This is a genomic window from Streptomyces sp. NPDC093064 (genome assembly GCF_044754605.1).
Lineage (GTDB): Bacteria > Actinomycetota > Actinomycetes > Streptomycetales > Streptomycetaceae > Streptomyces.
On record NZ_JBIVPK010000007.1, the window covers coordinates 72,889 to 186,152 of the forward strand.

103 protein-coding genes, 1 pseudogene and 2 riboswitches (2 of these 106 only partly in view) are annotated in these 113,264 nt (G+C 72.1%); of the genes and pseudogenes, 33 read left to right on the plus strand and 71 right to left on the minus strand.

All coding sequences use genetic code 11. The annotated features are described in order from the left end of the window. The 7 genes in view from ACIQFZ_RS11230 to hisD are tightly spaced (at most 7 nt apart) and all read right to left on the minus strand, a layout consistent with a single transcriptional unit that may run on beyond the window. Positions 1–286, minus strand: partial view of a RidA family protein gene (locus ACIQFZ_RS11230; protein WP_365432183.1) — the 5' portion only. The gene continues 119 nt to the left of window position 1, outside the view; 286 of the gene's 405 nt are visible here — the first part of the coding sequence; its start codon is at positions 284–286; its stop codon lies off the left edge, out of view. Then, the gene (gene priA, locus ACIQFZ_RS11235) at positions 283–1,008 is read right to left on the minus strand and encodes a bifunctional 1-(5-phosphoribosyl)-5-((5-phosphoribosylamino)methylideneamino)imidazole-4-carboxamide isomerase/phosphoribosylanthranilate isomerase PriA (protein WP_402691107.1); all 726 of its coding nucleotides are present in this window, start codon (positions 1,006–1,008) and stop codon (positions 283–285) included. Before priA ends, ACIQFZ_RS11230 begins: the two co-directional genes overlap by 4 nt. A gap of 4 nt (positions 1,009–1,012) precedes the next feature. Beyond that, positions 1,013–1,663: an imidazole glycerol phosphate synthase subunit HisH gene (gene hisH / locus ACIQFZ_RS11240; protein ID WP_402691108.1), complete on the minus strand. Its 651-nt coding sequence runs from the start codon at positions 1,661–1,663 to the stop codon at positions 1,013–1,015. Then, complete coding sequence (locus ACIQFZ_RS11245) at positions 1,654–1,818, minus strand: hypothetical protein (protein ID WP_172632997.1); 165 nt, start codon at positions 1,816–1,818, stop codon at positions 1,654–1,656. Before ACIQFZ_RS11245 ends, hisH begins: the two co-directional genes overlap by 10 nt. Continuing rightward, positions 1,815–2,417, minus strand: coding sequence for an imidazoleglycerol-phosphate dehydratase HisB (gene hisB, locus ACIQFZ_RS11250; protein ID WP_376395461.1), 603 nt, complete (start codon positions 2,415–2,417; stop codon positions 1,815–1,817). Before hisB ends, ACIQFZ_RS11245 begins: the two co-directional genes overlap by 4 nt. Continuing rightward, a complete protein-coding gene (locus ACIQFZ_RS11255; protein WP_383056046.1) occupies positions 2,414–3,529 on the minus strand; it encodes a histidinol-phosphate transaminase in 1,116 nt (371 codons plus the stop codon). Before ACIQFZ_RS11255 ends, hisB begins: the two co-directional genes overlap by 4 nt. 7 nt (positions 3,530–3,536) lie before the next feature. Next, positions 3,537–4,862 carry a histidinol dehydrogenase gene (hisD, locus tag ACIQFZ_RS11260; RefSeq protein ID WP_402691109.1) on the minus strand — a complete coding sequence of 442 codons (1,326 nt, stop codon included), beginning with the start codon at positions 4,860–4,862 and terminating at the stop codon, positions 3,537–3,539. 194 nt (positions 4,863–5,056) lie between these two features. On the opposite strand from hisD, the gene ACIQFZ_RS11265 reads away from it, so the two are divergent. The 4 genes from ACIQFZ_RS11265 to ybaK all read left to right on the plus strand — a co-directional run bounded on the left by ACIQFZ_RS11265 (position 5,057) and on the right by ybaK (position 9,360). Beyond that, complete coding sequence (locus ACIQFZ_RS11265; RefSeq protein WP_402691110.1) at positions 5,057–6,631, plus strand: oxidoreductase; 1,575 nt, start codon at positions 5,057–5,059, stop codon at positions 6,629–6,631. Between the two features lie 421 nt (positions 6,632–7,052). Then, positions 7,053–8,084 (plus strand): hypothetical protein, encoded by a 1,032-nt coding sequence (locus tag ACIQFZ_RS11270; RefSeq protein ID WP_402691111.1) that lies wholly within the window; start codon positions 7,053–7,055, stop codon positions 8,082–8,084. A gap of 11 nt (positions 8,085–8,095) precedes the next feature. Next, positions 8,096–8,836, plus strand: coding sequence for an LON peptidase substrate-binding domain-containing protein (locus tag ACIQFZ_RS11275; RefSeq protein WP_376653016.1), 741 nt, complete (start codon positions 8,096–8,098; stop codon positions 8,834–8,836). A 14-nt stretch (positions 8,837–8,850) separates the two neighbouring features. Then, a complete protein-coding gene (ybaK, locus tag ACIQFZ_RS11280) occupies positions 8,851–9,360 on the plus strand; it encodes a Cys-tRNA(Pro) deacylase (protein ID WP_365426954.1) in 510 nt (169 codons plus the stop codon). 118 nt (positions 9,361–9,478) lie between these two features. Here the strand turns inward: ybaK and ACIQFZ_RS11285 are convergent, their stop codons facing one another. The 4 genes from ACIQFZ_RS11285 to ACIQFZ_RS11300 form a co-directional block, all read right to left on the minus strand. Continuing rightward, positions 9,479–10,291 (minus strand): hypothetical protein, encoded by an 813-nt coding sequence (locus tag ACIQFZ_RS11285; RefSeq protein WP_402691112.1) that lies wholly within the window; start codon positions 10,289–10,291, stop codon positions 9,479–9,481. A 34-nt stretch (positions 10,292–10,325) separates the two neighbouring features. Next, positions 10,326–11,147, minus strand: coding sequence for an ABC transporter permease (locus tag ACIQFZ_RS11290; RefSeq protein ID WP_402691113.1), 822 nt, complete (start codon positions 11,145–11,147; stop codon positions 10,326–10,328). A gap of 193 nt (positions 11,148–11,340) precedes the next feature. Further along, positions 11,341–12,315, minus strand: a complete 975-nt coding sequence (locus ACIQFZ_RS11295; protein WP_365426980.1) for an ABC transporter ATP-binding protein — start codon at positions 12,313–12,315, stop codon at positions 11,341–11,343. Between the two features lie 116 nt (positions 12,316–12,431). After that, positions 12,432–13,646: an NYN domain-containing protein gene (locus tag ACIQFZ_RS11300; protein ID WP_365778672.1), complete on the minus strand. Its 1,215-nt coding sequence runs from the start codon at positions 13,644–13,646 to the stop codon at positions 12,432–12,434. A 236-nt stretch (positions 13,647–13,882) separates the two neighbouring features. Here ACIQFZ_RS11300 and ACIQFZ_RS11305 point away from each other — a divergent pair, with 236 nt between their 5' ends. After that, entirely contained in the window at positions 13,883–14,062 is a 180-nt protein-coding gene (locus ACIQFZ_RS11305) for a hypothetical protein (protein WP_365426965.1), read from the plus strand. A gap of 83 nt (positions 14,063–14,145) precedes the next feature. Here the strand turns inward: ACIQFZ_RS11305 and dnaE are convergent, their stop codons facing one another. Further along, positions 14,146–17,685 carry a DNA polymerase III subunit alpha gene (dnaE, locus tag ACIQFZ_RS11310; protein ID WP_365426968.1) on the minus strand — a complete coding sequence of 1,180 codons (3,540 nt, stop codon included), beginning with the start codon at positions 17,683–17,685 and terminating at the stop codon, positions 14,146–14,148. 221 nt (positions 17,686–17,906) lie between these two features. Between dnaE and ACIQFZ_RS11315 the strand changes: the two genes are divergently transcribed. The 4 genes and pseudogenes from ACIQFZ_RS11315 to ACIQFZ_RS11330 all read left to right on the plus strand — a co-directional run bounded on the left by ACIQFZ_RS11315 (position 17,907) and on the right by ACIQFZ_RS11330 (position 22,695). Then, complete coding sequence (locus ACIQFZ_RS11315; RefSeq protein ID WP_383056058.1) at positions 17,907–19,223, plus strand: DUF2252 domain-containing protein; 1,317 nt, start codon at positions 17,907–17,909, stop codon at positions 19,221–19,223. Positions 19,224–19,292: 69 nt separating this feature from the next. Continuing rightward, positions 19,293–19,991, plus strand: coding sequence for a hypothetical protein (locus tag ACIQFZ_RS11320; RefSeq protein ID WP_365426974.1), 699 nt, complete (start codon positions 19,293–19,295; stop codon positions 19,989–19,991). Between the two features lie 88 nt (positions 19,992–20,079). Next, positions 20,080–20,898 (plus strand): thioredoxin domain-containing protein, encoded by an 819-nt coding sequence (locus ACIQFZ_RS11325; RefSeq protein ID WP_402691114.1) that lies wholly within the window; start codon positions 20,080–20,082, stop codon positions 20,896–20,898. 104 nt (positions 20,899–21,002) lie between these two features. Beyond that, positions 21,003–22,695 (plus strand): annotated as a pseudogene (locus ACIQFZ_RS11330) (alkaline phosphatase D family protein). Between the two features lie 204 nt (positions 22,696–22,899). Here the strand turns inward: ACIQFZ_RS11330 and ACIQFZ_RS11335 are convergent. Then, positions 22,900–23,478 (minus strand): dienelactone hydrolase family protein, encoded by a 579-nt coding sequence (locus tag ACIQFZ_RS11335; protein WP_402691115.1) that lies wholly within the window; start codon positions 23,476–23,478, stop codon positions 22,900–22,902. 150 nt (positions 23,479–23,628) lie between these two features. Between ACIQFZ_RS11335 and ACIQFZ_RS11340 the strand changes: the two genes are divergently transcribed. After that, the gene (locus ACIQFZ_RS11340) at positions 23,629–24,717 is read left to right on the plus strand and encodes a mechanosensitive ion channel domain-containing protein (RefSeq protein ID WP_365428362.1); all 1,089 of its coding nucleotides are present in this window, start codon (positions 23,629–23,631) and stop codon (positions 24,715–24,717) included. An 81-nt stretch (positions 24,718–24,798) separates the two neighbouring features. On the opposite strand, the gene ACIQFZ_RS11345 is transcribed toward ACIQFZ_RS11340, so the two are convergent. The 6 genes from ACIQFZ_RS11345 to ACIQFZ_RS11370 all read right to left on the minus strand — a co-directional run bounded on the left by ACIQFZ_RS11345 (position 24,799) and on the right by ACIQFZ_RS11370 (position 30,398). Beyond that, positions 24,799–25,539: an SDR family oxidoreductase gene (locus ACIQFZ_RS11345; protein ID WP_365428359.1), complete on the minus strand. Its 741-nt coding sequence runs from the start codon at positions 25,537–25,539 to the stop codon at positions 24,799–24,801. Between the two features lie 52 nt (positions 25,540–25,591). Beyond that, on the minus strand, positions 25,592–27,178 hold the full coding sequence (locus ACIQFZ_RS11350) for a Na+/H+ antiporter (RefSeq protein WP_365428356.1): 1,587 nt from the start codon (positions 27,176–27,178) through the stop codon (positions 25,592–25,594). Positions 27,179–27,266: 88 nt separating this feature from the next. Beyond that, on the minus strand, positions 27,267–27,734 hold the full coding sequence (locus ACIQFZ_RS11355) for a GNAT family N-acetyltransferase (protein ID WP_365428354.1): 468 nt from the start codon (positions 27,732–27,734) through the stop codon (positions 27,267–27,269). Beyond that, positions 27,731–28,675: an RluA family pseudouridine synthase gene (locus ACIQFZ_RS11360; protein ID WP_365428351.1), complete on the minus strand. Its 945-nt coding sequence runs from the start codon at positions 28,673–28,675 to the stop codon at positions 27,731–27,733. Before ACIQFZ_RS11360 ends, ACIQFZ_RS11355 begins: the two co-directional genes overlap by 4 nt. Before the next feature lie 42 nt (positions 28,676–28,717). Continuing rightward, on the minus strand, positions 28,718–29,431 hold the full coding sequence (gene lspA / locus ACIQFZ_RS11365) for a signal peptidase II (RefSeq protein WP_365428348.1): 714 nt from the start codon (positions 29,429–29,431) through the stop codon (positions 28,718–28,720). A gap of 61 nt (positions 29,432–29,492) precedes the next feature. Further along, on the minus strand, positions 29,493–30,398 hold the full coding sequence (locus ACIQFZ_RS11370) for a TraR/DksA family transcriptional regulator (protein WP_383056183.1): 906 nt from the start codon (positions 30,396–30,398) through the stop codon (positions 29,493–29,495). A gap of 1,449 nt (positions 30,399–31,847) precedes the next feature. Here ACIQFZ_RS11370 and ileS point away from each other — a divergent pair. Further along, positions 31,848–34,988, plus strand: a complete 3,141-nt coding sequence (gene ileS, locus ACIQFZ_RS11375; RefSeq protein WP_383056064.1) for an isoleucine--tRNA ligase — start codon at positions 31,848–31,850, stop codon at positions 34,986–34,988. Between the two features lie 222 nt (positions 34,989–35,210). Here the strand turns inward: ileS and ACIQFZ_RS11380 are convergent, their stop codons facing one another. The 16 genes from ACIQFZ_RS11380 to rsmH all read right to left on the minus strand — a co-directional run bounded on the left by ACIQFZ_RS11380 (position 35,211) and on the right by rsmH (position 53,249). Next, positions 35,211–36,422, minus strand: coding sequence for a DivIVA domain-containing protein (locus ACIQFZ_RS11380; protein ID WP_402691116.1), 1,212 nt, complete (start codon positions 36,420–36,422; stop codon positions 35,211–35,213). Positions 36,423–36,474: 52 nt separating this feature from the next. Next, positions 36,475–36,765, minus strand: a complete 291-nt coding sequence (locus ACIQFZ_RS11385; protein ID WP_365418926.1) for a YggT family protein — start codon at positions 36,763–36,765, stop codon at positions 36,475–36,477. Between the two features lie 51 nt (positions 36,766–36,816). After that, positions 36,817–37,458 carry a cell division protein SepF gene (locus tag ACIQFZ_RS11390; RefSeq protein WP_361423818.1) on the minus strand — a complete coding sequence of 214 codons (642 nt, stop codon included), beginning with the start codon at positions 37,456–37,458 and terminating at the stop codon, positions 36,817–36,819. A gap of 127 nt (positions 37,459–37,585) precedes the next feature. Further along, on the minus strand, positions 37,586–38,305 hold the full coding sequence (locus tag ACIQFZ_RS11395) for a YggS family pyridoxal phosphate-dependent enzyme (RefSeq protein ID WP_383056069.1): 720 nt from the start codon (positions 38,303–38,305) through the stop codon (positions 37,586–37,588). A 6-nt stretch (positions 38,306–38,311) separates the two neighbouring features. Next, entirely contained in the window at positions 38,312–39,040 is a 729-nt protein-coding gene (gene pgeF / locus ACIQFZ_RS11400; RefSeq protein WP_365418919.1) for a peptidoglycan editing factor PgeF, read from the minus strand. Then, positions 39,037–40,248, minus strand: coding sequence for a cell division protein FtsZ (gene ftsZ / locus ACIQFZ_RS11405; protein WP_365418916.1), 1,212 nt, complete (start codon positions 40,246–40,248; stop codon positions 39,037–39,039). The genes pgeF and ftsZ overlap by 4 nt, the downstream gene beginning before the upstream one ends. Positions 40,249–40,526: 278 nt before the next feature. After that, a complete protein-coding gene (locus ACIQFZ_RS11410; RefSeq protein WP_365774422.1) occupies positions 40,527–41,324 on the minus strand; it encodes an FtsQ-type POTRA domain-containing protein in 798 nt (265 codons plus the stop codon). A gap of 28 nt (positions 41,325–41,352) precedes the next feature. Beyond that, positions 41,353–42,441: an undecaprenyldiphospho-muramoylpentapeptide beta-N-acetylglucosaminyltransferase gene (murG, locus tag ACIQFZ_RS11415; RefSeq protein ID WP_361423830.1), complete on the minus strand. Its 1,089-nt coding sequence runs from the start codon at positions 42,439–42,441 to the stop codon at positions 41,353–41,355. A 6-nt stretch (positions 42,442–42,447) separates the two neighbouring features. After that, complete coding sequence (ftsW, locus tag ACIQFZ_RS11420) at positions 42,448–43,833, minus strand: putative lipid II flippase FtsW (RefSeq protein WP_402691117.1); 1,386 nt, start codon at positions 43,831–43,833, stop codon at positions 42,448–42,450. A 96-nt stretch (positions 43,834–43,929) separates the two neighbouring features. Then, positions 43,930–45,348 (minus strand): UDP-N-acetylmuramoyl-L-alanine--D-glutamate ligase, encoded by a 1,419-nt coding sequence (gene murD / locus ACIQFZ_RS11425; protein WP_402691118.1) that lies wholly within the window; start codon positions 45,346–45,348, stop codon positions 43,930–43,932. Further along, on the minus strand, positions 45,330–46,400 hold the full coding sequence (gene mraY, locus ACIQFZ_RS11430) for a phospho-N-acetylmuramoyl-pentapeptide-transferase (RefSeq protein WP_361423873.1): 1,071 nt from the start codon (positions 46,398–46,400) through the stop codon (positions 45,330–45,332). The genes murD and mraY overlap by 19 nt, the downstream gene beginning before the upstream one ends. Continuing rightward, positions 46,400–47,815, minus strand: a complete 1,416-nt coding sequence (gene murF / locus ACIQFZ_RS11435) for a UDP-N-acetylmuramoyl-tripeptide--D-alanyl-D-alanine ligase (RefSeq protein WP_376547119.1) — start codon at positions 47,813–47,815, stop codon at positions 46,400–46,402. Before murF ends, mraY begins: the two co-directional genes overlap by 1 nt. Positions 47,816–47,819: 4 nt before the next feature. Beyond that, entirely contained in the window at positions 47,820–49,340 is a 1,521-nt protein-coding gene (locus ACIQFZ_RS11440) for a UDP-N-acetylmuramoyl-L-alanyl-D-glutamate--2,6-diaminopimelate ligase (RefSeq protein ID WP_365418934.1), read from the minus strand. A 196-nt stretch (positions 49,341–49,536) separates the two neighbouring features. Then, positions 49,537–51,486: a peptidoglycan D,D-transpeptidase FtsI family protein gene (locus tag ACIQFZ_RS11445; protein ID WP_402691119.1), complete on the minus strand. Its 1,950-nt coding sequence runs from the start codon at positions 51,484–51,486 to the stop codon at positions 49,537–49,539. Between the two features lie 223 nt (positions 51,487–51,709). Continuing rightward, complete coding sequence (locus tag ACIQFZ_RS11450; RefSeq protein ID WP_365418900.1) at positions 51,710–52,279, minus strand: septum formation initiator family protein; 570 nt, start codon at positions 52,277–52,279, stop codon at positions 51,710–51,712. A gap of 13 nt (positions 52,280–52,292) precedes the next feature. Then, a complete protein-coding gene (gene rsmH / locus ACIQFZ_RS11455; RefSeq protein ID WP_361423852.1) occupies positions 52,293–53,249 on the minus strand; it encodes a 16S rRNA (cytosine(1402)-N(4))-methyltransferase RsmH in 957 nt (318 codons plus the stop codon). Positions 53,250–53,670: 421 nt separating this feature from the next. Here rsmH and ACIQFZ_RS11460 point away from each other — a divergent pair, with 421 nt between their 5' ends. From ACIQFZ_RS11460 to ACIQFZ_RS11480, 5 genes are all read left to right on the plus strand, one after another. Then, positions 53,671–54,219: a beta-class carbonic anhydrase gene (locus ACIQFZ_RS11460; protein WP_402691120.1), complete on the plus strand. Its 549-nt coding sequence runs from the start codon at positions 53,671–53,673 to the stop codon at positions 54,217–54,219. A gap of 270 nt (positions 54,220–54,489) precedes the next feature. Then, complete coding sequence (locus ACIQFZ_RS11465; RefSeq protein WP_376653021.1) at positions 54,490–55,563, plus strand: AAA family ATPase; 1,074 nt, start codon at positions 54,490–54,492, stop codon at positions 55,561–55,563. Further along, a complete protein-coding gene (locus tag ACIQFZ_RS11470; protein WP_402691121.1) occupies positions 55,563–56,936 on the plus strand; it encodes a DUF58 domain-containing protein in 1,374 nt (457 codons plus the stop codon). Before ACIQFZ_RS11465 ends, ACIQFZ_RS11470 begins: the two co-directional genes overlap by 1 nt. Next, positions 56,933–57,256, plus strand: coding sequence for a hypothetical protein (locus tag ACIQFZ_RS11475; protein WP_402691122.1), 324 nt, complete (start codon positions 56,933–56,935; stop codon positions 57,254–57,256). Before ACIQFZ_RS11470 ends, ACIQFZ_RS11475 begins: the two co-directional genes overlap by 4 nt. Then, positions 57,253–59,676, plus strand: coding sequence for a DUF3488 and DUF4129 domain-containing transglutaminase family protein (locus ACIQFZ_RS11480; RefSeq protein WP_402691123.1), 2,424 nt, complete (start codon positions 57,253–57,255; stop codon positions 59,674–59,676). Before ACIQFZ_RS11475 ends, ACIQFZ_RS11480 begins: the two co-directional genes overlap by 4 nt. 159 nt (positions 59,677–59,835) lie before the next feature. Here the strand turns inward: ACIQFZ_RS11480 and ACIQFZ_RS11485 are convergent, their stop codons facing one another. The 3 genes from ACIQFZ_RS11485 to ACIQFZ_RS11495 all read right to left on the minus strand — a co-directional run bounded on the left by ACIQFZ_RS11485 (position 59,836) and on the right by ACIQFZ_RS11495 (position 62,164). Then, positions 59,836–60,231, minus strand: coding sequence for a DUF3040 domain-containing protein (locus ACIQFZ_RS11485; protein WP_365418889.1), 396 nt, complete (start codon positions 60,229–60,231; stop codon positions 59,836–59,838). A gap of 277 nt (positions 60,232–60,508) precedes the next feature. Then, positions 60,509–61,321: a methyltransferase gene (locus ACIQFZ_RS11490; protein WP_365418931.1), complete on the minus strand. Its 813-nt coding sequence runs from the start codon at positions 61,319–61,321 to the stop codon at positions 60,509–60,511. A gap of 231 nt (positions 61,322–61,552) precedes the next feature. Further along, positions 61,553–62,164, minus strand: coding sequence for an SAV_6107 family HEPN domain-containing protein (locus ACIQFZ_RS11495; protein ID WP_365418886.1), 612 nt, complete (start codon positions 62,162–62,164; stop codon positions 61,553–61,555). Positions 62,165–62,376: 212 nt separating this feature from the next. On the opposite strand from ACIQFZ_RS11495, the gene ACIQFZ_RS11500 reads away from it, so the two are divergent. The 3 genes from ACIQFZ_RS11500 (at position 62,377) to ACIQFZ_RS11510 (ending at position 65,582) form a co-directional block, all read left to right on the plus strand. Continuing rightward, on the plus strand, positions 62,377–63,006 hold the full coding sequence (locus ACIQFZ_RS11500; protein ID WP_365418883.1) for a TetR/AcrR family transcriptional regulator: 630 nt from the start codon (positions 62,377–62,379) through the stop codon (positions 63,004–63,006). 373 nt (positions 63,007–63,379) lie between these two features. After that, the gene (locus ACIQFZ_RS11505) at positions 63,380–63,997 is read left to right on the plus strand and encodes a DUF4126 domain-containing protein (protein ID WP_365774431.1); all 618 of its coding nucleotides are present in this window, start codon (positions 63,380–63,382) and stop codon (positions 63,995–63,997) included. An 88-nt stretch (positions 63,998–64,085) separates the two neighbouring features. Beyond that, entirely contained in the window at positions 64,086–65,582 is a 1,497-nt protein-coding gene (locus ACIQFZ_RS11510; RefSeq protein ID WP_402691124.1) for a phytoene desaturase family protein, read from the plus strand. Positions 65,583–65,594: 12 nt separating this feature from the next. Here the strand turns inward: ACIQFZ_RS11510 and ACIQFZ_RS11515 are convergent, their stop codons facing one another. The 6 genes from ACIQFZ_RS11515 to ACIQFZ_RS11540 all read right to left on the minus strand — a co-directional run bounded on the left by ACIQFZ_RS11515 (position 65,595) and on the right by ACIQFZ_RS11540 (position 70,648). Continuing rightward, complete coding sequence (locus ACIQFZ_RS11515) at positions 65,595–66,575, minus strand: hypothetical protein (RefSeq protein ID WP_383056094.1); 981 nt, start codon at positions 66,573–66,575, stop codon at positions 65,595–65,597. A 56-nt stretch (positions 66,576–66,631) separates the two neighbouring features. Continuing rightward, on the minus strand, positions 66,632–67,555 hold the full coding sequence (gene metF, locus ACIQFZ_RS11520; protein WP_361409539.1) for a methylenetetrahydrofolate reductase [NAD(P)H]: 924 nt from the start codon (positions 67,553–67,555) through the stop codon (positions 66,632–66,634). A gap of 176 nt (positions 67,556–67,731) precedes the next feature. Then, entirely contained in the window at positions 67,732–68,397 is a 666-nt protein-coding gene (gene thiE, locus ACIQFZ_RS11525) for a thiamine phosphate synthase (RefSeq protein ID WP_365418872.1), read from the minus strand. Between the two features lie 140 nt (positions 68,398–68,537). Further along, positions 68,538–68,903, minus strand: coding sequence for an Rv2175c family DNA-binding protein (locus ACIQFZ_RS11530; RefSeq protein ID WP_365430777.1), 366 nt, complete (start codon positions 68,901–68,903; stop codon positions 68,538–68,540). 66 nt (positions 68,904–68,969) lie between these two features. Continuing rightward, positions 68,970–70,199 carry an NAD(P)/FAD-dependent oxidoreductase gene (locus ACIQFZ_RS11535; RefSeq protein ID WP_402691125.1) on the minus strand — a complete coding sequence of 410 codons (1,230 nt, stop codon included), beginning with the start codon at positions 70,197–70,199 and terminating at the stop codon, positions 68,970–68,972. 29 nt (positions 70,200–70,228) lie between these two features. Next, entirely contained in the window at positions 70,229–70,648 is a 420-nt protein-coding gene (locus ACIQFZ_RS11540) for a hypothetical protein (protein ID WP_383056098.1), read from the minus strand. Between the two features lie 53 nt (positions 70,649–70,701). Beyond that, a riboswitch (TPP riboswitch) is annotated at positions 70,702–70,813 on the plus strand. Here ACIQFZ_RS11540 and thiO point away from each other — a divergent pair. From thiO to ACIQFZ_RS11565, 5 genes are all read left to right on the plus strand, one after another. Next, positions 70,811–71,977 carry a glycine oxidase ThiO gene (gene thiO, locus ACIQFZ_RS11545; protein WP_402691126.1) on the plus strand — a complete coding sequence of 389 codons (1,167 nt, stop codon included), beginning with the start codon at positions 70,811–70,813 and terminating at the stop codon, positions 71,975–71,977. (Overlaps the previous riboswitch by 3 nt.) After that, a complete protein-coding gene (gene thiS / locus ACIQFZ_RS11550; RefSeq protein WP_365430769.1) occupies positions 71,974–72,174 on the plus strand; it encodes a sulfur carrier protein ThiS in 201 nt (66 codons plus the stop codon). Before thiO ends, thiS begins: the two co-directional genes overlap by 4 nt. Before the next feature lie 3 nt (positions 72,175–72,177). Further along, entirely contained in the window at positions 72,178–72,972 is a 795-nt protein-coding gene (locus tag ACIQFZ_RS11555; RefSeq protein ID WP_365430767.1) for a thiazole synthase, read from the plus strand. Positions 72,973–73,087: 115 nt separating this feature from the next. Further along, the gene (pknB, locus tag ACIQFZ_RS11560; RefSeq protein WP_402691127.1) at positions 73,088–75,040 is read left to right on the plus strand and encodes a Stk1 family PASTA domain-containing Ser/Thr kinase; all 1,953 of its coding nucleotides are present in this window, start codon (positions 73,088–73,090) and stop codon (positions 75,038–75,040) included. 48 nt (positions 75,041–75,088) lie between these two features. Beyond that, positions 75,089–75,979, plus strand: coding sequence for a deoxyribonuclease IV (locus tag ACIQFZ_RS11565; protein WP_365430763.1), 891 nt, complete (start codon positions 75,089–75,091; stop codon positions 75,977–75,979). 42 nt (positions 75,980–76,021) lie between these two features. On the opposite strand, the gene ACIQFZ_RS11570 is transcribed toward ACIQFZ_RS11565, so the two are convergent. Next, complete coding sequence (locus tag ACIQFZ_RS11570) at positions 76,022–76,678, minus strand: sulfite oxidase-like oxidoreductase (protein WP_225074308.1); 657 nt, start codon at positions 76,676–76,678, stop codon at positions 76,022–76,024. A 154-nt stretch (positions 76,679–76,832) separates the two neighbouring features. On the opposite strand from ACIQFZ_RS11570, the gene bfr reads away from it, so the two are divergent. Next, a complete protein-coding gene (bfr, locus tag ACIQFZ_RS11575; RefSeq protein WP_365430761.1) occupies positions 76,833–77,351 on the plus strand; it encodes a bacterioferritin in 519 nt (172 codons plus the stop codon). A gap of 25 nt (positions 77,352–77,376) precedes the next feature. Here the strand turns inward: bfr and ACIQFZ_RS11580 are convergent, their stop codons facing one another. From ACIQFZ_RS11580 to ACIQFZ_RS11590, 3 genes are all read right to left on the minus strand, one after another. Beyond that, entirely contained in the window at positions 77,377–77,646 is a 270-nt protein-coding gene (locus ACIQFZ_RS11580; RefSeq protein ID WP_402691128.1) for a bacterioferritin-associated ferredoxin, read from the minus strand. A gap of 156 nt (positions 77,647–77,802) precedes the next feature. Continuing rightward, positions 77,803–79,155, minus strand: a complete 1,353-nt coding sequence (locus tag ACIQFZ_RS11585; protein ID WP_365432991.1) for a class II 3-deoxy-7-phosphoheptulonate synthase — start codon at positions 79,153–79,155, stop codon at positions 77,803–77,805. A gap of 96 nt (positions 79,156–79,251) precedes the next feature. Further along, on the minus strand, positions 79,252–80,403 hold the full coding sequence (locus ACIQFZ_RS11590) for a glycoside hydrolase domain-containing protein (RefSeq protein ID WP_383056111.1): 1,152 nt from the start codon (positions 80,401–80,403) through the stop codon (positions 79,252–79,254). Between the two features lie 466 nt (positions 80,404–80,869). On the opposite strand from ACIQFZ_RS11590, the gene ACIQFZ_RS11595 reads away from it, so the two are divergent. Further along, the gene (locus ACIQFZ_RS11595) at positions 80,870–82,792 is read left to right on the plus strand and encodes an anthranilate synthase family protein (RefSeq protein WP_402691129.1); all 1,923 of its coding nucleotides are present in this window, start codon (positions 80,870–80,872) and stop codon (positions 82,790–82,792) included. Positions 82,793–82,871: 79 nt separating this feature from the next. Here the strand turns inward: ACIQFZ_RS11595 and ACIQFZ_RS11600 are convergent, their stop codons facing one another. The 4 genes from ACIQFZ_RS11600 to ACIQFZ_RS11615 form a co-directional block, all read right to left on the minus strand. After that, positions 82,872–83,900, minus strand: a complete 1,029-nt coding sequence (locus tag ACIQFZ_RS11600; RefSeq protein WP_376653029.1) for a 6-phosphofructokinase — start codon at positions 83,898–83,900, stop codon at positions 82,872–82,874. Positions 83,901–84,054: 154 nt separating this feature from the next. Then, a complete protein-coding gene (locus ACIQFZ_RS11605; protein ID WP_365774442.1) occupies positions 84,055–84,732 on the minus strand; it encodes a response regulator transcription factor in 678 nt (225 codons plus the stop codon). Next, a complete protein-coding gene (gene macS / locus ACIQFZ_RS11610; protein WP_402691130.1) occupies positions 84,729–86,024 on the minus strand; it encodes a MacS family sensor histidine kinase in 1,296 nt (431 codons plus the stop codon). Before macS ends, ACIQFZ_RS11605 begins: the two co-directional genes overlap by 4 nt. Positions 86,025–86,045: 21 nt before the next feature. After that, positions 86,046–86,849 (minus strand): lysophospholipid acyltransferase family protein, encoded by an 804-nt coding sequence (locus ACIQFZ_RS11615; protein ID WP_365434800.1) that lies wholly within the window; start codon positions 86,847–86,849, stop codon positions 86,046–86,048. A 146-nt stretch (positions 86,850–86,995) separates the two neighbouring features. On the opposite strand from ACIQFZ_RS11615, the gene ACIQFZ_RS11620 reads away from it, so the two are divergent. After that, a complete protein-coding gene (locus ACIQFZ_RS11620; RefSeq protein WP_365434792.1) occupies positions 86,996–87,775 on the plus strand; it encodes an alpha/beta fold hydrolase in 780 nt (259 codons plus the stop codon). Continuing rightward, positions 87,768–88,538, plus strand: a complete 771-nt coding sequence (locus ACIQFZ_RS11625; protein ID WP_365434795.1) for a hypothetical protein — start codon at positions 87,768–87,770, stop codon at positions 88,536–88,538. Before ACIQFZ_RS11620 ends, ACIQFZ_RS11625 begins: the two co-directional genes overlap by 8 nt. 64 nt (positions 88,539–88,602) lie before the next feature. Here ACIQFZ_RS11625 and ACIQFZ_RS11630 read toward each other — a convergent pair whose 3' ends face one another. The 6 genes from ACIQFZ_RS11630 to ACIQFZ_RS11655 all read right to left on the minus strand — a co-directional run bounded on the left by ACIQFZ_RS11630 (position 88,603) and on the right by ACIQFZ_RS11655 (position 93,881). Further along, positions 88,603–89,361, minus strand: coding sequence for an endonuclease/exonuclease/phosphatase family protein (locus tag ACIQFZ_RS11630; RefSeq protein WP_376395280.1), 759 nt, complete (start codon positions 89,359–89,361; stop codon positions 88,603–88,605). 99 nt (positions 89,362–89,460) lie between these two features. Then, positions 89,461–90,414 (minus strand): ROK family glucokinase, encoded by a 954-nt coding sequence (locus tag ACIQFZ_RS11635; RefSeq protein ID WP_365422412.1) that lies wholly within the window; start codon positions 90,412–90,414, stop codon positions 89,461–89,463. A 109-nt stretch (positions 90,415–90,523) separates the two neighbouring features. After that, on the minus strand, positions 90,524–91,105 hold the full coding sequence (locus tag ACIQFZ_RS11640) for a DUF5304 domain-containing protein (RefSeq protein WP_383056119.1): 582 nt from the start codon (positions 91,103–91,105) through the stop codon (positions 90,524–90,526). 57 nt (positions 91,106–91,162) lie between these two features. Further along, the gene (locus tag ACIQFZ_RS11645) at positions 91,163–92,332 is read right to left on the minus strand and encodes an ArsA family ATPase (protein WP_383056122.1); all 1,170 of its coding nucleotides are present in this window, start codon (positions 92,330–92,332) and stop codon (positions 91,163–91,165) included. A 162-nt stretch (positions 92,333–92,494) separates the two neighbouring features. Further along, positions 92,495–92,938, minus strand: coding sequence for an SRPBCC family protein (locus ACIQFZ_RS11650; protein ID WP_365422405.1), 444 nt, complete (start codon positions 92,936–92,938; stop codon positions 92,495–92,497). A 145-nt stretch (positions 92,939–93,083) separates the two neighbouring features. Continuing rightward, complete coding sequence (locus ACIQFZ_RS11655; RefSeq protein WP_376650983.1) at positions 93,084–93,881, minus strand: metallophosphoesterase; 798 nt, start codon at positions 93,879–93,881, stop codon at positions 93,084–93,086. 240 nt (positions 93,882–94,121) lie between these two features. Between ACIQFZ_RS11655 and ACIQFZ_RS11660 the strand changes: the two genes are divergently transcribed. Continuing rightward, complete coding sequence (locus tag ACIQFZ_RS11660) at positions 94,122–95,918, plus strand: AMP-dependent synthetase/ligase (protein WP_365774450.1); 1,797 nt, start codon at positions 94,122–94,124, stop codon at positions 95,916–95,918. Between the two features lie 12 nt (positions 95,919–95,930). Here ACIQFZ_RS11660 and ACIQFZ_RS11665 read toward each other — a convergent pair whose 3' ends face one another. Then, entirely contained in the window at positions 95,931–97,073 is a 1,143-nt protein-coding gene (locus ACIQFZ_RS11665; RefSeq protein ID WP_402691131.1) for a glycosyltransferase family 4 protein, read from the minus strand. Between the two features lie 145 nt (positions 97,074–97,218). Between ACIQFZ_RS11665 and ACIQFZ_RS11670 the strand changes: the two genes are divergently transcribed. Continuing rightward, entirely contained in the window at positions 97,219–98,469 is a 1,251-nt protein-coding gene (locus ACIQFZ_RS11670) for a glycosyltransferase 87 family protein (protein WP_402691132.1), read from the plus strand. On the opposite strand, the gene ACIQFZ_RS11675 is transcribed toward ACIQFZ_RS11670, so the two are convergent. The 5 genes from ACIQFZ_RS11675 to ACIQFZ_RS11695 all read right to left on the minus strand — a co-directional run bounded on the left by ACIQFZ_RS11675 (position 98,457) and on the right by ACIQFZ_RS11695 (position 104,082). Beyond that, on the minus strand, positions 98,457–99,647 hold the full coding sequence (locus tag ACIQFZ_RS11675; RefSeq protein ID WP_402691133.1) for a hypothetical protein: 1,191 nt from the start codon (positions 99,645–99,647) through the stop codon (positions 98,457–98,459). The two genes, ACIQFZ_RS11670 and ACIQFZ_RS11675, sit on opposite strands and share 13 nt — an antisense overlap. A gap of 32 nt (positions 99,648–99,679) precedes the next feature. Further along, a complete protein-coding gene (locus ACIQFZ_RS11680) occupies positions 99,680–100,702 on the minus strand; it encodes an NlpC/P60 family protein (RefSeq protein ID WP_402691134.1) in 1,023 nt (340 codons plus the stop codon). Between the two features lie 428 nt (positions 100,703–101,130). Further along, a complete protein-coding gene (locus tag ACIQFZ_RS11685) occupies positions 101,131–102,165 on the minus strand; it encodes an NlpC/P60 family protein (protein ID WP_365422385.1) in 1,035 nt (344 codons plus the stop codon). 237 nt (positions 102,166–102,402) lie between these two features. Next, a complete protein-coding gene (locus tag ACIQFZ_RS11690) occupies positions 102,403–103,752 on the minus strand; it encodes an NYN domain-containing protein (RefSeq protein ID WP_365422382.1) in 1,350 nt (449 codons plus the stop codon). A 90-nt stretch (positions 103,753–103,842) separates the two neighbouring features. Further along, positions 103,843–104,082, minus strand: a complete 240-nt coding sequence (locus tag ACIQFZ_RS11695; RefSeq protein WP_100572306.1) for a hypothetical protein — start codon at positions 104,080–104,082, stop codon at positions 103,843–103,845. A 154-nt stretch (positions 104,083–104,236) separates the two neighbouring features. On the opposite strand from ACIQFZ_RS11695, the gene ACIQFZ_RS11700 reads away from it, so the two are divergent. Both ACIQFZ_RS11700 and ACIQFZ_RS11705 read left to right on the plus strand, forming a co-directional pair. After that, entirely contained in the window at positions 104,237–104,989 is a 753-nt protein-coding gene (locus tag ACIQFZ_RS11700) for a rhomboid family intramembrane serine protease (protein ID WP_365422378.1), read from the plus strand. After that, complete coding sequence (locus ACIQFZ_RS11705; RefSeq protein WP_100572304.1) at positions 104,986–105,267, plus strand: Lrp/AsnC family transcriptional regulator; 282 nt, start codon at positions 104,986–104,988, stop codon at positions 105,265–105,267. Before ACIQFZ_RS11700 ends, ACIQFZ_RS11705 begins: the two co-directional genes overlap by 4 nt. A gap of 26 nt (positions 105,268–105,293) precedes the next feature. Here the strand turns inward: ACIQFZ_RS11705 and ACIQFZ_RS11710 are convergent, their stop codons facing one another. The 6 genes from ACIQFZ_RS11710 to ACIQFZ_RS11735 all read right to left on the minus strand — a co-directional run bounded on the left by ACIQFZ_RS11710 (position 105,294) and on the right by ACIQFZ_RS11735 (position 112,457). Next, positions 105,294–106,664 (minus strand): aminotransferase class V-fold PLP-dependent enzyme, encoded by a 1,371-nt coding sequence (locus tag ACIQFZ_RS11710; RefSeq protein ID WP_365422374.1) that lies wholly within the window; start codon positions 106,662–106,664, stop codon positions 105,294–105,296. Between the two features lie 197 nt (positions 106,665–106,861). Further along, a riboswitch (SAM riboswitch) is annotated at positions 106,862–106,978 on the minus strand. A gap of 85 nt (positions 106,979–107,063) precedes the next feature. After that, a complete protein-coding gene (gene trpD, locus ACIQFZ_RS11715; protein ID WP_365422371.1) occupies positions 107,064–108,128 on the minus strand; it encodes an anthranilate phosphoribosyltransferase in 1,065 nt (354 codons plus the stop codon). A gap of 147 nt (positions 108,129–108,275) precedes the next feature. Then, positions 108,276–109,913, minus strand: coding sequence for a cytochrome bc complex cytochrome b subunit (locus tag ACIQFZ_RS11720; protein ID WP_365422368.1), 1,638 nt, complete (start codon positions 109,911–109,913; stop codon positions 108,276–108,278). Continuing rightward, positions 109,910–110,977 (minus strand): Rieske 2Fe-2S domain-containing protein, encoded by a 1,068-nt coding sequence (locus ACIQFZ_RS11725; RefSeq protein ID WP_365422365.1) that lies wholly within the window; start codon positions 110,975–110,977, stop codon positions 109,910–109,912. The genes ACIQFZ_RS11720 and ACIQFZ_RS11725 overlap by 4 nt, the downstream gene beginning before the upstream one ends. Next, the gene (locus ACIQFZ_RS11730; protein ID WP_365422362.1) at positions 110,974–111,783 is read right to left on the minus strand and encodes a c-type cytochrome; all 810 of its coding nucleotides are present in this window, start codon (positions 111,781–111,783) and stop codon (positions 110,974–110,976) included. Before ACIQFZ_RS11730 ends, ACIQFZ_RS11725 begins: the two co-directional genes overlap by 4 nt. A gap of 62 nt (positions 111,784–111,845) precedes the next feature. Beyond that, positions 111,846–112,457: a heme-copper oxidase subunit III gene (locus ACIQFZ_RS11735; RefSeq protein WP_100572299.1), complete on the minus strand. Its 612-nt coding sequence runs from the start codon at positions 112,455–112,457 to the stop codon at positions 111,846–111,848. Between the two features lie 212 nt (positions 112,458–112,669). Here ACIQFZ_RS11735 and ACIQFZ_RS11740 point away from each other — a divergent pair, with 212 nt between their 5' ends. Then, a complete protein-coding gene (locus ACIQFZ_RS11740; RefSeq protein WP_225074338.1) occupies positions 112,670–113,071 on the plus strand; it encodes a hypothetical protein in 402 nt (133 codons plus the stop codon). Between the two features lie 88 nt (positions 113,072–113,159). Here the strand turns inward: ACIQFZ_RS11740 and ACIQFZ_RS11745 are convergent, their stop codons facing one another. Beyond that, positions 113,160–113,264 carry the end of an Ig-like domain-containing protein gene (locus ACIQFZ_RS11745; protein ID WP_365774457.1) on the minus strand. It continues 1,155 nt past the right edge of the window, so 105 of the gene's 1,260 nt are visible here — the last part of the coding sequence; the start codon falls outside the window, past its right edge; its stop codon occupies positions 113,160–113,162.

Consider the following 113,264-nt stretch of genomic DNA (forward strand, 5'->3'; position numbering starts at 1 on the left):
TGTGGGCCCTGCCCACCTCGTCCACGTCCCGCAGATGGGTCAGATACATCCGGGTCCGGACCACCGACTCGGGGCCCAGTCCGAACTCGGCGATCGCCTCCAGCGCGCTGGTGAACGCGACCTTCGCCTGCTCGTACGGATCGCCCTCCCCGTACAGCACACGGCCCTTGAAGCCCGTCGTGCCGGCCACCAGGACCCGGTCGCCCGCCGCCACGGCGCGCGCGTAACCGAATGCCTCTTCCCAAGGACTTCCGCTCTGCACACGCCGTACGGCTTCCGACGTCATGACGCCACTGCCTCCAAGGCCTCTTCCAGGGTGAACGCCTTCGCATACAGGGCCTTCCCGACGATGGCGCCCTCGACACCGAGCGGCACCAGGCCGGCGAGCGCCCGCAGGTCGTCGAGCGAGGAGACACCGCCCGACGCCACCACCGGGCGGTCGGTCGCCGCGCAGACGTTCCTCAGCAGTTCCAGGTTGGGACCCTGAAGGGTGCCGTCCTTGGCGATGTCGGTGACGACATAGCGCGCGCAGCCCTCCTCGTCGAGGCGCTCCAGCGTCTCGTACAGGTCGCCGCCGTCGCGGGTCCAGCCGCGGCCGCGCAGCGTGGTGCCCCGTACGTCCAGGCCCACCGCGATCCGGTCGCCGTGCCGGGCGATGACCTCGGCGACCCACTCCGGGGACTCCAGGGCGGCGGTGCCGAGGTTCACGCGGGTGCAGCCGGTGGCCAGGGCGGCGGCCAGGGTGTCGTCGTCGCGGATGCCGCCGGACAGCTCCACCTTGATGTCCATGGCCCGGGCGACCTCGGAGATCAGCTCGCGGTTGTCGCCGGTGCCGAACGCGGCGTCCAGGTCCACCAGGTGCAGCCACTCGGCGCCCGCGCGCTGCCAGGCCAGGGCGGCCTCCAGCGGAGAGCCGTACGAGGTCTCCGTGCCGGACTCGCCGTGCACGAGGCGCACGGCCTGGCCGTCGCGGACGTCGACGGCGGGGAGGAGTTCGAGCTTGGCCATGTCTCTACAGGGTTCCGATCCAGTTGGTGAGCAGCTGCGCTCCGGCGTCGCCGGACTTCTCGGGGTGGAACTGGGTGGCCCACAGGGCGTCGTTCTCCACGGCGGCCACGAAGGGCTTGCCGTGCGTCGCCCAGGTCACCCTGGGGGCGTTCAGCACCGGGTTGTGGGTCTCCAACCGCCAGTCGTGGACGGCGTAGGAGTGCACGAAGTAGAAGCGGGCGTCCGCGTCCAGGCCTGCGAACAGCTCCGATCCTGCCGGCGCCTGCACCGTGTTCCAGCCCATGTGGGGCACGACATCGGCCTCGAGCGGCTCGACCGTGCCGGGCCACTCGTCCAGGCCCTCGGCCTCCATCCCGTGCTCGATGCCGCGCGCGAAGAGGACCTGCATACCGACGCAGATGCCCATCACCGGCCGCCCGCCGGACAGCCTGCGGTCGATGATCCAGTCGCCGCGCACGTCCTTCAGGCCCCGCATGCAGGCGGCGAAGGCGCCCACGCCCGGCACCAGCAGACCGTCGGCGTTCATCGCCGCGTCGTAGTCGCGGGTGATCTCGACGTCGGCTCCCGCGCGGGCGAGGGCCCGCTCGGCGGAGCGGACGTTGCCGAAGCCGTAGTCGAAGACCACCACCTTTTTCGCGCCGGTGCTCAATTCCACACCTCCAGCCGCATCACGCCCGCGACGAGGCACATCGCCGCGCCGATGGACAGCAGCACGATGAGGCTCTTCGGCATCTGCTGCTTGACGAAGGAGATGATGCCGCCGAGCAGGAACAGGCCGACGACGATCAGCAGGGTCGACAGACCGGTCACAGCGCGCCCTTCGTGGAAGGGATGATGCCGGCCGCGCGCGGATCGCGCTCGGACGCGTACCGCAGGGCCCGGGCCAGCGCCTTGAACTGGCACTCCACGATGTGGTGCGCGTTGCGCCCGTAGGGCACGTGCACGTGCAGCGCGATCTGCGCCTGGGCGACGAAGGACTCCAGGATGTGGCGGGTCATCGTGGTGTCGTACTCGCCGATCATCGGCGCCATGCTCTCGGGCTCGGTGTGCACGAGGTACGGGCGGCCGGACAGGTCGACGGTGACCTGGGCGAGCGACTCGTCCAGCGGGACCGTGCAGTTGCCGAAGCGGTAGATGCCCACCTTGTCGCCGAGCGCCTGCTTGAAGGCGGCGCCCAGCGCGAGGGCGGTGTCCTCGATGGTGTGGTGGGAGTCGATGTGCAGGTCGCCGTCCGTCTTCACGGTCAGATCGAACAGACCGTGCCGGCCGAGCTGGTCGAGCATGTGGTCGTAGAAGCCGACACCGGTGGCGATGTCGGTCCTGCCGGTGCCGTCGAGGTCGATCTCGACCAGGACCGAGGTCTCCTTTGTGGTGCGCTCGACCCTGCCGACGCGTCCCTCGCGAGTCATCCGCTCTGCTCCTGTTCCTTCTTCAGTTCCCGTACCGCGTCGAGGAACGCGTCGTTCTCCTTCGGCGTTCCCGCGGTGACCCGCAGCCATCCGGGTACGCCGTTGTCCCGGACCAGGACGCCCCGGTCCAGGATCCGCCGCCAGGCGGTGTGGGCGTCCTCGAACCGCCCGAACTGGATGAAGTTGGCGTCCGACTCGATCGCGTCGTAGCCGATCGCGCGCAGTTCGCCGACCAGCCGGTCCCGCTCGGCCTTCAGCTGCTCGACATAGCCCAGCAGCGTGTCGGTGTGCTCCAGGGCGGCCAGCGCCGTCGCCTGCGTGATCGCCGAGAGGTGGTACGGCAGCCGGACCAGCTGCACGGCGTCCACGACCGCCGGGTGCGCCGCGAGGTAGCCCAGGCGCAGGCCGGCGGCGCCGAACGCCTTGGACATGGTGCGGGAGACGACCAGGTGCGGCCGGCCCTCGAGCAGCGGCAGCAGCGAGGCGCCGTGGCTGAACTCGATGTACGCCTCGTCCACGATCACCATGGACGGCTTGGCCGCCTGCGCGGCCTCGTACAGCGCGAGGACGGTCTCCGGCGGCACCGCGTTGCCGGTGGGGTTGTTGGGGGTGGTGACGAAGACGACGTCCGGGCGGTGCTCCGCGATCGCCCGCTCGGCGGCGGCGAGGTCGATCGTGAAGTCCTCGCGGCGCGGCCCGGAGATCCAGCCCGTGCCCGTGCCGCGCGCGATGAGCGCGTGCATGGAGTACGAGGGCTCGAAGCCGATCGCGGTGCGGCCCGGACCGCCGAAGGCCTGGAGCAGTTGCTGGATGACCTCGTTGGAGCCGTTGGCCGCCCAGACGTTCTCGACGCCGACCCGGTGACCGCCCGTCCTCGTCAGGTACCTGGCGAGCTCGGTGCGCAGCTCCACCGCGTCCCGGTCGGGATAGCGGTTGAGGCCGCGGGCGGCCTCGCGCACCCGCTGGGCGATCCGCTCGACCAGCGGCTCGGGCAGCGGGTAGGGGTTCTCGTTGGTGTTCAGCCGTACGGGGACGTCCAACTGGGGCGCGCCGTAAGGGGACTTGCCGCGCAGCTCGTCCCGTACGGGAAGGTCGTCGATTCCGAAGCTCACTTGCCGCTCACTTGCTCGTCGGTACCTTCCAGCCGAACCTCGCCTTGATCGCCGCTCCGTGCGCCGGGAGGTCCTCCGCCTCCGCCAGCGTCACCACGTGGTGGGCGACCTCGGCGAGGGCGTCCCGGGTGTAGTCCACGATGTGGATGCCGCGCAGGAAGGACTGGACGGACAGGCCCGAGGAGTGGCAGGCGCAGCCGCCGGTGGGGAGCACGTGGTTGGAACCGGCCGCGTAGTCGCCGAGCGAGACCGGCGCCCAGGGGCCGACGAAGACCGCTCCGGCGTTGCGCACCCGGTCGGCCACCGCCGCCGCGTCGGCCGTCTGGATCTCCAGGTGCTCGGCGCCGTAGGCGTCGACCACCTTCAGTCCCTCGTCGAGGCCGTCGACCAGGACGATCGCGGACTGCTTGCCGGACAGGGCCGGGCGGATCCGGTCCTCGACGTGCTTCGTCGCCGCGACCTGCGGCTCCAGCTCCTGCTCGACCGCGTCCGCGAGCCCCGGGGAGTCGGTGACCAGGACGGCGGCGGCCAGCGGGTCGTGCTCGGCCTGGCTGATCAGGTCGGAGGCGACGTGCACCGGGTCGGCGCCGGCGTCCGCGAGGATCGCGATCTCGGTGGGGCCGGCCTCGGTGTCGATGCCGATCTTGCCGGTGAAGTAGCGCTTGGCGGCGGCGACCCAGATGTTGCCGGGGCCGGTGACCATGTTCGCGGGCGGGCAGGACTCGGTGCCGTGGGCGAACATCGCGACGGCCTGGGCGCCGCCGGCCGCGTACACCTCGTCGACGCCGAGCAGGGCGCAGGCGGCGAGGATCGTCGGGTGCGGCAGCCCGCCGGACTCGGCCTGGGGCGGCGAGGCGAGCGCGATCGACTCGACGCCGGCCTCCTGGGCGGGCACGACGTTCATGACCACGGAGGACGGGTAGACCGACCGGCCGCCCGGCGCGTACAGCCCGACGCGCTCGACGGGCACCCACTTCTCGGTCACCGAGCCGCCGGGCACCACCTGGGTGGTGTGCGTGGCACGGCGCTGCTCGCGGTGGACGAGCCGGGCGCGCCGGACGGACTCCTCCAGGGCCGCGCGCACGTCCGGGTCGAGCTTCTCCAGCGCGTCCTCGAGTGCCTGCACCGGAACCCGCACCGACTCCAGACGTACACCGTCGAACTTCTCGGCGAAGTCGATCAACGCCGCGTCCCCGCGATGATGCACGGCCTCGCAGATCGGGCGCACCTTCTCCAGGGCGACCGAGACGTCGAAGTCGGCTCGGGGCAGCAGGTCGCGCAGGGCGGGTCCCTCGGGGAGGGCGTCGCCGCGCAGATCGATTCGGGAGATCACGGTGTCAATTCTCTCAGACCGCGCGCGGGCACCGTCCGTCCGTATCAGTGGCTGATACAGAACGCCGTATCAGTGGCCGGTACGGAACACGGAAGGTCCCCTTCACGTTTCGTGTTCAGAGCGTCACCGATCGGGCATGACCGCTTGTACGAAGCGTAGTCAACCAGCGAGTAGCCGGGGAGGGAGGGAGGATCGTGGCCGAGGGGGCCGGCGTCCACTCCGGGGACCTGTCCGACGACCTGACCGCCACCGAGGCGGGAATGTGGCAGGCCTTCCGCAACGGCAGCGTGTACGACCTGCGCACCGGCGACGCCGTGGTGGACGATCCGCACGGCGGGCATCCGTGGGGGCCCGAGCGGACCGTGCGGGCGCGCGTCGTCTGCTGGCTGCTGCTCGACGGGCCGCCCGCGCTCGCCGGGCGCGTGTCGTCGCTGAAGCTCCACGGCCTGCGGATCACGGGCGCCCTGGACCTCGCCGGGGGCGCGGTGCTGCCGTACATGGAGCTGAACGGCTGCCGGTTCGACCAGGAGGTCCTGCTGCCGGAGGCGCACTTCACCACCGTGCGGCTGGTGGACTGCGCGGTGCCGCGGCTGGAGGCGGCCCGTGTGCGCACCGAGGGCGACCTGCATCTGCCGCGCTGCCGGTTCACCGGCGGTATACGGCTGACCGACGCGCACATCGGCACGGACCTGCTGCTCAACCAGGCGGTCGTGCACCGGGACCGCGCCGGCCGCTCGATAGCCGCCGACGGGATGACGGTGGGCCAGGACCTCCAGGCGGAGCTGCTGGAGTCGTACGGCGAGTTCAGCCTGCGCAGCGCGAAGATCGGCGTGTCGCTGAGCCTGCGCGGCGCGCGGCTCGCCAACCCGCAGGAGCGGTTCGCGCTGAACGCGCCGCAGCTCACCGTGGAGCGCACCCTGTACCTCACCCCGGCGGGCGTCGGCGGACCGCTGAGCGGAGTGACGCCCGCGCACGGGACCCGGATTCAGCCGTTCGAGTGCCGGGGCGGGCTGCGCCTGGACGACGGGCGGTTCGGTGACGCGGTCGATCTTGAACGGGCCCGTTTCACGCTCACCGACGAGCAGGTGCTGTCGCTGCGCCGGGTGCAGACGCCGGAGCTGCGCTTCCTCGGGGAGCGGCCGCCGCGCGGGCAGGTGCTGCTGTCCGGGGCGCGGGTCGTCACCCTCGTCGACCGGGCGAGCAGCTGGCCCGCCCCGGGCAGCCTGCACATGGGCGGCTTCGCCTACGAGAACCTGGTGCCGCGGGGCCCGTTCCCGCTGACCGAGCGGCTGAACTGGGTGGCGGCGGCGACCGCCGAGTACAGCCCAGAACCGTACGAGCGCCTTGCCGCCGTGCTGCGGGAGGCGGGCGAGGACGTGGACGCGCGCGAGGTGCTGCTCGCCAAGCAGCGCCGCCGCCGCGAGACCCTGCCGCTCGCCGCCAAGCTCGTGGGCTACCTCCAGGACTGGACGGTGGCCTACGGATACCGGCCCGGCCGGGCCGCGGTGTGGATGGCAGTGCTGTGGGCGGCCGGCTCGCTCGCCTTCGCGCACGCGGGCCCACCCCCGGCCGACCCCGGCGGCCACCCGGAGTGGAACCCCGCCCTGTTCGCCCTGGACCTGCTGCTGCCGGTCGTCGACCTGGGCCAGGCGGGCGAGTGGCAGCTGCGCGGCGGCTGGCAGTGGCTCGCCGCGGCACTGATCCTGCTCGGCTGGACCCTGGCCACGACGGTGGCGGCGGGAGCGACCCGGCTGCTGCGGCGGAGCTAGTGCTAGTGCTGTGACCGGAAAGGTTTGCCGGAAAGCTCGCGGCGTCCGGTGCTGGGGGCACCTCCCACGCCCTTCAGGCAGTGGGGGAGCATCGCAAGGCGGAGCATCGCCCGCGTACTGGACGTACTCGGGTGATGCGACAACGCGGCTGGGGGTCCCCCCTGCTCGAAGAGCTTGGGGGAGCCGTGCCGGGCGTCGCGAGCCGGTGAACCTTTCCGGTCGCAGCACTAGGCGCTGCTGCCGCGGAGCCAGGGCGGTGAGCGGGTACGGCGGTTTCATGGAACCGGGCGTGGCGATCGGGGTGCCGGCGACGGGCGACAGTTGTTGAAAGCGTCACCTTTTACTTGACCTTGACCATCCGCCGTACAACTTTCCCCGCCTTGCCCGAACCCCCTGGCGCGTCCGCGACCTGCGTCTTTCAATGGTCGGCACCATGGCATCGCTGCCCGCTTTCATCCGCCCCACCCGGATGACAAGAACCGCCCCCAGCCCCGCCGCCGGGCTCCCCTCCGATGACGAGGTCCTCCTCGACGCACCGGACGAACCACTCGGCCCGGCGCTGGTCGCCGCCGCCCAGGGCGCGTACGGGCCCGCCGCGGCACTGCTCGCCGGCACCCGGGAGAGGGCCCGGTGGGAGGAGCGCGACCGGTACGTGACGCGGCTGGCCGCCATCGCCCGCTCGCGCCCGGAGTGGCTGGACGCCTGGCGGGCCGCCACCCCGCACGACCCGGACGCGCTGCTGGTCGCCGCCCAGCTCGCGGTCGACCGCGCCTGGCCCTCGCCCGCGCGGGCCGAGCTGCTGCGCGGGGTCAGCCCGCTGCTCACGACCGCCGCACGCGCCGACGGCCGCGATCCGGTGCCGTGGCGGATCGCGCTGGACCACGCGCGCGGCAGCCGCGCCGGGCACCGCTACTTCGAGGAGCTGTGGGAGGCCGCGGTCCGCCGCGCCCCGCACCACTACGGCTGCCATGTGGCCGCCCTGCGCTATCTGGCCGCCTCCTGGCACGGCTCGCACCGCGAGTGCTTCGACTTCGCCGACCTGGCCGCCCAGGACGCCCCGGCCGACTCGCTCGTCCAGGCGCTGCCCGTGCGGGCTGCCTTCGCCTATCTGACCGACGGCTGCGGGCCGCGGGTGCCGAGGGCCCGGCTGTACGCGGCGGCCGACCGGGCGATCGCCTTCTCCGCCCGCTTCCCGGCGGCCGTGACCTGGCCCGCGGAGATCCGCAACCTGCTGACCTGCGTCCTGCTGCGGCTCGAACGCCACGAGGACGCCCTCGCCCAGCTGCGCCTGATCGGCCCGTACGCCACCTCCTTCCCCTGGGACCGGCTGTCGGACGACCCCCTCGGCCTCTTCCTGAAACTGCGCGCCGGCCTGGGGTCGGCACCGCTCGCGCGGCCGTCCCGGCGCCCGCGATACGGGCTCGGCGGACGCGCCCGTCGCGGCGAGCATTAGGCTTTTGCGCCGTGACCACCGCCCGCCTTCCGCTCTTCCCCCTGAACACGGTGCTGTTCCCGGGGCTGGTGCTGCCCCTGAACGTCTTCGAGGAGCGCTATCGCGCCATGATGCGCGCGCTGCTGAAGACACCCGAGGACGAACCGCGCCGGTTCGCCGTCGTGGCGATCCGTGACGGCCACGAAGTGGCCGTGAGCGCCCCGGGCATGCCCGATCCGACCGCACTGCCCGAACGCGGTCCCGCCGCCGGCTTCGGCCCCGATCCGGCCAAGGCCTTCCACTCCGTGGGCTGCGTGGCGGACGCGGCGACGATACGGGAGCGGGCCGACGGCTCCTTCGAGGTGCTGGCCACGGGCACCACCCGGGTCCGGCTGCTGTCGGTGGACGCCTCCGGTCCGTACCTCGTGGCGGAACTGCAGGAGCTGACCGAGGAGCCCGGCGACGAGGCGGGCGCGCTGGCCGAGGGGGTGCTGCGGTCCTTCCGCCAGTACCAGAAGCGGCTGGCGGGCGCGCGGGAGCGGTCGCTGTCGACAGCCGCGGAGCTGCCGGACGAGCCGAGCGTGGTGTCGTACCTGGTGGCGGCAGCGATGATGCTCGACATTCCGACGAAGCAGCGGCTGCTCCAGGCACCCGACGTCTCCTCCCGGCTGCGTGACGAGCTGAAACTCCTTCGCGGGGAGACGGCGATCATCCGTAGTCTGCCGTCGTTGCCGGCCGCGGAGCTGACCCGCGGCCCGACGAGTCTCAACTGAAGGAACGGGTCGGGATGGCCAAGAAGGCGAAGAAGCAGCAGGAAAAAGGGTCGGGCGGCACCCCGGCGACGGTGGCGCTGACCGCGGCGGGCGTGCCCTACACCGTCCACTCCTACGACCACGACCCCTCCCACCCCTCCTACGGCGAGGAGGCGGCCGAGGCGATGGGCGTCTCTCCGGACCGGGTCTTCAAGACGCTGGTGGCGGACGTCGACGGCGCCCTGACGGTGGCCGTGGTGCCGGTCGCGGGCTCCCTGGACCTCAAAGCCCTGGCGGCCGCGGTCGGCGGCAAGCGGGCGGCCATGGCCGACCCGGCCCTCGCGGAACGCACCACCGGCTATGTCCGCGGCGGCATCTCCCCGCTCGGCCAGCGCAAGAGGCTCCCCACGGTCCTGGACGACTCGGCCCCGGCCCACGCCACCATCTGCGTCTCGGCGGGCCGCCGCGGCCTGGAGGTGGAACTGTCCCCGGGCGACCTGGTGGACCTCACGAACGCGACTCTCGCCCCGATCGGTCGCGGCTGACGGGCCCGCGCCCGCGCGCCGCCCATGACGGCTGCCGGCGGGCGAGACCGGGCCGTGGCCCGTCCTGCCGGCCCCCGCGTCCGCGCCACACCCCGTCCGCCGGACAGACTCTGACCGGCTAGGGCGCCGAGGACCCTCCGTACGAACCGTCTCCGTGCGAACCGTGCCCAGGCGCACCGTCTCCGGGCGAACCGTGCCCGTGTGCCCCGTCCCCGTGCACCGCAGGCCCGTACATCTCCGGGTCCCGCGGCCCGAACAGGGCCGTCAGCCCCAGGTGGACGATCAGCGCGGCCAGCGACCAGGCCAGCAGCGCCCCCAGGGCCTCGAGCTTCAGCGGCGCCGGGAACGTCACCCCTTTGCCCACGGCCTTGGCGTGGGCGACCACGTCCTGCTCGGGCCCGAGCCACACCCCGAGCCGCCACGCCAGCAGCGACCCGAGCAGTCCTCCGACGCAAAGGGACACCACCAGCGGCACGCCTCCGCGCCGCCGCACCAGGAAGACGACCACCGCGCTCAGCACACCGAAGGCCAGGGCCAGCAGCGTGAACGTGCCGTCGACGCCGATCGCCTGCTCCCCCTCGGTGTCCTTGAGGTAGACGACCCAGTTGCTCCCGGACACATCGGCGATCAACGGCACCCGGGGCGCCAGCCGCAGCCAGAGCAGTCCCAGCGGCACTCCGCAGAGGGCCACGGCGACCATGACGACGACGGCCTCCCGGATCTCGGCCGCCCAGCCGGGCCCGTCCTGTTCGTACGCGCTCACCGGCCGGGCTCCGGCGGGCGGCACCTGCCAGGACTGCCGGGGCGAGACCGGCCCCGGCTGCGGGGCCTGCCCGGATCCCGATCCGGAGGACTCAGACGACTCTGAGGACCCGGAATGCTGTGAGGAGCGCCGGTGCGGCGGTGGTGGCGGAGTCAACGGAGCGGTCACCTTGTCATCGTGCCAGTTGCGGGAGACGGCCGCGTCACCGGACGGCGGCCCGGCGATAGGCCCAGGTGGCGACGGCCAGCGAGACCACCCCGACCCCGGCGCAGACGGCCATGTCACCGGCCACCAGAGCCCAGTCGGGACGGGCCGCGAAGGTGTGCGCGTAGGCCTCCACGCCGTACGTGGACGGCAGCAGGTTGCGCAGCAGCCGTACCGCCCCGGGCATGCGGTCAGGCGGCAGCACACCGAGCAGCAGCGCCGCGGACATGCCCAACTGGCCCAGCAGGGTGGCCAGTTCCGGGCGCGGGGCGAGTAGCCCGCAGGCCGCGCCGAGCCCGGAGAGCGCGGCACCGGCGAGCGGGATCACCACCACCAGCACCCACAGGTTGCCGAGCGGCAGCCCGAACAGCACGCACCCGAACACGGCGGTCACCAACGTGCCCGGCACCGTGAAGGAGGCGTACGCGGCCGCCGCGCCCAGCACCACGGCCGCGGGCGGCACCGGCAGCGTCGCGTAGTGGTCGAGCCCGCCGCTGGCCCGCAGCTGCCCGAAGTACTGGGTGAGCAGGTTCAGGGCGACGTAGGCGACGACGACGACCGAGGCGCCGGACACCACGAACCGGGCCTCGCTCCCGCCGCTGACCACGCCCCGCATCATGATCATGATGCCGACGGACTGGAAGGTCGCCACGAACAGCAGCGGGATCCGCGCCACCCGCGCCCGGGACAGCTGGGCCCGGTACACGGCGGCCAGCGACGGCCACAGCCGCGCGCGCGGCCCGAGCACGGCCGCCTCACCGGCGCCGCCGTCCTGCACGGCCGTCGCGCCCGGCAGCACACCGGCGGGTACGACACTCACGTCGAACTGCTCCCTTTCCCTGCGGCAGCGCAAGCGGCCGGGTTGCCTCCGGCAGCGAACGACGCGGCCCGCTTGTCCGCGGCGGCGAACGCGGCGGGCGCGTTCGCGTCTCCCGCACCGGACGGGTTCCCCCCGGCGCCCGCGTAGTCCTCTGCGGATCCGTCGCTCCCCGCGCTCATGCCGTTCATGCGGCTCATGACTTCACCAGCCCCTGCCGGGCGGCGCCGCCCAGCGCCAGGTACACGTCCTCCAGGCTGGGCGTGGTCAGGGTGAAGTCGTCCAGGGCGGCGAAGGCGGCCCCGCCGGTGACCGTGGCGACGGCGGCGCGGGCCTCCTCGGGCGCCAGCCGCAGCGTCCAGCGGCGGCCCGACTCCACGGCCCGCTCCCTGAGCACGGCGACCTCCGCCACCTCCAGGGGCGCCCGCTCCCGCCACACCAGCTCGACCCGCACCTCGCCGGAGACCCGCTCCTTGAGCCGGGCCGGGGTGTCGCAGGCGATGACCCGGCCCTGATCAAGGACCGCGACCCGGTCCAGGACCGTCTCGGCCTCGATGACGTTGTGGGTGACCAGCACGACGGTAGTGCCGCGTTCGGCGCGCCGCCGGTCGACGGCGGACCACACCGCCCGCCGGGCCACCGGGTCCATCCCGGTGGTCGGCTCGTCGAGCACCAGCAGCGGGCGCTGGCCGACCAGCGCGGACGCGAAGCAGGCGAGCCGCCGCTGGCCGCCGGAGAGCTTCTTCAGCGGGCGCCCGGCGATCGGCGCGAGACCCAGTTCGTCGAGGACGGCGTCCCGTTCGGCCCGGGCCCGCCTGAGGTCCAGGCCGCGCAGCCGCCCGGTGGTCTCGGCGGCGAGCGAGACGGTCAGCTCGTCCAGGGCGGTGGACTCCTGCCCGAGGTAGGCGAGGATCCGCGCGGCCCGCTCGGGGTGCGCCACGATGTCGTGGCCGAGGATCTCGACCGTGCCGCTGTCGGGGCGCAGCAGCCCGGTGAGCTGGCGTACGAGGGTGGACTTGCCGGCGCCGTTCGGTCCGAGCAGCCCGAAGATCTCGCCGCGCCGGACGTCGAGCTCGACCGCGTCGGTGGCCAGCACGGCGGGCGTCCCGGGAGCGCCGCGCCGGCCGCGTACCGCGGGGTAGGTCCGGGTCAGTCCGCGCACCGCGCACACGACGTCGTCCCCGGGCCGAAGTGCCTGTGCCGTGCGCGTACTCACAAGGGACGAGGGTACGGGGTCGCGGAGCCCCACTCGCCCTCGGGGCGCCCCGAGCCGGCCCGGTCCGCGGTTCAGTCGCCGACGGGAGCGCGCTCGGTGGACGTCCGTACGTCGATCTCCCGCCAGAACCCGGCCCGGATGGCGTACCGGTCGTGCTCGTCGATCTGGTCGTCCTTGTGCGCGAGCAGACCGAAGCGGGCGGCGTAGCGCAGCAGCTCGCCGTCGACGCGGTGCGGGATCCGGGGGTACATCGACGACAGTTTCTGAAGGTGCGCCTGGTCGCCCAGCCGCTCCACCCAGCGCCGGGCGAAGACCTGTCCCACCTCGTACGAGTCGCCGCCGACGGTCGTGATGTCCTCCTCCCGGTCCGCCCACCGCTGCTCGGCCGTCGTCAGCTGGGCGAGCGTCGGCATGGAGGCGGCCTCGGGGGGCTCGGCGGGCAGGCCCGGCCGGTCCACCCAGCCCCGGTCCGAGGACCAGCGCAGGGTCGCCGTGGAGGGGTGCTGCGCGGGCGGGGTGCCGGGGGCACGCAGGGCGGCGAGGTCCTTGGGGGTGGGCACGCCCTTGGCGGCGGGCACCCGCTCCTCGGTGCCGCCGCGCCCGGCGGCGGCCGGGTGCTGCCGCTGTTCGGCGGGGCCTTCGGCGGCCTGGGTGAGCGTGGACTCGGGCAGCGGCGCGGAGAGGATCGCGGCGATCTCGGGGCGAGGCGCGGGCGGTGGCGCGCAGATGCCGCCGAGTTCCTTGGCGCGCACGGCCTTGGTGATCCACGTACGGTCCAGCACACGCCGCTCGTCGGCCTCGGCGACCAGGTCCTCGGACTGGTTGTAGTCGCCGTCGGCGGCCTGCACCGCCCACAGGTGGACGGCGACGCCGTGCTCCTTGGCGGCCATCATGCCGGGCAGCAGATCGCCGTCGCCGGTGACGAGGACGACGTCGGAGCAGGCGCGGTTGCGGGCCAGCTCGGTCAGCTCGGCGTGCATCGCGGCGTCCACGCCCTTCTGCGCCCAGCGTCCGTCGCTGCGGGTGAGCGCGCCGAGCCGGACCGTGACCCGGGGCATCACGCGCAGCCGGCGGTGCTCGGGCTGCGGTACGCGGTCGGGCGCGCCGTCGAACCAGTAGATGCGGAGCAGGGGCCGCTCCGTGTCGGACTCGGCCTGTTCACGCAGCCCCTGCACAAGGGCGGTGTGGTCGACGGTGATCCGCGACCGCGACGGCTCCCCGGCGAGGAGACTGGCCGCGGCGCCCAGCAGATACCCGGCGTCCACCAGGACGATGCAGCGGTCCACGCGATCCACCCTCTTTCCGGGAGGTTGCTTCGGGGTGTGCTTCGGGATGTGCTTCGAGTCTGCCCGACACGGCCGGGGTTAACGGCCCGAACTCGATCTTCGGCGTGGCGTTTCGGGCGCCCGCGCCCCGACGCCCCGTGTTACATACGGTAATTATCCAACATGCGTTCATTGTCGGCCTATGTGAATCTGGTCCCGGCCCTGGCCCCTAGATCCCCCACAGGAGGCTGATCACCATGGCCAAGAACCGCAAGCAGGACCGCAGCCGGCAGAAGGCGTCCGTGGCCGCGAACGGCCCGCAGGAGACGGAGCACTCCGCGTCGGAGCCGCAGCCCGAGCATCATGCCCCCGGGCCGCAGACAAGTCCGACTGCCATGGCCCGCAAGGGACGTCAGAAGCGCTTCGGCCACAACTGAGTCCGCCCCATGGGCTGTTGAACAAAGCGCGGTAATCGACGAGGGGGCGTACCCGATGCGCACGGGTACGCCCCTCGTTCATGTCAGCCGGCCAGGCAGGACGGGCCGAGCAGGACCTTCAGATCGCCGAACAGCGCCGGATCCGGCTTGACCCGGTGCCGGTCCAGGCGCAGCACCGTCGTCTTGCTCGGCCCCTGGAGCTTGATGCGGACCTCGCTGTCGCCCTTGTGGTGGCTGAGGATCTCGCCGAGGCGGCTGACCATGGGCGGGGTCACCTTCAGTGCCGGGATGGTGAGGATCACCGGTGCGTTGCTCCCCGCGTTCGACAGGTCGGGGATCATCAGCTCCATCGCCACCAGGCGCGGCACGTCCTCCCGCTTGTCGAGGCGACCCTTGACGAACACCACGGCGTCCTCGACGAGTTGGGTCGACACCAGCTGGTAGGTCGCCGGGAAGAACATGCACTCGATGGAGCCCGCCAGGTCCTCGACGGTGGCGATCGCCCAGGCGTTGCCCTGCTTGGTCATCTTGCGCTGGAGGCCGGAGATGATGCCGCCGATGGTGACGACCGCGCCGTCGGCGTGCTCGCCGCCGGTGAGCTGGGAGATACCCGCGTCCGCCTTGTCCGCGAGCACGTGCTCCAGGCCGAACAGCGGGTGGTCGGAGACATAGAGGCCGAGCATCTCCCGCTCCTGGGCGAGCAGATACGTCTTGTCCCACTCGTCGGCGGAGAACTCCACGTCGAGACCGAAGCCGGGCTCGCCACTGGTCTCCTCCCCCATCCCGCCGAAGAGGTCGAACTGGCCCTCGGCCTCCTTGCGCTTGACCGCGACCACGTTGTCGATCATCGGCTCGTACTGCGCGGTGAGGCCCTTGCGGCTGTGCCCCATCTCGTCGAAGGCGCCGGCCTTGATCAGCGACTCCGTGGTGCGCTTGTTGCAGACCACCGCCTCGACCTTGTCGAGGTAGTCGGGGAACGAGGCGTACTTCCCCTTGGCCTTGCGGGACTTGATGATGGACTCGACGACGTTGGTGCCGACGTTGCGCACGGCGGACAGGCCGAAGAGGATCACGTCGTCGCCCTGCGCGGCGAAGTTCGACTGGGACTCGTTGACGTTGGGCGGGAGCACCCGGATGCCCATGCGGCGGCACTCGTTGAGGTAGACCGCCGACTTGTCCTTGTCGTCCTTGACGGAGGTCAGCAGGCCGGCCATGTACTCGGCGGGGTGGTTGGCCTTCAGATAGGCGGTCCAGTACGACACCAGGCCGTACGCGGCGGAGTGGGCCTTGTTGAACGCGTAGCCGGCGAAGGGGACCAGCACGTCCCACAGGGCCTGGATGGCCTCGTCGCTGAAGCCCTTCTTGCGGGCGCCGCCCTGGAAGATGGTGAAGTTCTTCGCCAGCTCCTCGGGCTTCTTCTTGCCCATCACACGCCGCAGCACGTCGGCCTCGCCGAGCGAGTAGCCGGCGACGATCTGGGCGGCCTTCTGCACCTGCTCCTGGTAGACGATCAGGCCGTAGGTGACGTCCAGGACCTCCTTGAGCGGCTCCTCCAGCTCCGGGTGGATGGGCGTGATCTCCTGCTGGCCGTTCTTGCGCAGCGCGTAGTTGGTGTGGGAGTTCATGCCCATCGGGCCCGGGCGGTACAGGGCCGAGACGGCGGAGATGTCCTCGAAGTTGTCCGGCTTCATCAGACGCAGCAGGGAGCGCATCGGGCCGCCGTCGAACTGGAAGACGCCGAGGGTGTCGCCGCGCTGGAGCAGTTCGAAGGTCTTGGGGTCGTCCAGCTCCAGGCTGAGGAGATCGATGTCGATCCCCTTGTTGGACTTCACCATCTTCACGGCGTCGTCCATGATCGTCAGGTTGCGCAGGCCCAGGAAGTCCATCTTCAGCAGGCCGAGCGACTCGCAGCTCGGGTAGTCCCACTGCGTGATGGTCACGCCGTCGGTGTGCCTCACCCAGACCGGGACGTGCTCGGTGATGGTCTCGCTGGACATGATCACGCCGGCCGCGTGCACGCCCATCTGCCGCACCAGGCCCTCCACACCGCGCGCGGTGTCGATGACCTTCTTCACGTCCGGCTCGTTCTCGTACATCGAGCGGACCTCGCCCGCCTCCGAGTAGCGGGGGTGCTCGGAGTCGGTGATGCCGGACAGCGGGATGCCCTTGCCGAGGACGTCGGCGGGCATGGCCTTGGTGATGCGGTCGCCCATCGCGTACGGGTAACCCAGTACGCGCGCGGAGTCCTTGATCGCGTTCTTGGCCTTGATGGTGCCGTAGGTGCCGATCATGGCGACCTTGTCGGCGCCGTACTTCTCGGTCACGTACCGGATCACCTCGACGCGCCGACGCTCGTCGAAGTCGATGTCGACGTCGGGCATCGAGATGCGCTCGGGGTTGAGGAACCGCTCGAAGATCAGACCGTGCGGGATCGGGTCGAGGTCGGTGATGCCGAGCGCGTAGGCGACGATCGAGCCGGCCGCGGAGCCTCGGCCGGGGCCGACCGCGATGCCGTTGTTCTTGGCCCACATGATGAAGTCGGCGACCACGAGGAAGTAGCCCGGGAACCCCATCTGGATGATGACGTCCATCTCGTACGCGACCTGCTTCTGGCGGTCGTCGGGGATGCCGCCGGGGAAGCGGCGCTCCATGCCGCGGTGGACCTCCTCCTTGAACCAGGTGACCTCGGTGTAGCCCTCGGGGATGTCGAACTTGGGCATGAGGTCGCGCTTCTCGAACATGCCGGTGGTGTCGACCATCTCGGCGACCAGGAGCGTGTTGGCACAGCCCTCCTGCCAGGCGTCCGAGGAGTCGATGGCGTACATCTCCTCGGTGGACTTCAGGTAGTAGCCGGTGCCGTCGAACTTGAAGCGGTCGGGGTCGGAGAGGTTCTTGCCGGTCTGGATGCACAGCAGGGCGTCGTGGGCGCCGGCCTCGTGCGCGTAGGTGTAGTGCGAGTCGTTGGTGACCAGGGGCGGGATGCCGAGCTTCTTGCCGATCTCCAGCAGGCCGTCGCGGACCTTGCGCTCGATGTCGATGCCGTGGTCCATCAGCTCCAGGAAGTAGCGGTCCTTGCCGAAGATGTCCTGGTAGTCGGCGGCGGCCTTCAGGGCCTCGTCGAAGTGGCCGAGGCGCAGCCGGGTCTGGACCTCGCCGGAGGGGCAGCCGGTGGAGGCGACGATGCCCTCGGACCACTGGGCGATCGTCTCCTTGTCCATCCGGGGCCACTTCTGGAGCCAGCCCTCGGCGTAGGCGTCCGAGGAGAGGCGGAAGATGTTGTGCAGGCCGGTCCTGTTCACCGCCCACATCGTCTTGTGGGTGTAACCGCCGGAACCGGAGATGTCGTCCCGCTTCTGGTGCGGCTGACCCCATAGGATCTTGCGCTTGTTGCGCCGGGACTCAGGGGCGACATACGCCTCGATCCCGATGATCGGGGTGACTCCGGCCTTCTTCGCGGAGTGGAAGAAGTCGTACGCCCCGTGGAGGTTGCCGTGGTCGGACATGGCGATGTGCGTCATGCCCATCTCGTTGCAGGCGTTGAACATGTCCTTCAGCCGCGCGGCACCGTCCAGCAGCGAGTACTGGGTGTGGACGTGCAGGTGCGTGAACGGCGGCTTCGACACGGTTCGGCCTCCATGGACAACATAGACGACGTGCTGCGGACAGTCCGGGGGACAGCGTCGAAGTCTATGCCCCGGCACTGACACGCGGCCGCGTTTGCGCCGTACCTTCAGGCGGGTCAGCACGGGCACTCCACCGCACCGCCGGACGTTGGTGTGGTGGAACGCCCGAGCCGGACCCACTCCACTCGTCATGCACCACCTGCACCAGGAGGCACTCCGCGATGTCGGTCCCCCAGCTCAGCGACGAGCAGCGCGGCAAGGAGATCATCGCCGTCCTCGACACCGCCTTCGGCGAGCTCCTGGCCGACGATCCGGCCGCGTACGGCATGAGGCTGCGGAGGATGGCGGCCTCGGCCCTCGCGTTCCACCGGGGCACGGCCTGTCTCTTCCACCACGACCTGGACGCCGACCGGCGCGGCGGACCCTACCTGGACGACCGCACCTCGCGCGTGTGGATCCACGGCGACCTGCACACGGAGAGCTTCGGCACCTACATGGACGCCGACGGCCGGCTGGTCTTCAGCGCCACCGGCTTCGACGAGGCCTACGTCGGCCCCTTCACCTGGGACCTCAAACGGTTCGCCGCCTCCCTCGCCCTCGTCGGGTACGCCAAGGCGCTCAGTGACGACCGGATCACCGAGCTGGTGACGCTCTACGCGACCGCCTACCGCGACCGGATCCACGCCCTGGCCACCGGCGCCAAGAGCGACGAGGTGCCGCCCTTCACGCTGGACACCGCCGACGGCCCCCTTCTGGACACGCTGCGTGACGCCCGTTCGCTGACCCGTGCCGGGCTGCTGGAGTCGATGACCGAGATCCGCGACTTCGAGCGCCGCTTCGCGCCCGGCGGTGGCGCGGTCGAGCTGGACGCCGCCACCCGCTACAAGGTCCTCGCGGCCTTCGACGGCTATCTGGAGACCCTGCCGGAGGCGTCGCTGGCCCGCCCGGAGTCCTACCGCGTCAAGGACGTCGTCGGCCGCCACGGGATCGACCCGGCGGGACTGTCCTACGACATCCTCCTGGAGGGCCACAGCGACGCCCTGGAGCACGACGTGGTGATCTCCATCCAGCGGGCCGGGACCGCGGCGGCCGCCCGGCACATCACGGACCAGGCGATCCACGACCACTTCCGGCACGAGGGCCACCGCACGGTGGTCTGCCGGCGCGCCCTCCAGGCGCACACCGACCCGTGGCTGGGCTGGACCGAGCTGGACGGCGCGGGCCGGCTGGTCACCGAGGTCTCGCCGTACGCCGTGGACCTGGACTGGGACCACATCGACGACCCGGAGGAGATCGCGCAGGTGGTCGCCGACCTGGGCCGGGCCACGGCCGCCATGCACGCGGCGGCGGACGACACCTCGGGCGAGTCGCTGGTGCCGTTCTCCACCGAGCGGGCCATCGACGCGGCGATCGCGGGCGACGAGGAGGGCTTCGCGCCGCTGCTCGTCGACTTCGCGCACGCCTACGGCGCACGCGCGCGTGACGACCACCGCATCTTCGTGGACCTGCTCCGCAACGGAGGGATTCCGGGTCTGTGACGGATGGGCCGCACACAGGAACCCTTTAGGGATCCCTTACCGGCCCGCATGACAGACTCTTGTCTCGCTATGGACATATCCGGGACCAAACTCAGAGCCGTGCGCGCGGCGCTGTTCACGGCCGTGGTCGTGACGCTCAGCACCGCGTCGCACGTGCTGCTGTCACGGGTCCCGCTGCCGCTGAACACGGTGGCCGCGGTCGCGGCCGCCGTGTTTCTGCTCTCCTACGCCCTCGCTGGCCGCGAGCGCGGCTTCGGGCGGATCGCCGCCCTGCTGGTCCCGCTGGAGCTGGCCGCCGACACCGTCTTCACTACCGGGCAGCACCTCTGCTACGGCCCCGCGGGCGGCCCGGTCGCCGGGCCCCTGCGCTCGGTCGGCTTCGACGTGCTGTGCGGCGGGCACACCGACGTCGGCACCCCGCTGGCCCAGATGACCGGCACCGACACCGGCCGGCTGACCGCCCTGCTCGCACACGCCGACCCGGCCACGGCCTGGCTGCTGCTGGCCGCGCACATCGGCGTCGGCCTGGTCGCGGCCGGCTGGCTGCGCCGCGGCGAGCGGGCACTCGCCCAACTGCTGTACGCGGTGGCCGCCACGACCTTCCGGCCGCTGCTGCTCGCGGTGGCGGCGGTCACGGTACGCGGCACCCGCTCGGTGGGCCGGCCGGCGCGTCCCGCGCCGCGGATCGCCGCACTACGCGCCCGCATCCTCGTGCACTCCCTGGGACGGCGCGGACCGCCGTGCCCGGACGCCCTCGCTCTTGTCTGAGCGACACCCCTGGGCGCCCCCGAGCACGACCAGTCCTCCACTCTCACCCCGCGCACGAGAGCTGCGCGTCCCACAGGAGAACACCATCATGAGCAAGCGGAACAGCCAGTCGGCGAAGACGGCGGCCCGGGAGCGGCTGCGCGCCGAGCGCGAGCGCGACGCCAAGCGGGCCAAGGTCAAGCGGCAGATAACCGTGGCCGCCGCGGTCGTGGTCGTGCTGGCGGCGGCCGGCGGTATCGGCTATGCCGTCGTCCAGGCCAACAAGCCCAGCCACTGGGAGGCCGTGAAGGACGAGAAGATCGTCGCCCCGGCCAACACCACCGGCACCGACGGCACGACCGTGGTCATCGGCAAGAGCTCGGCCCAGAAGACCCTCAAGATCTACGAGGACCCGCGCTGCCCGATCTGCGGCCAGTTCGAGGAGACCGTCGGCGCGACCGTCAAGAAGGACGTCGACGACGGCAAGTTCAAGCTCCAGTACATCGGCGGCACCTTCATCGACAACCACGACAACGGCGAGGGCTCCAAGAACTCGATGAGCGCCATGGGCGCCGCGCTCAACGTCAGCCCTGAGGCGTTCCTCGAGTACAAGGCCGCTCTGTACTCGAAGAAGTGGCACCCGGAGGAGACCGACGACAAGTTCAAGAGCGACGACTACCTCATCAAGGTGGCGGACACCGTGCCGGCCCTGAAGGGCAACGCATCGTTCCGCAACGACGTCAAGAGCGGCAAGTACGACGCCTGGGCGGTCGCGATGTCGAAGACCTTCGACAACAACAAGGACGGTGTGGACGGCACCCCGAGCCTGGTCATGGACGGCAAGAAGGTGACCATGCCCGGCACCCAGAACCCGCCGATGACGGTGGACGAGTTCAACGCGGCGGTGGACGCGGCCCTCAAGGGCTGATCCCCGGGCGGGCGGCACCGCCGCCGCCGCCCTGAATCCCGTGCGAAGAGCGGGCGAACCTTTTCCGGTTCGCCCGCTCTTCGCACTTACCGGTCTGATCGCCCGTGACCAGTCGACAGAGCCACCCCGAGAGCGCCGACTCACCCGTCGCGCGCCGCCGTACGTTCGTCAAGGCCGCGGCGGCAGGCGCCGTGCTGGCGGGCCCGCTCGCCGCCGCGCTGCCCGCACGCGCCGCCACCGGTTCGCCCCCCTTCCTGCACGGCGTCGCCTCCGGCGATCCTCCCCCACTGCCTTGAGGGCGTGGGGGGACCCCCACCGGACGGCATCCTGCTGTGGACCCGGGTGACCCCCGTCCCCGAGGCGGCACCCGGCTCCGGGCTCGGCCCGGACACCGAGGTGCGCTGGGCGGTGGCCAGGGACAAGGGGTTCACCGACGTCGTCGCCGAGGGCTCGACCACCGCGACGGCCGCCTCCGACCACACCGTCAAGGCCGACGTCCGGGGGCTGCGCCCGGCCACCGACTACTGGTTCCGCTTCTCGGCCGGGGGCACCGACTCCCCCATCGCCCGCACCCGCACCGCGCCCGCCGCCGACGCCGCCGTCGCCAACCTGCGCTTCGGCGTGGTCTCCTGCGCCAACTGGGAGGCCGGCCACTTCGCGGCCCACCGCCACCTCGCGGCCCGTAGCGACCTCGACGCCTGGCTGCACCTCGGCGACTACATCTACGAGTACGAGTCCGGGGAGTTCGCGGCCCGCGGCAAGGTGGTGCGGCCGCACGTCCCCGCGCACGAGATCCTCACCCTCGCCGACTACCGCACCCGGCACGCGACGTACAAGACCGACCCCGATCTGCGGGCGCTGCACCACAGCGCCCCGGTCATCGCCATCTGGGACGACCACGAGTTCGCGGACAACGCCTGGTCGGGCGGCGCGGTCAACCACACCGAGGGCGCCGAGGGGACCTGGACCGCCCGCGCGGCGGCCGCCCGGCAGGCCTACTTCGAGTGGATGCCGGTGCGTACGGCGGTCGAGGGCACCACCTACCGGCGGCTGCGCTTCGGCAAGCTGGCCGATCTGTCCCTGCTGGACCTGCGTTCCTTCCGCTCGCAGCAGGCCGCCACGGGCAGCGGCTCGGTCGACAATCCGGACCGCACGATCACCGGCCGCGCCCAACTCGACTGGCTCAAGACCGGGTTGAAGACGTCGAACACCACCTGGCGGCTGGTCGGCAACTCGGTGATGATCGCGCCGTTCGCCATCGGCGCGCTCTCCGCGGACCTGCTGAGGCCGCTGGCCGAGCTGCTCGGGCTGCCGCGGGAGGGCCTGGCCGTCAACACCGACCAGTGGGACGGCTACACCGACGACCGCCGCGAACTGCTGGCCCATCTGCGCGCGAACGCCATCCGCAACACCGTCTTCCTGACCGGCGACATCCACATGGCGTGGGCCAACGACGTCCCGGTGGACGCCGGAACGTACCCGCTGTCGGCGTCCGCCGCCACGGAGTTCGTGGTCACCTCGGTGACTTCCGACAACCTCGACGACTTCGTCAAGGTTCCCGAGGGCACGGTCTCGGCGATCGCCGCACCGGTGATCCGCGCCGCCAACCGGCATGTCCACTGGGTCGACACCGACCGCCACGGCTACGGCGTGCTGGACCTGACCGCCGACCGCGCGCAGATGGACTACTACGTGCTGTCCGACCGCACGAGCCCGAACGCGACCTCGGCCTGGACCCGTTCGTACCGCACACGCAGCGGCACGCAGAAGGTCGAGCGTGCCTACGACCCGGTCTGAGCCCTGGTCGGCAGCCCTGGCCGGCGGCCCTAGGTCCTGTCGTCACATTCCCGTCATTGCCCGAAGGGCGGCTCCGCGGCGTCTGGTGCGTGCTCTCGGCGTGCCGGGCGGAAGTCCTCGTACTGGACGTACTTGGGCTTTCGCCCGGTGTGGCGAGAGTGCGTGCCAGGCGTCGCGGGGCAGGCGGGAATGTGACGACAGGGCCTAGTCGGCATCGAGCTCCGCGAGGAAGCCGAGCGCCACCCGCCAGGTGGCCTCGGCGGCCCCTTCGTCGTAGTCCGGCAGGTCGGGGTCGGTGTACAGGTGACCGGCCCCGGCGTAGCGGTAGACCTCCACGTCGGCGCCGGTCCGGCCCATCTGGAGGTACCAGGCGCTCAGCCAGTCGTCCGGCTCGAACGGGTCGGGCTCGGCCACGTGCAGCTGGACGGGCAGGCCCTCGGCGCTCGCGTTCGGCGCGATGTCCGAGGTGCCGTGCAGCAGGAGCAGTCCGCGGGCCTTGTCGTCGCCGAGGGCGAGCGTCTGCGCGGTGGCGGCCCCGAACGAGAACCCGGCGTAGACCAGGCCCCGCTCCGAGTAGGGCGCCGCGGCCAGCACGGCCCGCTTGAGCAGCTCGTCCTTGCCGATCGATTCCTGGCAGGCCCTGCCCTCCTCGACGGTGTCGAACGTACGGCCCTCGAAGAGATCCGGCGTCCACACCTCGTGCCCGGCGGCACGCAGCCGGTCCGCGGCCTGGCGCACCGCGGGTCTGAGGCCGTAGGTCGAGTGGAAGAGCACGATGTTCATGGGCCCATGGTGCCAGCCGGGCAGGACGGCGTCGGCCCACCGCGGTGCGCGTCCGCACGAAGAGAGTCTCGTCACACCACCCCCCGCCCTACCTGCGATCTTCACGTCCACACATGTTCACACCGCGCGTCGCGGGTTAGGTTCGCAGGCATGGAGAACGTACTCCGCCCTCTGATCGTTGTCGGCGGCTCGGTCGTCCTCACACTGGTCATCGGCTGGGCCATCGACCTGCTGCTGCGCAAGGCCGACGAACGGCACCACGACAAACCGTTGTGGGGCCTGCTGCGCCGTGCCCGCGTCCCCTACCAGCTCGTGCTGTGCGCCGCCCTGCTGCGCGGCTCCTACGACCAGGCCCAGCTGCTGGAGCAGCACCGGGTCGGCGTCGGACGGACGCTGACCCTGGTGCTGATCGGCTCGGCGGCCTGGCTGGTGATCCGGATCGCGGGGGCCATCGTCGAGACCTCGTACACGCACTACGCGAACGCCCGGGCGCACCGGGATCCGGCCCGGGTGCGGCGGGTGCGCACCCAGGTCGAGCTGATCATGCGGGTGGTCACGGCGGTGGTCATCGTGGTGGCAGCGGCCTCGATGCTGCTGACCTTCCCGGCGATGCGCGCGGCCGGTGCCTCGCTGCTGGCCTCGGCCGGCCTCCTCGGCATCGTCGCCGGTGTCGCCGCGCAGTCCACGCTGAGCAACATGTTCGCGGGGCTGCAGATCGCCTTCGGCGACATGGTGCGGATCGGCGACACCGTGGTCGTCAACGGCGAGTGGGGCTCGGTCGAGGAGATCACGCTGACCTTCCTGACGGTACGGACCTGGGACGAGCGCCGGATCACCATGCCGGTGTCGTACTTCACGTCCAACCCGTTCGAGAACTGGTCGCGCGGCACCCCGCAGATGACCGGCACCGTCTTCTTCCACCTCGACCACCGCGCGCCGATGGACGCGATGCGCGAGAAGCTGCGCGACATCCTGCGCGAGTGCCCGGCCTGGGACGGCCGCACCTACAACCTGGTGGTGACGGACACGACGCCGACGACGATGCAGGTACGGGCGCTGGTGACGGCGAAGGACGCCAACGACATCTGGACGGTACGGGTCGTGGTCCGCGAGCAGATGCTCCGCTGGCTCTCCGAACACCACCCCTACGCCCTCCCCCGCGTCACCACGGCCCACGCCACACCCCACGACGGCACGCCCCACCCCACCTTCAACAATTCCCAAACAGCCTCCGGCTGACCTCCCGGCCCGCGCAGACCGGGTGGGCCGGTCCGGCGTCCGGGTCGCGTGCTCCCCCGGGGCCGTGGCCGTACCGCGGGCTCAGTGGCCGCGTTCTGCGCCGCCGTTCACCTGGATGATCTGGGAGGTGATGTGGGCGGCGGACGGGGAGGCGAGCCAGTGGAGGGTGGCCGCGACGTCGCCCGGTGTGCCGGGGCGGCCGGTGGAGGTCTCGGCGATGAGCCGTTCGCGGCGGGCGTCGTCCATCGCGTCGCCGAAGAAGTCGGTGTCCTCGACGTACCCGGGCGCGACCAGGTTCACCGTGATCCCGCGAGGGCCCAACTGGCGGGCCAGGTCGTGGGCGTAGGGGTGCAGGGCGGCCTTGGATGCGGCGTAGGCGCCGCTGCCCGAACCCCGGTAGGCGGCGATGGAGCTGAGGAACAGCACCCGGCCGCCCGGTTCGGCGAGCCGCTCCTTGAGGGCCTCCGTGAGCAGCACGGCGGTCAGGGTGTTGATCCGGAAGTTGACCAACCAGTTGTCGGCCACGAGGTCGAGCGGATCCTCCCGCTCCACCCGCGGCTCCAGCCGCCCCGACCCTCCGGCGCTGTGGATCAGCACGTCCACCGCCCCGAGCTCGTCGGCCACGAACCGGGCGACCGACCGCACCCCGGCCACGTCGCCCACGTCCGCGGCGAACGTCAGCGCGCCCGGCACCCCGGCCCTGTGCAGCACCTCGCCCCGCCGTCCGAGCAGCAGCACCCGGTCCCCGTCGGCCGCGAAGGTCCGCGCCGCGGCGAGTCCGATCCCCGTTCCGCCCCCGCTGATGACGACGTTGCGACTCATGGTCACGAGCGTACCGAGACGGCACCGGCCGGTCCCGTACGCCGAGCGCGGCTCACCGCAGACTGCGTACGTCCAGGTGGCGCAGTACCCGGTCCACGATCTCCGGGTCGGCCCCCGGCTCCCGGCGCGCCGCCAGCACCTCGTGCCGCGCCGCGCTCAGCATCTCGCTCTGGATCCGCCGCAACCGCTTCAGCCGCCGTACGCGCTTGTCGTGGCCCTCCCGGCGGTCCTCCTCCCCCCACTGCGGGCTGATCCGCAGCCCGATGTCGAAGGCCCGCCGCAGCATCTGCTCGGACAGTTCCTCCGGCAGTTCCTCGACCGCCTCGATCTCCCGCAGCCGCCGCCTGGCCGCCCGCGCCGCCCGCGCCGCCAGCTCCTCCTCGAACGCCTTCTCCCGCTCGGTGTCCGCCCGCACTCCCAGCCGTTTGACCAGCCACGGCAGCGTGAGCCCCTGGAGCACGAGTGTCGCCATGATCACCCCGAAGGCGATGAACACGATCTCGTCCCGGTCGGGGAAGGGCGCGCCGCTGTCCGTCTTCAGCGGAATGGCCAGGGCGAGCGCCACCGAGGCCACACCGCGCATCCCGGACCACCACATGACGACGGTCTCCCGCCAGGTCATGGGAATGTCCTCCTCGTAGTCCCGCAGCGCGTGCAGCCGTCTGGTGACCCAGGTGGCCGGCAGCAGCCACACCAGCCGTACGAGTACCACCACGGCCACGACCGCGCCCGCCCAGCCCAGCAACTCGCCCCACCGGCCCGAGGCGGTGCGCAGCGCGTTGTGCAGTTCGAGGCCGATCAGCCCGAACGCGACCCCGGTGACGAGCGTGTCCACGACGTCCCAGACGGTGTGCCCGGCCAGCCGGGTCAGCACGTCGTCGGCGTCGGAGGCGTACTCGGCCAGGAACAGCGCGGTGGTGAGCACGGCGAGGACCCCGGAGCCGTGCAACTCCTCGGCCAGCACGTAGGAGGCGTACGGCACGAGCAGCGTCAGCCCGATCTGCAGGGTCGGGTCCCCCAGCAGGTCCAGCACCTTGTTCGTGCCCCAGCCGAGCGCCAGGCCCACGGCCACCGCCACCACCGCGGACAGCACCAGGTCCAGCCCGGCCTGCCAGGCCGAGAACTCCCCGCTCACGGCGGCGGCGATCGCCACGTGGTAGAGGACGATGGCCGTGACGTCGTTGAACAGCCCCTCGCCCTCCAGGATCGACACCAGGCGGCGCGGCAGCCCGAGCTGCCCGGCCACCGCGGTCGCCGCGACCGGGTCGGGCGGCGCGACCAGCGCGCCGAGGGCCACGGCGGCGGCGACGGACAGCCCCGGCACGATGGCGTGCGAGACGAGGGCGACACAGAAGGTGGTGACGAACACCAGCGCCACGGCCAGCAGGAAGATCGGCCGTTTGTGCGCCGTGAACTGCCGCCAGGAGGTGCGCCGTACGGCGGCGTAGAGCAGCGGCGGCAGCAGGGTGGGCAGGATCAGCGCGGGCGGGATGTCGACGTTCGGCACGAAGCCGAGTACCGCGAGGACGATCCCGAGCAGGGTCATCAGGACCGGCGCGGGCAGCCCGAACCGGTCGCCGACCGGGACGCTGATCACGGCCCCCAGCAACACGACGAACAGCAGGGCCAGCTGATCCACGCTCAGCGCTCCGGGACGTCGGACGTTCACACGACAGGCTTCAAGCCTGCCACGCCACCCCGCTCACCGGCCGCTTCGCGCCCGTGGACTACAGGGCGCGCCGCATCGCCCGGTGCGGGATGCCCGCGTCGGGGAACTCCGGTCCGTACGCCTCGTATCCCAGCCGCTCGTAGAAGCCGAGCGCGTGGCTCTGCGCGTGCAGGTCCACCGCCGAGAGGCCGCGCGCGCGTGCCGCGTCCTCGATGGCGCGCACCAGGGCCGCGCCGACGCCCAGCCCGCGCGCGTCCCCGGTGACGGCGAGCCGCCCCAGGGAGCCGACCGCCGGGTCGCCACCGGTCTTCGCGGCGGCCTCCGCGCCGTACAGCAGCCGCCCGGTGCCGAGCGGCACGCCGTCCTCACGGACCGCCAGCACGTGCACCGCGAGGGCGTCGTACTCGTCGTACTCGATGTCCTGCGGAACGCCCTGCTCCACGACGAAGACCTCCTTGCGCACCGCGAAGCAGGCCTCGCGGTCGGCGGGGTCCTCGGCGACACGCACGTCGTACGGCAGGCTCATGCGTACGTCTCCTCGCGGACCTGGTCCAGGGCCTTCTGGAGGTCCTCGGGGTAGTCGCTGGCGAACTCCACCCACTGGCCGTCGCCGGGGTGCTCGAAGCCGAGCCGCACCGCGTGCAGCCACTGGCGGGTCAGCCTCAGCCGCTTGGCGAGGGTGGGGTCGGCGCCGTAGGTCAGGTCGCCGACGCAGGGGTGGCGGTGGGCGGCCATGTGGACGCGGATCTGGTGGGTGCGCCCGGTCTCCAGCTTGACGTCGAGCAGGGAGGCGGCGCGGAACGCCTCGATCAGGTCGTAGTGCGTGACGGAGGGCTTGCCGTCGGCGGTGACCGCCCACTTGTAGTCGTGGTTCGGGTGCCGGCCGATGGGCGCGTCGATGGTGCCGCTGGTCGGGTCGGGGTGGCCCTGGACCAGGGTGTGGTAGCGCTTGTCGACCGTGCGCTCCTTGAACTGGCGCTTGAGCGACGTGTACGCGTACTCGGACTTGGCGACCACCATCAGGCCCGAGGTGCCGACGTCGAGGCGGTGCACGATGCCCTGGCGCTCGGCGGCGCCGGAGGTGGAGATGCGGTAGCCGGCCGCCGCGAGGCCGCCGATCACGGTCGGGCCGGACCAGCCGGGGCTGGGGTGCGCGGCGACGCCGACCGGCTTGACGATCACGACCACGTCATCGTCGTCGTGCACGATCTCCATGCCCTCGACCGGCTCGGCGACCACCTGCACGGGTGCGGGTGCCTGCGGCATCTCGACCTCGAGCCAGGCACCGCCGCGCACCCGCTCGGACTTGGCGGCCACCGTGCCGTCGACCAGCACCTTGCCCGCGGCGGCCAGCTCCGCCGCCTTCGTACGGGAGAAGCCGAACATCCGGGAGATGGCGGCGTCGACGCGCTCGCCCTCCAGGCCTTCGGGCACGGGCAGGGTACGGATCTCGGGAAACGTGCTCACCCGTCGAGTATGCCGGACCGGTCCGGCGGTCCCGTCCCGGGCTCAGTCCTTGTGGACGGTTCCGTCCGGGTCCAGGCCGCGGAAGGAGAGCAGCACGATCAGGAAGCCACCGCACACGATCGCCGAGTCGGCGAGGTTGAACACGGCGAAGTGCTTGGGCGAGATGAAGTCGACGACGGCGCCCTCGAAGACGCCCGGCGCGCGGAAGAGGCGGTCGGTGAGGTTGCCCAGCGCACCGCCGAGCAGCAGGCCGAGCGCGATGGCCCAGGGCAGGCTGTAGAGCTTGCGCGCGAGGCGGGTGATCACCACGATCACGGCGGCCGCGATGACCGTGAAGATCACGGTGAAGGCCTCGCCGAAGCCGAAGGCCGCGCCCGCGTTGCGGATCGCCTCCAGTTGCAGCCAGTCGCCGATGAGCTGGATCGGCGGGCGGTGCTCCAGCTTGGCCACCACGAGCATCTTGCTGGCCAGATCGAGGGCGTAGGCGATGGCCGCAACCGTGAACAGCACGGCGATCCGGCGCCGGCCGCGGGGCCGCTCGGCGGCGGATGCCCGTCCGTCCGCGCCGGCCTGCGTCCCGCTCGTCCCGTCCGCGCCCGCCGCCGTGCCGTCGGTGCCGGACCCGCCGGCCGGGGCCTGTGCCCCTTCGGCGCCGGACGGGCCGCCCCGCCCGGCGTTCCCTCCGGGGCGCTGCCGCCCCGCTCCCGCCGCGTCCGGAGTGTCCGGCGTACCGATGATGCGCTCCGCCTCTGCCACGTGAGTCCCTTGACCTAGGTACCTGACTGAGGACGAGACTACGGCACGCCTCGCACCCGGTTCAGTACCGGCGTTCCTGCTTCTGCTTGCACGCCACGCACAGGGTGGCGCGCGGGAAGGCCTGCATGCGTGCCTTGCCGATGGGGTCGCCGCAGTTCTCGCACAGGCCGTAGGTGCCCGCGTCGAGCCGTTGCAGGGCGCGCTCGGTCTGGGTGAGCATCTCGCGCGCGTTGGCGGCCAGCGCCATCTCGTGCTCGCGCGTGATGTTCTTGCTGCCGGTGTCCGCCTCGTCGTCGCCCGCGCCGTCGCCGGAGTCCCGCATCAGGCCCGCGAGGGACTCCTCGGACGAGGTGATCTCGGTGCTCAGCCGCTCCATCTCGGACTCCAGCTCCGCGCGGGCCTCCGAGACCTCCTCCGGGGTCCAGGGATCCTCACCCGGTCGCACCGGGAGGTCGCCCGGTTCCACCGCCGCGGCGATGCGCGCCTTGGGCACGGCGGTCTTCGCCGCCGCGGCCGTGCCAGGAGTCTTCTTCGCAACCACTGTCGTGGCTCCCGTCTGCTTCGCGGCCCGCGCCGCGCCCACCTTCTTGGCCGTCCTCTTCCTGCCCCCACCCGTCCCGGAGACACCAGGAGCCGCCACGCGACCCGCACCGTCCCCATCTCCCTGGGTCCCCGTATCCGCCCCGCCGCCCCGGTCGGGGACCGTCCCCGCGGCCGTCCTCCTGCCGGCCTTCCTCCGCCTGCCCGTCCCCGCCGAGCCCTCACCGACACCCGCCCCGTCACCAACGGACCGCTCCCGCGCATCCACCTCCCCGGCCGCCGCCCTCCCGTGAGAGCCCTTTCCACCCGCCTTCTCGGCGGCAACGCTGTGGGCAGCGGCGCTCCGGCCACCAGCCCCCGCCCCGACCGTCTCCTGCACCGAGCCCTCGCCGGCACCCTGCCCGTCACCTACGGCCCGCTCCCGCACGCCCACATCCCGGGCCACAGCGTCCCGGCCTGCGGCGCCCGCCCTCCCACGAGAGCCCTTTCCACCCGCCTTCTCGGCGGCAACGCTGTGGGTACCCGCGCTCCCGCCGCCTGCGTGCCCGCCCACGGCATGCCCGGCGGTCGTCTCCTCGGCGCCCGCTTCCCCGCCGGCCGCCGCCCCGGCACCCGGCCGCTCGGCGGGCGCCTTCTTCATGGTCGTCCGACCGGCACGGGCACCCCTGTCGGCGGCCTCCGCCGTGCCGAGGCCCTCGGCGGCCTTCTCCCCCACGTCCGGAGCTTCGGCGGCGGTCTTCCTCGCCGTGGCCCGCTTGCTCGGGGACTTCTTCGCCGCGGCGCCCTTGGAGCCGGGCTCCTCGGCGCCGGGCCTCTTCCCAGGCGCCGTCTCCGGCCGGGACTTGCCCGCCACGGGCTTCTTCGCGGCCGCCCTCCTCGCCGTCGTCTTCCGCGCGCTCTTCGCGGGAGCCGCCTGGGCGGATTCCGGAAGCGCCGCCGGCCTCTCCCCCGCAGCCTCCGACGCGGTGTCCTTCCGCTCCTCGCCCGACCTCGCGGCAGCCGGTTGCTCCCCGGCCGCCCCGGTCTCGGCCGGCCGGGACCGGCTCGGCACGGCCGCGGCCGGCTTGGCCGCGTTCGTCCTGGCCGTCGGGCCCCTGCGCCCGCGTCCCGTCGCCGGTCCGGCCTTGGCCGTCTGCTTCGGCGTGACCCTGTCCTTCATGGCCACCGCCTCCTTCGCGACCGTGCCTGATGCCCTGGCCGCCGCTCGGGTGGTCTTCCTGGCCGCGCCACCGGCGGCATCGGGGATGGTGCCCCGGGACCTGCCGGACGCCGACTGCTCGGCGGTCTTCTTCGCCACCATGGCCGCGGCCCCTTCACATACTGTGATCTTGCTCGCGAATCGTGCTGGGACGATAAATCGACTCGAGTCCCGCGGCAACGGGGCACGCCGCCCGATTCGCCCGCCTCGCGCGGATCGCGCGGCCGGCATGCATGCGTTGTGCCCAGCTCGCCGCCACGTAATCCGACCAGCCGCACGTCCTACGATCCGAACGGCACCGTCGCGCCATCCGGGTCACCCCCCGGGGCGGAAATCGGGTCGGCCCCGGTCGCCGGGGCGCCGTACACTGGGCGAAGCGAAAAGCGTGGATGGGGACGAGTAGCGGCGTCAGCAGCCCAGAGCGACCCGGGGACGGTGTGAGCCCGGGGGCGAGCGCGACGTGAAGATCACCCCGGAGCCGCCGGAAGAACGCCCCAGCACGGAGCCAGGGGCCGGTAGAACCGGCATCGCGACCCCAATGAGGGGGCTCGTCGGAGCGTACGGCGCACCGGTGAGCCAAGGAGGGTGGTACCGCGGGAGCGCGCCGCACACGGCGTGGACAGCTCAAAGGCTCTCGTCCCTCCGACGGAAGGCAGCACATCCGCCGGAGGAAGCTCGTTGAATACGCAGCCGCAGTACCGCCAGGTGCCCGCGCAGGTCGACCTGCCCGCCCTCGAGCACGCCGTGCTCGACTTCTGGCGCGAGCAGAAGATCTTCGCCAAGAGCCTGGAGCAGTCCGAGGGCCGCCCCGAGTGGGTGTTCTACGAGGGCCCGCCCACCGCCAACGGCATGCCGGGCGCCCACCACATCGAGGCACGCGTCTTCAAGGACGTCTTCCCCCGCTTCCGCACGATGCGCGGCTACCACGTGGCCCGCAAGGCCGGCTGGGACTGCCACGGCCTCCCGGTGGAGCTGGCGGTCGAGAAGGAGCTCGGCTTCAGCGGCAAGAAGGACATCGAGGCGTACGGCATCGCCGAGTTCAACGACAAGTGCCGCGAGTCCGTGCTCCGCCACACCGACGCGTTCTCCGAGCTGACCACCCGCATGGGCTACTGGGTCGACCTCGACGAGGCGTACGTCACCATGGAGCCCGAGTACATCGAGTCCGTCTGGTGGTCGCTGAAGGAGATCTTCAACAAGGGCCTGCTGGTCCAGGACCACCGGGTCGCCCCCTGGTGCCCGCGCTGCGGCACGGGCCTGTCGGACCACGAGCTGGCCCAGGGCTACGAGACGGTCGTCGACCCCTCCGTCTACGTCCGCTTCCCGCTCACCTCCGGTCCGCTCGCCGGCCAGGCCTCGCTCCTGGTGTGGACGACGACCCCCTGGACCCTGGTGTCCAACACGGCGGTCGCCGCGCACCCCGAGGTGACCTACGTCGTCGCGACGAACGGTGAAGAGAAGCTCGTCGTCGCCGAACCGCTCGTCGACAAGGCGCTCGGCGAGGGCTGGGAGACCACGGGCGAGACCTTCACCGGCGCCGAGATGGAGCGCTGGACGTACCAACGCCCGTTCGAGCTCGTGGAGTTCACGGAGCCGGCGCACTACGTGGTCAACGCCGAGTACGTCACCACCGAGGACGGCACGGGTCTGGTCCACCAGTCCCCCGCGTTCGGTGAGGACGACCTGAAGGTCTGCCGGTCCTACGGCCTGCCGGTGGTCAACCCCGTCCGCCCGGACGGCACGTTCGAGGAGGACGTCCCGCTGGTCGGCGGCGTGTTCTTCAAGAAGGCGGACGAGAAGCTCACCGAGGACCTCGGCGAGCGCGGCCTGCTCTTCAGGCACGTGCCGTACGAGCACAGCTACCCGCACTGCTGGCGCTGCCACACCGCGCTGCTGTACTACGCGCAGCCGTCCTGGTACATCCGCACCACCGCGATCAAGGACCGGCTGCTCGAGGAGAACGAGAAGACCAACTGGTTCCCTTCGAGCGTCAAGCACGGCCGGTACGGCGACTGGCTGAACAACAACATCGACTGGGCGCTGTCCCGCAACCGCTACTGGGGCACCCCGCTGCCCATCTGGCGCTGCGAGGACGGCCACCTCACCTGTGTCGGCTCCCGCGCGGAGCTGACCGGGCTGACCGGCACCGACCAGTCGGACCTCGACCCGCACCGCCCGTTCATCGACGACGTCGTCTTCCCGTGCCCGCAGTGCGAGAAGACGGCCACGCGCGTGCCCGAGGTCATCGACGCCTGGTACGACTCGGGTTCGATGCCGTTCGCGCAGTGGGGCTACCCGTACAAGAACAAGGAGCTGTTCGAGAGCCGGTACCCGGCGCAGTTCATCTCCGAGGCGATCGACCAGACCCGCGGCTGGTTCTACACGCTGATGGCGGTCGGCACGCTGGTCTTCGACAAGTCGTCGTACGAGAACGTCGTGTGCCTCGGTCACATCCTCGCCGAGGACGGCCGGAAGATGTCCAAGCACCTGGGCAACATCCTCCAGCCGATCCCGCTCATGGACCAGCACGGCGCGGACGCGGTGCGCTGGTTCATGGCGGCCGGCGGCTCGCCGTGGGCGGCCCGCCGGGTGGGCCACGGCACCATCCAGGAGGTCGTCCGCAAGACGCTGCTGACCTACTGGAACACGGTCGCCTTCCAGGCCCTGTACGCCCGTACGTCCGCCTGGGCGCCCACCGCCGCCGACCCGGCCCCGGCCGACCGCCCGCTGCTCGACCGCTGGCTGCTCAGTGAGCTGCACGCGCTGACCGACCAGGTCACGCAGGCCCTGGAGGCGTACGACACCCAGCGCGCCGGCAAGCTGCTGTCGGCGTTCGTCGACGACCTGTCGAACTGGTACGTCCGCCGCTCGCGCCGCCGGTTCTGGCAGGGCGACAAGGCCGCGCTGCGCACGCTGCACGAGGTGCTGGAGACGGTGACCAGGCTGATGGCGCCGATCACCCCGTTCATCGCCGAGCGGGTCTGGCAGGACCTGGTCGTGCCGGTGACCCCGGGCGCCCCGGAGTCGGTGCACCTGGCCACCTGGCCGGAGCCGGACCTGCCGGCGATCGACCCGGAGCTGTCGAAGCAGATGGTGCTGGTGCGCCGCCTGGTGGAGCTGGGCCGTGCCACGCGCGCGGAGTCGGGCGTCAAGACCCGCCAGCCGCTGTCCCGGGCGCTGGTCGCGGCGGCCGGCTTCGAGTCCCTGGACCGGGAGCTGCACACGCAGATCACGGAAGAGCTGAACGTCTCCTCCCTGGCGTCGCTGAGCGAGGTCGGCGGGTCCCTGGTGGACACCACCGCCAAGGCCAACTTCCGTGCGCTGGGCAAGCGGTTCGGCAAGCGGGTGCAGGACGTCGCCAAGGCCATCGCGGGCGCGGACGCGGCGGCGCTGTCGCTGGCGCTGCGCGAGGGCACGGCGTCGGTGGAGGTCGACGGCGAGACGGTGACGCTCGCGCCGGACGAGGTGATCATCACCGAGACCCCGCGCGAGGGCTGGTCGGTGGCGTCCGACTCCGGCGCCACGGTCGCCCTGGACCTGGAGATCACGGAGGAGTTGCGCCGTGCGGGCCTGGCCCGGGACGCGATCCGGCTGATCCAGGAGGCCCGCAAGAACAGCGGCCTCGACGTGGCCGACCGGATCGCGCTGCGCTGGACCGCGACGGACCCGGCGACCATCGCCGCCCTGAGCGAGCACGCGTCGCTGATCGCCGAGGAGGTCCTGGCGACGGACTTCGCCCAGGGCGAGGCGGACGGCACCTACGGCGAGGCCTTCACCGACGAGGGCCTGTCCCTGGTCTTCCGCCTCCGCAAGGCATGACCCACCGGGGGACGACGCCCGAGGGTGCCCGTCCCCCGTCCCGGCGGGGAGCCCGCCCGGCCACGAACCGGCGGGCTCCCCGCGCGGCTTGACGGGGCGTAGCGCCCGGTGGGGCAGCGGGCACGCGGCCCCGGCATACGAGAACGGCCCCGGAGGGATGTCCCTCCGGGGCCGTTCTCTCAGGCTGCCGATGCCTAGTCACCAGAACCCTTCAGGGTTCTCTCAGTTGTCGTCCTCGTCGATCAGGAAGCCGCGCATGGGCGAGGGCGCCTGACCCATCGGGGCCGGACCCTGCGGACGCACCGGGGCCATCGGCTGGGTCATCGCCGGGGCCATCTGCTGCTGACCGCCGTAGGACGGACCGGACGAGCCGGGCGCACCGCCCATCGGCTGGCCGCCGCCGTACGACGGGGCGCTCGCGCCGGCCGGGGCCATGGAGGGCGCCGGGGACGGCGGGAGGGACGGGGCCGCAGGCGTGCGCGGCGGGGCGAGGGAGTCGTCGGCCTGGGTCTCCAGCTGACGCAGCTGCGACTCCAGGTACGACTTCAGGCGCGTGCGGTACTCGCGCTCGAAGCCGCGCAGGTCCTCGACCTTGCGCTCCAGCGTGGCGCGAGCGGACTCCAGGGAGCCCATCGCGACGCGGTGCTTCTCCTGCGCGTCCCGCTCCAGGGCGTCGGCCTTGGCACGGGCGTCACGCTCCAGACCCTCGGCACGCGAACGCGCCTCGCCGACGATCTTGTTGGCCTCGGAACGGGCCTCGGCGATCGCCTGGTCGGCGGTCTGCTGGGCCAGCGACAGGACGCGCGCGGCGCTGTCGCCACCGGGACCCTGACCCATCGGGCCGGGGCCGCCACCCATGGGACCGGGGCCGCCGCCCATCGGGCCGGGACCCATCTGGCCCTGCATCTGACCAGGCATCTGACCCTGACCCATAGGGCCCTGACCCATAGGACCCTGACCCATAGGACCCTGACCCATAGGACCCTGACCCATAGGACCCTGACCCATCGGTCCAGGACTCATCTGGCCGGGGCCGGGGCCGGGACCCTGGGGGCCCTGGCCACCCGGGCCGGCGGGCAGCTGCGGAGCACCGCTGGGCAGCTGGGGCGGACCACCCATGGGGCCACCCATCTGCTGCTGCGGCGGGCCCGATATCCCGGCGGGCACCGGAGCGCCCGGTCCTCGCATCCCCTGCTGCTGAGGATGCGGTGGTTGCTGGTCCTCCGGAGGCTTGCGCATGTTCTGCTGGTTCTGGGCAGCAGCGCGCGTGGCCGCGGCCAGTTTGGCGCGCAGGTCCTCGTTCTCACGGAGCAGTCGGGTCAGCTCGGCTTCGACCTCGTCGAGGAAGGCATCGACCTCGTCCTCGTCATAGCCTTCTCGGAGGCGGACGGTCGTGAACTGCTTGTTCCGCACGTCCTCGGGGGTCAACGGCATCTCTTCACCTCAACGTAGTCATCGGCAGTCGGCAAGACCGTATCGTCCACAGTCACCTCGCGAAGTTCCCCACGATGGAGATCAGGATGTAGACGATGATCATCAGTACGAAGAAGGACAGGTCGAGCGCCACGCCCCCGAGACGCAGCGGCGGGATGAACCGCCGCAGAAGCTTCAACGGTGGATCGGTGACAGTGTAGGTGGCCTCCAGAACGACCACCATCGCCTTGCCGGGTTGCCATGAGCGGGCGAACTGGAACACATAGTCCATGACCAGCCGAAAGATCAGCACGATGAGGAACACCATCAGCGCGATGTAAAGAACCTCCATGGCCACACGCATGATCGGTGCTTCCCTCTCCCCTGTTCCGTGCCAGTTCTACGGTGGTGCGTCTCAGCTCTGGTTGAAGAACCCGCCCTCTGCGATGCGGGCCTTGTCCTCCGCCGTGACATCGACGTTAGCAGGCGACAACAGGAACACCTTCTGCGTCACCCGCTCGATACTGCCGTGAAGACCAAACACCAAACCGGCGGCAAAGTCGACAAGTCGCTTCGCGTCTGTGTCATCCATCTCAGTCAGATTCATGATCACCGGGGTGCCCTCACGGAAGTGTTCCCCGATGGTACGGGCCTCGTTGTAGGTCCGGGGGTGAAGTGTGGTGATCCGGTACGGCTCTCGTTCCGACACGACCTTGGGCATGATCACCGGTGCGTTCTTCTCCAGGCTTGCGCGGTCTTGTGTGATGGACGCCACGGGTGCGATGCGCGCCGGACGCCCGGATTCCGCCGGGAGCGAAGCGGAATGCGACACCGGTTCGCGGGGCGCCGGAGGCTGCACCACTCGCACCGGTTCATCCCTTTGGGGCTGATGTGCCCCATGCGACTGGTGCGGTGGGTCGTGCCGTCGGCGGTCCCGCTCGGGTTCCGGGTCCAGCTCGGGCTCGAAGTCGTCATCGGGGTCGAATCCCCGGCCGTCGTACCCATCGTCCTCCACGAGGCCGAGGTAGACCGCCATCTTGCGCATCGCGCCGGCCATGCTCTGAGTCCTCCGCTCTGTGGTGGATCCGCTGACGACCGCCAAGTGCCCGCGATCCACGAGGTCGTTGCGCCCCGTTGGGCGATATTGACCATATTTTCTGCTGTGGTCCGACTTCTTGGCGACGTTACCCGAGCCTGGGGCGGACTCCGAGTACCGCGCTGCCGACGCGCACATGTGTCGCACCGGCGGCCACGGCCTGCTCGAGGTCCCCACTCATCCCTGCCGAGACCATGGTGGCAGCCGGATGGGCCGCGCGCAGGTCGGTCGACAAATCCATGAGGCGCTCGAACGCGGCCTGTTGCCGGCCGGCGTACTCCCCGGTCAGCGGGGCGACGGTCATCAGCCCGTCGAGCCGCAGTGCTTCGGAGCGGGCGACGAGGTCGGCCAACTCTTCGATTCCGCCGGGCCCGACGCCTCCGCGCTCCCCGCGTCCGCTCTCCCCCGCGTCCAGCGCCACCTGGATGAGGCAGCCCACCTCGCGCTCCGCTCGCACGGCCTCCTTGGAGAGCGCGGTGACAAGCCGGGAACGGTCGAGCGACTGTACGACATCGGCGTAACCGACCACGGATCGCACTTTATTGGTCTGAAGTTGACCAACAAAATGCCACGTCAGGGGCAAATCAGCACACTCGGCGGCCTTGGGTGCCGCCTCCTGGTCCCGGTTCTCGGCGGTGTGGCGCACACCGAGTTCCGACAGGATCCGCACATCCGAGGCCGGGTACGTCTTGGTGACCACGATGAGGGTCACCTCCTCCCGCGCCCGGCCCGCGGCCGCGCACGCGGCGGCGATGCGCCGCTCCACCTTCGCCAGGTTTGCGGCGAGTTCGTTCCTACGGTCCGTCATGCCCCATCAGTCCAGCCAGACATAGCCCGCGAGCCGACCGGTGGTGCGGTCGCGGCGGTACGAGAAGTGATCGCCCGATTCCCGCGTGCACACCGGCGACTGCTCCCGGTCGTGCACCCCGAGGCGCTCGAGCTGCGCGTGCACGCCGGCGCTCACGTCGACGGCCGGTGTACCCCAACTCGTCTCGGAGTGCGCCGCCGGCTCGACGGCGGCGACCTCGGCGCGCATCGCCTCAGGCACCTCATAGCACCGGCCGCACACGGCGGGTCCGGTGCGGGCGGTGATGCGGTCGGGCCGGGCGCCGAGCGACTCCATCGCGTCGACCGCGGCCGGGACGACCCCCTTGACCATGCCGGGCCGCCCGGCGTGGACCGCGGCCACCACACCGGCGACCGGGTCGGCGAGCAGCACCGGAACGCAGTCGGCGGTGAGTACGGCGAGGGCGAGCCCGCGGGTCGCGGTCACCAGGCCGTCGACCGGCGGGGTGAGCCGCGTGGTCCACGGCCCGTCGACCTCGGCGACGTCGTTGCCGTGCACCTGGTTCATCCAGACGACCCGGTCTGGGTCGAGTCCGAGGGACTTGGCGGCCAGTTCGCGGTTGGCGCGTACCGCGCCGGGGTCGTCGCCAACCGCGCCGCCGAGATTGAGCTCCTCGAACGGAACGGCGCTCACCCCGCCCCACCGGTCGGTGAAGGCGAAGTGTGCGCCGCTCACGGTGTCGTGCCGACCTATCACTTGAGGAAGTCCGGTACGTCCAGCTCCTCGGCCGCGCTGTCGGAGTAGCTGCGCGGCGACGGCGTGATGGGCGGGGTCACGGGCGGCAGGTCCTGCACCGGCTCGGGGGCGACGGGCTCCGGCTCCTCCTTCGGTGTCACGCTGCCGAGCGAGCCGAAGGTCGGGCGGCTCTCGGGCTGACGCACCGGGGCCGGCTCCTCGCGGCGGGCCGCGGGCGGGGCGGACGACGAGCCGAGGACGTTGTCCCGGCGGGCCGGCGGCTGGCCGCCGTCGAAGCCGGCCGCGATCACGGTGACCCGGACCTCGTCGCCGAGGGCGTCGTCGATGACCGCGCCGAAGATGATGTTGGCCTCGGGGTGCGCTGCCTCGCTGACCAGTTGGGCGGCCTCGTTGATCTCGAACAGGCCGAGGTCCGAACCGCCGGAGATGGACAGGAGCACGCCCCGGGCGCCGTCGATGGAGGCCTCGAGGAGCGGGGAGGAGATCGCCATCTCGGCCGCGGCCACCGCGCGGTCGTCACCGCGGGCCGAGCCGATGCCCATGAGCGCCGAGCCGGCCTCGGACATGACCGACTTGACGTCGGCGAAGTCGAGGTTGATCAGGCCGGGGGTGGTGATCAGGTCGGTGATGCCCTGCACACCGGACAGCAGCACCTGGTCCGCGGACTTGAACGCGTCGAGCACGCTGACCTGGCGGTCCGAGATGGACAGCAGCCGGTCGTTGGGGATGACGATGAGGGTGTCGACCTCTTCGCGGAGTTCGGCGATACCGTCCTCGGCCTGGTTCGCCCGGCGCCGCCCCTCGAAGGTGAACGGGCGCGTGACCACACCGATGGTGAGGGCACCCAGCGAGCGCGCGATGTTGGCCACGACGGGCGCGCCGCCGGTACCGGTGCCGCCGCCCTCACCGGCCGTCACGAAGACCATGTCGGCCCCCTTGAGGACCTCCTCGATCTCCTCACGGTGGTCCTCGGCGGCCTTGCGGCCGACGGCCGGGTTGGCCCCGGCGCCGAGTCCGCGCGTGAGTTCGCGGCCGACATCGAGCTTGACGTCGGCGTCGCTCATCAACAGCGCCTGCGCGTCGGTGTTGATGGCGATGAACTCGACGCCCTTGAGACCGACCTCGATCATCCGGTTGATGGCATTGACACCACCGCCGCCGACACCGATGACTTTGATGACTGCGAGGTAGTTCTGCGGTGCTGCCACGTCGAAGGCCTCTCGCCTCGAGTTACGTGTCGCCGCCTCGCGGTCCTGCCGCGATCCGACGACTGATGCCGAATGGGACGGTCCGAACGCCGACCCGAACCCTAACCCTGAAGTTTAGGGTTACCAGTGTGTCTGTTCCTTGAAGTCTTCGGAACAGGACACTAAGTCGACAAGTGGCGCCCGTTCAACGAACACGCCGAACCTCCCGTTTTTCTTTTCACCCTATGTGATCAGCCATAGCGGCACTCAACCAGGGTGTTGGCCTGCACTGATGTGCGTCAACTCCCCGAAGACGCCGGGGCGGTGGGAACCCGGACGTCGAAGTGCCGTGCTCCGGGCGCTGCTTTCATGAGCGCGGTCAGGGTGCGGGCCTTCAGCCGGCCGTTCTCGCTGCTGCCCCAGGCGACGGTGCGGCCACCGCTCAACTCCAGTGAGATGTCGTCGTAGGTACGGACCTTGACGACGCGGGTCTCACGGGCGACCGCGGTGGGAATCCGCCCGGCGACCGCGACGGCCTCGCGCACCAGCCGGGCCTCGCCGAGGCGCCGCAGGCTCGCGGCGGCCGTACTCGAGCGGGAAAGCGACAATTCCAGCAGGGGCACGCCTTTCGGTGCCTGCGAAACCGTGGCGAACCGGACACCCTTCGCGTCCACTTCGACGAACTTTCCGCCCTTTTCCTCCACCATGACCGGAGTGCGCTCGACGACTTTCAACCCGATTCCGTGCGGCCACGAGCGCACCACGTCAACCGAGTCAATTCGGGGCAATTCACGGCGCAGTCGGGCCTCGACCGCATCGGTGTCGACGGAAATCAACTGCGTTCCGAGCCGCACCCTGGCGGCCCCGCTCACCTGAGCGGGTGTCAGAACCGTGGTACCCGAGACGGATACGTGCTCCACGCGCGTCCACTGCGAGCCGTACAGCACCCACAGGGAGCCGGCGCCCAGGCAGATCACGGCCAGCGAAAGGATGATGATCGTACGAGGGCTCATCCGTCTCAGCCGGTGGACCAGAGGCGGGCCGGACGACGACTCCTGCTGACGTTCACCGCGCTCAGCGGTCGCCGGTCCGGCCACGCTCTCAAGCCCTTTCGTGCATACGGTCCTAACGGTGCGAGGCGATGGCCTCGTACACCATGCCGACGAGCAACTCGTCGGCGTCCCGGCGGCCGAACTCCCCGGCGGCGCGGGACATCTGGTACAGCCGGTGCGGATCGGCGAGCACGGGCAGGAGGTTCTGCTGCACCCACTCGGGGGTGAGTTCCGCGTCGTCGACCAGCAGTCCGCCGCCGGCCTTGACCACCGGCTGGGCGTTCAGCCGCTGTTCACCGTTGCCGATGGGCAGCGGGACGTAGGCGGCCGGGAGCCCGACGGCGGAGAGTTCGGCGACGGTCATCGCGCCGGCGCGGCAGAGCATCATGTCGGCCGCGGCGTACGCGAGGTCCATCCGATCAAGGTAACTTACCGGGATGTAGGGCGGCATTCCCGGCATCTGCTGTACCTGGGGCAGTTCGTTCTTCGGGCCGACCACATGCAGGATCTGGATGCCCGCCTGCTGCATCCAGGGCGCGACCTGCTGGACCACCTCGTTGAGCCGGCGGGCGCCCTGGGAGCCGCCGGAGACCAGCAGCGTGGGCAGGTTCGGGTCGAGCCCGAACGCCGCACGGGCCTCGGGGCGCACGGCCGCCCGGTCCAGGGTGGCGATGGCGCGGCGCAGCGGGATCCCGATGTAACGGGCGCCGCGCAGCTTGCTGTCGGGCGTGGAGACGGCGACCTGCGCGGCGTACCGCGAACCGATCTTGTTGGCCAGGCCCGGGCGGGCGTTGGCCTCGTGGATGACGATGGGCACACCGAGCCGCTTGGCGGCCAGGTAGCCGGGCAGGGCGACGTAGCCGCCGAATCCGACCACGGCGTCCGCCTTGGTGCGCTCCAGGATCTGCTCGGCCGCCTTGATCGTGCCGCGCAGCCGGCCCGGGACGGTGATCAGCTCGGGGGTGGGCTTGCGCGGCAGCGGCACCGCCGGGATGAGCGCGAGCTCGTAGCCCCGCTCGGGGACGAGCCGGGTCTCCAGGCCGCGCTCCGTGCCCAGGGCCGTGATCCCCACGGTCGGGTCCTGCCTGCGCAGGGCGTCCGCGAGGGCGAGCGCGGGCTCGATGTGGCCCGCGGTACCTCCGCCGGCGAGTACGACATGCACCGAAATTCACCGCTCTCCGGACGGACGCGCCGCCGAGGCACGCCGTCGCATCGTGTTCCATCTCCGAGGCTCGCGACCGGATCCGCGGTCGGATCTCCGGCCGGGCGCGGAGCCTCCTGCCCGCTTTCTACCAAAGCGAGGTTGCCGCATGGCAAGCGCCGCCCGCGCAGCGGGTTCGTCACGCGCGAACGCGATCAGCAGCCCGATGGCGAACATGGTCGGCAGCAGGGCGGATCCTCCGTAGGAGAACAGCGGGAGCGGGACGCCGGCGATCGGCAGCAGACCGAGCACCGCACCGATGTTGATCACCGCCTGCACGGTGATCCAGGTGGTCACGCCTCCCGCGGCATACCTCACGAAGGGGTCCTCCGTGCGTCCGGCCACGCGGATGCCCGCATAGCCTAGAGCGGCGAACAGGGCGAGCACCGACAGCGTCCCCCCGAGACCCAGTTCCTCGCCGGTGACGGCGAAGATGAAGTCGGTGTGGGCTTCGGGGAGTTGGCCCCATTTCTCCACGCTGGCACCGAGTCCGGATCCGAACAGTCCGCCGGAGGCCAGGGCGTAGATGCCGTGCACCGCCTGCCAGCACTTGGTCGCGTCGCTGGAGCCGACGCAGGCGAACCGGCCGAGGCGGTTGGGGCTCATCTGGATCAGCAGGAAGCCGATCACGCCGGCGAACGACAGCACCCCCACGAAGAGCCGGGTGGGCGCCCCCGCCAGCCACAGCAGGCCGAACAGGATCGCGGTGAGGATGATCGCGGTTCCCATGTCGCCGCCGAGCATGATCAGCCCGAGCAGCATGAAGGCGACCGGGACGAGCGGCACCAGCATGTGCTTCCACTGGGTCAGCAGCCGCTTGTCCTGCTTGCGCGCGATCAGGTCGGCGCCCCACAGCACCAGCGCCAGCTTGCCGATCTCGCTGGGCTGGATCTGGAAGGAGCCGCCGAGCGAGATCCAGTTCTGGTTGCCGTTGACCGCCACCCCTATTCCCGGCACCTGCACCAGCGCCATCAGGACCACCGCGCCCGCCAGGATCGGGTAGGACAGCGCCCGGTGCAGCCTGACCGGCATCCGGGCGGCGAGCAGCAGCAGCCCGGTGCCGATCGCGGCCGCGAGCAGCTGCTTGCGGAAGAAGTACGAGCCCGGCAGTGCCTTCTGCAGCGCGGTGATCTGGGAGGCCGAGTAGACCATCACCAGCCCCAGCACGGTGAGCAGCAGACTGGCGCCGAGGAGCAGGTAGTAGGCGGTCAGCGGCCGGTCCCAGGCCTTGCGCGCGCGATCGATCAGGCTCGCCGCGGAGCGCCGGCCGGGGGTCCGGTCGGCCGTCGGGCGCTTGACGGTCCGCTGCACGGGCGGGCGACCGGTACGGCTGCTGCCGGGACTACCGGGCATCGGGTCCTCCGCTGTACGTCGGCCGCGCAAGTCCGGCTCGGCTCACGGGTCCCACGCCTCCCTCCCGAGGTCGCCCGGCAGCGCGGGCGGCCGGGATCAGGCGCCGAGTCCGGATACGGCCTCCGCGAACGCCTCGCCGCGCCTGTTGTAGTTGGCGAACATGTCCATGGAGGCGCAGGCGGGGGCCAGCAGTACCGTGTCGCCGGGCCGTGCGAGCCGCCGCGCCTCCTGGACGGCCTGGAGCATCGCCCCAGTGTCGGTCCGGTCGAGGTCGACGACGGGTACCTCCGGGGCGTGTCGCGCGAGGGCGTCACGGATGAGCGCGCGATCGGCTCCGATGAGGACGGCACCGCGCAGCCGCTTCGCCGAGTTCGCGACGAGCTCGTCGAAGGTCGCGCCCTTCGCCAGACCGCCCGCGATCCACACGATCGACTCGTACGCCGCCAACGAGGCCTGAGCCGCGTGAGTGTTGGTGGCCTTGGAGTCGTCGACGTAGGCCACGCCGTCCACGTCGGCCAGGTGCGCGATGCGGTGGGCGTCCGGGGTGAAGGCCCGCAGGCCGTCCCGGACGGCCTGCGCCGGGACGCCGAAGGCGCGTGCCAGGGCCGCCGCGGCGAGGGCGTTGGCGATGTTGTGCGGGGCGGGCGGGTGGACGTCGGAGACCTCGGCCAGCTCCTGGGCGTTCTTGTGCCGGTTCTCGACGAAGGCGCGGTCGACGAGGATGCCGTCCACGACGCCGAGTTGGGAGGGGCCGGGGGTGCCGAGCGTGAACCCGACGGCGCGGCAGCCCTCCTCGACGTCCGCCTCGCGCACCAGGTCCTCGGTGGCCTTGTCGGCGGCGTTGTACACGCAGGCGACGCGGTTGCCCTCGTAGATACGGCCCTTGTCGGCGGCGTAGGCCTCCATGGAGCCGTGCCAGTCGAGGTGGTCGGGGGCGAGGTTGAGGACGGCGGCGGAGTGGGCGCGCAGCGAGGGCGCCCAGTGCAGCTGGTAGCTCGACAGCTCCACCGCAAGGACGTCGTAGCGCTCCTCGCCGAGGACCGCGTCCAGCAGGGAGACGCCGATGTTGCCGACGGCCGCCGTGCGCAGGCCCGCCGCCTTCAGGATGGAGGCGAGCATCTGCACGGTGGTGGTCTTGCCGTTGGTGCCGGTCACGGCGAGCCACGGGGCGGCGTCGGGGCCGCGCAGCCGCCAGGCGAGTTCGACGTCCCCCCAGACGGGTACGCTGGCCTGCCCGGCGGCGCGGAAGAGCGGCTTGTCCGGCCGCCAGCCGGGCGCGGTGACGATCAGCTCGGTGCCCTCCGGCAGGGTGTCCCCGTCACCGAGGCGCACGGTCACGCCGAGCGCCTCCAGCTCGGCCGCCTGGGTCCGGGCGCGCTCGTCGTCGCCGTCGTTGACGACGGTGACGTGCGCGCCGAGACCGTGCAGGACCTTGGCCGCCGGGACACCGGAGACGCCGAGTCCCGCGACGGTGACGTTCCTACCCTGCCAGTCGGTCACTTGTCCGCTGCCCATCCCGCATAGAAGAGGCCCAGTCCGACAATCACACAGATGCCCTGAATGATCCAGAAGCGGACCACGACGAGCACTTCGGACCAGCCTTTGAGTTCGAAGTGGTGCTGGAGCGGCGCCATCCGGAAGACCCGCTTCCCGGTGAGCCGGAAGGAGCCGACCTGGATGACCACCGACATGGTGATGAGCACGAACAGGCCGCCCAGCAGCGCGAGCAGCAGCTCGGTGCGGGAGCAGATCGCCAGGCCCGCGAGCACACCGCCGAGCGCGAGCGAACCGGTGTCGCCCATGAAGATCTTGGCGGGCGAGGTGTTCCACCACAGGAAGCCCAGGCAGGCGCCCATCAGCGCGGAGGCCACGACCGCGAGGTCGAGCGGATCGCGGACCTCGTAACAGGCGTTGGGGTTGGTCAGGGTCTGCGCGTTGGCACAGGACTCCTGGAACTGCCAGACGCCGATGAACGTGTAGGCGCCGAAGACGAGCACGGAGGCGCCGGTGGCCAGACCGTCCAGACCGTCGGTGAGGTTCACGCCGTTCGACATCGCGAGGATCATGAACAGCGCCCAGATCACGAACAGCACCGGGCCGATCGTCCAGCCGAAGTCGGTGATGAACGACAGCTTCGTGGAGGCGGGGGTGTTGCCGCGGTTGTCGGAGAACTGCAGCGCGAGCACCGCGAAGGCGATGCCGACGATCAGCTGGCCGGTCATCTTCGCCTTGGCGCGCAGACCCAGCGAACGGCGCTTGACGATCTTGATGTAGTCGTCGAGGAATCCGACCAGGCCCATGCCGACCATCAGGCCGAGCACCAGCAGGCCCGAGTAGGTCGGGGTGTAGCCGGTGATCACCTTGGACAGGAAGTAGGCGGCGACCGTGGCCAGGATGAAGGCGATGCCACCCATGGTCGGCGTACCGCGCTTGCTGGCGTGCTCGCGCGGGCCGTCGTCGCGGATGTACTGGCCGTAGCCCTTCCGGGCCAGGAGCTTGATCAGCAACGGGGTGCCGACCAGCGTCAGGAAGAGGCCGATGACGCCCGCGAACAGGATCTGCTTCATCATCGGGCGGCGACCTCACCCTCGGCACCGGTCTCGAGCAACGCCTGGGCGACGCTCTCGAGGCCGACCGAACGGGACGCCTTCACGAGGACGACGTCCCCCGGGCGCAACTCGCTGCGCAACAGGTCGATCGCCGCCTGTGCGTCGGACACGTGCACCGACTCCTCACCCCACGAACCCTCGTTATATGCGCCCAGTTGCAGCCAGGACGCTTCCCTGCCCCCGACCGCGACGAGCTTGCTGACGTTGAGCCGGACGGCGAGCCGTCCGACCGCGTCGTGCTCGGCGAGCGCCTCGTCCCCGAGCTCGGCCATCTTGCCGAGCACCGCCCAGGTCCGCCGTCCCCCGCCCATGGCCGCGAGCGCGCGCAGAGCGGCCCGCATGGACTCGGGGTTGGCGTTGTAGGCGTCGTTGACGACCGTCACGCCGTCCGGGCGCTCGGTGACCTCCATCCGCCAGCGGGAGAGGGAGCCCGCCTCGGAGAGCGCGGTGGCGATCTCAGTTACGGACATGCCCAGCTCATGCGCGACGGCGGCCGCGGCGAGCGCGTTCGACACGTGATGCTCACCGTACAGGCGCATCGTCACATCGCTTGCACCGGAGGGTGTGTGAAGCCTGAAGGCGGGCTGCCCGCTGTCCGTGAGTCTCACGTTCTCGGCGCGTACGTCCGCTTCGCCGGACTCTCCGAAAAGAATCACCTTCGCCTTCGTACGGGAGGCCATGGCCCGTACCAACGGGTCGTCGGCGTTGAGGATCGCGGTTCCGCCGTCCTCGGCCGCCGGCAGGCTCTCCACCAACTCGCCCTTCGCCTGGGCGATCTGCTCACGGCCGCCGAACTCGCCGATGTGGGCGGTGCCGACGTTGAGCACCAGGCCGACCTTCGGCGGGGTCAGTTCGGTCAGGTAGCGGATGTGGCCGATGCCGCGGGCGCCCATCTCCAGCACGAGGAACCTCGTCTCCTCGGTGGCGCTCAGCGCGGTCAGCGGCAGCCCGATCTCGTTGTTGAGGGAGCCGGGCGTGAACACGGTCGGCGCCTTGCGCCGCAGCACCTGGGCGATGAGGTCCTTGGTGCTGGTCTTGCCCGCGGAGCCGGTGAGGGCGACGAGGGTCGCGCCCAGCCGTTCGACGACGTGGCGGGCGAGGGCGCCGAGCGCGGCCTGCACGTCCTCGACGACGATCGCGGGCACGCCGACCGGGCGGGACGCCAGCACGGCGGCCGCGCCCGCCTCGACGACGGCCGCGGCGAAGTCGTGGCCGTCCACGCGCTCGCCGACGAAGGCGACGAAGAGGCTGCCGGGCACCACCTCGCGGGAGTCCCGGACCACGGGCCCGGTGACCTCCGCGGACGGATCCGGTATGTCGTACGTCTGCCCGCCGACGACTGCTGCGATCTCGGCGAGGGAGAGGGCGATCACAAGTTCATCCCTGGGTCTTCTGGATAGCTTCGCGAAGCACCTGGCGGTCGTCGAAGGGACGGACCACTCCGGCGATGTCCTGGCCCTGTTCGTGGCCCTTGCCCGCGACCAGCACGGCGTCCCCGGGCTGCGCGCGGTCGACGGCGGCGGCGATCGCGGCGGCCCGCTCCTCGAAGAGGAGCACCTCGCCGCGCTCGTGCGCGGGCACCGAGGCCGCGCCCTCGAGCATGGTGGCGAGGATCGCCAGGGGATCCTCGGAGCGGGGGTTGTCGGAGGTCAGCACGGCGGTGTCGGCGAGCCGGGCCGCGGCGGCGCCCATCGGCGCGCGTTTGGTCTGGTCGCGGTCCCCGCCGCAGCCGAGCACGATGTGCAGCCGTCCCTTGGTGACCTTGCGCAGCGCCTTGAGGACCGACTCCACGGCGTCCGTCTTGTGCGCGTAGTCGACGACCGCGAGGTACGGCTGGCCGACGTCGACGCGCTCCAGCCGGCCCGGTACGCCCGGAACGGCGGCGATGCCGTCGGCGGCGGACTGCGGGTCGAGGCCCGCGGCGGCCAGGGCGACCACGGCGGCCAGCGTGTTGGCGACGTTGAACGGGCCCGGCAGCGGCGCCCTGGCGGCGATCCGGCGGCCCTCGGGGCCGACCACGGTGAAGGTGGAGTCGACCGGGCCGACCTGGACGTCCTCCGCGCGCCAGTCGGCGTCGGGGTGCCCCTCGGCGGAGAAGGTGACGACCGGGACCGTGGCCTCCACGGCCAGCCGGCGCCCGTACTCGTCGTCGAAGTTGACCACGCCGAGCTTGCTGCGCTCCGGCGTGAACAGCTGCGCCTTGGCCCGGAAGTAGTCCTCCATGTCGGAGTGGAACTCCATGTGTTCCGGGCTGAGGTTGGTGAAGACAGCGATGTCGAAGACGCAGCCGTCGACGCGGCCGAGCACGAGGGCGTGGCTGGAGACCTCCATGGCGACCGCCTCGACCCCGCGCTCGCGCATGACCGCGAACAGGGCCTGAAGGTCGGTGGCCTCGGGGGTGGTGCGCTCGGACTTGATGCGCTCCTCGCCGATGCGCATCTCGACGGTGCCGATCAGTCCGGTGGACTTCACGGTCTTCAGGCCGCCCTCGACGAGGTAGGCGGTGGTGGTCTTGCCGGAGGTGCCGGTGATGCCGATCTGGAGCAGGTCGCGGCCGGGCCTGCCGTAGATCGTGGCCGCCAGCTCGCCCATCCGGCCGCGCGGGTCGTCCACGGCCAGGACCGGCAGGCCGGTGGCGGCGGCGCGCTCGGCGCCGGACGGGTCGGTGAGCACGGCGACCGCGCCCAGGCTCGCCGCCTGGGTGACGAAGTCGGCGCCGTGCGTGCGGGCGCCGGGCAGGGCTGCGTACAGGTCGCCGGGGCGCACGGCGCGCGAGTCATGGGTGATGCCCGTGACCTCGGCGGCGCCGTCCGGAGCGGTGACCCCCAGCTGATCGGCGAGCTCCGCGAGGGGTGCGGCGGAGACCTGAACCGGTCGCGGCGGTCCCGGATATGTCACGGAAGCGCCCTTCTGGGTGGTTTGGGACTGATCAGCGTGTGGCACGGCGGTGAGCGTACCGGGCGTACCCGCCGTGGGGCTAAAAAGGGGATCGCGCACAGCGCCGTCCGGCGCGGACGAGGGCCGGTGCGACGGGTGGTTCCCGAGGCCGGGAGTGATCGTTGTCACGGGCTGGTTCCTGGTCGTTCTGTTCCGGTCACGGCTTGAAGTCGACGGGCAGATTCGCGGCCTGCACGCCGGTCGGCGGCACCTGGAGCGTCTTCAGCGCGAACTCCATGACCTCCTTGTAGATCGGGCCGCAGATCTGGCCTCCGTAGTAGCTGCCCTTGGTGGCGTTCTGGATCGCGCAGTAGACCGTGACGCGGGGGTTGTCGGCGGGCGCGAACCCGGCGAAGGAGGACGTGTAGCCGCGGTATCTGCCGGTGGCCGGATCCACGCGGTTGGCCGTGCCGGTCTTGCCCGCCACGCGGTAGCCGGGGATGCGCGCCTTGACACCGGTGCCCTGCTCGTCGTCGACCACGGACTCCAGCATGTGCGCCAGCGTCTTCGCCGTCTTCGCGCTCACGACCCGCGTCTTCTCGGGCTTGTCGGCCGGTGCGAAGCGGCCGTCGGCCCCCTTGGTCCCGCGCACCAGCGTCGGCTGCACACGCACTCCGCCGTTGGCGATCGTGGAGTAGACGGAGGCCGCCTGCACGGCGTTGATGGAGAAGCCCTGGCCGAAAGGAATCGTGTACTGCTGCGAGGTGGACCACTTGTCGGGGGGTGCGAGGATGCCCCGGGTCTCGCCGGGGAAGCCGAGTCCGGTCGGCTCGCCGATGCCGAACTTGCGCAGGTAGGAGTAGAGGACCTTGTTGGCCTCCGGCTGGGTCCTGCCGAGCTGGCCGGTGGCCAGGATGGTGCCGATGTTGCTGGACTTGGCGAGCACGCCGTTCAGCGTGAGGTACCAGGTGTCGTGGTCGACGTCGTCCTGGAAGAGGCGGTCGCCGCGGTGCAGCCGGTTGGGCACGACGACGTGGGTGAGCGGCGTCGCCGCGTTCTCCTCCAGTATGGCGGCCATGGACATGACCTTGGCGGTGGAGCCGGGCTCGTAGGCGTCCTGGACGGCGGCGTTGCCCAGCGCGGCCGGGTCGGCGTGGGACAGGTCGCCCGGGTCGAAGCCCGGGGAGTTGGCCATGGCGAGGATCTCGCCGGTGCGGGTGTCCTGCACGATGACGTAGCCGCGGTCCGCCCCGGATTTCGCCACCTGCTCGGTGATGGCGTTCTGGGCGGCCCACTGGATGTCGCGGTCGATGGTGAGCTCGGTGTCGGAGCCGGGCACCGCGCGCGTCTCGGTGGAGCCGGCGGTGGGCACCTCGCGCCCGCCGGACTGGGCGTAGCGGATCTTGCCGGGCTTGCCGGCCAGCCCCTCGTTCAGCTGCTGCTCGATGCCGCCGCCGCCCTTGCCGTCGGCGTTGACCCAGCCCAGTATCCCGGCGGCGAGGCCGCTGTTGGGGTAGACCCGTTTGCTGCTGGGGTCGGAGAAGACGCCGGCGAGCACGTTGACGGTGGTCTTGTCCTTCTGGGCCTTCTTCGCCAGGGCCGTCTTCAGGTCCTTGATCTGCTTCCAGACCTGCGGGGTCTCGCGGCGGGCGAGCAGCACGTAGCGGGTGTTCGGCGTGCGGAGCTTCGCGGTGAGGGCCTCCTGGTCCTGGCCGAGGATCGGGGCGAGCAGCGCGGCCGCCTGCTCGGGACCGTCGCCGATGTGCAGCTGGTCGCGGCCGAACATGGTGGGGTCGGCGGTGATGTCGTCGGCGTCCACGCTGGTCGCCAGGTCGACGCCGTTGCGGTCGGTGATGCGGCCCCGCTCGGCGGCCAGGGTGTGCACCACGTACCGGTTCTCCTCGGCCTTGGCGGCATACGCGCTCGCGTCGACGGCCTGCACCTGCAACAGCCGTACGGCGAAGACGAGCAGCACCAGGGTGAGCGCGAGGGCGACCAGCCGCAACCGGGGGCGGGGGCTGCCGAGCCGGATGCGCGCGGCCTGGGGCCGGGCCGGGGCCGGACGGCGGGCCGGCCGGGCACCGGGGCCGGGCCGCTGCCGGGCGGCCGGACGCGCCGGCCTGGCGGGCCCGGGCACCCGGCGACGCGGCGGTTCCCTGTCGGACACGTCCGTCACCTGCCGAAAGTCGAGATCGAAGCGAACGGGAAGACAACGGCGCCGACCGAAACGCCGGCCGTGACACCCCCGGAAACCGAGCGAAGTCGAACCTCCGGCCCAGCAGGCCCGGACAGGCCAAGCACCCGGCGACGCTGCGGGTCCCTGTCGGGCACGTCAGGCCCGGACAGCACGGGGACCGGACGGCGCGGCGGTTCGCTGTCGGTCACGTCCGTCACCTGCCGGGGGTCGGGGTCGGGGCGGGTGGAGGGGCGGCCGGGACGGCCGGGGTGGTGTTCTCCGGAGTCGGGGCGGGGCCCTGGGCCGATGGCGGTGCCAGGTTCGCGCTTGCCGGGGCCGTGCCGTCCGTGGCGGACGGCGAGAGGGCGAGCGCCGCGGGCGGCAGGAGCGACAGCGGCGTCTCCTGCGCGGGGGGCGGCGTGGGGGCGGCCGAGGGGACGCCCTTGACGGTCCCGTCGGCGCCCAGGAAGGCCGGGTCGCCGCCGGGCACCATGCCCAGTTGCCGGGCGCGGAGCTGGAGGGCGTCCGGGGCGGAGTAGGAGTCGATGTCCCGCTGGAGGGCCTGCTCCTCGTCGGTGAGGTTCTTGGCGTCCTTCTGGAGCGCCTCCCGCTGGAACGCGCCTTCGCTGAGGGCGGAGTTCAGCATCAGCAGCCCGATGAGGCCGCCGCCGAGCAGGAGCACGACGAGGAGGACGAACGGGGTCCGGGCGGCCTGGCCCCGGCCGGTCGGGAAGAGCCGGGCGAGCCGGGCGGCACGGCCCCTCAGTACGGGTTTCCTGCTCACTGGTCCCCCTGGCTCACTCGACGTCCTCCCTGACGCGCTCGGCGCCACGCAGCCGGGCCGGCGCCGCCCGCCGGTTCTCGGCGATCTCTTCCTCGGTGGGAAGTTCGGCACCGCGGGTGAGCAGCTTGAGCCGGGGCTGGTAGCGCTCGGGCACGACCGGGAGCCCGGGGGGCGCACTCGACGCGGCACCGGCCGCGAACACCTGCTTGACCAGGCGGTCCTCGAGGGAGTGGTACGACAGCACGGCGATCCGCCCGCCGACGTCCAGCGCCTTCACCGCGGCCGGGATCGCCCGCTCCAGCACGGCGAGCTCGCCGTTGACCTCGATCCGCAACGCCTGGAAGGTGCGCTTGGCCGGGTTGCCGCCGGTGCGCTTGGCGGCCTGCGGCAGCGCGTCGCGGATCAGCTCCACCAGCCGGGCGCTGTTGGTGAACGGCTCCTTCTCGCGCTCACGCACGACGGCGGCCACGATCCGCTTGGCCTGCTTCTCCTCGCCATAGGCCCGCAGGATGCGGACCAGCTCGCCGGGCGGGTAGGTGTTGAGGACCTCGGCGGCGCTCATCCCGGTGCTCTGGTCCATGCGCATGTCCAGGGGGGCGTCCTGGGCGTAGGCGAAGCCGCGGTCGGCCTCGTCGAGCTGCATCGAGGACACCCCGAGGTCGAACAGGACGCCCCGCACGCGCGGGACGCCCAGCCGGTCGAGCACGTCGGGCAGCTCGTCGTAGACGGCGTGCACCAGGGTGGCCCGGTCACCGAAGGGGGCCAGGCGCTCGCCGGACAGGCGCAGGGCCTCCTTGTCGCGGTCGAGGGCCACCAGCCGCGCCTCGGGGAAGCGGGTGAGCAGCGCCTCGCTGTGTCCGCCGAGGCCGAGGGTGCAGTCGACGACCACCGCTCCCGGCCGCTCCAGGGCGGGCGCCAGCAGATCCAGGCACCGCTGGAGCATCACGGGGACGTGTCGGCTGTCGCTCAAGGAGCCCTCTCAGTCCGGCGCGTCCCGCACGCACTGCCGGGTCCCCGACCGCTCAGGAAAGAAAAGGGCCTGCCGGCGCCGGAAGCGTCAGCCGACCGGAAGCGGGAGGAGGCCGAGCCGTACGTACGCGCCGCGCACGTGGGGAGACCGCCGGCGCGTGGGCCGGGGCCTGTCGGGAATGCAGTCCAGCAGGGAGGGCCACGCCTCCCGCTTCGCGTCACTTTAGTGCACCCTGTCTCGCGGTCAATCAACCGGCCTGCGCGTCGCCCGACGGAGCAGTGGCGGCACGGCAAGACGAAAATTCACTCGTCCGGGTGTGGATTCGCCCTGCGTGTGGGGTCCCTCACAACAAGCCATGACGGGGTTCTTTGTACCGTCTCACAACAGGACCCGGGCCCCGACGCCCACTAACGTCATGAGTATGACGACTTCTGCATCAGTTCCCGCCGGGCCCGAGGACGCCATAGACCGGCGTGGCACCGTCACCGACCGTCTCGCGGAGGCCAACCAGCAGTACGCCGCCGCGTTCACCGATCCGGGGATGGACGCCCGGCCCGTACTGAGGGTCGCCGTCGTGGCCTGCATGGACGCCCGTCTCGACCTGCACGCCGCGCTCGGCCTGGAACTCGGCGACTGCCACACCATCCGCAACGCGGGCGGTGTGGTCACCGACGACGTCATCCGCTCGCTCACCATCAGCCAGCGGGCCCTGGGCACCCGCAGCATCGTGCTGATCCACCACACCAACTGCGGCATGCAGTCCATCACCGAGGAGTTCCGGCACGACCTGGAGATGGAGGTCGGGCAGCGTCCGGCCTGGGCCGTGGAGGCCTTCCGGGACGTGGACCAGGACGTGCGGCAGTCGATGCAGCGTGTACGCACCTCGCCGTTCCTGGTGCACACCGACGACGTACGCGGTTTCGTCTTCGACGTCAGGACGGGCCTGCTGCGCGAGATCGACCCCGCCTGACCGTCGCACGCGCGCCGGGAGTCCGGTGCGCGGCATGCCTCCGTCACCAGCGAAAGCCGCAAGACCCGACATATCGCGGCCAGTTGTCCACAGGCGAGTGACACGAATCGGTAACGGCGGCAAGAATGCGGGGGTGGCCTCACGCGGAACGTTTCACGCGTGGTGCCTGATTCGGGGTGGGCCGGTCCGCACAGCAGAGCGTCGGCCCTGAAAGTTGGGGTATCCCCCGCTCGCCGAGGAGCGTGGGGAAGGGCCGAGGAGGGCCGCCGGGTGACGACCTATGACGATCGAGCGAGCCATGGGGGTGCCCCCGCTCGAGCGGAGCCGAGAGTGGGGGCCGATCTGACCGCCACGGTGGAGCGGGTCCGCCGTTCGGTGGAAGAAGTGATCGAGGGCAAGCCCGAGGTCGTACGGCTTTCGCTGACCGTGCTGCTCGCCGAGGGGCATCTTCTGATCGAGGACGTTCCAGGGGTGGGCAAGACGATGCTCGCCAAGGCGCTGGCGCGGTCCATCGACTGTTCGGTGCGGCGCATCCAGTTCACGCCCGACCTGCTGCCGTCGGACATCACCGGCGTGTCCATCTGGGACCAGCAGCGCCGGGACTTCGAGTTCAAGCCGGGCGCCATCTTCGCGCAGATCGTGATCGGCGACGAGATCAACCGGGCCTCGCCCAAGACCCAGTCCGCGCTGCTGGAGTCCTTGGAGGAGCGGCAGGTCACCATCGACGGGCAGACCTACGAACTGCCCTCGCCGTTCATGGTGGTGGCCACGCAGAACCCGGTCGAGATGGAGGGCACCTATCCGCTGCCCGAGGCCCAGCGCGACCGCTTCATGGCCCGGGTGTCCATCGGGTACCCGAGCCCGGACGCCGAGTTGCAGATGCTGGACGTGCACGGCGGGGTGAGCCCGCTGGAAGACCTCCAGCCGGTGGCGCACGCGCACGAGATCGTGAAACTGATCGAGGCCGTGCGCGGGGTGCACGTCGCCGAGACGGTCCGGCGGTACGCGGTGGACCTCGTCTCCGCCACCCGCACCCATCCCGACCTCAGACTCGGCGCCTCGCCGCGCGCGACGCTGCACCTGCTGCGCGCGGCGAAGGCGTCCGCCGCGCTGAGCGGCCGGGAGTACGCGCTGCCGGACGATCTGCAGGCGCTGGCCGTTGCCGTCCTGGCCCACCGGCTGCTGCCCACCGCCCAGGCCCAGCTCAACCGCCGCACCGCCGAGCAGGTCGTCCAGGAGATCCTCCAGCGCACCCCGGTGCCCGCGGCGCCCCAGCAGTCCGGCGGCTTCGGCCTGGGCCGCGGCGCGCCCGCGTACGGCCAGCAGCCGCCGCGGAGCCTGTGATGTCCGACGCGGGGACGGCGCACGCGGACGACGACCGCAGGGAGCGGGGCGGCGTCCGCACCGCGCTGGCCGGTCTGACCACCCGCGGGCGCTCCTTCCTGGCCGCCGGAATCGCCGCCGCGATCTGCGCCTACGTCCTCGGGCAGAGCGACCTGCTCCGGGTCGGGCTGCTGCTGGCGGCACTGCCGCTGGTGTGCGCCACGGTGCTCTTCCGCACGCGCTACCGGGTCGCCGGCAGCCGCCGGCTCTCCCCCGCGCGCGTGCCCGCCGGCAGCGAGGCCCGGGTGCATCTGCGGATGGACAACGTCTCGCGGCTGCCCACCGGCCTGCTGATGCTCCAGGACCGGGTGCCGTACGTGCTCGGGCCGCGGCCCCGTTTCGTACTCGACCGGGTCGAGCCGGGCGGGCGCCGCGAGGTGTCCTACCGGGTCCGCTCCGACCTGCGCGGACGGTATCCGCTGGGCCCGCTGCAACTGCGGCTGACCGACCCCTTCGGGATGTGCGAACTGACCCGTTCCTTCTCCGCCCACGACACCCTGACCGTGATCCCGCGGGTGGATCCGCTGTCACCGGTGCGCCTGAGCGGCGAGGCCAAGGGGTACGGCGACGGGCGGCAGCGCTCGCTGGCACTGGCCGGCGAGGACGACGTCATCCCGCGCGGGTACCGCTACGGCGACGATCTGCGCCGTGTGCACTGGCGGTCCACCGCGCGCTACGGCGAGCTGATGGTGCGCCGCGAGGAGCAGCCGCAGCGCGCCCGCTGCACGGTGCTCCTCGACACCCGGGCGCTCGCCTACCGGGGCGCGGGCCCCGACTCGGCCTTCGAGTGGGCCGTCTCCGGCGCCGCGTCGGTCCTGGTGCACATGCTGGAGCGGGGCTTCTCGGTGCGGCTGCTGACCGACACCGGCAACTCCGTTCCCGGCGAGGGCGGCGACGGGTTCGCGGGCACCAGCCAGGAGTCGGCGGACTCGGCCGGGCTGATGATGGACACCCTCGCCGTGATCGACCACTCCGACGGGGCGGGCCTGTCCCGCGCCTACGACGTGCTGCGCGGCGGCAACGAGGGACTGCTGGTGGCCTTCCTCGGCGACCTCGACGAGGCGCAGGCCGGGGTCGCGGCCAAGATGCGGCAGCGCAGCGGCGGCGCGGTCGCCTTCGTCCTGGACAGCGAGACCTGGGTCCGGGAACCGGGCGACGTGCCGGAGCCCGCGTCCCAGGCCGACGACCGCCTCCGGCTGCTCCGCGACGCGGGCTGGACGGCCGTGCCGGTGCCCCGGGGCGCCGGCCCGGACGAGCTGTGGCGCCGCGCGGACCAGGAGCGCACCAGCGCGGGCGCGGCCGGCGGGACGGGGCTGGGCGGGGGATGGTCATGATCGAGGTGACGAACCGGGCGACCCCGGACCGACGCCAGAACCGCCGCGACGTACCCGCAAGCGGCATCAGCGCGATGACCATGAACGGCGCGATGGACAGGACGCTCCCAGACCGACGCCAGGCCCAGCGCGACGAACCCGTGAACGGCGCGATGGACAGGACGCTCCCAGACCGACGCCAGGCCCAGCGCGACGAACCCGTGAACGGCACCAGCGCGATGACCATGAGCAACGTAACCAACCGGACGGCCCCGAACCGGCGTCAGAACCAGCGCCACGTACCCGCGTGCGGCACCGGCGACGGGGAGGGGTGGGTATGAGCGGGCGGACGCGGTTGGCGCTGTGTGCGGCGGCGGCGACGTTGGCGGCGTCGTGCGCGCTGCTGCCGCTGGTCTCCCCCGCCTCGTGGATCCTCCAGGCCATTCTGTTGCTGGCGGTGCAGTCGGGGGTCGGCGCGGTGACCCGGCGGGTGCCACTGGCGCGGCCGCTGACCGTCGCGGCGCAGGCCCTGGCCACACTGATGCTGCTCACCCTGGTCTTCGCCCGGGGGCAGGCCTTCGCCGGGCTGATCCCGGGCCCCGAGGCCTTCCGGCACCTGGCCGAACTGCTGCGGGAGGGCGCGGACGACGTCGGACGGTACGCCATCCCGGCGCCGCAGACCGACGGCATCCGCCTGATGCTCGTCGGCGGCGTCCTGCTGATCGGGCTGATCGTGGACACGCTCGCGGTGACCTTCCGCAGCGCGGCCCCCGCCGGCCTGCCGCTGCTCGCCGTGTACTCCGTGGCCGCGGGCCTGTCCGACGGCGGCACCGGCTGGTGGTGGTTCCTGATCGCGGCCGCCGGCTACCTGACACTGCTGCTGGCCGAGGGCCGGGACCGGCTCTCGCAGTGGGGGCGGGTGTTCGCCGGGGCATCGCGCCCGGGGAGCGGCGAACCGGGCGGCGCGACCGCGCCCGTGCGCACCGGGCGCCGGATCGGCGCCCTCGCCCTCGGCATCGCCCTGGTGGTGCCGCTCGGCCTCCCGGCGATGCAGGGCGGGCTGCTCGGCGCCGCCGGAACCGCGGTCGGCTCGGGCAGCGGCGACGGCGGCACGATCTCCGCGGTCAACCCGCTGGTGTCGCTGCGCGACAGCCTGAACGTCGACGAGGACCGCACGGTCATCACCCTGCGCACGGACACGTCCGACACCTCGAACCTGTATCTGCGGATCGTGTCCCTGGACGACTTCGACGGCACCACCTGGAAGCCGTCCCAGCGGCACATCGTCGGCGTACCCGACCCGCTGCCCGCCCCCCTGGGCCTGGACGGCGGCGTCAAACGCACGGAGATCACCACGACGATCTCGGCGGCGGACTGGTACGGCCAGGACTGGCTGCCGATGCCGTACCCGCCGAGTGCCGTGCGGATCAAGGGCAGTTGGCGCTACGAGCCCGTGGGCATGACCCTCGTCGGCGACCACGGGCAGAACACGCGCGGGCTGACCTACGAGGTGAAGAGCCTTCAGGTGCGGCCGACCGCCGAGCAGCTCGCCGCGGCGCCGGAACCGTCGGCGGCGCTGAGGCACGAGTACACCAAGGTGCCCAAGTCGCTGCCGGCGGACGTCGCGAGCACCGCCCGTCGGGTCACCGAGGGCGCGACGAACCACTACGAGCAGGCGGTCGAGCTCCAGGACTGGTTCACCCTCGGCGGCGGCTTCCAGTACGACACGCAGGTCGAGGCGGGCAGCGGACCGCAGGCCATCTCGCGGTTCCTCAAGGACAAGCGCGGCTTCTGCGTGCACTTCTCCTTCGCGATGGCCGCCATGGCCCGCACGCTTGGCATACCGGCCCGGGTCGCGGTGGGCTTCGCGCCCGGCACCGCGCAGAGCGACGGAACCATGGCCGTGGGCCTGAAAGACGCCCACGCCTGGCCCGAGTTGTACTTCGAGGGCGTCGGCTGGACCCGCTTCGAGCCGACCCCCACGCGCGGCTCGGTGCCGACGTACACCCAGTCGGACACGCCGGGCACCCGCCTGCCGGAGTCGACGGCGCCGTCCCAGGACGCGAGCACGGCGCCCTCCGCCGCGCCGTCGGCGAACCAGAGCTGCCCGCCGGAGCTGCGGCGGCTCCAGGAGTGCGGTGGCCCGTCCGCGCAAGCCGTGCAGGTCCAGGGTGACGATGGCCCGAAGTGGTACGCCGTCCTGGGGTGGACGCTGGGCGGCCTGCTGGTCCTCGTCCTGCCGCTGTCGCCGCTGCTGTGGCGCCGGCGGATGCGCGCCGTGCGGCTGGGCGCGCACGGGCGCGGCGAGGCGGACGCGGGGCCGCACATCCTGGCGGTCTGGCAGGAACTGAGCGACACCGCCTGGGACTTCGGGATCCTGCCGGACGAGTCGCAGACCCCGCGCAAGGCGGCCGCCCGGATCGTCCGCCTGGGGCGCCTCGACGAGGTGGCCGCCGCCTCGGCGCACCGACTGGCGGACGCCGTGGAACAGGTCCTCTACGCGCCGCGCCCGCGTCCGGTGGCGGGGCTCGCCGAGGACGTCCGGCGGGTCGCCGTCGGCCTGCGGGACACGGTGTCCCGGCGCACCAGGCTGCGGGCCGCGCTCGCCCCGCGCTCCATGGTGCGCGTGGTCTGGGCGGCGTCGGCCCGGTGGAACGCGCTCAGGTCCCGTGTCGGTGCCCGGGTCGTCGCAGCCCGGACGAGGCTGCGCGGACCGTCGGAGCAGCACGGCTCGGGGGACGGGGCCGAGGCCTCCGGCTGAGGGGCCCTGCCGAGGCCTCCGGCTGGGGCTTCGGGGGGCTCTGGCTGACCGGGGTTCCGGCTGGGGTGGCCGGCGCCCGTGCCGGCTTCCGGACATGCACGAGGGGGTGACCACCGCTGGTGGTCACCCCCTCGTGCAAGGACTGTGGTGCTCGGCGGACTAGTGGCCGCCCTGCTCGTCCCGGCGGCGCTGCCAGCGCTCCTCGATGCGGTCCATCATCGAACGCTTCTGACGGGCCGGACGGCGGGCCTGCGGGCCTGCGGCGGCCTGCTCGCCCGGCTTGGGCGCCTTGCGCCAGCCGGTCACGACCAGTACGGCGCAGCCCAGCATGACCAGGAAGCCCACCACACTGACCCAGATGAGCTGCTGGACGATCATTCCTGCCATGAGGAGCGCGATACCTACGAGGAAGCCCACGACCGCCTGGTAGACCCGCCGCCGGGTGTACGTACGCAGCCCGCTTCCCTCGAGCGCCGACGCGAACTTGGGATCTTCGGCGTACAGCGCTCGCTCCATCTGCTCGAGCATGCGCTGCTCGTGCTCCGAGAGCGGCACGGAGTCCTCCTCATCGTGCAGTCGCCGGGGCGACTCGGGGGGTCCCTTCAGGATAGGCAGGGAATCGCCCCCGTGAAACCCGCCCCTCTGCGCCAATTGGCCAACCGGAATCCGCCATGTCCGTCCCGGTCCGCTGAGGCTTCCATTCCCCGGCGGGCGGGCCGTCATGCCGGACGGTCTCCCTCGATCATACGGCGCGAAGCGGCCGACCGGGTGGCCTGTGGCGGACTGCATGCCCGGCCGAAGGGCCGGTCGGCGGCCCGCCCCGTGAAGCGGCTCAGTCCTCGGCCGCGCCCCGGGTCTCACCGAGTACGTGGAGCTGTGTGGCCACGGAGTGGAACGCGGGCCGCTCGGCCGCCGCAGCCTCCAGCTTCAGCAGGGCGTCCAGCGCTCCGGGCTCGGTGTCCACAAGCACGCCGGGCACCAGGTCGGCGAAGATCCGCACCCCGTGCACGGCGCCCACCCGCAGGCCCGCGCCCTCGACGAGCGCGGTGAGCTGCTCGGCGGTGAAGCGGTGCGGCACCGGGTCGCCCTCGCCCCAGCGCCCGTCGGGGTCGTCGAGCGCCTGCCGGGCCTCCTTGAAGTGCCCGGCGAGGGCCCGCGCGAGCACGGCGCCGCCGAGACCGGCGGCGAGCACGCTCAGGACGCCCTCGGCGCGCAGGGCGGCCACCGCGTTGCGCACGCCCTCGGCGGGGTCGTCGACGTACTCCAGGACGCCGTGGCACAGCACCGCGTCGTAGCCGCCGCGCTCGACCACGTCGAAGAGGCCGTGGGCGTCGCCCTGGACGCCCCGCACCCGGTCGGCCACGCCGGCCTCGGCGGCACGGCGCTCCAGCGCGAACAGCGCGTTGGGGCTGGGGTCGACGACGGTGACCCGGTGGCCGAGCCTGGCGGCGGGCACGGCGAAGTTGCCGCTGCCGCCGCCGGTGTCGAGGACGTCCAGGGACTCCCGGCCCGCGGCCTTGACCCGGCGGTCGAGGGCGTCGTGCAGGACCTCCCAGACCACGGCGGTACGGAGAGAAGCGCGGGGGCGAGAGGGGTCGGAGCGCGGCGACGTCGGTTGAGGGTGGTGGGAGGCGGGCGGGCGCATCGGGTCCGACACGGCAGTTGACTCCTCGGCGCGGCACCGCCTCTTGCACGGCGGAGCGATCGGACTGCCCCTCCCCGCCCGGGGCACGGGAACTGGAAGGGCTTCAGGCGCCTTCCACCCTATTGCCTCCACCCCCCGACCTGCCGCTCGGCTCCGCCGCCGCCCCGGTCGCCGCCCCGCCGTGGCGGTCCGCCGGGGCGGCAACTGCCGTACGGGCGCGTGCCGTGCGTGTCAGCCCGCGTCCGGCAAGTCGCGGGACGGGGTGCGTTCGGGGTGGGAGGGGTTCGTTCCGGTTGGTTCGCCCGTCCCGGTCTGGGGGTCGGTCTGGGGGTCGGTGTCGGGGCGGGGCTGGGGCAGGACCGGCTGGAGGAGGAGCATGCGTTCGACCAGGCGGATGAACATCGCCACGTCCCGTATCAGGTCGTCGGCGTCCCGCTGGCCGGCCGCGCCCCGGATCCCGGCCTCGGCGCGGGCGCGGCGCGCGGCGCCCGCGGCGAACAGCGCGCTCCACTCGGCGAGTTCGGGCGCGATCTCGGGGAGCACTTCCCAGGCGCTCCTGATGCGGGCCCGGCGGCGCGGGGTGGGATCCGGGCGGCCCCGCGCGGCGAGTACGGCGGCGGCGGTGCGCAGCGCGGCGAGGTGGGCCGTCGCGTACCGCTCGTTCGGGGTGCGGTGGGCGGTGGCCTCCGCCAGGCCCGCGCGGGCCTGGGCGAGCAGGCCGAGGGCGGCGGGAGGGGCCGAGGAGCGGCGCGGGACGGGGTGCACGTCGCTCGGGCCGGTCAGTGAGGGGGCAGGGCCGGTGGCGCGGTGCCGACGGGCGGCTGCTGCGGACGAGTTGGCCATGACGAACCTCCTGTCGTCTGGGTGACGGCACGGGTGCCGTATGTGCCCATCGTGAGGTATGGCACTGACAATCCGTTCTGACCTGGGATTTTGCTTCGACCGTACGTTCGGGGACGCGGGGCCGGCGGCTCGCGGGGCGCGTCCTTGCGACCACGCCGCCGGCCTCCCCTTCCGCGCCCTCCGGGAGGTGCCGACCTGTGACAATCAGGGCCATGGAACGCAGCAGCGCCACGCCGGGCGGCCGTACCCGCCGCGAGGCCACCCGGCAGAAGCTCTACGAGGCGGCCGTGACCCTCATCGCCGAGCAGGGGTTCTCGGCCACCACGGTGGACGAGATCGCCGAGCGGGCGGGGGTCGCCAAGGGCACGGTCTACTACAACTTCGCCAGCAAGTCCGTCCTCTTCGAAGAGCTGCTGCGGCATGGCGTGGGACTGCTCACCGCCTCCCTGCGCGAGGCGGCCGAGCGGACGGCCCGGGAGGGCGGCAGCCGGGTGGACGCCCTGGACGCCATGGTCCGCGCCGGGCTCGTCTTCATCGACCGCTACCCGGCCTTCACCCAGCTCTACGTGGCCGAGTTGTGGCGCACCAACCGGTCCTGGCAGTCCACGCTCCTGGTGGTGCGGCAGGAGGCGGTCGCGGTCGTCGAGGGCGTCCTGCGCGAGGGCATGGCACACGGGGAGTTCAGCGAGGACGTCGACGTGCCGCTGACCGCGGCGGCGCTGGTCGGCATGGTGCTGGTGGCCGCGCTGGACTGGAAGTCCTTCCAGCCCCAGCGTTCCCTGGACGACGTGCACGCGGCGCTGTCCCGGCTCCTTCAGGGACGGGTCAGCGGGCGCCTCTGAGGCCGCGGCCGCCGGACGCACTCGGGCCGGGCGCGCGAAAACGCCGGTGCGCCCTGGCCGCGTCCCCCGCGGGCCACCGCGCACCGGCGTTTCCCGTACCCCCGTCGAGCCCCGTCCAGTCGTTTCCCCCGGGCTCCCCCGTGCCTCGCTCCCGGCGGCCTGGGCCGGCGGAAGGAGCGGTCGAGGGCCGCGCCGTTCCGCCGCCCCGTGTCGGCGGTGCCGGCGCCGTGCCCCCTTCCGTGCTCCCACTCTCTCGTTCACGCGGTCCGCGGCCCATCCGTGCGCGTACTCATCTCGCCTGCTAGGTACGGATACTCAGTCCTGCGTGCCCGCACCCAGGACGCCGGGCGGCCCGCTGGCTACGATCACCTCCGTGTCCGTACTCCCCATGGTGTTCACAAGCGGCTGGGCCAGCGGCATCAACGCGTACGCGGTGGTGCTGCTGCTCGGTGTGTTCGGCGCGACGGGACTGAGCGACGACGTCCCCGGCACCCTGCAGCGGCCGGAGGTGCTGATCGCGGCGGGCGTGCTGTTCCTTCTGGAGGCGGTCGCCGACAAGATCCCCTACGTGGACTCGGTGTGGGACACCGCGCACACCGTGATCCGCCCGGTCGCCGGGGCCTGGGTGGGCGCGCTGCTCGCGGGGCAGAGCGGCTCGCTGTCGGACGTCACCGCGGGCCTGGTCGGCGGCGGCACGGCGCTGGCCAGCCATTTGGTGAAGGCCGGGACGCGGATGGCGGTCAACACCTCCCCGGAGCCCGTGAGCAACATGGTCGTGAGCCTGGCCGAGGACCTCGGAGTGGCCGGACTCGTCACCTTCGCGATCTTCCATCCGGTGGCCGCGGCGGTCGTCGCGGGCGTTCTGCTGCTCGCCGGGGCCGTGATCGTCGCCTTCCTGGTCTCCCGGATCCGCCGCTTCATGCGCCGCCGGGCCCAGCGCCGGGAGGAGAAACGCCGGCTCGCGGCCGAGGCCGGGTCTCCGCCGGGCTGACCGCGCCCGCGGCCCCGCGCATCCGGGAAGCCGCTGGTCAACGCCCCCGTGGCCGGGATTGTCGGTGGCGGTCGATAAAGTCGCGCTCATGGCACGGATTGCGGTGATCGGCGCCGGGATGGGCGCGATGGCGACCGCCGCCCGGCTGGCCGTCGCGGGCCACCGGGTGACGGTGTACGAGCGTACGGAGACGTACGGCGGCGCGCTGCGCCGTTTCGAGCGGGACGGTTTCGCCTTCGACACCGGCCCCGGGCTGCTCCCGCTGCCCGCGGTCTACCGCGATCTGTTCGTCAAGACCGGCAAGGAGCCGCTGGAGGACCTCGTCGAGCTGGTCCAGGTGGACCCGTCCGCGCGGCACGTCTTCGCCGACGGCACCGAGGTGTCCCTGCCGAACGTCTCGCGCGCGGGCGTCGTCGCCGCTCTGGACGAAGCCCTCGGCGCGGGCGCCGGACGGCGCTGGGGCGACTTCCTGGTGCGGGCCCGCGAGGCCTGGGACCGCGCCCGCCGCCCGCTCCTGGAGGAGCCGCTGTGGCCCAACTGGCAGGTGCTGGCCGAGCGCGAGCCCTACCCGGCGGTGCCGCACAAGCGCCTGCTGCGCACTCGGCAGGCCGGCACGCTCGCCGAGGTCGGTGCCTGGGAGCTGCGCGACACGCGCCTGGCCGCCCTCCTGGAGAGCCACGCGCTCGCGTACGGCCTCGATCCGCGGACCGCCCCGGCGAGCGCGGCCGTACTGCCGTACCTGGACCACGCCTTCGGCACCTGGTACGTGCGCGGCGGTCTGCGCGAACTGGCGCGCGCGGTGTATGAGCGGTGCCTGGCCCGCCGGGTCGAGTTCGCCCTCGGCACCGAGGTCACGGGGATCGTCGGCAAGGACGGCCGGGCGGCGGGCGTGGAGCTCGCCGACGGGACCATGGCCGAGGCGGAGTTCGTGGTCGCCGGCGTGCCTCCCCGGACGCTGGACGGCATGGTCCGGGGTACGGACCTGCGGGGTGCGGGCGAGGTGCCGCCTCAGCCCGGTGCGCCCAGTCGCCTGACCGTACTGCTGGCGCTGCGCGGCGGCCGCCCCGAGGGGACGGCCCACCGGACCGTGGTGCACACCGAGGACCGCGCGGCCGAACTCGACGCGCTGTTCGGTACGGCCCCCGGGCTGCCCGAGCGGCCCACGGTCACGGTGTCGCGCCCCGGCGACCCGGCGCTGGTCCCGGACCCGGAGCACGAGGCAGTCACGCTCACGGCGACGGTCCCGGCCTCCGCTTCCGCGGATCCGCAGAGGCAAGCCGACCGCATGATCGCCGTCGCCTCGCGGGCTATACCCGGACTCCGCGACCGCCTGCTCTGGCACGAGGTGCGCACCCCGGCCGACATCGCCCGGGTGACGGGCGCGGAGGGCGGGGCCGTCCCCGCGCCGGCGCTCGCGGGCGCCCGAGGGCGCCTGCTGCACCCGGCGAACACCACGGGACTCGCCGGCCTGTTCACCGTGGGCGGCTGGTCGCACCCCGGGGGCGGGCTGCCGCACGCCGGGATGTCGGGGGCGCTGGTGGCCGGGCTGATCGTGGAAGGACCGGAGTTCCGCGGCTCCCAGTGAGCCGGGGAGCGTTCAGAAGCGGTACTGCTCGTCGAAGCCCGTGCCGTGCTGCGGCTGACCGTGGTTGTTGCCCTGGTACGGGTAGGACTGCTGCTCCTGCGGGAGTTCGCCGCCGTAGGACTCGTCGGTGCGCTGCTGCGGCACCCACACCCCGCCGTCCGGGGTCTCACCGCCGTAGCCGCCGGCGTAGGCGTCCTGGGTGCCGTAGCCCTGCTGGCCGTAGTCCTGTTGGCCGCCGTAGCCGGTGTCGTAGGAGCCGCCGCCGTAGGTCTGGGTGCCGGCGTACGGGTCGGAGTAGGCGGCGTACTGCTGCTGGCCGGAGGCGTCGTAGCCGTAACCCTGCTGACCGTAGCCGGAGTAGTCGTACGTGTGGCTCTGGTCGGCGCCCTGGGCCGCGGTGGCGTATTGGTCCTGGGTCTGGCCGGCCCCCGGGTAGGGCGACTGCGTGCCGCCCCGGTGGGCCGAGTCTCCGTAGACGCCGTAGGAACCGGTGTCGTCGGGCAGGGGCTGCGGCTCGTACACGGCGGTGGCCTCGGCGGCCGCGGGCTGGGTGGGGCGGGCGGGGGTGAAGACGTCGTCGCCGTCGTCGTCGCCGTGGCCGTAGGACAGGCCGTCGTGGCCGGGCAGGGCCTCCATGGTGCCGGTCTCGCCGTCGGACACCTCGAGGTCGGAGACCTCCAGGGTCGGGTCCTGGTGCTCGGCCTTGCCGCGGCGGCGCGGCTTGCCGCCTTCGGCGCCGGGACGGTTGACCGCCCAGCCCGCCGCGAAGCCGCGCCGGAAGGACAGTGTGACGTAGGTCTGGCCGACCGCGAAGGCGGCCGCGCCCAGACCGATCACGACGACGGACGGGATCAGGACCCCGAGGACGACGCAGAGGAAGCCGGCGAAGGCCAGCAGCCGCCAGCGCAACCGTGCCTTGTACTGCAGCAGCACCTCGCCCAGCAGCCACAGCGCGACGATGCCGAACGCGATGTAGAGGACCGTCCAGCCCATGTACGCCCCTCTCCCAGTGGCCGCTACGCAGTGTGTCGTACGCGGGTGCGGCCGGTCTAGGTCCGCGGCCGGTGGTGCAGACCCAGGTTTTCGTAGATTTCCAGCGTCGCCGTGGAGTTGTTGAGCGTGATGAAGTGCAGCCCGGGCACTCCCTCGGCCTGCAACCGTGCGCAGAACTCGGTGGCGAACTCGATCCCAAGGGAGCGTACCGCCGCCGGATCGTCCTCCGCCGCGCGGATCCGCTCTTTGAGGTCGTCCGGGATGGCGGCGTTGCTGAGTTGGGGCAGCCGCTCGAGCATCTTCACGCTCGTGACCGGCATGATCTCGGGAATGACGGGTGTCGCGCAACCGGCCGCGGCGACACGGTCGCGCAGGCGGAGGTACGACTCCGGATCGAAGAACATCTGCGTGATGGCGTAGTCGGCGCCCGCACGGCACTTGTCGACGAAGTGCGCGACGTCGGTATCCCAGTCGGCGGAGCGGGGGTGCATCTCGGGGAAGGCCGCCACGCCGACGCAGAAGTCGCCCGACTCCTTGATGAGCCGGACGAGTTCGGCGGCGTACGTCAGTCCGCGGGGGTGCGGGACCCACTCGCCCATCGGGTCGCCGGGCGGGTCGCCGCGCACGGCGAGCATGTTCCGGATCCCGGCGTCGGCGTACTGGCCGATGATGTTGCGCAGCTCCGCCACGGAGTGGTTGACGGCAGTGAGGTGCGCCACAGGGGTGAGCGTGGTGTCGGACACGATCTGCTCGGTCGCCCTCACCGTGCCCGCGCGGGTGGAGCCGCCGGCACCGTACGTCACCGAGACGAAGTCGGGGGCGACGGCCTCGATCCTGCGCAGCGCGTTCCACAGGCTGCGCTCGCCCTTCGCCGTCTTCGGCGCCCAGAACTCGAAGGAGTACGTGCTCTTGCCGGTGGCGAGCATGTCACGCACGGTGCGCGCGCGATCAGTCCTGGTGGATGCGGTTCCGAGGGCCATACTGGCAGGCTATCCAGGGCGCGGCGGTCTCCCAACCGAGCCCCGGAAATTTGCGTGAATTGTCGGCTTCTTGTCCACCCTTCGGACAACGGGGCCGGAAATGAGCGGGTCGGGCCGGGTCGGCTGTCCGGGTTATGAGACGACCGGCCGTCGCGTCCGGCCGTGTCACGCCGCCCCTACCCCGCCTGCCGCAGCCGCGCGGCGAACTCGGCCGCCGCCGCTCCGGGGTCGTCGGCCGCGGTGATCGCCCGGACCACGACGACACGGCGGGCGCCGGCCTCCAGGACCTGGTCCAGGTTGCCGAGGTCGATGCCGCCGATGGCGAACCAGGGCCGGTCGGTGCCGAGCGAGGCGGTGTACCGAACCAGGTCGAGGCCGGGTGCGGGACGGCCGGGCTTGGTGGGCGTGGGCCAGCAGGGTCCGGTGCAGAAGTAGTCCACGCCGTCCTGCACGGCCGCGGCGGCGGCCTCGTCCTCGGCGTGCGTGGACCGGCCGATCAGGACGCCGTCGCCGAGGATCGGGCGGGCGGCGGGCACGGGAAGGTCCCCCTGCCCCAGATGCAGCACATCGGCACGGGCTGCGTGGGCGACGTCCGCCCGGTCGTTGACCGCGAGCAGCTTGCCGTGCCGGGCGCAGGCGTCGGCGAACACCGCCAGCCGGTCCAGCTCCTCCCCGGCCTCCATGCCCTTGTCCCGCAACTGCACGATGTCGACGCCCGCCGCCAGCACCGCGTCCAGGAACTCGGCCAGGTCCCCCTGCCGCCTCCGGGCGTCCGTGCACAGATACAGGCGCGCGTCACCGAGCCGGTGACGGGCGTCGGCTATGGCGGCGGTCTCAGGCATACGCGGGTTCCCCCCGGCTCGTCGGTTGGGTGGCTCGTCCGACCACTCGGACGGACCCTACCCGCCCCGCCGTCCCGGCCGACGGAAACACCGGGGCCCCGGCCGGAGGCCGGGGCCGGGTGCTCAGGCGGATGGCCGGGTCAGACGGCGAGGGCCTGGGCGCGGCGCTTCACCTCTGTGCCGCGGTTCTCACTCAGGGCCTGGGCGGGGGTGCCCGGCAGGGTCGGGTCGGGGGTGAACAGCCATTCGATCATCTCTTCGACCGTGAAGCCGTCGTCCCTCAGGAGCGTCAGGGTGCCGAACAGGCCCTTGACGACCTTGTCGCCGTCGATGAAGGCGGCGGGGACGTGCAGTGCGCGGTTCTCACCCCGGCGTACGGCGATGAGCTGGCCCTCCTTGACCAGCTGACGCACACGTGTCACCTCGACGCCGAGTTGTTCGGCGATGTCGGGAAGGGTGAGCCAGGCAGGGACGAGAGCATCGATCTTTGTGTCAATCTCGGTCACGGACACAAGCGTGCCATCTGCCACTGACACTCGGAAGCCAGGCCCGTCCACCCGGGGCCGCGTGCCTCACGCCGTCGCCGTCTTCAGGGGCCTCGCCGGGTCCGCCAGCAGCCGCGTATCCATGGGCGTGCCGGACTCGATCAGCCGCCGCCCCTGCGCCAGATCCCGCGGTCGGCCGACGGCCAGCAGAGCGACGAGCCGGCCCTCGCGGAGCCAGCAGACCGTCCACGCCGGTCCGGTGCGATCGCCGCGCCAGACGACGGTGTCGGCCGACGTGTGGTGGCCGACGTACTGCACGAAGCGCCCGAACTGCTCGGACCAGAAGTACGGCACCGGGTCGTAGACCACGGGGGTGAGGCCGACGATGTCGGCCGCGACCGTGCGCGGGCCCTGGAGCGCGTTGTCCCAGTGGTGGATCAGCAGGCGCTCGCCGTACCTTCCCGAGGGGAAGGAGGCGCAGTCGCCGACCGCGTAGACGTCCGGCACGGACGTGCGCAGGTGGTCGTCGGCCAGCACGTCCCCGTGCCGGCCCAGCTCGATGCCGGAGCCGGCCAGCCAGCCGGTGGCGGGGCGCGCGCCGATGCCGACCACGACGGCGCCCGCGGGCAGCCGCGTGCCGTCGTCGAGCACCACCGCGCCGGGTTCGACGCGCTCCACGCGCGCGTGGGTGCGCAGTTCGGCGCCGCTGTCGGCGTACCAGGCGGTCATCGGCTCGGCCACCTCCGCGGGCAGCGCCCCCGCGAGCGGCCGGTCCGCGGCCTCCACGACGGTCACGACGCAGCCCGCCTCGCGCGCGGCGGTGGCGAACTCGGCGCCGATCCAGCCCGCGCCGACGACCACGATGTCGTGCTGCTCGGTGAGCACCGGCCGCAGCCGTTCGGCGTCGTCCAGGGTGCGCAGCAGGTGGACCCCGGGGACGCCCTCCACGCCGGGCAGCCGGATCGGTTCGGCACCGGTGGCCAGGACGAGCACGTCGTACGGCACCGGCCCCGCCGAGGTCTCCAGCACATGCGCGTCGGGCCGCACGGCCAGCGCCTCGCAGCCGAGCCTCAGTTCGAGGCCGAGCGCCTCGAAGTCGATGTCGAAGGCGGAGCCCTCGGCCTTGCCGAGCAGGACGGCCTTGGACAGCGGCGGCCGGTCGTAGGGCTGGTGGGGTTCGGCGCCGATCAGTGTCACGGTGCCGGTGAAGCCCTGCTCGCGCAGGGCGACCGCGGTCTGCACGCCGGCCATGCCCGCGCCCGCGACGACTACGCGCCGCGGCCCTGATGTGCCCTGTTCCTGCGTCTGGTCGCTCACCTGATCACCATAAGTCAACTGACAAACCGTCAGTCAGGGGCGGGCCAGGTGGCCTGCTCCACAACCTCTTCCACCACGCTCGTCCCGCTGCCGGGCTGCGACTCCCAGCGCCAGGTCTCCTCCAACCGCACCCGCCCGTCGGGCAGTTCGACCACCGTCGACACGCAGTGCCCGGAGGAGGTGGTCCCGTCCTGCTTGAGCTGGACGTACCGGAAGTCGAGCCGGTCACTTTCCCTGGTACCCAACAGATGGCCGCGTACGACGTCGCCGCCCGCGTACTCGGCCCAGATCTCCCCGTTCCGCTCGTGATACGTGAAGCGGGTGCGCGTGCCCACCTGGCCCGGGGCCTGGTCGGCGACCGGGGCGAGAACGCGGCCGTCGAGCGAGGAAAAGGGCCGGGTGGAGCCGCCCGCCCGAGAGTCGTGGCGGGAGACGGGCGGGCGGGTCATGGCGGGAGGCTCCCTTACCGGGGCAATGCACTGCGGGCTAGGGTGGCCACCGTACAAGCACTCGCGGGAGCCCGGACGCACCGGGCTGAGAGGGAGGCTGGCGGCCTCCGACCGTACGAACCTGATCCGGGTCATGCCGGCGAAGGGAGGGGCTGGACGCCCATGTCGTTGCCACGTACGTCAGACGTCCTCGTCGTGGGGGGCGGCATCATCGGGCTGGTGACGGCCTGGCGCTCCGCGCAGCACGGGTTCGCCACGGCCGTGGTGGACCCCGAGCCGGGCGGCGGGGCCGCACAGGTGGCCGCCGGGATGCTGGCCGCCGTCACCGAACTGCACTACGGCGAGCAGACCCTGCTCGGGCTCAACCTGGCCTCCGCCCGCCACTACCCGGACTTCGTGGCCGAGCTGACCGAGCTGACCGGCCACGACCTCGGCTACCGCCGCTGTGGCACCCTCGCGGTCGCGCTGGACGCCGACGACCGCGCCCACCTGCGGGAACTGCACGACCTTCAGCGCCGTTCGGGCCTGGACTCCGAGTGGCTGTCCGGACGGGAGTGCCGCCGGCTCGAGCCGATGCTCGCGCCGGGCGTGCGCGGCGGGCTGCGGGTGGACGGCGACCACCAGATCGACCCGCGGCGGCTCGCCGGCGCCCTGGTCGCGGCCTGCGAGCGGGCGGGCGTGGTCTTCCACCGCGGCTGGGCCGAGCGGCTCACCCTCGCAGGCGACCGGGCCACGGGCTGTGTGCTGCGCGACGGCACCGCGCCGGCCGCGGACCAGGTGGTGCTCGCCGCGGGCAGCCACAGCGGACGGCTCGCGGGCGTCCCGGACGACGTGCTGCCGCCGGTGCGGCCGGTGAAGGGGCAGGTGCTGCGGCTGGCGGTGCCGAAGCGCTACGCGCCGTTCCTGAGCCGTACCGTGCGGGCCGTGGTGCGCGGCAGCCAGGTCTACCTGGTGCCGCGGCTCAGCGGCGAGCTGGTCGTCGGGGCCACGAGCGAGGAACTGGGCTGGGACACGACGGTGACGGCGGGCGGCGTGTACGAGCTGCTGCGCGACGCGCACGAGCTGGTGCCCGGGATCACCGAGCTGCCGCTCACGGAGACCCGGGCCGGACTGCGGCCCGGCTCCCCCGACAACGCGCCGATGCTCGGCCCGACCGGGCTGGACGGCCTGCTGCTGGCCACCGGGCACTACCGCAACGGCGTGCTGCTCACGCCGGTCACCGGTGACGCCATGGCGCACGTCCTGTCCACCGGCGAGCTGCCGGACGAGGTCCGCCCCTTCTCCCCCAGGCGTTTTCATGCCACGGCACTCACGGAGCAGCCCGTATGAACATCTCCGTCAACGGCGAGCCCCGCCGGGTCACGCCCGGCACGTCCCTCGACACCGTCGTGCGGGCCCTGAGCGCGGCGCCCTCCGGGGTGGCCGCCGCCCTCAACGAGACCGTCGTCCCGCGCGCGCGGTGGTCGTCCACGGCCCTGGCCGAGGGCGACCGCGTCGAAGTGCTGACCGCCGTCCAGGGAGGCTGAGCGATGGCCGACGATCCCTTCGTCCTCGGTGGTACGTCCTTCACCTCCCGGCTGATCATGGGCACCGGCGGCGCGCCCAGCCTGGAGGTGCTGGAGCGGGCGCTCACGGCCTCCGGCACGGAGCTGACCACGGTCGCGATGCGGCGGGTGGACCCCTCGGTGCACGGCTCCGTGCTGTCGGTGCTGGAGTCGCTCGGGATCCGGGTGCTGCCCAACACCGCGGGCTGCTTCACCGCGGGTGAGGCGGTGCTCACCGCCCGGCTGGCGCGGGAGGCGCTGGGCACGGACCTCGTGAAGCTGGAGGTGATCGCCGACGAGCGCACGCTGCTGCCGGACCCGATCGAGCTGCTGGACGCGGCGGAGACGCTGGTCGACGACGGGTTCACGGTGCTGCCGTACACGAACGACGATCCGGTGCTGGCGCGGAAGCTGGAGGACGCGGGCTGCGCCGCGATCATGCCTCTGGGCTCGCCCATCGGGTCCGGGCTCGGTATCCGCAACCCGCACAACTTCCAGCTGATCGTGGAGCACGCGCGCGTGCCGGTGATCCTGGACGCCGGGGCCGGTACGGCCTCGGACGTGGCGCTGGCCATGGAGCTGGGGTGTGCCGGGGTGATGCTCGCCTCCGCGGTGACGCGGGCGCAGGAGCCGGTGATGATGGCCGCGGCGATGCGGTCCGCCGTGGAGGCGGGGCGGCTGGCCCGGCTGGCCGGGCGGATCCCCAAGCGGCACTTCGCGGAGGCGTCGTCCCCGGCGGAGGGCCTGGCCAGGCTGGACCCGGAGCGGCCCGCGTTCTAGCTAGGCCGTCGCCCCGTTTCACGGGTGCGTGGGCCGCGTCACAGGTCGGCTTCAGTCCTGCCCCGACAGCGTCCGCGATCCGAGTGTGTCCGTGACGGCTCGTAGACTCGCCTGCGTGGATACGACCCTTCAGGACCCTCTCGTCGGGCAGGTGCTCGACGGCCGTTATCGCGTCGACGCGCGGATCGCCGTCGGCGGGATGGCCACGGTCTACCGGGCCCTGGACACCCGCCTGGACCGGGTCCTCGCGCTCAAGGTGATGCACCCCGCGCTCGCGGCCGACGGCTCGTTCGTGGAGCGGTTCATCCGGGAGGCCAAGTCGGTCGCGCGGCTGGCCCACCCGAACGTCGTGCAGGTCTTCGACCAGGGCACGGACGGGTCGTACGTGTACCTCGCCATGGAGTACGTGGCCGGCTGCACCCTGCGCGACGTGCTGCGCGAGCGCGGGGCGCTCCAGCCGCGCGCGGCGCTGGACATCCTGGAGCCGGTGCTCGCCGCGCTGGGGGCCGCGCACCGGGCCGGGTTCGTGCACCGCGACATGAAGCCGGAGAACGTCCTGATAGGGGACGACGGCCGGGTCAAGGTCGCCGACTTCGGGCTGGTCCGGTCCGTGGACACGGTGACGAACACCACCGGTGCCGTCCTCGGCACCGTCTCCTACCTCGCGCCGGAGCAGATCGAGCGCGGCGCCGCCGACCCCCGGGTCGACGTGTACGCCTGCGGGGTCGTGCTGTACGAGATGCTGACCGGCGGCAAGCCCCACCAGGGGGAGTCCCCCGCCCAGGTGCTGTACCAGCACCTCCACGAGGACGTGCCGCCCCCGTCGGCCGCCGTGCCGGGACTGGCCTTCGAGCTGGACGAACTGGTCGCGGAGGCCACCGCGCGCACCCCGGACATCCGGCCGCACGACGCGGTCGCGCTGCTCGCGCGGGTCCGCGAGGCGCGGTCCGCGCTCGGCCAGGACCAACTGGACGCACTGCCGCCGCAGGCCCTCACCGCGGAGCACGACAACGCGGAGGACCGTACGAGCGTCATCCCGCGCGCGCTGACGACGCGGATCCGCGGCGGGGACGGCAAGACCGGTGAGGACGGCACGCGGTCCGAGGCCGCCCTCAACCGCACCAGCCGTCTTCAGGCGCCCCCGCCCGCACCGCCGCCGACCGGCGCGCGGCGCCCCGGGCCGCCCCGGCGCACACTGCTCACGGTGGTCGTCGCCGTCCTGCTGGTCCTCGGGGCCGGCGGGGGCGTGTGGTACATCAACTCCGGCCAGTTCACGAAGGTCCCGCCGCTGCTGGCGAAGACCGAGGCGCAGGCCAGGGAGCGGCTCAAGGAAGCCGGTCTCGGCGTCGACCGGGTCGAGCACGCCTACAGCGACACGGTCGGGCGCGGCACGGTCATCGGCACCGACCCGCGGGCGGGCGCCCGGATCCGCAGCCACGGCTCGGTGACGCTCACGGTCTCCGACGGGCCCGAGACCGTGCGCGTGCCCGACCTGAAGGGCCACCGGCTGGGCGAGGCGCACACCCTGCTGAAGAAGGAGGGCCTGGAGCCGGGCATGGTGAGCCGGGAGTTCAGCGACGACGTCCCCCGCGACGTCGTGATCGGCACGGACCCCGAGGCGGGCACCGAGCGGCGGGCCGGCTCGGCGATCGCGCTCACCGTCAGCAAGGGCCACGCGGTGGACGTGCCGGACGTCACCGGCGACGACCTGGACCAGGCGCGGTCCGAGCTTCGGGACGCCGGCCTGAAGGTGCGGATCTCCTCCGAGCAGGTCAACTCCGAGTACGACAAGGGCCGGGTCGCCCGGCAGAGCCCGACGGGCGACAGCCAGGCCGCCGAGGGCGACACCGTCACGCTGACGCTGTCCAAGGGCCCGGAGATGGTCGAGGTGCCGGACGTGACCGGCAACAGCGTCGGCGACGCGAAGAACACCCTGCAGAAGGCCGGCTTCCAGGTGCAGGAGGACCGCGGGCTGCTCGGGCTGTTCGGCGACACCGTCAAGAAGCAGTCGGTGAAGGGCGGAGACCGGGCGCCGAAGGGCTCGACGATAACGATCACCATCCGGTGACGGCGGCCCGGCGGCCACCGGCCGCCGGGCACGTGACACCCTGAACGGGTGAGCAGTCAGCGGTCCCGCCCCCTCCCCGGTCCCTCCCGCAACCCGATCGGCGGCCATGTGCCCGTCGCCGGCGGACTGCACTCCGTGGGCCTGTCCTACGCCCGGGACCTCGGGGCCGAGACCGTGCAGGTCTTCGTCGCCAATCCGCGCGGCTGGGCCACGCCCGCGGGCAACCCGCGGCAGGACGAGCAGTTCCGCGCGGCCTGCGCGGAGCAGTCGGTCCCGGCGTACGTCCATGCCCCGTACCTGATCAACTTCGGCTCGCACACCGAGGCGACCGTGGAGCGGTCGGTGGAGTCGCTGCGGCACTCGCTGCGGCGCGGCCGGGAGATCGGCGCGCTGGGGGTCGTCGTGCACACCGGGAGCGCGACCGGCGGCAGGGACCGGTCCGTCGCGCTGAAGCAGGTGCGGGAGCACCTGCTGCCGCTGCTCGACGAGCTCACCCATGACGACGACCCGTATCTGCTCCTGGAGTCCACCGCCGGCCAGGGTGCCTCGCTGTGCTCGCGCACCTGGGACTTCGGGCCGTACTTCGAGGCGCTGGACGCCCACCCGAGGCTGGGCGTGTGCCTGGACACCTGCCACATCTTCGCCGCCGGGCACGACCTGACCGGCCCGCACGGCATGCACCAAACGCTGGACCTGCTGGTGGAGACGGTCGGCGAGGGCCGGCTGCGGCTGATCCACGCCAACGACTCCAAGGACGTGGCCGGCGCGCACAAGGACCGGCACGAGAACATCGGCGCCGGCCACATCGGCGAGGACCCCTTCCGCGCTCTGATGACCCACCCCGCCACCGAGGGTGTCCCGCTGATCATCGAGACCCCGGGCGGCAAGGAGGGCCACACGGCGGACGTGGAGCGCCTGAAGCGGCTCAGGGACGGATGAGGAAGGCGTGAGCAGGCACCGGGACGGCCGCCGGGGCGGGCGTCAGAGTTCCGGCCCGTCTCCCGGTTCCTCCTGGTAGGAGTAACGCTGTTCCTTCCAGGGGTCGCCCAGGTTGTGGTAGCCGCGCTCCTCCCAGAAGCCGCGGCGGTCCGCGGTCATGTACTCCACGCCGCGGACCCACTTGGGGCCTTTCCAGGCGTACAGGTGGGGAACGATCAGGCGGAGCGGGAAGCCGTGCTCGGCGGTGAGCAGTTCGCCGTCCTTATGGGTGGCGAAGAGGGTGCGCTCCGAGGTGAAGTCGGACAGGCGCAGGTTGGAGCTGAACCCGTACTCCGCCCACACCATCACATGGGTGACGTTCGCCGCAGGCGGGGCGATGTCCAGGACGGTGCGCGCGGGGATGCCGCCCCATTCGGCGCCGACCATGCTGTACTTCGTGACGCAGTGCAGGTCGGCCACCACGGTGGTGTACGGCAGGGCCGTGAACTCCTCGTGGGTCCAGCAGTGCTTCTCGCCGTCGGCGGTGGCGCCGAAGACCCGGAAGTCCCAGCGCTCGGGGCGGAACTTGGGCACCGGCCCGTAGTGCGTGACCGGCCAGCCGCGCTGGAGCCGCTGTCCCGGCGGAAGTTCCGGCTGTGCCGCTCCCGTCGGCACTGCTCCAGACGCGTCTCCTGACGCGCGTTCCACCGGCTGACCCATGACTCCATCCTGACAGACCGGAGAGGGTGCACATGACCAGCCCGGGGGCGATTCGGACAACTCGCACTAAGCATGTACTTACTGGACGGCCGTGTGTGCCGGTGCAATCATGCGCGAGATCGGCCCAGAGACGTCCGGAAGGAGCCCCGCCGCCATGCAAGGCGACCCCGAGGTGATCGAACTGCTCAACGAGCAGCTGACCGCCGAGCTCACCGCGATCAACCAGTACTTCCTGCACTCCAAGATCCAGGACCACAAGGGCTGGACGAAGCTCGCCAAGTACACCCGCGACGAGTCGTTCGACGAGATGCGGCACGCGGAGCTCCTGACCGACCGGATCCTGCTGCTGGACGGCCTGCCGAACTACCAGCGCCTCTTCCACGTCCAGGTCGGGCAGACGGTGGCCGAGATGTTCCGGGCCGACCGGCAGATCGAGGTCGAGGCCATCGACCGGCTGCGCCGGGGCGTGCAGCTGATGCGCGACAAGGACGACATCACGTCGGCGAACATCTTCGAGGCGATCCTCGCCGACGAGGAGCACCACATCGACTACCTGGACACCCAGCTGGAGCTGGTCGACAAGCTGGGTGAGGCGCTCTACCTCTCGACCGTCGTCGAGCAGAGCCAGCCGGACCCGTCGGGCCCCGGCACGCACGGCTTCTCCAGCCCCTGAGGCGGCTGTCCGGCAGCCGTCACCTCTAGGCGGCGGCGCCCAGCTCCTTCGGGCGGGCGCCGGAAGCCCCGCCCGTGATCGGCGCGAGCGCCGGGCCGCCCTGGTCGATCAGCTCGCGGCGCGGGCAGCTGCCGCGGCCGAGCAGCGCCTGGATGCGACGTACGCACCCGCCGCAGTCGGTGCCCGCCTTGCAGGCGGAGGCGATCTTGCGGGGAGTGCAGGCGCCGTTGTCCGCGTGCTGCTTGACCTGCTGCTCGGTGATACCGAAGCAACTGCACACGTACACGCGGTTCACCTCCCGCCGGGATCGGTTCGATGGTGCCGCCCCGACTTCTCGGTGAGGCAAACCTAACCTTACTCACCGCGCGAATGCCCGAAAAGGGGATGGGGCGCGGATCCCATGTGATCCGCGCCCCACTTCACGTTCCCGCTCCCGCGAGGGGCGCGCGCCTCACTGGTCCCGGTACATCTCCGCGACCAGGAACGCCAGGTCCAGGGACTGGCTGCGGTTCAGACGCGGGTCGCAGGCCGTCTCGTAGCGCTGGTGCAGGTCGTCGACGAAGATCTCGTCGCCGCCGCCGACGCACTCGGTGACGTCGTCACCGGTCAGCTCCACGTGGATGCCGCCGGGGTGCGTGCCGAGCCCCTTGTGCACCTCGAAGAAGCCCTTGACCTCGTCGAGCACGTCGTCGAAACGGCGGGTCTTGTGACCGGAGGCCGCCTCGAAGGTGTTGCCGTGCATCGGGTCGGTCACCCAGGCCACCACCGCGCCCGAGGCCGTGACCTTCTCCACCAGCTCCGGGAGCCGGTCGCGGATCTTGTCGGCGCCCATGCGGACGATGAACGTCAGCCGGCCCGGCTCCCGCTCGGGGTCGAGGCGGTCGATGTACCGCAGCGCCTCCTCGGGCGTGGTCGTCGGGCCCAGCTTGACGCCGATCGGGTTGCGGATGCGCGAGGCGAACTCGATGTGCGCGTGGTCCAGCTGCCGGGTGCGCTCGCCGACCCACACCATGTGCCCGGAGACGTCGTACAGCTGCCCGGTGCGCGAGTCGACGCGGGTCAGCGCCGACTCGTAGTCGAGCAGCAGCGCCTCGTGCGAGGAGAAGAACTCGACGGTCTTGAACTCCTCCGGGTCCGTGCCGCAGGCCCGCATGAAGTTCAGCGCGTTGTCGATCTCGCGCGCGAGCTGCTCGTAGCGCTGGCCGGACGGCGAGGACTTCACGAAGTCCTGGTTCCAGGCGTGCACCTGGCGCAGGTCGGCGTAGCCGCCGGTGGTGAAGGCGCGCACCAGGTTCAGCGTGGAGGCGGACGCGTGGTACATCCGCTTCAGCCGCTCGGGGTCCGGGACACGGTCGGCCTCGGTGAACTCGAAGCCGTTGACGGAGTCGCCGCGGTAGGTCGGCAGGGTCACGCCGTCGCGGGTCTCGGTCGGCTTGGAGCGCGGCTTGGAGTACTGGCCGGCGATCCGGCCGACCTTGACCACCGGCACCGAGGCGGCGTACGTGAGCACGGCGCCCATCTGGAGCAGGGTCTTGAGCTTGCTGCGGATGTGGTCGGCGGACACCGCGTCGAACGCCTCGGCGCAGTCGCCGCCCTGGAGGAGGAACGCCTCTCCCTTGGCGACGGCCGCCATCCGGGCGCGCAGCTGGTCGCACTCGCCCGCGAAGACGAGCGGCGGATACGACTCGAGGTCCGCGATCACTGCGCGCAGAGCCTCGGGGTCGGGGTACTCGGGCTGCTGCGCCGCGGGCAGGTCTCGCCAGGTGTTGCCAGCGCTCGCGCTGGTCTTAGCGTTCACGGTCACCCCACCAAGATTACGGGGTCGTCCGGCGGACCCCTTCCTCCGTTCATCCAATGAGACGGATGGCGCCCGCTCGCGGGACGTCCAGCCCGGCGCCGTTCAGGCGCCGGGGCCGACGTCCAGCTGGTCGCGGTCGATGTTGATGGTGACCGCGCCGTACGTCTCGGTCCTGTTGCCCGCGTACTGGTGGATGCGCTGGTGACCGGCCCACAGCTCGGCCGGGATGGCGGTGTGGAGGGTGGTGTTCTTGTTGTTCCAGTGCGCGAAGTGGATCACGTCCGGCAGGGTGGCCTTCCCGGCGTTGCCGACCAGGTCGGCGACCAGGGACGAGACGCTGCCGTACGCGCCGGACCGGTAGCCCAGTTCGTGCAGCCGCTCGGTCCAGGCCTCCAGGTAGCCGAGTACGCGCGTGGTGAGGGCGCCGCCCGTTGCGTACTGCTCCAGGTCGTTGTAGAGCACCGACCCCTTGGCGAAACCGAGCGCCACCGCTTGGGCGACCGCGTCCTCCGCGGCCTCCTTGCCCTGCGGCACCGGATCGGTGATCGACGCGCAGGAGTTCTGGCAGCTGCCGGCGCCGGAGGTGGGCTGCCGGCCGACGTAGAGCGGGAAGAAGCGCCACCCGTTCGCGTACTGCGTCCGCACCCACTCGGAGGTCAGCCTCGCCTGGGCGCAGGCGCGGTTGACCCCGCCGATGTAGACACCGACGGCCCTGTAGGGCGAGCCGGTCCTCCAGGCGTTCATGGCCGTCTGGCTCGGGGCGGTGCACGTGTCGAAGCCCCTGCCCTGGAACGCGGTCGCGTCGGCGGGCACGGCGCCCGCGGCCGGTGTCCGGGCGGGTGCCCGGGCGCGGGCGGTGGCGACGGGCAGTCCTGCGCTGCGCAGCACCCGCTGGATCTCCGCGCGGTCCTCGCCGTACGGGGCCGTGATGGAGATTCCCTCGTTGGTGGCGGTCGCCCGGTAGACGCGGGACGTGCGGTCCTCGGTCACCGAGGCCTTCGTCGCCACCGCGGGCTGCACCCAGAGGACCTCGGTGCGCCCGACGGTGCGGGCCGGGCAGTACTGCTGCTCGCCGGGGGTGCCGAGATAGACGGCGTGCCGGTCGAAGCGGACGCAGGCGGTCGGCTCCTGGTCGAGGTCGACGACGGGCCAGCCGGCCGGGACGGTGAACGTGTGACCGCGGTAGCTGACGGTCTTCGTGGCGTCGTCGGCCGCCGGCCGGGCGGTGGCCGGCGCGGCGGCGGCGAGCACCACGCAGGCGCTCAGCGCGGTCAGCGCACGCCTCGGGCGGAGGCGGGGCCGTGCCGGGTGGGGCGATCGCAGTGCGGGAATGGCGTACTCCTCGGTCGGGCACGAGCGCGCGGCGGACGCCGGGGCACGAGCGGCACACGGTCGACGCGGACCCTCCTTCCACCTCGCGCGGCCGCCGGAAACCGGCCTGTGCTGCGTACGGGCGACACGGCCGCCGAGGGCCGCCGAGGGCCGCCACGGGCCGGACGGGGCTGCGCGGTGACCCGATGCGGTAGGGTGCCGGGCATGTTCGCGCACTCGACCCAGAACCAGAACTGGTGGTGGACCGCTTCTCCGGCGGCCCGCTGACTGCGCGTATCCCACACTTCGCGAAGGCCGCCCGAGGGGCGGCCTTCGGCGTTTCCCGGCGCCTTGGCCGTTCCTCACCCACATCGACCGGCATCGACCGGCATCGACGGAAGAGGAACCCATGGATCTGGCACGGCTGCTGCACGACCCCCGCCCCTTCGCGCTGCTGCGCCGCCGTACCCCGGGGCACGACCAGGACCTGGTCGAGGTGCTGCTCGGCCCGGTGACCACCCGCGACCGCCTGGCCGACCTGCCCGACGAGGGCCTGGCTCTCGTTCCGTTCCGGCAGATCCGCGAGCGGGGCTTCGACGTCCGCGACGACGGCACCCCGCTGCTGGTGCTGACGCCCGAGGAGGCGGGCACGGTCCCGCTCGCCGAGGCCCTGGCGCAGCTCCCCGCACACCAGGTGCGCGTCGAGGGCGGCGGCTTCGACGTCGGCGACGAGGAGTACGCGGAGATCGTCGGGCGGGTGCTGCGCGAGGAGATCGGCGCGGGCGAGGGCGCGAACTTCGTGATCCGAAGGACGTACGAGGGGGAGGTCCCGGGCTTCGGGCGGGCCGACGCGCTGGCGCTGTTCCGGCGGCTGCTGGAGGGCGAGCGGGGGGCGTACTGGACGTTCGTCGTGCACACCGGGGACCGGACGCTGGTGGGCGCCAGTCCCGAGGTGCATGTCCGCATGTCCGGCGGGACGGTCGTGATGAACCCGATCAGCGGGACGTACCGCTACCCGGCCGAGGGGCCGACGCCCGAGCACCTGCTGGGCTTCCTCGCCGACGGCAAGGAGATCGAGGAGCTGTCGATGGTCGTCGACGAGGAGCTCAAGATGATGTGCACCGTCGGCGACATGGGCGGGGTGGTCGTCGGCCCGCGCCTGAAGGAGATGGCGCACCTCGCGCACACCGAGTACGAGTTGCGCGGCCGGTCCTCCCTGGACGTGCGCGAGGTGCTCAAGGAGACCATGTTCGCCGCGACCGTCACCGGGTCGCCGGTGCAGAACGCCTGCCGGGTCATCGAACGCCACGAGAGCGGCGGGCGCGGCTACTACGCCGGCGCCCTCGCCCTTCTCGGCCGCGACTCCGGCGGCGCCCAGACCCTGGACTCCCCCATCCTCATCCGCACCGCCGACATCGACGCCGGCGGCCGGCTGCGCGTGCCGGTCGGCGCCACCCTCGTCCGCGGCTCGGACCCGGCGGGCGAGGTCGCCGAGACGCACGCGAAGGCGGCGGGCGTGCTGGCGGCGCTGGGCGTACGGCCCGCACGGCCGCGCGCCGAGCGGTCGCGGCCCCGGCTCGCCGACGACCCTCGGGTGCGGGCGGCGCTGGACGGGCGACGCGCCCTGCTCGCGCCGTTCTGGCTGCGGATGCAGAACGGGGGCTCCGCCGCACGGGCGCAGTCGGAGGCCGGGGGAAGCGCGCCGGGGCTCACCGGGCACACCCTGGTCGTGGACGGTGAGGACACCTTCACCGCGATGCTCGCGCACGTGCTGCGGTCGTCGGGACTGACCGTCACCGTGCGCCGCTACGACGAGCCCGGACTGCGCGCGGCCGTGCTCACGCACCAGGGGCCGGTCGTCCTCGGCCCCGGACCCGGCGACCCGTGCGATCCGGACGACCCGAAGATGCGGCTGCTGCGCGCGCTGGCCGCGGAGGTGCTCACCGAACACCGGCACGGCGTTCTCGGGGTCTGCCTCGGACACGAGCTGATCGCGGCCGAACTCGGCCTGGACATCGTCCGCAAGGAGGTGCCCCACCAGGGCGCCCAGACCGGGATCGACCTGTTCGGCCGGGCCGAGACCGTGGGCTTCTACAACAGCTACGTGGCGCACTGCGACGACGAGGCGCACGCCGAGCTGTCCGCGCACGGAATCGAGGTCAGCCGGAGCGCGTCCGGTGAGGTGCACGCGCTGCGCTCCGCCAGGTTCGCGTCGGTGCAGTTCCACCCCGAGTCCGTGCTGACGCTGAACGGCCAGGCGATCGTCCGCGCGCTGCTGGCCGAGCAGTTGCACGGCGCCGGCACGCACTCCGGGCCGCGGCCCGTCCGGTAACCGGGTACGCGCGCGCCGAGGGCGCCGCCGGTCAGGTCGACGGCGCCCTCGGTGCGGTCTGCGGGAGGCCGGTGGCGGGTCAGCCGAAGAAGACCCCGACCTCTTCGTACAGCTTCGGGTCGACCGTCTTCAGCTTGACGGTGGCCTCCGCGATCGGGACGCGGACGATGTCGGTGCCGCGCAGGGCGACCATCTTGCCGAAGTCGCCGTCGCGGACGCAGTCGACGGCGTGCAGCCCGAACCGGGTGGCCAGCCAGCGGTCGAAGGCGCTGGGCGTACCGCCGCGCTGGATGTGCCCGAGGACGGTGGTCCGGGCCTCCTTCCCGGTGCGTGCCTCGATCTCCTTGGCCAGCCACTCGCCGACCCCGGACAGCCGCACATGCCCGAAGGAGTCGAGCGAGGCGTCCTTCAGGACCATGTCGCCGTCCTTGGGCATGGCGCCCTCGGCGACGACGACGATCGGGGCGTACGACGCCTTGAAGCGGGAGGTGATCCAGGCGCACACCTGGTCGACGTCGAAGCGCTGCTCGGGGATGAGGATGACGTTCGCGCCGCCGGCGAGGCCGGAGTGCAGGGCGATCCAGCCTGCGTGACGGCCCATCACCTCGCAGACCAGGACCCGCATATGGGACTCGGCGGTGGTGTGCAGCCGGTCGATCGCCTCGGTGGCGATGCCGACCGCGGTGTCGAAGCCGAAGGTGTAGTCGGTGGCCGACAGGTCGTTGTCGATGGTCTTGGGCACGCCCACGCAGGGCACGCCGTACTCGTCGCTCAGCCGCGCGGCCACGCCGAGGGTGTCCTCGCCGCCGATCGCGACGAGCGCCTCGACCTCCTGCTTGGCGAGATTGTCCTTGATCCGCCGGATACCGTCCTCCTGTTTGAGGGGGTTGGTCCGCGAGGAGCCGAGGATGGTGCCGCCGCGGGGCAGGATGCCGCGCACCGCGGGGATGTCGAGACGGATGGAGTCGTTCTCGAGGGGGCCCCGCCAGCCGTCCCGGAAGCCGACGAAGTCATAGCCGTACTCCTGCACGCCCTTGCGGACGATGCCCCGGATGACGGCGTTGAGCCCGGGGCAGTCGCCGCCTCCGGTCAGTACTCCGACCCGCATGGAAAAGTCCCTTCGCCGCGGTTGCCTGGTGAAGGTCACGCTAATGGTGACGCACGTCACTTCGGCATGGGGCGGAGAGTCAATTCCTCTGAATTGTCGGGTAGTTGATCACGGCGAATCCACTCGAAAGGGTGGTTGCCGCGTGTACGCGGGTTTACTCGCCGTCGAGCCCGCGCTCTATGGCGTACCGCACCAGTTCCACCCGGTTGTGCAACTGGAGCTTGCCCAGCGTGTTCTGGACGTGGTTCTGGACCGTGCGGTGGGAAATCACCAGGCGCTCGGCGATCTGCTTGTAGCTCAGGCCCTTGGCGACCAGGCGCAGTACCTCGGTCTCGCGGTCGGTGAGCCGGGGCGCCTTCGGCTCGTCGGCGTCCGCGGCGGGCGCGGGCTCGGCGGCCAGCCGCCGGTACTCGCCGAGCACCAGGCCCGCGAGCCCCGGTGTGAACACCGGGTCGCCCACGGCCGTGCGGCGCACCGCGTCCAGCAGTTCCTGGGTCGAGGCCGACTTCAGCAGGTAGCCCGTCGCGCCCGACTTCACGGCCTCCAGCACATCGGCGTGCTCACCGCTCGCGGACAGCACCAGCACGCGCAACGCGGGGTTGGCGCCGATGAGTTCCTTGCAGACCTGGACCCCGGGCTTCGCGGGCAGGTTCAGGTCGAGCACGAGCACGTCGGGCGCGGCGGCCCTGGCGCGGCGCACCGCCTGCTCGCCGTCGCCCGCGGTGGCGACCACCTCGAAGCCTGACTCGGCAAGGTCGCGGGCCACGGCGTCGCGCCACATCGGGTGGTCGTCGACCACCATCACCCTGATCGGGCCCTGCTCCGCGCTCATCGGCTCTCTGCCTTCCCCCGTGTCCACGGCGCGCCCTTCGCGCTCTTCGTGTGCCCGCTGTCGTTCGTGGTTTTCGTGTTCTTGGGTACGTTCAGTTCGACCTCGGTGCCCTGGCCGGGCACCGAGATCAGCTCGGCGGTGCCGCCGATGTCGCGCAGCCGGCCCCGGATCGACAGGGCCACTCCGAGCCGGCCCTCCCCCTCGGCCTGGGCGAGCCGTCCCTCAGGGATGCCGGGACCGTCGTCCCGCACGGTCACGATCACCGACTCCGGCTCGTCCTCGACCAGGATCCAGGCCCGCGCGTCCTCGCCCGCGTGCCGGCGGACGTTGTCCAGCGCGGCCCCGACGGCGGCGGCCACCTCGCGGGCGGCGGCGGGCCGCAGCAGCACCGGGGCGCCCGGTTCGGCGAGGCTGACCCGGGCACCGGCGTACGGGGCGAGCAGCGCGCGCAGATCGACGGGCGCGTCGGCGTCCGTGTCCTCGTCGACGGTCCGGACGACCGCGTCCCCGGCCGGGTACCCCGCCGTATCTCCGGACGTGTCCCTCGACGCCCCGGGGACCGGGGCCAGCCCGCCGGAGACCAGGGTGCGCAGCGCCACCTCCTGCTCGCCCGCCAGCCGACCCAGTTCGGCGGCCTCGCCCCCGATGACCGCGCCGCGCCGCTGCACCATGGCCAGCACCTGGAGCACACCGTCGTGGATGTCCCGGGCCAGGCGCTCCCGTTCGCGGGTGGCCGCCTCGATCTCCAGGGCACGGGCGAGGGTGCGCTCGGAGGCGCGGGCGACCTCGACGACGTAGCCGATGGCGATGGAGGCGACCCAGACCAGGATCACGTTGTGCACGGTGTCGCGGGCCGGGGAGCCGCGCTCGACCAGGTTGGCGGCGGCGACCGCGGTGGAGGCGGCGGCGGCCCAGCGCCAGCCGCCCTTGACGGCGAAGGCGAGGACGGCACCGGCGGTCCAGATCGACGGCAGGGTCGGACCGCCGTTCGCGATCCGCGCCGGGGCGTCGGCGACGGGGGTGAGGAGGATGCCGGTCAGCGCCAGGGCGAGGTCGGCGGCCAGGAAGCGCTTGGTGCAGCTCGCGGCGTTCGCGACCTTGGGCAGCGTGGCCAGGGTCCACACGGACAGCACGCAGTAGTAGGCGATGGCGACCCAGGGGCGCGGGAACCGCCCGTAGCCGGTGGCGAACAGGCCGACCGCGTAGAGCATGGTCAGCACCCGGTATCCGGCGAGCGCGCGCCACAGCGGCTGCTCGACCGACATCCTCATCACGCGTTGCCGCTTCGGCATGTCCCCCCCTGGCGGTTCGCCCTACTCCGCCGGCTTCTCCTTCTCGGCCTCTTCCGTCCCGGCCGGCCCGGGCGACGCCTTCGCCGCCTCCTGGGCCTTGTCGGCCGCCTTCCCTGCCGCTTTCCCCGCCTTCTCCGCTTCCTTCTCGGCCTTGGCCGCCTCCGCGAACTGCCGCTTGGCCGCGGTCGCGTAGATGTCGACGTACTCCTGGCCGGAAAGCTTCATGATCTCGTACATGACCTCGTCCGTCACCGCCCGCAGCACGAAACGGTCGTGCGCGAGGCCCTGGTAGCGGCTGAAGTCCAGCGGCTTGCCGATGCGTATGCCCGGGCGCATCAGCTTGGGGACGACCTTCCCGGGAGGCTGGATCTTCTCCGTGTCGATCATGGCGACCGGGATGACGGGCGCTCCGGTGGCCAGGGCGACGCGGGCCAGGCCGCCCGGCTTGCCGCGGTAGAGGCGGCCGTCGGGCGAACGGGTGCCCTCCGGGTAGATGCCGAACAGCTCGCCGCGTTCCAGCACCTCTATGCCGCTCTTCACCGCCGCCTCGCCCGCGCCGCGCGACCCGGAGCGGTCCACGGGGAGCTGGCCCACGCCCTTGAAGAACGCGGCCGTCAGCCGGCCCTTCACACCGGGCGTGGTGAAGTACTCGGCCTTCGCGATGAAGGTGACCTTGCGGTGGAGCACCGAAGGCAGGAAGAAGGAGTCCGAGAAGGACAGGTGATTGCTCGCCAATATGGCGGGGCCCTCGGCCGGGATGTTCTCCATGCCTTCCACCCAGGGCCGGAAGGCGAGCTTCAGCGGTCCCCCGATGGCGACCTTCATCGTGCCGTAGAACAACCGAGTGCCTTCCTGTGTGTGTCGATCAGACGATACCGCCGGGTGCGGCCTGTGGGACCGACGGCCCTGGTCGGTGTCAGTGCGGTCGCGTACGGTGAAGTACCTGCAATCGACGACCACAGGAGAGCAACGTGCCGGTGCTCCCCGGAGCCGAGCCGTTCCGCCACGAGGGCGGGGAGGTCGGCGTCCTCCTCTGCCACGGCTTCACCGGTTCCCCCCAGTCCCTGCGCCCCTGGGCGCGGTACCTCGCCGAGCGCGGTCTGACCGTCTCGCTCCCGCTGCTGCCCGGGCACGGCACACGCTGGGAGGACATGCAGCTCACCGGCTGGCCGGACTGGTACGCGGAGGTGGACCGCGAGCTGCGTGTCCTGCGCGAGTCCTGCGCGCGGGTGTTCGTGGCCGGACTGTCCATGGGCGGCGCGCTGGCGCTGCGGCTGGCCGCCCGGCACGGGGACGCGGTCGCGGGCGTCGTGGTCGTCAACCCGGCCAACAAGGTGCACGGACTGTCCGCGTACGCCCTGCCGGTGGCCCGCCATGTCGTACGGACCACGAAGGGCATCGCGAGCGACATCGCCCTGGAGGGCGCCGCCGAGCTGGGGTACGACCGGGTGCCGCTGCACGCCGCGCACTCGCTCAGGAACTTCTTCCGGATGGTCGACGGCGAGCTGCCGCAGGTCACCCAGCCGCTGCTGCTTCTGCGCAGCCCGCAGGACCATGTGGTGCCGCCGGTCGACTCGGCCCGGATCCTCGGCCGGGTCTCCTCCACGGACGTCACGGAGGTCCTGCTGGAACACAGCTACCACGTCGCGACGTTGGACCATGACGCGGACCGGATCTTCGAGGAGAGCTACTCCTTCGTCGGCCGGCTCGCACCCAGTGTCGGCAAGGAAGGGACGACGGCAGGTGGCTGAGCACGACTCCGACCGCGAGAACCTCGACGGCCGCGAGCCGGTGGAACCGGCCGAACCGGTCACGCCTGCCGGGCCTGTCGGGCCGGCCGAACCTGCGGGGCCGGCCGAACCTGCCGGGCCGGCCGAGCAGCGCGCCGAGCCCGGTGTGCCCGCCGGGAAGGAAGACGCCGCCTTCGACGAGGCGGCCGCGTGGGCGGCGATCGTCGCCGCGTACGGCGAGGAGCCGCCGGACCCACCGGGCTCCAGGCCGTTCCGGTCGATCGAGGACCTGGCGCTGCCGCCGGACCCCGGGGCACCCGACGAGAAGCTGTGGAAGGAGAGGAAGGACAGCAAGAGCAAGGACGCCGAGGGCGACAAGAACGACGAGGACGGCAAGGGCGAGGCGAGCCAGGAGGGCCCGGCCGGCCGGCTGGGCGGTTCGGTCTCCTTCGCTCCCGGTGTCGGCAACCCCGGTGCCGGGCCGCGCGACTACTCGCTCGCCGAACCGTCCGACGACGACTTCGACAAGGACGACGAGGGCCACTTCGTCCCGCCGGAGCCGCCGCCGCTGCCCTCCGCCGACCCGACCGCGAAGTTCGCCTGGCTCGCGGTGGTCGGCGGGCCCGTCCTGCTCCTGCTGGCCGTCCTGTTCGGCTGGGACATGACGTGGTGGCTCACCCTGCTCGGCATAGGCGGTTTCCTGGGCGGCTTCGCGACGCTGGTGATGCGTATGAAGCCGGGCGACGACGACGAGGACGACCCGGGCCGCGGGGCGGTGGTCTGAGCCCCGGCGCCGGCGGCCGACCGGCCGCCGGCCCCGCGAACCGGCCTGATCCAAACGAAAGGCCCTAAGCAAGCGCCGGGACCCTGAGGGCGGCCAGCACCGGTAGATGGTCCGTGGCCGCCCTCAAGTCCGCCTCCGTCACGCCGGGCCGGCCGAGGGGCACCCCGCAGCCGAGGACCTCGACGCCGCGGGTGGCGAAGACCGCGTCGATGCGCCGGTGCGGATCGGCGGACGTCCAGGTGTCCTCCGCGCCCCAGGGGGCGGTGGCCCAGCCGTCCTGGAGCGAGCCGGCCAGCCGCCGGAACGCCGGCCCGTCCGGCCGCTCGTTGAGGTCGCCGCCCGCCACCGCGTGCTCCACGCCCATCCCGGCCAGCCGGTCCAGGAGCACACCGGCCTGCTCGTACCGCTCGTCCGCGTCGAGCGAGAGGTGGCAGCTGACGACACCGAGCCGGGCGCCCCCGAACCGGACGACCGCCGTCGCGAGGCCCCGCCGGTGCAGCCCGGGGGTGAGCGGCAGCAGTACGTCCTCGGTGCGCTCCACGACGGCCCGGAGCGAGCAGAGGATCGCCGGGCCCGCGGCCGTCGCGCCGCCGGTGAGGACCACCAGGTCGGAGGCCGCCGCGAGCCGGGCCAGCTTCTTGCGCCAGCGGAAGAAGCGCGGTGCCTCCTGGACGAGGACGAGATCGGGCGCGCAGGCGCGGATCACCCGGGCCAGCGCCTCGGTGTCGTCCCGCATCGACCGGATGTTGTGGCTCAGGACGCGGATGACGGCGGAACCATCGGACTCCGTGCGGGAGTTGGGCAGCAACATGACGATCAACATACGCCGCGGCCGGCTCGGCCACGGTACGGCTCCAGTACGGCGGCGCCCACCGGTCCCGGCCGGACGGGGACGGTGGGCGCGCTCGAGGTGCGACCGGCACTACATGATCGGGTCGGGCTCCCGGGCGAGGTCCGCCGCGCCCACCAGGCCGGCCTTGTTGCCGAGTTGGGCGGCGAGGACGTCGGCGACCGGACGCCAGTTGCCGCCGACCAGCCAACGCTTGTAGGACTTGCGGATCGGCTCCAGGACCAGCTCGCCCTCGTCGGAGAGACCGCCGCCGACGATGAACGCGGACGGGTCGAACAGCGAGGCCAGGTCGGCCAGGCCGGCGCCCACCCAGCGGGCCAGCTCGCGGTAGGAGTCGACGGCCACCGGGCAGCCCTGGCGGGCGGCCATGGAGATGTGCTTGCCCTCGATGCCGTCGGGGGTGCCGTCACCGAGGGCGAGCAGCACCTCCGCGCTCTCGGGGGCGGCGTTGGCGCGCTGCTTGGCGTACCGCACCAGGGCGCGCCCGGAGGCGTACTGCTCCCAGCAGCCCTGCGAGCCGCAGCCGCACAGCAGGCCGTCCGGGACCATCCGGATGTGGCCGAACTCGGCGGCCACGCCGAAGTGGCCGCGGCGCAGCTTGTTGCCGATGACGATGCCGCCGCCCAGGCCGGTGCCGAGCGTGATGCAGATGACGTTGCGGTGGCCCTTGCCGGCGCCGAACTTGTACTCGCCCCAGGCCGCGGCGTTGGCGTCGTTCTCCACGACGACCGGCAGGCCGACGCGCGCCTCGACCTCCTCCTTCAGCGGCTCGTTGCGCCAGTCGATGTTGGGCGCGAAGTAGACCGTGGAGCGCTGCCGGTTGACGTATCCGGCGGCGCCGATGCCCACACCGACGATCTCGTGCCCCGCGCGTGCGCCCTCCACCGCCGAGGCGATGGCGTCCACGATGGCCTCGGGCGTACCGGGGGTCGGCACCTTGAAGGTCGAGAGGATGTTGCCTTCCTCGTCGACCACGCCGGCCGCGATCTTCGTGCCGCCGATGTCGACGCCGATGGTGAGTCCCATGAATCCCTCAGTTCCGGTCGAGCCCCGCTACGGCAACCGTACCCGAGGCCCTGCCGTCGGATTCGCGTCGTCCGGACGGTGGTCCAAGTCGTCCGGCCGGTCGGTCCGATCAGTCCAGGTCGATGCGCTCGCCGCCGCCGGTGCCCTCCCCGGGGTCGCGGCGGTCGTCGGAGCCGGTGTCCGGCTCGCCGAGTTCGTCCCGCGGGGACTCGCCCGTGCCGGACGACGTCCAGCGGCGCTCCTGGGACTCGACGGCCGAGCGGTACGCGGCGAGGAGTTCGCCGCCGGCCGCCGCCAGGTGTTCGAAGACCTCGGGGTTGCGCTCCACGACCGGCTCGACGGCCGCCTTGGCCTGCTGGGCCATCTGCCGTACCACCTGCTCGGCCGCGGGTCCGGCGAGGGCGCCCAGCAGCGGTGCCTGGAGCGACGACAGCCTGTCGGCGACGGTGTCGACGAACTTGCGCAGTTCCTCGGCGGCCGAGCCCGGCGGCGGGCCGTACCGCCCGCGGCGGCGGGCCTGCTCCGCGGCGAGGTCCTCGGCGCAGGCCGTGGACCACGCGTCGGCGTCCGTGGCGCGCCGCTCCCCCGCATTCCCGGCTGCGCTCGAACGGGGGGTGTCCCCGCGGCCGCCGGGCTCCTCCTGAGCGGCGTCGTCCCGAGCGGCGTCGGACGGTGGGCGCTCTTCGCTCATGGCGGACTCCTGACTACGGTTCGTCCCTACGACGTTACCCGAACGGCGGTACGCGGTTCATCTCTCGCGGGGCCACAGCGCGGGGTCCGGCGCGAACCGGATCCGCAGCTCGCCGTCGCGCAGGGCGGCCCCGTCGACGGTGCACCGGCGCAGCGCCGAGGGCAGCGGTACGACACGGCGGAACGGCCCGGCGGTGACCGCGAGTTCGTCGCCGAGCCGGATGAGGTCCAGTTCCTCGCGTATGGCGCCGGGCAGCGGGATGTGCCACACGAGGACCCCGTCCTCGGCGAGCCGGTCGGTCAGGGGCCACTCGACCGGCGCGCTCGCCGGGCTCGCGCCGGGCACGGCGAGGGCGGCGAGATCGTCCAGGCCGCGCGGGTCCCGGCCCAGGTGGGCGGCGGGGTGGACGGCGTACGTCTCCCGCCACTCGTCGAGGGTCTTGCGCTGCTGTGCGACCGGGCCGGCCAGCCAGGAGTCCGCGGCGGCCTCCGGCAGGACCCGGCCGGCGACCAGGCACTCCACGGCCAGCCCGCGCACGGCCAGGCCCAGGGCGGCGCTCCGGACCGCGTCGGCGCCGGCCGGACCGGGCTCGGCGACCAGGCGTACGTGGGTGGCGCGGTCGGCGAGGACCGCGGCCACGGCGGCCAGTTCGACGTCCCAGCGTCCCGCCGTCTCGTACAGCCACTCGGCCGGCATGGGGACGCCGGCGAGGCGGCCGAGCACCGGCCGCAGGGCGCGGGCCGCCTGCCGCTCGGGCGGGAGCAGCCGGCGCAGATAGCGGCGCAGTTCCTCGGGCAGCGCGAGCAGGGCGAGTGCCTGCGGCGCCGGGGGCAGGTCGACGACCAGCAGCTCGAACCGCTCCGACAGGGCCGCGTCGCGCAGCGCGCGCAGCAGGGCGAGTTCCTCGGCGCCCGGCAGCGGGGTGACCTCCTCGGCGTCCAGGCGGGAGGCCCCGAGGAGGTCCAGTACGTTGCCCGCGCGGTCCTGGAAGGCGGTGAGGTCGGCCCGGAAGCCGGCCGCCGCGTCGGGGCGCCAGGCTGTCAGCCGCGGCGCGACGGGCACCGGCTCCGCACCCGTCGGCACCCCGAGCGCCGCGCCGAGGGAGTCCGTGCGGTCGGCGCTGAGCACGAGGGTGTCGACGCCGTCACGGGCGGCGGTCAGGGCGGTGGCGGCGGAAACGGTCGTACGGCCGCTGCCGCCCGGACCCGTGATCAGGAGGGTGCGCATGACGTTGAACGGTAGCTGGCTTTGACGGCTCGGTCGCCCACGGGCGCCCTCCGCCGGTGTCGGCGGCGCGCCCTCCGGCTCCCTCGCGGCAGGCGCCCTGCGACGCGTGTCGCGGGTGCGTCCCCGCTGTCGGCCCGGGAGCGCCCGCGGGCCGCCCGGGCCCTACTTCTCGCCCGACTCCACGCGCATCTTCAGGCCCGCGAGCGCGCGGTCGATGATGACCTTCTCGGCCTTGCGCTTGATCATGCCGAGCATCGGGATCTTGACGTCGACGGTGAGGCGGTACGTCACCTCGGTGGCGTACACGCCCGCGGGCCTGAGGACGTAGGAGCCGTCCAGGGAGCGCAGCATCTGGGATTTCACCAGGGTCCAGGAGACCTCGTGGTCACCGGTCCAGGTGTACGCGAGGGTCTGGTCGTCCTTGATGGCGCCCGCGTCCATGACGAGGCGGACCTGATGGGCTCGGCCCTGGTCGTCGGTCTTGAGGACCTCGGCCTCCTTCACCTCGCCGGTCCAGTCGGGGTAGCGGGCGAAGTCGGCGATCACCCCCATGACCTCGGCCGGTGGCGCCTCGATCGTGATGCTCGAGCTGGTGTGTTCCGCCATCGCCGTGGCTCCTCCAGATGCGGGCCGGTAGTGCGGCCGGGTGAGGCCGGTGGTGCGCTCCTCGTGCGCATGTGTGTGCAGCGTGAAGGCTACCGCGCGCCCGACCGCCGAACTCCACCCCCACCTGCGCGATCGGCCGGAATGCTCACCATTCGAGCGCCCAGGGCCGGCCGCTCCCGGCGAAGTGCCCCACGTTCACGCATTCGGTCGTGCCGATCCGCATCCGCCGTACCAGCGGCTGGTGGACATGGCCGAAGAGGGCGTACCGGGGCCGGGTGCGGCGGATGGCCTCCAGCAGGGCGCGGCTGCCCCGTTCGAAGCGGCGCGCGACGGTGTCGTAGACGAGTTCCGGCACCTCGGGCGGGATGTGCGTGCACAGTACGTCGACCTCGCCGACCGCCTCGATCTTCGCCGCGTACTCCTCGTCGCCGATCTCGAACGGGGTGCGCATGGGGGTGCGCAGGCCGCCGCCGACGAAGCCGAAGACACGGCCGCCGATCTCCACCCGCTGCCCGTCGAGCACGGTGGTGCCCTCGCGGGCGTACTCCTGCCACAGGCCCGGCATGTCGACGTTGCCGTAGGTGGCGTACGTCGGGGTGGGGAACGCGGCGAAAAGTTCCGCGTACTGCTTGCGCACCGCCTGTTCCATCACCGTGGCCCGGTCGCCGTCGATGCCCGCCCACAGCCGGGCGCCGAACTCGCGTGCCTCGGCGAAGCGGCGGGCGGTGCGCAGCGCGACGATGCGGTCGGCGTTCTCCACCCCGAACAGGTCGGGGAAGATCCCGCGCGAGTGGTCGGCGTAGTCGAGGAAGAGGATCAGGTCGCCGAGGCACACCAGGGCGTCGGCGCCCTCTCCGGCCCGGGCCAGGTCGCGCGCGTTGCCGTGCACGTCGCTGACCACATGGATGCGCGTTCTGCCGTGACGGGCCGGTGTGGGTGCCATGACGATCAAGCGTAGGCGGGCGTGGCATACGTGAACAGTGGCGGCCGGAAACGGCGTTACTGGCCGGTCATTCGGCGGGTCGACTACTGTGCGCAGGGGAACATCGATCCGTGTGACGCAGCGAACATCTCGCCGGGTCCCCTGTCGAAGAAGCATACCGACGGGTAACGTCCGGCCCGTCCAGTCGTTTCTGGATTTCAACAACGTCGTGGCGCCGGCGCCCTATGAGGAGCAGCAGTCTTGCGCGAGTTCAGCCTTCCGGCTCTGTACGAGGTCCCTGCGGACGGGAATCTGACCGACATCGTCCGCAGAAACGCCGCGCAGCATCCCGACGTCGCCGTCATCGCGCGCAAGGTGGACGGCGCCTGGCGGGACGTCACGGCACGGGCCTTCCTCGCCGAGGTGCACGCCGCCGCCAAGGGCCTGATCGCCTCCGGCATCCAGCCCGGCGACCGGGTGGGCCTGATGTCCCGTACGCGCTACGAGTGGACACTGCTGGACTTCGCGATCTGGAGCGCGGGCGCGGTCACCGTGCCGGTGTACGAGACCAGTTCGCCGGAGCAGGTGCGGTGGATCCTCGGCGACTCGGGCGCGACCGCGTGCATCGTGGAGCTGGACCAGCACGCCGCCGCCGTCGACGCGGTGCGCGACACGCTGCCCGCGCTGAAGAGCGTCTGGCAGATCGAGGACGGCGGGATCGAGGAGCTCGGCCGGGCCGGTCGGGACATCAGCGACGCCATGGTGGAGGAGCGCGGCTCGCTGGCGAAGGCCGACGACCCGGCGACCATCGTGTACACCAGCGGCACCACCGGCCGGCCCAAGGGCTGCGTGCTCACCCATCGCGCCTTCTTCGCCGAGTGCGGCAACGTCGTGGAGCGGCTGCGCCCGCTGTTCCGCACCGGCGAGTGCTCGGTGCTGCTCTTCCTGCCGCTGGCGCACGTCTTCGGCCGGCTGGTCCAGGTCGCCCCGATGATGGCGCCGATCAAGCTGGGCTGCGTACCGGACATCAAGAACCTCACCGACGAGCTGGCCGCGTTCCGCCCCACGCTGATCCTCGGTGTCCCGCGGGTCTTCGAGAAGGTCTACAACGGGGCGCGCGCCAAGGCGCAGGCGGACGGCAAGGGCCGGATCTTCGACAAGGCGGCCGACACGGCGATCGCCTACAGCAAGGAGCTGGACAGCCCCTCGGGGCCCTCGCTCGGGCTGCGGATCAAGCACAAGGTGTTCGACAAGCTGGTCTACAGCAAGCTGCGCGCGGTGCTCGGCGGGCGCGGGGAGTACGCCATCTCCGGCGGCGCCCCGCTCGGCGAGCGCCTCGGGCACTTCTACCGCGGTATCGGCTTCACGGTCCTGGAGGGCTACGGCCTGACCGAGTCCTGCGCGGCGACCGCCTTCAACCCCTGGGACCGGCAGAAGATCGGCACGGTCGGCCAGCCGCTGCCCGGCTCGGTGATCCGCATCGCGGACGACGGGGAGGTGCTGCTGCACGGCGAGCACCTGTTCAAGGAGTACTGGAACAACCCCGGCGCGACCCGGGAGGCGCTGGCCGACGGCTGGTTCCACACCGGTGACATCGGCACCCTCGACGAGGACGGCTACCTCAGGATCACCGGCCGCAAGAAGGAGATCATCGTCACCGCGGGCGGCAAGAACGTCGCCCCGGCCGTGATCGAGGACCGGATCCGGGCGCACGCGCTGGTCGCGGAGTGCATGGTGGTGGGCGACGGGCGGCCGTTCGTGGGCGCGCTGGTCACCCTCGACGAGGAGTTCCTGCGCCGCTGGTGCGCCGAGCACGGCAAGCCGGCGGACTCCACGGCGGCGGCGCTGCGCGACGACCCGGACCTGAACGCGGCGATCCAGGCGGCGGTCGACGACGGCAACGCCGCGGTGTCGAAGGCGGAGTCGGTGCGGAAGTTCCGCATCCTGCCCTCCCAGCTCACGGAGGACTCGGGGCACCTCACCCCGTCGCTGAAGCTCAAGCGGAACGTGGTGGCGCAGGACTTCGCGGACGAGATCGAGGCGCTCTACGCCAAGTAGCGCGCCGCTCCCCTACAGCAGTTCCTGGAGCCGCTGGGCCAGCAGGTCCCACCGCCACCTCTCCTCGACCCAGGAGCGTCCGCGCTCCCCCATGCGGCGGCGCAGTTCGGCGTCTCCCAAGAGCGTGACGACGCGGTCGGCGGCCTGCTCGGGGGAGCCGCCGCGCACGACCCAGCCGGTCTCGCCGTCGAGCACCGCATCGGGGGCGCCGCCGGAGTCCCCGGCGACGACGGGCAGCCCGGTCGCGGACGCCTCCAGGTAGACGATGCCGAGCCCCTCGACGTCGAGTCCGCCGCGCCGGGTGCGGCAGGGCATGGCGAAGACGTCGCCGGCGCCGTAGTGCGCGGGCAGCTCGGCCCAGGGCACCGCGCCCGTGAAGCGCACGGAGCCGGACACCCCGGTCTGCGCCGCCAGGGCGCGCAGTTCCTTCTCGTACGGGCCACCGCCGACGATCAGCAGCACGGTGTCCGGTTCGGCGGCCAGGATCCGGGGCATGGCCCGGATCAGCGTGTCCTGTCCCTTGCGCCTGACCAGCCGTGAGACGCACACGACCACCGGCCGGTCGGTGAGCCCGAGCCGGGCCCGCACCTCGTCTCCGCCCGAGCCGGGGTGGAACGTCTTCTCGTCCACGCCCGGGGGCAGTTGCGCCATCCGGCCGGCCGCCTCGGGCGTCAGCGCGGCGGCGATCCGGGAGCGGGTGTACTCGCCGAGGTAGGTGATGGTGTCCGTCGACTCCCCGACGCGGCGCAGGAGTCCGCGCGCTGCGGGCAGTTGCGCCCACCCCGCCTCGTGTCCGTGGGTGGTGGCCACCAGCCGCTCGGCGCCCGCCCTCCGCAGGGCCGGCGCCATCAGCCCGAGCGGCGCCGCCGCCCCGAACCACACCGCGGTGCACCCGTGTTCGCGCAGCAGCCCGACCGCGCGCCGGGTCGCGCCCGGCGTCGGCAGCAGCATCGTCGTACGGTCGCGTACGACGGTGAAGGGCTGCTCCGCGTCGAAGGCGGCCGTCGCCTCGGCACCCTCCCGGCCCCGCTTCCAGGTGGAGGCGTAGACGACCACTCGCTCCGGGTCCAGCCGCAGCGCCATATTGTGCAGAAACGCCTGGATACCACCCGGCCGGGGCGGAAAGTCGTTGGTCACGATAAGGGTCTTACGCACATCGGCCGACCCTACCGAACCCGGCCGGGATGCCCGGCCACGGCCGTGCCACCCGCCCCGCACCGACCACCCGGGAGATCATGTGCCCCACAGCACGAACCGCGCGTACCGGACGGACCGGTCGGGCTCACGGGAGAGGACCGAGGTGGACGGGACAGGTACCCGGCGGAGGCTCGCCGGGGTGCTGGTTGTCTGGGGCGCCAGTCGGGCCGTGCTGGTGCTCTTCGTGTTCAAGGTGTTCGTGCTTGCGGGGGCGGAAGACGTCACGGCGGACGTGTCGGTGATCTACCGGGGCTGGTACGAGGCGCTGCGGCAGGGTGGCTTCCCCGTCGACGACGTCACCTGGCAGTACCCGCCCGCCGCCGCGCTGGCGATCCTCTCCCCCGCCGCCCTGCCGTTCCTCGGCTACACCGCGGCCTTCCACGTGCTGGCGCTGCTGGCCGACCTGGCGGTGCTGTGCCTGCTGCTGTGCGCCGGGCGGCGGCCCGGCCGGCCGCTGCGCGGTGCCTGGGCGTGGACGGCGGGCACGCCCCTGCTCGGCCCGGTCCTGTACGCGCGCTACGACGTGATGGTGACCGCGGTGGCCGTGGCCGCGCTGCTCGCGGGCGTCCGCCACCCGCGGGCGATGGGCGCGCTGGCCGGCTTCGGGGCGCTGCTGAAGGTGTGGCCGGTCCTGCTGCTGCCGGGCCTGCGGGGCGCGGCCGGGCGCCGTGCGTGGACGGCGGCGGCGGTGACCGCGGCGGCGCTCACCTCGCTGTTCGCGCTCACCATGCCCGGCGCCCTGTCCTTCGTGACCGCGCAGCGCGACCGGGGCCTGGAGGTGGAGTCGCCGGCCGCGCTCGTCCTCCATGTGGCCCGGCACTTCGGCTGGAACGGACAGGTGCTGCTCACCTACGGCTCGCTGGAGTTCGTCGGCCCGTACACCGACGTGGTCAGCACCGCGTCCCTGGCCCTGACCGCGGCCGCCTTCGGCTGGCTGCTGCTGTGGCGGCTGCGGGCCCGCCGCTTCCGCCCGGACACGGCCGCCCAGGCCGCGTTCACGGCCGTACTGCTGTTCACGGTCACCAGCCGGGTCCTCAGCCCCCAGTACCTGGTGTGGCTGATCGGACTGGCCGCCGTCTGCCTGTGCTTCCGGGACGACGGCATGCGGCTGCCGGCCGGCCTCGTCCTGGCGGCGGCCCCGGTGACGGCCCTGGAGTTCCCGGTGTACTTCACGCACGTCGTCGCGAGCGACAGCCTCGGCGTCACCCTCCTGCTGCTGCGCAACGGCCTGCTGGTGGCCGCGGGCGTGACCGCCTGCCGGGCCCTGTGGCGCTCGACGGTCACCGCCGCGCCCCGGACGCGGCCGCCGGACCGGGCGGCCCGGCCCACCGCCCGGCTCGATCAGCCCAGTTGACGCACGAGGTACGCGCGCCACTGCTGGGTGAACCGGTCCAGGGTGGTGCCGAGGACCTTCCGCAGGGCGTCCTCGACCGCGCCCTCGCGGGTGCCGTGCGCGCCGACGGAGCGGTAGAAGTCGTCGAGGCGCCGCTCGCCCCACTGGTCGGCGATCATGCGGCAGGCCATCCAGCCGCTCTCGTAGGCCCGGGCGAGCCGGGCCGGATCGCCGGCGAACCCGAAATCCTCGTCGGACGGCAGGGCGGCGGGAACGTCCCCGTCGGTCACGGCGCGCCGCAGTTCGGGCGCGACCTGGTCCGGGGGGCGGCCGGTACCGCGGTAGCCGACCCAGTCGGCGTAGCCCTCGGAGAGCCACAGCGGGGTGGCGGCGTTGGTGTGGGCGCGGGTGGCGACATGGGTCGTCTCGTGGGTGAGGACGACCTGCTTGCCGAGCGATCCGAGCATGCCGTAGGCGGCGGGGTTGACGATGATCCGGTCCGCGGGCGCCCGGCCCGCGCCCCCGGTCTCGCCCGTGGTGACGGCGGCGATCCCGCGGTAGTTGGAGGCGGGCGAGCCGAGCAGTCCGGCCATGCCCTCCAGGGACCTGGGGACCAGCAGGACGACCTGCCGGCTCCAGTCCGTGCCCCACGCGTCCGACACCGCGGGTATCGCGCGGTCGGCCAGGCCCGCGTAGCCGCGCAGGACCGCGTCGCCGTGTCCGACGCCGAGCACGAGGCTGCGCCGCCCGCGCACCACCGAGACCGTGCCCTGGTCCCACAACTGCTCGGCGGACTTCTTCACCGGCCGGTCGGAGTCGACGTACCACTTCCCGTCGGCGCCGGTGGACAGGGTCAGCGTGCGCCCGGCGGTGACGGGCGCCTTGTCGTACCCGGTGACCCGGTAGCGCAGTTCGGCCTGCGCGACCGCGGTGTCGCCGCTGCGGCGCAGGCTCTTCAGCCGGTAGGACCAGTCCGTCAGCGGGACGGCCCGCAGCCGTGCGTACGGGTCCCGGGTCCCGGTCGCGGCGTACGCCGCCGGGTCGTGGTGCAGGACCGCCGCGGCCCGCCGGTCGAGCACCCGCTGCACCTCGGACTTCGCGGTGTCGGCCGCGGACGGCCCGCCGCAGGCCGTCAGGGACGCGAGCAGCAGGCACACCACCGTCACCGAGGATTTCGACACCCGCCCACGACCAGCCATTTCCCGATCGTACGGCGGCACCGGGACGGCCGTCAGACCCTGGTGACCGACGAGATCGGCATCATGTTCACCCGGTCGTAGCGCACCGGAGCGCCCGGATGCGGCGCGTGGATCACCCGGCCGTTGCCCGCGTACATCGCGACATGGCCGGCGTCGGAGCGGTAGACGATCAGGTCGCCGGGCCTGGCCTCGGACAGCGGGATCCGCCGGCCCGCGTTGCGCTGCTCCTGCGAGGTGCGCGGCAGATGCACTCCGGCCTGCGCGTACGACCACTGCATCAGGCCCGAACAGTCGAATCCCGCGGGCCCGTTGGCGCCCCAGATGTAAGGGCGGCCGAGGGCGGAGTGGGCGGCGGCGAGGGCGGCGGCCGCGCGGGCGGAGGCGGCCGGTCCGGCGTCGAGGCCGGGGAAGATGTCCTCGCGGCCGGAGCGGGAGGCCCGCTCGTAGGCCTCCCGCTCCGACGGGGACAGGAAGCCGAGGAGCCGGCGGGCCTGGGCGAGCTTCTGCTCGACCGTCCGCTTGTGGGTCGCGACCGCCTTGCGGTTCTTGTCCAGTTCGGCGAGGGCGCGGGTGGCCTCGGCGCGGTCCTGGGAGAGTTCGCGCAGCGCCCGCCGCAGGTCCTTCAGTTCGCCGGCCTGGTGGGCGGTGATCCGGTCGAGCGTGGCGGCCTTGTCGAGGTAGTCGGCCGGGTCCCGGGAGAACAGCAGGGCGATCGACGGGTCGAAGCCGGAGCGGTACTGGGCTCCGGCCAGCGAACCCAGCGACTCCCTGAGGTCGTTGACACGCTGCTGCCGTCGGGCGATGCGGTCCTGGAAGTCGCGTACCCGGCCGCGCAGGAGGTCGGCGCGCTCACCGGCCTTGTCGAAGGCCTCGGTCGCCTTCTCGGCCTCCTGGTAGAGGCGGTCGACCTCGGACCGGGCGTCGCCGTGCGGAGCGGCGACGGCCGAGGTGGCCGGAACGGCGCCGAGGGCGGCGGCCGCGGCGGACAGAACGCAGAACGCGGTACCCGCGCCCCGGTCGAACCCGGAAGGTGCCGGGCGGCGATGAGACCCCACGGGAAGCCGTACTCCCTCCACTGGCGGACACTGACCGCTTCCCCGGGCCGGGACGCCGAGCGCCCGGGCCTGGGGGGAAACGCGCCAGACATTGACGCCCTCGCCTGCGTCAACGCAGACGATTCCGGTCTGCACCGCTGCGCGGCGCTCCCTCGGGTTCCTGCTTCACCGACCCCTGCCGCCCCTGAGGGTGGTCTGACAAGGTCTCCACAGGCTTCACTTCCCGCCCGTCCGGCGGTAGGTCCGCCAACTACGTCGTCGGACAGCGCGACTCTAGCAGCGCCGCTGCGGCCCCCCGGGCTGCCAGTACGGGTACCCAAACACCGGCGCCCCGCCTCTGACGCAGGTCATCGGCGGGGCGCGGGGTCACCGTGGGGTGCCGGGATTCGCCCGTTCGGGCGAGCACGAGGTGTGCTCCCGGGATGGCGTCAGATGCGGACGCCGAACTGGAAGGGCATGTTGTTGATCGACTCGTAGCGCACGACGGTGCCGGTGCGCGGGGCGTGGAGCACCTGGCCGTTGCCCGCGTAGAGGCCGACGTGGTGCTGGTCGCCGTAGAAGATGACCAGGTCGCCGACCTGGAGCTGGCTCTGCGAGTAGATTCGGGTGCCCGCGTTGGCCTGCGCCTGGGAGGTGCGCGGTATCCCGACACCGGCCTGGGCGTACGCCCAGGAGGTCAGACCCGAGCAGTCGTACGAGGACGGGCCGGTGGCGCCGTAGACGTAGGGCGAGCCGATCTTGGTCTGGGCGGCGGAGAACGCGGCGCCGGCCCGGCCGGAGGCGGGGGTGGAGTTGCCCAGCTGCACGCGGTCGGCGGAGGCCCGGCTGGCCCTGGCCTGCTCGTCGGCGAGCGCGGCCTTCTCCGCGGCGGTGAGGCTGTTCAGGAGCCGCTGCGCCTCGGCGAGCTTGCCCTGGACTTCCTGCTTCTTGTTGCCCAGCTCGGTGCGGGTGGCGGCGAGGTCCTTGAGCTTCGCGGAGGCCTCGGACCGCTCCTGGGTGAGCTCGCGCTGCTTGTCCTGGATCTTCTTCAGCGCCTCGACCTGCTGGCCGCTCAACTGATCGAGCGTGGAGGCCTTGTCGAGGTAGTCGTCCGGGTTGGCGGACAGGAAGAGCTGGAGCGAGGGGTCTATCCCGCCGGTGCGGTACTGGCCGGCGGCCATCGAACCGAGGCCGTCGCGGAGCTTGTTGAGCTCCTGCTGGCCGCGGGCGACGTTGTCCTGGATGGTGGAGATCTCCTTCTGGAGCTTCTCCTGCTTCTCCTTGGCCCCGTTGTACTTCTCGGTGGCCTGCTCCGCCTGCTCGTAGAGCTCGTCGACCTTGGACTTGACTTCGTCCTTGCTCGGCTTCGCGCTCGGGGCGGCATTGGCGGCCTGGGCACTGATGGCTACGGCCGCTGCCGCCGCGGTGGTGAGCACAGTCACGCGCGCACGGCTGGGTTGCTTGGGTCGACGGTGGGACGCCACGGAAGCGAGCTCCTTCTTCTGAGTGATCACCCGCTCGGAGGTTCGAGGCTCGACCCTAGTGACCTCATCGTGATGAATTCAAATCCTGGAGCCGAAAATCCCACCACTCGCTTCATTCTTTGCCCATAACTCACCAGCAGTGAGGACCACTTGACCCTGCGTCGCGTGACGCTTCCGGTCAATTCGGGAATGGCTCCTGTATGTTGCGCTTGAGGCTTACGTGCCCTACGTCCGGTTTCAGCCGCGTGAGAGCCGCTTCAGCAGCACCACCGAGGCCACCGGCCGCGCCCCCGCCTTCGCGATCCCGTCGGCGACCTCGCGGTCGGTCGAGGCGACGATCACCGGACGGCCGGGCGGCTCGGCCCGCACCAGCTGACGGATCAGCTCGTCCGCGGTGACCCCCGGCTTGGAGAACAGCACCCGCACACCGCGCGGCGGCGCGAGGAGCACCGGCGCGACCAGCTCGGCCCCGTCGAAGACACAGGTGACCTCGGCGCCGGTCTGCGCGGCGAGCTGCGAGAGCTGCCCCAGCAGCCTCAGCCGCTGCTTCTCCAGCGGCATCTGCGGATAACCGGTCTTGGTCACGTTGTAGCCGTCGACGACCAGATGGGCCTGCGGCAGCGCGAGCAACTGGTCGAGGATCGCCGGGTCGTGCTCGGACAGCGCGCGGGCGGCGATGTCCTTGGGGGTCATCCGGCCCGGCTCGACCGCGTCCACGGTCTCAGCCGGCCGCACCGACACCGGCGGCAGTGCCAGCTCCCGGCGCAGCCCCTGGGCCGCGTCGAGGACGGTGTCCAGCAGCAGCCGTACCCGCATGTCCTCCACGCTGCGCCCCTCGCGGGCCGCCCTGCGGGCCGCCTCCAGCGCGGCCTCCGCCTCCCCCAGACGCGACTTGAGCCGCCGGGCCTCGCTCTCGGCGGCCGACACCTGCGCCTGTCCCTCGGCCCGCACGGCCTCGATGTCGCCCCGCACTTTGCGCAGCGCGGCCTCACCGCGTTTGACGTCGCTGTGCGCGGCCCGCAGCTTGCGGTGCAGCGACTCGGCCTCTTTCCTGGCGGCGTCCAGCTCGGCCCGCAGCCGCTCGGTGTCGGCGCGGGTCTGCTCGCGGGCCGCCGCCAGCTCGGCGCGCAGCCGCTCCAGTTCGGCGCGGCTCTCCTCGTCGGCGCGCTCGGCGTCCGCCCGCTGCGCCTCCTCACCCGCGGCGGCGACCAGCTTCACCCAGCCCGGCGGACGCAGTACGTAGGCCGCGGCCGCCACGTCGAGCGGATCCGCGGCCGGGGGCGGCGAGCCGGAGTCGAGGGCGCCCGACAGCTCCGGCTGGTCCTCTTTGAACTTCTCGCCGATGCGCTGGCGGAACAGCGGATCGGTCTCCAGCGCGGACGCCATCGCGTTGCCCGCGAACTTCGCCCGGCGACTCGGGGTGAACCGGGCGTACTGCCGCAGCTGCGCGGGCAGCTCGGCGAACGTCAGCGCGCCGAAGGCGTCCGAGACGATCTGGACGACCCGGCGGCGCACTCCGTCGGGCAGGGGACGGTCGAGCACCTCGGCGGCGCCGTCGCCCGGCCCCCCGCCTTGTGTCTCCACCATCCGTCACCCCAATGCCTCAATGCCTCGGTGCCTCTGTGCCTCTGTGCTTCGCGGACCCCCGCCGGGGTCGCCTGTGCGGGCCCGCTCCGCTCAGGAGCCGGCGCCCGGCCTGTCCACGAGTTCCACCTGGTCCACGGCGTTGCACCAGCGGCAACGCACCGACTCGATCGTCTCACTGACCACCTCGCGCTCCTCGACCTGCGGCTCTCCCGCCAGGTCGAGGTGGACGTACTCCACGACCTTCGACGAGCGGGTCACGTCGAAGCGGGTGAGGTTGCCGCACAGGGTGCAGCGCCACCGGGTCGTGGCGGTCGGCAGGGGAACCGTCATCGTGACTGTTCGCTTCCTTCTGTGTCCGTGGCGCGCCAGCTTCCCTGGGCGTGTGGCACGTAACCCTACGGCCTGGCGGCTTCTCGGCGCCGGTCCGTCCATGGCGGCGAGGCGGTCTGTGCGGTTGCGTCCGGTTACGCCATGCTCTGTGCACATGATCGGCAACAGGTTCACGGTGGCGGCCCGGACGATCAGGGCGGCCAGGGCGGTACGGAGCATGCAGGCGCCGGTGACGTGTGCCCTGATCGTCCTGTGCTGTCTGATCTTCGTGGCCGGCCCGGCGGCGGGCCTCAATCCCTCCTACGGCACGGGGGACGCGCTGCTGCTCGCCCAGCGGGCCTACTTCCGGCGGTGGGGCGTGATCCCCGACGTCTTGTTCACCGGCTCGCTCCGGGCCGCCCTCACCCCCGCGACGGCCCTGTTCGTGCACGGCAGCTGGGTGCACCTGCTCGGCAACATGCTCTTCCTCTACGTCTTCGGGGCGATGACCGAGGAGCGCATGGGCCGCGTCCGGTTCACGCTGTTCTACGTCGGCTGCGGCTACCTGGCCCTCGTGGGCTACGCGGTCGCCAACGCCGACTCCGGGCAGAGCCTGGTGGGGGCCTCGGGCGCGATCTCGGCGGTCCTCGGCGCGTTTCTCTACCTATTCCCCAGCGCCCGGGTGACCAGTCTCTTCCCGTTCCTGTTCTTCCTGCCGCTGCGCTTTCCCGCGTGGGTGGTGCTGCCCTTCTGGGCGGCCCTCCAGTGGCTGGCCGCCGGCCGCGCCGCCGAGGGACCGCAGGTCGCCTACCTGGCCCACGTGGTGGGCTTCGCCCTGGGCTTCGCCTGCGCGTGGGCCTGGTTCGGCCGGAAGACTAGAGTGAAGGCCGCCCCTGCTCCGGCCCCCGAGGGAGAGAACCAGCCGTGATCACCGCGATCGTCCTCATCAAGACCAGCGTGGACCGGATCCCCGAGATCGCCGAGCAGATCGCCTCACTGGACTCGGTCAGCGAGGTCTTCTCCGTCACCGGCACCTACGACCTGATCGCCATGGTCCGGGTGCGGCAGCACGAGGACCTGGCGGAGGTCATCCCGGGGCGGATCAGCAAGATCCCGGGCGTCGAGGGGACGGACACGCACGTGGCCTTCCGCACCTACTCGCAGCACGACCTGGAGGCGGCGTTCGCCATCGGGCTGGACTCCTGACCGCCCCGGGCTCCTGAGCGGGCGGATCACACCGCGGGCACGCAGCGGCCGTCCTCCGTGCGGTACGTCCACTTCGCGCCGTCCCTGACCAGCTCCCGCACCGCCGCAACGAAGCGGTCCACGTGCTCGTCGGGCGTCCCCGCGCCGAAGCTCACGCGGATGGCGTTGAGGGACTTCTCGCCCGGGGCGGCCTCGGGCGCGCCGCACTCGCCCTGGCTCTGCGGATCGCCGCCCAGCAGGGTGCGGACCAGGGGGTGGGCGCAGAAGAGGCCGTCGCGGACGCCGATGCCGTACTCGGCGGAGAGGGCGGCGGCGAAGTGGGAGCTGTTCCAGCCCGCCACGACGAAGGAGATCACGCCGACCCGCGGGGCGTCGTCGCCGAACAGGGAGAGCACCCTGACCTCGGGCACCTCGGCGAGACCCGCCCGCACCTTGCGGATCAGGTACCGCTCGCGCGCGACGAGGTCGTCGAAGCCGGCCTCGGTCAGCGCCGTGCAGGCCGAGGCGACGGCGTAGGCGCCGATGACGTTCGGGGAGCCGGCCTCGTGGCGGGCGGCCGACTCGTGCCAGCTCACGTCCACGGACCCGTCGGCGCGCCGCGCCACCGTGCGGCTCGCGCCGCCGCCCGCGAGGTACGGCTCGGCCTCACGGAGCCAGTCGGCTCGGCCGGCCAGGACGCCGGAGCCGAAGGGGGCGTACAGCTTGTGGCCGGAGAAGGCGACCCAGTCGACGTCGAGGTCGCGGACGGACACCGGGTGGTGCGGGGCGAGCTGGGCGGCGTCCAGGACGATCCGGGCGCCGTGCGCGTGGGCGGCGGCGGCCAGCTCCCGTACGGGCCACAGCTCGCCGGTGACGTTGGAGGCGCCGGTGACGCACACCAGGGCCGGGCCGTGGGGGTCGCGGCCGGCGAGGGCCCGCTCCAGGGTCGCCACGGCCCGCTCCGGGGTGCGCGGGGCGTCGAGGCAGGTCACCCGCGCGTCCCGCCACGGCAGCAGCGAGGCGTGGTGCTCGGTCTCGAAGACGAAGACCTGGCAGTCCGCGGGCAGCGCGCGGGCGAGCAGGTTCAGGGAGTCGGTGGTGGACCGGGTGAAGACCACCTGGTCCTCCGCACGGCAGTCCAGGAACTCCGCGACCGTCCTCCGGGCGTTCTCGAACAGGTCGGTGGAGAGCTGGGAGAGGTAGCCGGCGCCGCGGTGGACGCTGCCGTAGTACGGCGCGTACGCCGCCACGTCGTCCCAGACGCGCTGGAGGGCGGGCGCGCTGGCCGCGTAGTCGAGCGCCGCGTAGGTGACCTCCCCGCCGGTGACGAGCGGAACGGTGACGTCCCGGCCCAGCACGGGCAGCGGGGAACAGACGGACTGGTCGGCGGCGACGGTGGAGACGGTGGAGACGGACATGGGTGAACTCCCGTGAAAGCAGGCGGAATCACCACGCGAGCAGGCATGGCTCGAGCGTGGGGAAGGGTGAAGGGGAAAGCGCGGTGGCGGGGCTCTGCGGCCTCGGGGGCGACAGGCCCTAGCGCATTCGCTTGCTCACGGAAGGCTCCCTCGTCGACCAGGACCCCTGGACTGTGTCCACTCGAAGGAGTGCGAGGGGTCCGCGCTTGCCGTAGGCCTCGCTGCCTACGGCCTGGTCTTCACCCGGGGCACCCCGCCACGGACGGAGGGTTGCCGGACAGCCGGCCGGGGCCACATGGCTGTCACTCATGACCTGGTTCAGCATCCTGCCACACGATCTTCCACGCGCAAGGCGCAGTCCGGATCGTGGACTGCGCCTTGCGAGGGGAGGCCCGGGTCTCAGGCGTTGCTGACGGTCACCCAGCGCTCCAGCGTGCGCTTGGCGGACCCGGAGTCGATCGACTCCGCCGCGCGGTCCATACCGGCCCGGATCTGTTCGGCGAGGGTGCCCGGGCCCGGCCGCAGGGCCACCAGCGCCGCCGCGGAGTTCAGCAGGACGGCGTCCCGTACGGGCCCCTTCTCGCCGTCCAGCACGCGCCGGGCCACCTCGGCGTTGTACGAGGCGTCACCGCCCCGCAGCGCCTCCACGGGCACCAGTTCGATGCCGACGTCCCGCGGGTCGAAGCGCTCCTGGGTCACCGTGCCGTCCCGGACGATCCAGACCTGGGAGGTGGCGGTCGTGGTGAGCTCGTCGAGGCCGTCGTCGCCCCGGAAGACCAGGGAGGAGTGGCCGCGCTCGGCGAAGACGCCGGCGACGACCGGTGCCATGCGCGGGTCCGCGACCCCGACGGCCTGGGCCCGCACCCTGGCCGGGTTGGTCAGCGGGCCCAGCACGTTGAAGACCGTGCGGATGGCCAACTGGCCGCGGGCGGCGCCCGCGTGGCGCAGCGCCGGATGGAACTTGATCGCGAAGCAGAAGGTGATTCCGGCCTCCTGCGCGACCTCGGCCACCCGCCGCGGCGTCAGTTCCAGATTGACGCCGAGCTTCTCCAGTACGTCGGAGGCCCCGGAGGCGGAGGACGCGGCCCGGTTGCCGTGCTTGACGACACTGGCGCCGGTGCCGGCCACGACGATCGAGGACATGGTGGAGATGTTCACCGTCTTGGCACCGTCGCCGCCGGTGCCGACGATGTCTACGGTCGCGCCGGGTACCTCGATCACATTGGCGTGCTCGTACATCGTCCGGACCAGGCCGGTGATCTCCTCCACCGTCTCGCCCTTGGCCCGCAGGGCCACCACGAACCCGGCGATCTGTGCGTCGGTCGCCTCGCCGCGCATGATCAGGTCCATCGCCCAGGCGGTCTCGTCGGCGGTGAGGTCCCGGCCGTCCAGCAGGCCGTTCAGCAGGGCGGGCCAGGAGCGGCCCGCCGCGGTGTTGCCTCCAGCGGGGGTCACAGCGTTCATATGCCGCTCCTGGGTCGGTGTCCCGTACGGCGGGACGCGAATCTCGAACAGGTCCACCCTATCCAGCCCCGGACACCGCGAAGGGCCCCGTCCGGGGATCGGACGGGGCCCTTCGACCGTGGCGTGGCGACGCTCAGCGGTCAGTGATCAGTGGTGGCCGTGGCCGCTCGTGATCTCCCTGTACTCCTCGACGGTCGGCTTCGGGATCTGGTTGTCCTCGCCGTAGTACGCGTTGCTGAGCTTGGCGCGCAGCTTCTGCGAGCCCTTGATCTTGCGCTCGACGCCGTTCTCGTCGACCGCCGGGCCGATCTCGGCCGGCTCGTACTGGTCGTGCGCCGTGAGCGTGTAGAGCTGCTCCTGGCTGAGCGGCTCGTGGACCTCGATGAACTCACCGTGCGGCAGGCGCTTGATGATGCCGGTCTCACGACCGTGCAGCACCTTCTCCTTGTCGCGGCGCTGGAGGCCGAGGCAGATCCGCTTGGTGGCGACGAACGCGATGATCGGTCCGACGAAGAAGCCGATCCGGACGAACCAGGTGACCGCGTTGATCGACAGGTGGAAGTGCGTGGCCCACAGGTCGTTGCCGCCGCCGACCAGCGTGATCATGTACATCGTGATCCAGGCGACACCGAACGCGGTACGCGTCGGGGCGTTGCGCGGGCGGTCCAGGATGTGGTGCTCGCGCTTGTCGCCGGTGATCCAGGACTCGATGAACGGGTACGCCGCCAGCGCCGCCAGGACCAGGCCGAAGAGGACCAGCGGGATGAACACGCCCAGGACGAGCGTGTGGCCCCAGAAGTTGACCTCCCAGCCCGGCATGAAGCGGACCAGACCCTCGGCGAAGCCCATGTACCAGTCGGGCTGGGCGCCGGTGGACACCTGGTCCGGACGGTACGGGCCGATCGCCCAGATCGCGTTGATCTCCACGAGCGCCGCGATCATCGCGAGGACACCGAAGACCAGGAAGAAGAAGCCGCCGGCCTTGGCCATGTACACCGGCAGCAGCGGCATGCCGACGACGTTCTTGTTGCTCTTGCCGGGACCCGCGAACTGCGTGTGCTTGTGGTAGAAGACCAGGATCAGGTGGGCCACCACCAGGCCCAGCATGATGCCGGGCAGCAGCAGGATGTGGATCGAGTAGAACCGCGCCACGAAGTCGTGACCGGGGAACTCGCCGCCGAAGAGGAAGTACGAGATGTACGTGCCGACGATCGGCATGGACAGGATCGCACCCTCGGTGAAGCGGACACCGGTGCCGGAGAGCAGGTCGTCCGGGAGCGAGTAACCGGTGAAACCGGTGAACATGCCCAGGGCGAACAGCAGGAAGCCGAACAGCCAGTTGATCTCACGCGGCTTGCGGAACGCGCCGGTGAAGAACACGCGCATCATGTGCACGAACATGCCGGCCAGGAAGATCAACGCGGCCCAGTGGTGGATCTGCCGGATGAGCAGACCACCGCGCACCTCGAAGGAGATGTGCATGGTCGAGTTGAACGCCTCGCTCACCAGCTGACCCTGCAGCGGGACGTACGAGCCGTTGTACACCACCTCGTTCATCGAGGGGTGGAAGAACAGCGTCAGGTACACACCCGTGAGGATGATGATGATGAAGCTGTAGAGGCAGACCTCGCCCAACATGAACGACCAGTGGTCGGGGAAGATCTTGCGCATGTTGGCCTTGGCCAGGGAGTAGATCCCCAGTCGGCCGTCGGCCCAGTCGGCGAGCCTCTCGCCGGCCGGTGCCTGCCCGCGAGAGCGGGACTCGTTGGCTGCTGATGTACTCATCCGCGCTCCCAGAATGCAGGACCGACGGGCTCCGCGAAGTCGCCGAGCGCCTGGAGGTAACCCTCGCTGTCCACGCCGATGCGCAGCTGCGGCAGAGCGTGGCCGGCGGGGCCGAAGATCACTCGGGCACCGTCGGAGAGGTCGAAGGTGGACTGGTGGCACGGGCACAGGGCGTGGTGCGTCTGCTGCTCGTACAGGGAGATCGGGCAACCCACGTGGGTGCAGATCTTCGAGAAGGCGACGATGCCCTCGTGGCCCCAGTCGAGTTCGCGCTTGTCCTTGATGTCGGCCGGCTCGAGCCGGATGATCATCAGGGCCGCCTTGGCGATCTCGTTGGCGAAGTCCTCGTCCGTGTCCTTCATCCCGTCCGGCATCGCGAAGGTGAGCGAGCCGACCGAGACGTCCTCGGGACGCAGCGGCAGGTTGGTGTTCATGTTGACGAGGCGCTTGCCCTTGGCCCACAGCGTGTGGCGCAGGCTGGTCCCGGGCAGCGGGCCCAGGTCGCGCAGCAGCATGACGCCGGACAGCGGCACCAGCGTGAGCGCGCCGAGCATCGTGTTGCGGATCAGCTTGCGACGGCCGATCGCCGACTCCTTGGCGCCCTGCTTGAAGTCCGCGTGGACCTTCGCACGGACCTCGGGGGACGCCGCGATCGGGTGACGCTCGTCGGCGACCTCGACGTCGGACATCAGGGTGCGGGCCCAGTGGACCGCGCCCGCGCCGATCGCGAACAGCGCCACACCCAGCGTGAGGCCGAGCGCGAAGTTCAGCGCGTTGATGTGCCCGATCGGGAAGACGAAGATCGACTTGTCGTGCGGGATCGTCACATAGGAGGCGATGAAGCCGATGGTGGCCAGCATCGACACCGTGAACATCAGGGCGACGGTGCGCTCGGACCGCCTGGCGGCCCGCTCGTCGATGTCCTGGATCCGGTGCTCGTGGGGCGGCAGTCCCGGGTCGGCGAACGGAGCCCGCTCGTCCGCCACGGAGACCGCGCCGCGCCCGTGCTCGTGGGCTGCCTGCTCTGCGGGCAGGTTCTCTTCAGGAATGTCTTGGCTACTCATGACTTCTTGGCCTTTGCGGTCCGAGCGGCGACCCAGACGGCGACCGCGACAAGGGCACCCAGCCCGAAGATCCAGGCGAACAGACCCTCGGTGACCGGTCCGAGGCCACCCAGGTCCATACCGCCCGGGGTCGTGGTCTCGTCACCGTTGACCGCGTCGAGGTACGCGATGATGTCCTTCTTGTTCTTCCCCGTCAGCAGCGTGTCGGGGAAGGAAGGCATGTTCTGCGGGCCGGTCTGCATGGCCTCGTAGATGTGCTTGTTGCTCACACCCGTGAGGTCAGGGGCGTACTTGCCGTGCGTCAGCGCACCGCCCTTGCCGGTGAAGTTGTGGCACTGGGCGCAGTTGGTGCGGAACAGCTCACCGCCCTTGGCGGCATCCGCGCCCTCGGGGCTGTACTGGTTCTTCGTCGGCACGTTGGGACCGGCACCCAGGGACGCGATGTACGCGGCGAGCTGGTCGATCTCGGCCTGGTTGTAGATGACCTTCTTGCGCGGGATCTGCGCGCCCGGCTGCTGGGCCGGCATACGGCCGGTGCCCACCTGGAAGTCGACCGCCGCTGCGCCCACACCCACCAGGCTGGGACCGTCAGTGGTGCCCTGCCCACCGGTGCCGTGGCAGCTGGCGCAGCCGACCAGATAGAGCTTCCTGCCCTCCTCGATGGTGAGGGACTGGGCGGTGTCCTCGGCCTTCGCCTTGCTCGCGGGCGCGAACGCGGTGTACAGCCCCCCAGTGGCCGCCAGCGCGAAGAGTAGGACGACGACCGCCGCCAGCGGATGGCGTCGTCGTGCGGAGAGCTTTTTCACGGATTACCCCGGTGTCAGGATCTTCTGCGTCGATGCTTTGCGGACTTGGATCGGTTCGTCGGCTACTTGATCAGGTAGATCGTGGCGAAGAGTCCGATCCAGACGACATCGACGAAGTGCCAGTAGTAGGACACGACGATGGCCGCGGTCGCCTGCTCGTGAGTGAACCTCCGGGCCGCGTAGGTGCGGCCGAGGACCAGCAGGAAGGCGATGAGACCGCCCGTCACATGCAGCCCGTGGAAGCCGGTGGTCAGGTAGAACACCGAGCCGTACGGGTCGGAGGACAGCGAGATGCCGTCCTTCTTCACCAGCTCGGTGTACTCGAAGATCTGACCGCCGATGAAGATCGCACCCATGATGAAGGTGACGATGAACCAGCCCCGGAGCTTCTTCACGTCACCGCGCTCGGCGGCGAAGACGCCGAGCTGGCAGGTGAGTGAGGAGAGCACCAGGATCGTGGTGTTCACCGACGAGAAGGGGACGTTGAGAGCGCCCGCCATCTCCTTCCAGTGCGCCGGACCCGTCACCGATCGCAGGGTGAAGTACATCGCGAAGAGGGCCGCGAAGAACATCAGCTCGGAACTCAGCCAGATGATGGTTCCGACGCTGGTGAGGTTCGGTCGGTTGACCGACGGGTGCGCGTGCCCGGTTTCTACTGTCGTTGCTGTCGCCACGCCGACATTATGTCGGTCGCTTATCCCGCCCTCACCCCGGGGGGTGCCGTTCGGAGTGTCCTGGGGGTGTGCTCTGCCCGAACGGCCCCTCGAAGGGCTGTTCCGAACGCTGTCTACCAGGAGTTGAAGGGGGTAGCATCCGCGCCATCGGTACCCGGAAGTTCCCGACAGTTCCCGACGGGGTTTTTCCCGACCAACGACGCGGAGGAACAATGCAGGCGACCGCCACGGTGCTGGTCTACAGCGACGACGCCAATACCCGGGAGCAGGTGCGGCTGGCGAGCGGCCGCCGGCCCGCTCCGGACGCCCCCGTGGTGGAGTTCCTGGAGTGCGCCACGCCCGCCGCGGTCCTCAAGGAGCTGGACCGGGGCGGCATCGACGTCTGCGTCCTGGACGGCGAGGCCGTGCCCATGGGCGGCATGGGGATGTGCCGGCAGATCAAGGACGAGGTCTTCAACTGCCCTCCGGTGCTCCTGCTCATCGGGCGGCCGCAGGACGCGTGGCTGGCCACGTGGAGCCGGGCGGACGCCGCGGTCACGCTTCCGGTGGAACCGGTGGAGTTCGCCGCCGCTCTGGCCTCCCTGCTGCGCAAGAAGGCGCTGAGCGGCGTCTGAGGCCCTTGAGCGGGGCTCGGCGGACGGCGCCGCCCCTTTGCGGCCGCGGGCCGTCCGTGACCCCCTCGGGGCCCTGTCGTCCCGCGTCTCACACGCTCTGCGGGGTCAGGCGCGCCTTGTTCGTCTGCGCCCCGGCGCCGTCGGCGTCGGCGGCGATGGCGCTGCCCTGGACCCACTTCTGCCAGGGCATGTT

What these genes read in the sequence shown, in the direction of transcription:
- priA (WP_402691107.1), bottom strand. Translation starts at nt 1,008, where the DNA reads ATGGCCAAGCTCGAACTCCTCCCCGCCGTCGACGTCCGCGACGGCCAG.
- hisB (WP_376395461.1), bottom strand. Translation starts at nt 2,417, where the DNA reads ATGACTCGCGAGGGACGCGTCGGCAGGGTCGAGCGCACCACAAAGGAG.
- ACIQFZ_RS11270 (WP_402691111.1), top strand. Translation starts at nt 7,053, where the DNA reads ATGGTCGGCACCATGGCATCGCTGCCCGCTTTCATCCGCCCCACCCGG.
- ybaK (WP_365426954.1), top strand. Translation starts at nt 8,851, where the DNA reads ATGGCCAAGAAGGCGAAGAAGCAGCAGGAAAAAGGGTCGGGCGGCACC.
- ACIQFZ_RS11305 (WP_365426965.1), top strand. Translation starts at nt 13,883, where the DNA reads ATGGCCAAGAACCGCAAGCAGGACCGCAGCCGGCAGAAGGCGTCCGTG.
- ACIQFZ_RS11315 (WP_383056058.1), top strand. Translation starts at nt 17,907, where the DNA reads ATGTCGGTCCCCCAGCTCAGCGACGAGCAGCGCGGCAAGGAGATCATC.
- ACIQFZ_RS11320 (WP_365426974.1), top strand. Translation starts at nt 19,293, where the DNA reads ATGGACATATCCGGGACCAAACTCAGAGCCGTGCGCGCGGCGCTGTTC.
- ACIQFZ_RS11325 (WP_402691114.1), top strand. Translation starts at nt 20,080, where the DNA reads ATGAGCAAGCGGAACAGCCAGTCGGCGAAGACGGCGGCCCGGGAGCGG.
- ACIQFZ_RS11335 (WP_402691115.1), bottom strand. Translation starts at nt 23,478, where the DNA reads ATGAACATCGTGCTCTTCCACTCGACCTACGGCCTCAGACCCGCGGTG.
- ACIQFZ_RS11340 (WP_365428362.1), top strand. Translation starts at nt 23,629, where the DNA reads ATGGAGAACGTACTCCGCCCTCTGATCGTTGTCGGCGGCTCGGTCGTC.
- ACIQFZ_RS11345 (WP_365428359.1), bottom strand. Translation starts at nt 25,539, where the DNA reads ATGAGTCGCAACGTCGTCATCAGCGGGGGCGGAACGGGGATCGGACTC.
- ACIQFZ_RS11355 (WP_365428354.1), bottom strand. Translation starts at nt 27,734, where the DNA reads ATGAGCCTGCCGTACGACGTGCGTGTCGCCGAGGACCCCGCCGACCGC.
- ACIQFZ_RS11380 (WP_402691116.1), bottom strand. Translation starts at nt 36,422, where the DNA reads ATGCCGTTGACCCCCGAGGACGTGCGGAACAAGCAGTTCACGACCGTC.
- ACIQFZ_RS11385 (WP_365418926.1), bottom strand. Translation starts at nt 36,765, where the DNA reads ATGCGTGTGGCCATGGAGGTTCTTTACATCGCGCTGATGGTGTTCCTC.
- ACIQFZ_RS11390 (WP_361423818.1), bottom strand. Translation starts at nt 37,458, where the DNA reads ATGGCCGGCGCGATGCGCAAGATGGCGGTCTACCTCGGCCTCGTGGAG.
- ACIQFZ_RS11395 (WP_383056069.1), bottom strand. Translation starts at nt 38,305, where the DNA reads ATGACGGACCGTAGGAACGAACTCGCCGCAAACCTGGCGAAGGTGGAG.
- ftsW (WP_402691117.1), bottom strand. Translation starts at nt 43,833, where the DNA reads ATGCCCGGTAGTCCCGGCAGCAGCCGTACCGGTCGCCCGCCCGTGCAG.
- murD (WP_402691118.1), bottom strand. Translation starts at nt 45,348, where the DNA reads ATGGGCAGCGGACAAGTGACCGACTGGCAGGGTAGGAACGTCACCGTC.
- mraY (WP_361423873.1), bottom strand. Translation starts at nt 46,400, where the DNA reads ATGAAGCAGATCCTGTTCGCGGGCGTCATCGGCCTCTTCCTGACGCTG.
- ACIQFZ_RS11460 (WP_402691120.1), top strand. Translation starts at nt 53,671, where the DNA reads ATGACGACTTCTGCATCAGTTCCCGCCGGGCCCGAGGACGCCATAGAC.
- ACIQFZ_RS11470 (WP_402691121.1), top strand. Translation starts at nt 55,563, where the DNA reads ATGTCCGACGCGGGGACGGCGCACGCGGACGACGACCGCAGGGAGCGG.
- ACIQFZ_RS11475 (WP_402691122.1), top strand. Translation starts at nt 56,933, where the DNA reads ATGATCGAGGTGACGAACCGGGCGACCCCGGACCGACGCCAGAACCGC.
- ACIQFZ_RS11480 (WP_402691123.1), top strand. Translation starts at nt 57,253, where the DNA reads ATGAGCGGGCGGACGCGGTTGGCGCTGTGTGCGGCGGCGGCGACGTTG.
- ACIQFZ_RS11490 (WP_365418931.1), bottom strand. Translation starts at nt 61,321, where the DNA reads ATGCGCCCGCCCGCCTCCCACCACCCTCAACCGACGTCGCCGCGCTCC.
- ACIQFZ_RS11495 (WP_365418886.1), bottom strand. Translation starts at nt 62,164, where the DNA reads ATGGCCAACTCGTCCGCAGCAGCCGCCCGTCGGCACCGCGCCACCGGC.
- ACIQFZ_RS11500 (WP_365418883.1), top strand. Translation starts at nt 62,377, where the DNA reads ATGGAACGCAGCAGCGCCACGCCGGGCGGCCGTACCCGCCGCGAGGCC.
- ACIQFZ_RS11510 (WP_402691124.1), top strand. Translation starts at nt 64,086, where the DNA reads ATGGCACGGATTGCGGTGATCGGCGCCGGGATGGGCGCGATGGCGACC.
- ACIQFZ_RS11515 (WP_383056094.1), bottom strand. Translation starts at nt 66,575, where the DNA reads ATGGGCTGGACGGTCCTCTACATCGCGTTCGGCATCGTCGCGCTGTGG.
- metF (WP_361409539.1), bottom strand. Translation starts at nt 67,555, where the DNA reads ATGGCCCTCGGAACCGCATCCACCAGGACTGATCGCGCGCGCACCGTG.
- thiE (WP_365418872.1), bottom strand. Translation starts at nt 68,397, where the DNA reads ATGCCTGAGACCGCCGCCATAGCCGACGCCCGTCACCGGCTCGGTGAC.
- ACIQFZ_RS11540 (WP_383056098.1), bottom strand. Translation starts at nt 70,648, where the DNA reads ATGACCCGCCCGCCCGTCTCCCGCCACGACTCTCGGGCGGGCGGCTCC.
- thiO (WP_402691126.1), top strand. Translation starts at nt 70,811, where the DNA reads ATGTCGTTGCCACGTACGTCAGACGTCCTCGTCGTGGGGGGCGGCATC.
- thiS (WP_365430769.1), top strand. Translation starts at nt 71,974, where the DNA reads ATGAACATCTCCGTCAACGGCGAGCCCCGCCGGGTCACGCCCGGCACG.
- ACIQFZ_RS11555 (WP_365430767.1), top strand. Translation starts at nt 72,178, where the DNA reads ATGGCCGACGATCCCTTCGTCCTCGGTGGTACGTCCTTCACCTCCCGG.
- ACIQFZ_RS11570 (WP_225074308.1), bottom strand. Translation starts at nt 76,678, where the DNA reads ATGGGTCAGCCGGTGGAACGCGCGTCAGGAGACGCGTCTGGAGCAGTG.
- bfr (WP_365430761.1), top strand. Translation starts at nt 76,833, where the DNA reads ATGCAAGGCGACCCCGAGGTGATCGAACTGCTCAACGAGCAGCTGACC.
- ACIQFZ_RS11595 (WP_402691129.1), top strand. Translation starts at nt 80,870, where the DNA reads ATGGATCTGGCACGGCTGCTGCACGACCCCCGCCCCTTCGCGCTGCTG.
- ACIQFZ_RS11600 (WP_376653029.1), bottom strand. Translation starts at nt 83,900, where the DNA reads ATGCGGGTCGGAGTACTGACCGGAGGCGGCGACTGCCCCGGGCTCAAC.
- ACIQFZ_RS11605 (WP_365774442.1), bottom strand. Translation starts at nt 84,732, where the DNA reads ATGAGCGCGGAGCAGGGCCCGATCAGGGTGATGGTGGTCGACGACCAC.
- macS (WP_402691130.1), bottom strand. Translation starts at nt 86,024, where the DNA reads ATGCCGAAGCGGCAACGCGTGATGAGGATGTCGGTCGAGCAGCCGCTG.
- ACIQFZ_RS11615 (WP_365434800.1), bottom strand. Translation starts at nt 86,849, where the DNA reads ATGAAGGTCGCCATCGGGGGACCGCTGAAGCTCGCCTTCCGGCCCTGG.
- ACIQFZ_RS11630 (WP_376395280.1), bottom strand. Translation starts at nt 89,361, where the DNA reads ATGTTGATCGTCATGTTGCTGCCCAACTCCCGCACGGAGTCCGATGGT.
- ACIQFZ_RS11635 (WP_365422412.1), bottom strand. Translation starts at nt 90,414, where the DNA reads ATGGGACTCACCATCGGCGTCGACATCGGCGGCACGAAGATCGCGGCC.
- ACIQFZ_RS11640 (WP_383056119.1), bottom strand. Translation starts at nt 91,105, where the DNA reads ATGAGCGAAGAGCGCCCACCGTCCGACGCCGCTCGGGACGACGCCGCT.
- ACIQFZ_RS11645 (WP_383056122.1), bottom strand. Translation starts at nt 92,332, where the DNA reads ATGCGCACCCTCCTGATCACGGGTCCGGGCGGCAGCGGCCGTACGACC.
- ACIQFZ_RS11650 (WP_365422405.1), bottom strand. Translation starts at nt 92,938, where the DNA reads ATGGCGGAACACACCAGCTCGAGCATCACGATCGAGGCGCCACCGGCC.
- ACIQFZ_RS11655 (WP_376650983.1), bottom strand. Translation starts at nt 93,881, where the DNA reads ATGGCACCCACACCGGCCCGTCACGGCAGAACGCGCATCCATGTGGTC.
- ACIQFZ_RS11675 (WP_402691133.1), bottom strand. Translation starts at nt 99,647, where the DNA reads ATGGCTGGTCGTGGGCGGGTGTCGAAATCCTCGGTGACGGTGGTGTGC.
- ACIQFZ_RS11690 (WP_365422382.1), bottom strand. Translation starts at nt 103,752, where the DNA reads ATGGTGGAGACACAAGGCGGGGGGCCGGGCGACGGCGCCGCCGAGGTG.
- ACIQFZ_RS11695 (WP_100572306.1), bottom strand. Translation starts at nt 104,082, where the DNA reads ATGACGGTTCCCCTGCCGACCGCCACGACCCGGTGGCGCTGCACCCTG.
- ACIQFZ_RS11700 (WP_365422378.1), top strand. Translation starts at nt 104,237, where the DNA reads ATGATCGGCAACAGGTTCACGGTGGCGGCCCGGACGATCAGGGCGGCC.
- ACIQFZ_RS11710 (WP_365422374.1), bottom strand. Translation starts at nt 106,664, where the DNA reads ATGTCCGTCTCCACCGTCTCCACCGTCGCCGCCGACCAGTCCGTCTGT.
- trpD (WP_365422371.1), bottom strand. Translation starts at nt 108,128, where the DNA reads ATGAACGCTGTGACCCCCGCTGGAGGCAACACCGCGGCGGGCCGCTCC.
- ACIQFZ_RS11720 (WP_365422368.1), bottom strand. Translation starts at nt 109,913, where the DNA reads ATGAGTACATCAGCAGCCAACGAGTCCCGCTCTCGCGGGCAGGCACCG.
- ACIQFZ_RS11725 (WP_365422365.1), bottom strand. Translation starts at nt 110,977, where the DNA reads ATGAGTAGCCAAGACATTCCTGAAGAGAACCTGCCCGCAGAGCAGGCA.
- ACIQFZ_RS11740 (WP_225074338.1), top strand. Translation starts at nt 112,670, where the DNA reads ATGCAGGCGACCGCCACGGTGCTGGTCTACAGCGACGACGCCAATACC.